Consider the following 115,343-nt stretch of genomic DNA (forward strand, 5'->3'; position numbering starts at 1 on the left):
CATCAAGAAGCACAATACCGATTAACAGCGATAAACGCTAGGCGCTATAAAAAAGCGGCAAAAGAACTCTTTAAATCCAGTCAAGCGCTCTATCAGCAATTAGCAGAGCACCACGAGTTTGAGCGCCGCTTACTTGCTATGCTCAATGAAAGAGAGCAACTTCGTCAAAGCGCAACGCCTGCCAAGGCAAAGAAAATATTGGATGAAGTCCTTGCCCTTCACCAAAGGTTAGGTCGATGTCGTCAAGCTATTTCAAAAATAGAGCGCGAAATAGAAGTTTCAGAAAAACCGCGATGATATCTGTTAAATAACTCGCTTTTTGCTTCATCTCGCATTAATCTTAAATAATAACAAACAATAAATTAATCTATTATTTAATCGTAAAAGAGGGCTGGAATGAGAATATCTGATGACATTCATAACTATTATGAAAAACTAGTCGTACAACATTTTGCCGCGCTAAAATTAGAAGAGAAATATGAAGCTGATTTTATTGCTGACCTAACCTGTGTAGTGCTAAATCAACTACCCACTCGTTATATTAGACATGAAGTTGATATGTCATTCTACTTGCCTGCTTCAGAACGTTTTGAAATGGAAAACAATGTAAAAGTTGCGATTAGTAAGGCAATAGAGTTTATGAAAACTCATAACACTTAACTACTGTTCTTTGATTTATTAAGAAGGCAAGTGGTCAAGTCAATGCTCACTTGCTTTTACCCTTAAGCATTCCCTTCAAATGATGACCTGCCCTTTTACTAAACCGTTAAAGTTTTAATACCGATTAATATTCCTTTTTTTAGCCATTAACTAGCTAAATACTTTTTACTTCATCAGAAACCAGCTAACCCACTTAAATGGCCTTAAAAGTATAAAGACATAAATACACCTGCATTATGACTTTACACTCATTTTTGAGCGTTTCAGTGCTTACAAGTAGGATTTATAAATGTGTGATGACATTAGCAAATAATTTATTAACGGCTGAAAAGTATCATACCCCCTTTAAATAACATTGCTGCCAGTAAAATCATCTGTTGGTAAGTTGATATTTTCTTGGCTTGTTTGTTACGGGATATTCTTGGGACTTTAGATGGAATTATTTCGCTAGCGATAAATACCGGCTCGAATGTATAAATGGGGAATTTTAGTCGTAAAGAGTTGGTACTGAAAGTTGCAAGGTAGCTAAAGATTGTAAGTGATTGATAAAAAGAGTGGTGGCAACCCTAGCAGCCACACCTCGGCACATGAGTCGTCTGCTGCGGTTGCTTCCTTCCGGATCTGGCCGAGTTCACAGGGTATCATTGCGAGGGGACCGAAAGGGTCACCATAGAAAGTTGTCGTTCTCACTTCAACGGCGCGAATTATGGCTAAAGATTTAGCTTGATGCAAGCGCTAGTTATATAAATAAAATCGTTCGCTGTTTTTTTAACCACACTAGCAGGTGTATAGCTAAAATCACCTTGAAATTAGCTTGGAATTACCTTTAAATTATGGACGCTCGCGTGCCAACCGTTCATTAATTTCTAATAAGACTGATTTAATCACCAATAGGTTTTCTTTACCTAAACGTAATAACAGTTTGTCGGCAGCATCAAGGGCTTCTATTTTTTCATCTTTAAAGCGAAACATCACACTGGGGCGAACTAAGTCTAATGATTCTTTTGGAATTTCCATATCCAAGACCTTGGTAATAGCATCATGTAAAACCTCAGTAAAGTTGTCGTCTGGATAGCCTAGCTCTGCATAAGCTTGATCAATCAAAGGCTTCATTTCAAAGTACGACTGCACCAGTGTTTCACTGTCAAATGAACGCAGTAAATCAACATAAAGTGTAAAACGTCGCGCTGCTGACTCATCCCACTTCCAATCACTACTTGCCCCGTTGCTAACCTCATTTGCTAAAAATTTAGTATTAGGTTTAATTAACGGACTATGAGCGTAAGCGATATTACCTTGTGCAAAATTATCAGTGAATACCACAAAACGGCGGATCATATCTTTATCAATGACCAACTTTAACAGTTCTTTACGCCAGGTAAAACTTGGTAGCTTTTCTTGTAACCAAACATCACTTTCATTTAAGGTTGGTAATATCGGTTCAGGCTCAATAGCAACGACGGGGTCTGTCACAACTAAAGGAAAAACTTCTTCTTCAGTTAATATCGGCTCTACTATAGGCTCGGGCGGAATTTCAGCTTTAACGATAGCCACTGGCGCCACTTCAACAACTTCTTGTTCGGTTGTCGATGACATATATAACCAAACTAAGGCGGCTATCACTATAGCAATAATAACGGCAATAATGCCCCAGGAGGTTTGTTTACCTTTTTGCGCTTGATCTTCCATAGGTACCTAATATTCAATTTATCTAAAGAATGCATGATGAATAACCATTGCAACTCGTTTTCATCTAAGTTGCAAGGGAATACGTGATCTAAAATAACTTTTATTTGAAATTGAGTTTTTATCTTTTTATATTATTACTTAACAATTATAAAATAGCATCGTCTTGATTTTCTGGTAGTGCTTTTATAAAAGCGGGTAACTGGTTGCAACGCTCAACAATGGCATTAATAAGCGGAAATGCTGACATATCTACTTTAAAACGATTTGCATTGTAAACTTGTGGAACAAGGCAAAGATCAGCAATAGTGACATCATCACCATAGCAATATTTTCCTGATACCTTTTGTAGTTTTTCTTCAAAGGCAGCAAAACCTATGCTCATCCAATGGTGACTCCAAGCTAATTTATCTCTATCTTCAGCACCTAGTGTATTAACAAGATATTGTTGTACACGTAAGTTTGTTACTGGGTGTACTTCACACGCGATATCTAAGGCAAGTGCTTGCACTTGTGCTTTAGCATAAAGACTTTCGGGATAGAGCTGTGGTTGAGGGTATTTATTATCAAGGTAATCAAGTATTGCCATACTTTGATTTAATACCAAGTCGCCATCAACTGTCTCATCAATTAACGTTGGAACTAAATGGGTCGGATTAAGTGCAATATAAGCTGCACTGTGCTGTTCACCGCCATTGTTAACTAAATGAACGGGTACAGATTCACAATCAATGTTTTTCAAGTGCAAAGCAATTCTTACTCGATATGCAGCGGACGAACGCCAATAACCAAAAAGTTTCATTTTATATCTCTATTTGTTATCTGTATGAATTATTTAAATTTTAACGGTTTTTTTATTGATGTCATATTCACGTAATTTATTTGCAATGGCGGTATGGCTTAATCCTAATTTTTTCGCTAATTGTCGAGTACTAGGATAAGCCGGGTATAGTTTTCTAAGTAAATCAGCTTCAAAACTTTTAACCGCAGCATCTAAAGTTCCTTCAAATTCCTTTTCTAGATAACCATGTTCACGTGTATATGCAGGTAATTGCAGATGAGAGGTCATCACAATACTGCCTTCCATTAATGATACCGCACGAATTAATACATTTTCGAGCTGACGAACATTACCTGGCCAAGGATAATGTTCGATAAAATCACGACAGTCATCTGACATAGTGACAATCGTTTTACCAATACGTTGACCAAATTTTACAATAAAAAACTCAGCCAGAGGGATAATATCCGAACGTCGGTCACGTAATGAAGGTATATTTAGTCCAAGTACATTTAAACGGTAGTAAAGGTCTTCTCTAAAATCGCCGGTAGAAACCATGCTAAGCAGGTCACAGTTGGTTGAGCTAATGATCCTGACATTGACCCTAATCTCTTCCTCGTCATTGACGCGACGAAAAGTACCATCTTGAATGACACGCAGTACTTTAGTTTGTAATTTAGGTGACATCTCCCCCACTTCATCTAGAAATATTGTGCCACCGTCTGCTGATTCAAATAAACCCCGCTTAGCTTTATTCTCGCCTTTTGAACCCGCACCAAAAAGTTCTGTTTCTGCATCGTCATCAGGTAATGCTGCACAGCTTAAAGTCATAAAAGGTTTGTTACTGCGATCACTCGCGGCGTGACAAGCATGAGCTAACAGCTCTTTGCCCGTGCCCGTTTCACCAACAATGAGCATTGAAGAGTCAAGGAGTGCCATGCGTTTTGCTTCACGAATAACTTTACGCATCGAGCCACTACTTGCTTGTATACCGGCAAAATTGTTTTCATTCGCTTGTTTAAAAGCACTTATTTGTTGGCCTAAACGTGCTTCTGATTTTAAAATTAATACCGCACCCGCTAAAACGGGGATACCGCTTTGATCGGTCACATGGATAGGCATGATATCAGCCACAAAGTCATCATCTTGAAACTTTAAGCGACGCGTTTGAGCAAGTACTTCATCGGCATCTAACCAGCGATTAAAGTTAAAGCCTTTTAACCAATTGCCAACATTATCGCCAATAATTTCATGATCTTTACAGCCCATAATACCGGCAGCTACGGTATTTACAATACGGATATCACCTTTTGCATCAATAGATATAAAGGGATCAGGAAAAGTTTTAATGAGCGTGGAGAGTTCATTACGCTCACGTTCAGAGGGCATAAAAGGTGTTGTTTTTACATCATTCACGCCTTCAATTAAACGTAAACGTGGCATAAAAGTTTGTAATTGGCTAAATTCTAAGTCAGGTATGTTGATAAAAATTTCGCCTGGCTGCTTTAGTTCGATGCCACGTAAATTAATTTCATGTTCAACAAATATTTCTAATACTTCTCGGGCAATGCCGACTCGATCGCAACAAACAATTTCTAAACGCATTTACCTTACCTTAATAGCCAAGTATTCCTGTTCGGTATTGTAAACTAATTTGTACAACAAAAAAAAGCCCCCTGAGGTAGGAGGCTGCTATTATCTAATGTAAGCAAATATTACAAAAGTTTGTCAGTTTTTGCTGCACAAATAAAATCATTACGGTGTAGCCCTTTAATAGCATGTGTCCACCAAGTAATTTTTACTTTGCCCCACTCTAATAAAATCGCTGGGTGATGGAATTCTTCTTCGGCTAATGCAGAGACTTTATTTGCAAATGCCCATGATAATTTATAGTTCTTAAATTTATACTCACGTTCAAGCATCATAACCCCGTCACGTACTTCAGGGATCCAGTCTGGTATTTGTGCTAATAGTACCGGTAACTCTTCATCACTCACTTGTGGCGCGCCAACTTGGCATGCTTCACATTTTTGTACAGATAATTGCTCAGTCATTATTTTTCCTTAACTCACATTATTAATTTCTTTTGCTGGAAACTTCGCTGGGTGTAAGCCTAAGGCTTGTGCTTGCTCAACCAACTCCATAATATCAGCCACTTCAAACTTTCTTAAATCATCTAAATCACTTACTTTATTCAGCATATAATAAATAGGCTGCATAACATCTATTCGATATGGCGTTCTTAATACGTCAAGTATGTTAAGTTTTTCACGTTCAACAATCTCGCTTTCAGTCGCGTGAATGGTTTCGCTCGGTGAAGACAAAATACCACCGCCATAAACTTTAATACCCTCAGGGGTATCTAATAAACCAAACTCGACCGTAAACCAATATAAACGAGCTAAAAATACTCTTTGCTCTTTAGTCGCATTAAGACCCATTTTTCCATAAGCCTCAGTGTAATCAGCAAACGACTTATTGGTTAATAAAGGACAATGGCCAAATATTTCATGAAAAATATCAGGTTCTTGCAGATAATCAAACTCTTCTCGGCTGCGAATAAAAGTAGCTACTGGGAATTTTTTTTCTGATAACAACTTAAAAAACGCACCAAAACCAATCAATGCCGGTACTGGCTCGCACTGCCAACCTGTTGTTTCTTTAAGTACTTTACTAACTTCTGCCAACTGTGGAATTCGGTCATGTGGTAAATTTAATAATTTTGAGCCTAATTTATATTCGTCACACGCTTTGTTTTCAACACATTTTAATTGACGAGTGATCAATTCCTGCCAAACGCTATTTTCTTCATCTGACCAATGAATGTGACCATTTTCATCAGCAACTCGCGAAATATACTTCGTCGCCATCCCCATGATATTACCTTATTTTAATTTTTATCATTATTCACTCACCAATGAGTGAGTCATGTTCTTCACTGATAATAAAACAAGCTTGACGGGAAAAATACCAAACGCTAACTGACTATTATTTAACCAGACAATAATAGCGTATAGAAAAAATTACAAAAATGTAAATACAAAAACAATAACAAATAAAATCAATAAGATAAAAACAACTTATTTATTCCTCACAAGGAATAAAACTACCTTATTAATAATTTTTTTACCTGACTGAGTATTTTTTTCCTCACTTGAGCTATTTTAGGGGTGTTTTCTTCAAAAGGAATGGGTCGACAAAGCTTAATAGTTTGAATACCCAAGCGTGACGTTAACATACCCGCGCCGAGTCCTTGTGCCATGCGCGCAGATAATTTACCTAATAGTTCAGCACCAACCAAGTCAGCTCCTAAATCAATGACTAACTCACTCGCGCCGGCATAAGCCATGTTAACGAAAACTTGTTTAATTAATTTTATTCGACTCCAGTAGCCAATTTTTAAACCATAAAGGCCGGCAATTTTGTCAATCATCCGTAAATTTCGCCAAAACATTAGCATCATATCAACAAGAGCAATCGGGCTTAAAGCAACTAATACTACGGCTTCTGTTGAAAATTTAGCGACTTCATCTAATGCTTTCTCGTCAACTTTTGAGAGTATTTCACGGGAGTATAATTGGAGTAACTCTTCATCACTGTATTCCTCTTTGACCAACGACTGCCAACTTTTTTCATGCTCAGACATCAAATCACAAGGTAAGTTTGCTGAAATGCTTTCACATAAAGCTTTTGCGTCAATATGTCGAGGGGAAGCTAAGTCAGTTGCTAATATATCTTTTGCTTTTGCTTGTGTACTTTGCTGGCGTTTAAATTGTCTTAATGCTGAATACTCACGTATCGCCGTTGAACCAACAATAACTGACAAACCAAAGAGCAGAACACCATACATACCAGCTAAAATAGGAGATTGAGCAAAGCCCTGTTGAAAAAATGTAAAGGTTTCTACCATAACAACGCCAGCAAAAACAGTGCCTACAACCCGCCATAACCAACGAGGCCTAGTTTTTTCCTGTGGGTTATCATCATTTAAATACCCTTGCTTAATTAATGATAAATCTTCTGATGCCTGCCAATCGTCATTACCGACAATAACTTGTTGGCCATTTGAAGGTAAATGACTTTTCTTTGTCGTTAACTCATCATTTTCAAAAAGAATTTGCTGTTGATATTTTTCATCGAGTTCATTCATCTATTTTATCTCCAAGCAAAATTGTATTACTTGCTTCATTCTTATATTTATCAAGGTCGATCATTTTATTTATCACCGGGTAAAAACTGCATTACTTGGTCCATACGTATCGATGGCTGGTAAGCACTATGCTTAGCGGCCAACACATCAACAATCATTTCATTTCATTTTATCACCAAGTAAAAACTGCATTACTTGGTCCATGCGTATCGATGGCTGGTAAGCACTTTGCTTGACGGCCAACACATCAATAATCATTTCATTTTATCACCAAGTAAAAACTGCATCACTTGATCCATGCGTATCGATGGCTGGTAAGCACTATGCTTAGCGGCCAACACATCAACAATCATTTCATTTCATTTCATTTTATCACCAAGTAAAAACTGCATTACTTGGTCCATACGCAGGTGAGGTAGACATTCATGTTGTCCAATCGGATCCATCGGAGCAAAGCTAATAAAATTAAAAGTCTCTTGCTGCCAATAATCTTGTTCGGGTAATTTACTCGGCACCGCCCCCGGAAAAACCGTAATTAGCTCTCCATTTTCAGAGCGTTTGCCGCGAAGCACAGGAATGTCTTGCCCTTGGTAACGACTCGTTCCTGCTTGTGTCGTTTTAACAGAAGCTAGCGCCAGTGTTTTCATTTCAATAACATCATAATTTAACTGATGTTTAGTTTGATAAACAAGCTGGTCGAGTAATTTTACTAAGTTATGGTGTTGCTCTGGCGTAACATGGTCAGCTTTGGTCGCAGCAAATAATAACTTATCAATTTTTGGCGCAAACAAACGAGAAAACAAACTACTTTGACCATAGCTAAAGCTTTCCATGATCATGGTCATCGCTGTTTTCAAATCAGCAAAACTCTCTGGACCATTATTTAACGGAGTTAAACAGTCTGCTAATACAATTTGTCTATCGAAATTAACAAAATGTTCTTTATAAAAAGCTTTAACAACACGTTCTTTATATTCAATAAACCTTGCTCTTAGCATACCGATTAAACAGTCATCACTGGCATTTTGATAAGCATTTTTATCCATTGTTTCAAAAGCAGTGAAAGGGAAAAATTGCAAAATAGGCGCATCTGCTAATTCTCCAGGTAAAATAAAGCGTCCGGGCTGAATAACCGATAAACCAAGTTCGTGACGAAAGTGTAATAAAAGCTCAGTATATTCTTTTGATAAGTCAGCCAACCTTTGCTCATCGACCTTGGCAAAGGGATCTATTTGATTCACTTTTTCTATAAAGCTTTCTGCTGATTTAAACCTAGGTTCGGTAAGCAATAATGCTGTTGTTTGTTGTGACCACTGTTCGAACGTTTGATTTAACATCGGTAAATCAAGTAACCACTCTCCTGGATAATCAGTAATATCTAGGTATAAAGTTGCTGTATCACTGGCATATTTCAACAATGACTCTTTGGGCTTATAACGAATAGCAAGTCGCATCTCACTAATACCATGGGTCGGCTCAGGCCATGTTGGTTCATTTTGCGAAAAAGCTGACATTGCTCGGTCATATTCAAAACGGCCAATGTGTAAATGCTTTTGAGGCACTCGTTTAGCGGCAATGAAGCGCCCTTGATGAACAACATTAAAAAAACCAAGCTGTGAATGATTGCTTTCATTAACGAGTTGGTTGACTAAAGAAGTAATAAAGGCTGTTTTGCCACTACGACTGAGACCTGTAACGGCCAAAGTAACGTGTTGGTCGAGCGTTCGATTTAATAAATCACTCGCTTTTTGCTTTAATTTATTCAGCTTTTTTTTATTTATAAATGCCATGAATTATCTTACTGAAAGTTATATTAATATTTAATGGATACACTTAATCACAAAGACAAGTCGTACGCTTAACTATTTGTTAAGCGAACAAGCTAAAAAAGCGGCAAAAGCCGCTTTTTAATTTTTTGTTGATCACAACTTATTGATTTCTCGAGAAACAGTAAACTCAGGTGAGGTAACATAATGCTCCATCGCTCGAACTTCCCTTTCTAGGGATTTAAATTTATGTCTAATATCGTGAAAAGCTTGTTTAGGCGGCTCTCCAGATTGCCAAATACGCGACTTCACCTTGATAGACTCAGAAGAAAGTTCTTCTTCTGTGTGCATGGTAGCTGATGCATATTGTGATTGTGCTGGTTGTTGTTTTTTAGCGGTAGCGCCTGGTTTTTTATCTAAAATAAACCAACCAGCAATATAAATAACCACAAACCAACCCATACCTAGTAAAACACCCGAAACCACTAGAATACGCACTAACCATGTTTCCCAGCCAAAGTAATCAGCTAGACCAGCACAGACGCCAGCAATTTTTCCTTGGCTCGAGTTTCTGTATAATTCACCACGGCGCTTGTCTGTCATACCTTGCTTCTCCAGTCAGGTGTTTCAGCATCTAAAATAGCTTCAAGCGTTTTAATTCTCTCGGTCATTTTATCGGCTAATTCAGAAAGTTCAGATAATTGCTTGTACTCTTCTTCACTAAAACCTTGGGTTATCTGGCGCTTACTTCGGTAATGTAAAATCAACCAAATAGGGGCAACTAACAACATAAAAATGATGACAGGAACCATTATAAGTTCTTCCACAGTACTTCTCCTTATAAGTTATTCAACACAAACTGAGTTATTTAGTTTTTCTTATCTGATTTCATTTTAGCTTTTAATTGCGCTAATTCATCATCAATATTTTCATCAGATTCTAAATCAGAGATTTCATCTGCTAATGATTTGCTCCCTAAATCAAGGGACTCAACTTGTGATTCGATATCATCAATTTTACGTTCATAACTATCAAAGCGACTCAGTGCGTCATTAACTCGACCACTATCGATATTCTTTTTCACTTTTAAACGAGACGTCGCTGTTTTTTCTCGCATGATAATTGCTTTTTGTCTTACTTTTGCATCCGCTAATTTTTCTTGTAACTGAGAAACTTCACTTTGTAATTTAGCAATATGATCATCAACGTGGTTCAACTCATCTAAAAGTGACAATGCATTCTCAGCACACTTTTTCTTTTCAACGAGCGCCGCTCTTGCTAAATCTTCACGGCCTTTGCTTAAGGCTAGTTCAGCCTTTTCTTGCCATTGTTGCTCATCTTTTTCAAAACGAGTCGCTTGACGAGATAAATCTTTCTTATCTGCTAAAATTTTAGCAGATGACGAACGTACTTCAACTAAAGTATCTTCCATTTCTTGAATGATCAATCGTACCATTTTTGCAGGATCTTCTGCTTTATCTAACAGGTTGTTAATATTCGAATTAATAATATCTGTAAACCTAGAAAAAATACCCATAACAACTTCCTCATTCAATAATTTAATTTAATGTTACTGATATCCTTTATTCATGTTTTGCGCCAAGTTTTACTATTAACTTAACTTCATGTTTTAAATAAAGTTATTATAATTAAAAAAAACACTTCAAACCTGATGATTAATAAAATACACTATTTGTTAGTGAAATAAACCAATTATTAGGTCAAGTAATGTCGCGTTTTAACCAAAAGGATAATCTTCTTGGACAAGCAAATAATTTTCTTGAAGTTTTAGAGCAAGTCTCACAAGTAGCGCCTTTGAGTAAACCTGTGCTTATTATTGGAGAAAGAGGGACAGGTAAAGAGCTTATTGCGGCTCGGCTTCATTACTTATCTAAACGTTGGGATCAAAATTATTTAAAGCTTAATTGTGCGGCATTAAATGAAAATTTATTAGAAACAGAATTATTTGGCTATGACAGTGGTGCATTCACCGGTGCGAGTAAACGCCATGAAGGTCGCTTTGAGCGTGCGGACAATGGCACCCTCTTTCTTGACGAAATAGCCAATACTTCGGGATTAATTCAAGAAAAGCTATTAAGAGTCGTTGAATACGGTGAGTTTGAGCGTGTGGGTGGCTCAAGAACTATTAATACCAATGTACGCTTAATTGCCGCAACCAATGAAGACTTACCCACCTTAGCCGATGCGGGTGAATTTAGAGCAGATTTACTTGACCGACTTGCTTTTGATGTTATCACCCTACCACCGCTTCGAGAACGTATTGAAGACATCATGATGTTAGCTGAAAGCTTTGCGATTAACATGGCGCGCGAATTAGAATTTGAGCTCTTTAGCGGTTTTACTGAAAAAGCGAAACGTGCCATGCTTGAATATCATTGGCCTGGAAACGTACGAGAATTAAAAAATGTTGTCGAGCGTAGTGTTTATCGTTGCAATAACCCACATTTACCCGTGCATGACTTAGTCATTGACCCGTTTGAGTCACCTTACCGACCTTCTCAGCGTATTAAAACCCAAGACAGGATATCGGTAGCAGCGCCGAGTGTTGATAAAGAGAACAAAGAGGAAAAACGCCAAGAGGTGATCCATCAACAGTTGCCTATTAGTCAATCATTGGTCTTCCCTTTATCATTAAAAGACCTTTCTCAAGACTATGAGATTGATTTGATTCAATCAGCTTTAGAAAATTGTCAGTATAACCAAAAGAAAACTGCCGACGCACTCAAATTAACCTATCATCAACTAAGAGGTTACTTGAAAAAGTATAACTTATTAGAAAGTGCAGTAGACGAAGGGTAGTTGAGTTATATGTCGATATTCGCTGTTAAAAAACATTTATTGAAGATAATGACCTTGCCATTTTTATGTTGGATAACGGCATGTGATATTGATAATGATCCCTCATTAACTGACCATAGTATTGTCTATTGCTCTGAAGGCTCTCCTGAAAGTTTTAATCCGCAAACGGTTACCTCTGGTACCACCATTGATGCTACGTCTAATCAACTCTATAACCGATTAATTTCATTTAGAGGCGAAGAAAACACTATTGCTCCGTCGTTAGCAAAGTCATGGCATGTGACGCGTGACGGTAAAATGGTTACTTTTTATTTACGCAAAAATGTTGCCTTTCATCAAACCGATTATTTTACCCCAACACGTTTTTTTAATGCCGATGATGTACTGTTCAGTTTTAACCGTATTTTATTACCTAAGCACCCTTTTCATCAAGTTTCGGGTGGAAAGTACCCTTTTTTTCAAAGTGTAAGTTTTTCAAATGTCGTTGAAAGTATTGAAAAAATCAATGAATATACTATACGTTTTAAGTTCAAATACGCAGACAGTTCAATTTTGGCTAACATTGCCAGTGACTTTGCCGTTATATTATCAAAGGAATATGCTGACACCTTAGTGTTAAAAAATATTAAGCGAGAAATAGACACGCTGCCCATTGGCACGGGTCCCTTTAAATTAAAAGATTATCGTCCCGGCGCCTATATTCGCTATGCTCCCCATAAAACGTACTGGGATCAACCAAGTACTTTAGAGCAACTTATTTTTGATATAACGCCCAGTAATACAGGGCGATTAACAAAATTATTAGCGGGTGAATGTGATGTAATTGCTTTCCCCATTGCTCATAACAAAATAAAAAGTAAACCTGAATTAGAGCTACAAGCGGTGACTTCTTTTAATGTCGGTTATCTTGGCTTTAATACCTTAAAGCCACCTTTTAATAATGTAAAAGTACGTCAAGCCGTTGCATTAGCCGTTAACAAGCAAGCCATTATTGATACTGTCTATCAATCTAGAGCCGATATAGCACATAGTTTATTACCAACAACCTCTTGGGCTTATGATAAGAATACTTTACCGCAAACATTTGACTTAGCTGAAGCTAAAAGATTACTAACTGAGGCTGGCTTTCCTAACGGTTTTACTATGAATCTCTGGGCGTTACCGGTACAACGGGCATATAATCCAGACGCGGTTACTATGGCAAAGTTAATTCAAGCCGATTTAAAGAAAATAGGTATTAATGTGTTAATTGAAAACTCTCTCGATATGGGCTCTTTTCTTGAACAACTGTCAAAAGGTGAGCATCAGAGTGTTTTATTAGGCTGGTCGGCGGATCACCCAGACCCAGACAACTTTTTTACACCACTGTTGAGCTGTTCATCAGCTAGAAGTGGTAACAACAGAACATTTTGGTGTCATAAAAAGTTTGATAACTTAATACAGCGAGCATTAGAAACAACAAATGTGGCCCAACGTAAAAAGTTTTATAGTCAAGCGTTAGCGATTATTTCAACTGAAGTGCCGTTAATTCCCATTGCTCACTCTAAACGATTTCAAGCAAGGAAAAACATTGTTAAGGGTGAACTATTATCTCCCTTTGGTGGCATCGACTTTAGCAGGGTGAGTAAAAACTAATATGCTGATATTTACCCTACGCCGTCTAAACTTATTCATTTTCACCATGTTTCTACTGACATTGCTGTCTTTTAGTTTGAGCTTTTTATTTCCTGGTGAACAGTTAATCAATATTTCTGGGCAAATCAATGCGACACCTAAGCAATTGATAGTTTTAGCTGAGCAGTATCAAACAAATAATAATATTGCTCAGCAATACTTTTCGTATATAAGTCATCTTTTCCAGGGAGACTTAGGTATTTCAATGGCCAGCCAATTGTCTATAAGTAACGAGATCATGCGCTTTTTACCCGCGACAATTGAACTGTCTTTAGTGGCACTTTTCATTGCTATGGTCTTTGGTATTCCTATTGGCTTTATTGCCGCCATTAAACACCGTAAAGCTACCGATAATATTATTTTAACTATTTCTATGCTGGGTTATTCAATTCCTGTTTTTTGGTTAGGCCTATTAGCCATTCTTATTTTTTCTATCCAATTAGGTTGGTTGCCATCAGCAGGACAGCTCAGCTTAGTGTTTGAAATAGAACATGTTACTGGCATACAGTTTATAGATATTTTATTAAGTGACAGTCCTTATAAGTGGCAAGCCTTTCAAGATGCCAGCGCACATATATTTCTACCTGCGTGTGTTATCGCCCTAGCTCCAGCGACCATCTTTGTACGCTTAGCTCGCACGGCAATGATGGATGTGCTCGACAGCCAATACATACGTGCGGCTAAAGCAAAAGGGCTAAGCTTTAAGCAAATTATTTATCATCACGCGATACGAAATGCTATGGTGCACGTTATTCGAGATGTTGGTTTACAGTTTGCTAACTTAGTAACTATTGCCATGGTGACTGAAGTTATCTTTAGCTGGCCAGGCATCGGCCGATGGTTAATAGAAAGTATATTTCAGCGTGACCATACTTCAATTCAAGGTGGGCTTTTAGCGCTTTCTAGTTTTATTTTTATTGTGCATATTGTCATCGATTTTATCTATGCAGCACTTAATCCTTTAGCAAGAGAGAGTCGAAATGGCGCGTGATAAAATATACTTAGAGGAAGAGTTTCCTTCACCATTACTGCAACTTTGGCATAATTTCAAAGTAAAACCCGTAGTGATGATAGGTTTTAGCTGTTTTATTTTCTTAACAATTCTCGCTTTATTTGCACCTTTTATTACACCTTATACTCCCGTTGAAAATCACTTAGATTTTTTATTACTGCCACCAGCATGGCACGAAGATGGTAATGTCAGTTTTTTATTAGGCACCGATAATTTGGGTCGTGACATGTTGTCTCGCTTAATGCACGGCACATCACTGACTTTTGGCTTAAGTTTTGTTGTGGTGCTTATTTCTTTAGGTATTGGTGGTGTTATTGGCTCGGTATCTGCTTTAACATCAGGAATAAAATCAAGTTTTCTTAACCATTTTCTTGATGTAATTTTATCTATTCCTTCTTTATTGCTGGCAATTGTTATTGTCGCTATCTTGGGGCCAGGGTTGAGCAATACCTTATGGGCGATTATTATCGTGCTTATCCCACAATTTGTTCATATAACCCGTAATGTCGTTACTCAAGAGTTCAGAAAAGACTATGTTCTGGCTTCACGATTAGACGGTGCAAGTTCATTTAGAATTTTATATCACTCTGTTTTTCCGAATGTTTTAGAGAAATTAATTAGCCAAGCAACGTTAGCCCAGTCTGCTGCGATACTCGATATTGCTGCATTAGGCTTTCTTGGATTAGGCGCACAAATTCCAATGGCAGAATGGGGGGCGATGCTAAAAAACGGTATCGATTTATTCTATATTGCCCCGTGGACGGTTTATCTACCTGGTTTGGCGATTCTTTTTGCCGTGGTGGCAACTAATTTAGTTGGTGAAGGCATGAGACACGCCCTTAAAATCAGTAAGGAAGCTTAATGAACCTTCTCGATATCAGAAATTTGTCTATTGTGCTGAAATCAGCGACCAACCCTATTTTAGCGGTTGATCGCGTCAGTTTAACCATGAAAGAGGGTGAAGTTCGTGGTTTAGTTGGAGAGTCTGGTTCAGGAAAATCTTTATTGGCTCAGGCTATTATCGGCGTACTTGATGAAAAGTGGCATGTTGACGCTGATAGGTTTCACTGGCGAGGAAAAGATTTAATGCGCTTATCTGTTGATGAACGCAAAGCCATTATTTCAAAAGATGTCGCGATGATATTTCAAGAGCCGATGGCGTGCTTAGACCCAACGATGACCATAGGGATGCAACTTACCGAGGCGGTTGATGGCGAACAATTAACCGGTTATTTTTGGCAAAAAAATCAACAACGTAAAGAAACCGCGATTAGTCTCTTACATAAAGTCGGTATTAAGCAGCATAAAATTTGTTTAAAAAAATATCCTCATCAGCTTAATGAAGCGTTATGTCAGCGAGTAATGATCGCCATGGCACTCGCTAAACGCCCTATTCTCCTCATTGCAGATGAACCCACCGCGGCAATGGAGAGTACCAATCAAGGGCAAATTTTTCGCCTATTGGCGAGTTTAAACCAATTAAAAAACATGTCGATATTATTGATAAGTCATGACCTTGAGAATGTCACACATTGGACAAATACCATTACGGTGATGTACAGCGGACAATTTGTTGAAGCGGGTACCACCAAGCACATATTTGAACAACCGTTTCATCCCTACACTCGAGCACTCGTTGATAGTAGCCCAAAGTCAAATAGTGGCTTGCCAGCAAAATCACGGTTAATGGCGCTACCTGGCAGTATTCCTATTTTACAACATTTACCTATAGGTTGCCGATTAGGCCCAAGATGCCCTAGAGCTCAACAGGCCTGTGTTGTAGCACCTAAGGTAACAAACTATCATGGTCATCAATTTAGTTGCCACTTCTCGCTAAAGGGAAGTTATTAATATGCCAATATTATTACAGGTTAATAACTTAAGTAAATCGTTTAGAATAGGCAGAAAATGGTTTAATCAAAAATATTTTACCGCACTCGAACCGATTTCATTTGAGGTACAAGCTCACCATACCTTGGCTATTGTTGGAGAAACCGGATCGGGTAAATCAACCTTAGCAAAATTATTGGTTGGTGCGGAACTGCCATCAACGGGCAGCATAAAACTTAATGGCCAAACATTACAACCTGGAGACTTTAAGCAAAGATGCCAGCATGTACGGATGATATTTCAAGACTCTGGGACAACATTGAACCCAAGCTTAACCATTGGGCAACTACTGAATGAACCTTTGTTGATCAATACCAAATTAAATGAAGAAGACCGCCATTGTCTAATACGAGAAACATTACAAAAAGTAGGTTTGCTCGCTGAACATATGAATTTTTATCCACATATGTTCTCTGGTGGTCAAAAACAGCGCATATCATTAGCTCGGGCGATAATATTACAACCACAGGTGATTATATTAGATGAGGCCTTAGCTTCTCTCGACCCTTCGTTACGCTCGCAAATGATTAACCTGTTGCTCGATTTACAAGAACAGATGGGACTCGCTTATATTTTAATTTCTCATAACTTAGGTATTGTTAGGCATTTTAGCGATAAGATAATGGTTTTAAGCAAAGGACAAGTCGTAGAGATGGGCGACACAGCAAAAATTCTCAGTCGACCAAAACATCAATATACCAAGAAACTTATTCTCAACCAAAGATTCCAACTGTTACACCGCTAACAACTAACCTAATGGTTAGATCAATAAAGCCAGCAAATGCTGGCTTTATAAAAGTAGAGATAAAGTAAACGAGACTTTATTTCTCAGCGCGTCCCATAAATTTACGTTCTTCAGTGTTCACTTTGATTTTATCACCGATTGAAATATGTTCAGGCACCTGTACGGTTAAGCCCGTAGATAAAATTGCCGGCTTAGTGCGAGCTGTTGCCGAACCACCTTTAATTGATGGGTCTGTTTCAGTAATAACCAGTTCAACACTCGGGGGTAAATCAATACCAACCGCAGCACCATCAACAATAATAATTGATAAACCTAAGGTATCTTCACAAATAAATAGAGCTTCGTCAGCAATACTTTCTTTGTTAAGGTTGTATGGCGTGTAATCTTCATTGTCCATAAAGACATATTCATCACCATCGATGTATGAAAACATCGCGGGACGTCGGCTTAGGTCAGCGAAGTTCAGCATATCTGAGTCTTTAAACGTCTCATCAATCTTACCGCCAGTGACAACATCGTACATACGCATACGGTATAAACTACCACCGGCACGACCTTGAGGAACTGAACGCTCTATATCTCTTACAATAAATACTTTTCCGTTATGCTCTACCGCAGCATTTTTCTTTATATCACTGGCCTTTGGCATGGATAATAATTCCTAAAATTAAATGTCAGAGAAAAATAGCACGAACTTAACATTATGAAAATGTTTTAGTGTGCAAATTTTTCGGTCTTATCAGGTTATTCACTTTTTAAAATATAATCTAAACCACCCGTTATAGCAGCCACTTGCGCTAGAATGCAGTTTTCATCATCAACTTTTGGGCTGTCGGGGTAAACTTCGGTGGTGGTCAAGAATTTAGCATTGGTTAAGCCCATACATAATCCTAACTCGCGCGCAGCATAATTAATAACGCCCTGCTGTTCAAGGGGTACACCGATCAATTTACCGCTTTCGTCAGCAGGCGCTATATGGGTAACTTCTTCAACGGCATCAATAATCGCTTTTTGAAAGTCAGCGACTGGCTTCACGCTATCGGCGACTAAATAAAAGCCATCAGGGATTTGCCATTCTTTTTCTTCTATCGCATCTCGAGCACAAAGTGCTGGTCGAAATGTTGAATTATCGGTGTCAGTCGTTTCGTGTAAATCTATATGCACAAAAATATCACTGTTGAGCTCGGCAACATACTGCATTATCGCTGCTGACTCTTGGGCTGGGCTGTTTTGATAGAAAGAACGATTGGGATCTATCGCTTTGCAATTCCAACGGTTAACTGTTTCATAACCCCAAGGGCTGATACAAGGCGCAACGACAATATTAAAGTGTTCCGCATATTTGCCGGCTTGTGTTTGGGCAAAGCGTAATGCCCCCTGCACTCCACTGGTTTCATAGCCGTGAACACCACCGGTCACTAAAACTGTTTTTTTATTGTCTTGCCAGTTTTTTGTTTTAATCACATACAAAGGATAACGACTTTCATCAAGCGATAATGCGCCATATTGAAGAACATCAAAATCTTCTTTTAACGCGTTTATCTTTTCAACGACTTCATCTTGATATGAACGGGTTACCGTTTGTGCTTTAAACCACTGAACATTTTCTTTTTCAGTCCATTTTTTGCCTGGCGTTCCAATCGGATAGTTTTCTTCTTGATTCATATGATTTTCTTTTGATATTGTAAATATTATCAGCAAGTTTACACGCACATAGCGACAACCGTAAGGTCATTATCAATAAATACGCTGATTCGACCAGAAAAAAGGATAAAGCTCAACAATCAGACTTATCCTTATCCTTATCCTTATCCTTATCCTTTAAGTTAAATAGACTACTGCGGGCAGTTCAATGGCGCGCTAGTCGCTTTATTTGGCACTAATCGAATATGGTTAACAGATAAATTAATCGCGCCCGAGGTACGCAATTCAAAAGGCACAGCAACTTTACTCAGCTGCAGACCTTTTTCAGCAAAGCAATGTAAGCTAATAGCAATATCTTGCCACTCACCCTGCTTAAATGCCGCTAATTGTGCTTGAATATTATAACTTGCCTGACAATTTGCGCTGTCGCCAAGCGTTTCACAATTCATGGTGATATAAACAGGCGCATTAATATCACTGTCTCTTTTAACTGAAAATGTTAAGTCAGCATTTTTTTCGAGTTCACTAGTAAGATCTTCTCTAAAACCGTTGCTGTTAATAAATTTAACTCCCGCACTCGCTGCGCCAGTGGTCTTAAGTCGAAATGAATCTTCTTGTATCTCTTTATCAACCGTTCGATAAGAAATTCCTTTAAGTGATTCACTACTCGACTCTATTTCAATGTTTTGTTGTTGAGAAAACAATAACATTTTCCAAGGCGCTATCGCCTTACCTAAGAAAATATCGGTAATTAAATGCGTATTAAGCGCCACATTAGATTGCTCAGACAAGTCAGCTAATAAAGTGTCGTCTTGGTAGGTTAAACCATAGCCATATGAAAATAATGGTTGGTAGTCTTCGTCAAAACGATTGACAATTTGTGTTGGTAATTTAGGCCAAGAGAAAGACAATTTACCGGTAAAGTCGTGTTGGATATTATCAGTTGGGCTTTTCAATAAAACATCTGCGATTGCCTTACCCTCAGAGCCCGGTAGCCACGCAGCGACAAATGCATCGCTAGCATTGAGTTCAGCATTGACCCACATAGGTCGACCACTAATAAAAACAGCAACAACAGGTACTCCTTTTGCTTTAAGTGATGTAAGTAACGCTAAATCTTTTTTATGACCACGCTGATATTCAAGGTTATCAATATCACCATGCCCTTCAGCATAAGGTTCTTCACCAAAAACGACAATCGCTACATCGGGTTTGTTTGTGTAACTGCCATCAACACTCAAGGTTACTTGACCACCTGCGGCACTGACTTGTTGTTCTATCCCAGAATAAATAGAAGAGCCACCGATAAAGTCTGAATTTTTATTACCAGTTCCTTGCCAAGTAATACTCCAGCCCCCTGACTGTTTGCCGATATTATCAGCGGCATCGCCAGCCACTAAGATATGTTGCTTAGGTGATAAAGGTAAGAGCTGTCCGTTGTTTTTTAACAACACTAAGGATTCGCGAACCGCCTGACGAGCAACTTCGCGGTGCGACTCCCCGCCAATTAAGGCGATGTTCCCTGATAAAACACGCTTGGCAGGACTGGGCTTTTCAAAAAGCCCGGCGCGGACCTTTACCCTTAAAATACGCGTTACGGCATCATCAATACGTGACTGCAGAATATCGCCTTGCTTTACTTGTGCAATTATATTGTCATAAAGTGGTCGCCACGCTTCTGTTGGCACCATAAAAATATCTAAGCCAGCATTAACCGCCTGAGCGCAATTTTCTTTAATACAGCCTTTAACTTGTCCATGACCATTCCAATCACCGACAACAAAGCCGTCAAAACCCATTCTATTTTTCAAGACATCGGTTAGCAGATATTTATGACCATGGACTTTATCTCCATGCCAACTATTAAATGAAGCCATTACCGACTGAGCACCCGCAGTTAAACCGCCAACATAGCCTTGTGCATGCACAGTAAAGAGCTCTTGCTCGCTCGCTATGTTTTCGCCTTGATCATCGCCACCTTGCGTACCGCCGTCACCGATAAAATGTTTAATGGTACTGATCACACGTTTATCACCTAAAAAATCTTTATTGGCATGACCTTGTAAACCTTTGACGACTGACGCTGCGTATAAGCGAACAATTTCAGGATCTTCTGAGTAGCCTTCATAGGTTCTTCCCCAACGATCATCTCTAACCACGGCAACAGTTGGAGCAAACACCCAATCAATTCCGGTAACCATGACTTCGGTCGCGGTTACTTCTGCTATTTTCTCAATAAGTGTCGGATTATTTGCTGCGCCCAAGCCAATGTTATGAGGGAAAAGTGTCGCCCCGATAACATTATTATGACCGTGCACCGCATCAGTGCCCCACATCGTTGGAATTGTTGAACCGTCGAGTGAATCATCAACAGATGCTTGATACATTTTCTCAGCCAATAAAACCCAATCTGCAGGGGTAGAATGCTTATTATTATTGGGGAACCCCCCACCACCATTTAAATAAGAGCCAAAACCATAGGTTCGCATATCCTCAATGGTAATATCCCGAATTTCAGGTTGGATCATTTGCGCCACTTTTTGTTGCAAGGTCATCTTAGCGAGTAAGTCCGCTACTCTTTGCTCGACTTGCGCATCTTTTTTAACGTCACTTTCAAGTTGAGGCCAAATCTTATCGGCTTTATTGCTATCAATAGCTTGTGTCTCTTGCCCCGGTAACGTCGAATTTTCAGCAGGGCTGCAACCAAAGATTAATAACGAAAGCGTGATAAGAAACCAATTTTTTTTGTTAAATTTTAAGTATTTCATTGCGTTCATATTCATTATTTTTCTGTGACTACCTTGCTACCCTTCAAACCGTAAAAGACGATATAGACGTAACAAAACAAAGGTAAGATAAAAGCAAACTGCACACTAACACTATCCGCTAACAGGCCCTGTAATACAGGGACGATGGCGCCACCAACGATCGCTAAACAAAGAATGCCCGCTCCCTGACTGGTGTGCTTTTTAAGGCCACTTAACGCCAAACTAAAAATAGTTGGAAACATAATAGAGTTAAATAACCCTACTAATAAAATTGCCCACATCGCTATGCTGCCAGAGCTTAAAATAGTGATGGCAATTAAAACCACTGAACAAAGCGCATTAAAGGCTAAGGTTTTACCCGCATCAATTTTTTGCATGACTGCAGCGCCAATAAAGCGCCCAACCATAGCTCCGCCCCAATAATAAGTAAGGTACTTTGCTGCTTGAGTTTCTTCTAAACCGGCGATATCAGTTTCACCTAAAAAGCTCACCAAAAAGCTGCCAATTGACACTTCTGCGCCAACATAAACAAAAATACCGATAGCACCTAAAACTAGATGGCGATACTGCCATGCCGACCCTTCAATTTTTTCGCCATCAACCACCTCAGCACTTTCAATATGTGGAAGTTTTAAGAAAGCAAAAATAGCAGCAAGCACTAACAAGGCCGCCATCAGTCCTAAATAAGGTAGTTGTACCGATTCAGCACTATTTGCTGACATTGAATCAGTGACTTCGTTTAAAATTAATAACGCGCCAAAATAAGGTGCGATAGTTGTGCCTAAAGAATTAAACGCTTGGGTCATGGTTAATCGTGACGAAGCGGTTTCTTTTTTACCCAGTAAGGTCACATAAGGATTTGCAGAAACTTGCAAAACGGTAATACCACTAGCTAAAACGAATAAAGCCGCCAAAAAAACGGGATAACTATGTAAAGAAGCGGCGGGATAAAACATTAAACAACCCAAAGCCGCAATCACTAAACCGACCACAATGCCTTTTTGATAGCCCATTTTTTCGACAAACCATCCTGCAGGCAGAGAAACCAAAAAGTAAGCACCAAAAAAGCAAAATTGCACTAGCATAGACTGTGCATAACTTAACGAAAAAATGGCCTTTAAATGGGGGATCAAAATGTCATTTAAGCAGGTAATAAATCCCCACATAAAAAACAATGATGTCAGTGAAATTAACGCAAAGCGAGTAGAGTTATCTCCACCAAATCCATTAGATGAATTCGCTTGTGAGGTTTTGCTTTGATCTAAAGTAAAAGATGTTCCAGCCATTGTGGTGAGGTCCTATTGCTTAAAAATAAACACAAAGAATTTAGCTACGTCAGGTAGCAAGTTTATTCTTTATATCGCTTAAAATTGGTGTTGTTAATAACAAACCTATATCAGGCTTTATTATTTATCTATTTTTATTATAATTTGGCAGTAAAACCGCGAGACCACGGCTTACTGTCATTAATTTATCTTGAGTGATACAACAAATAGTTGCAATTTAAATGAGGTGTAGTGGGTAATCAATGCGTTAAAAGCGAATTTAAATAACACCGTAAGTTGAATTAACACGATAGCAGACAAAATTAAATCGCTAAAGGGTTTAACTAATTACCTCTGAGCTAAGTTAACATGAAATCAGTACTCTTCTGGCTGAAAAGTGCCTTTATATTGTTATCAAAACAGTGTCTCGGCTTTTGTTAACTGACGATTCAAATAATCTCGTTGTTTTTTAATTTTCAAAGCTTTAGGTTTCACTTTTTGTACTTCTGTAACAATTTTATCGACTGGCCAACCTAGTGCTAATAGTAATAGAGCAATAACAGTTCCCGTTCGGCCTGTGCCGCCTTTACAATGAATAGCCACCGTACCTTTATTCTTCAATTCATCGACTATGGTCGTTTTATTTATTGCCCATTGCGCTTCAAAAGCAGTACTCGGCGCTTCATCATCAATAATTGGCAATTGTAGCCAACTAAGCTGATACTGGCGACAAAGTTCAGGTAAAGAAAGTACCTTGTTACTTGCCATTTCTTCATCAAACATTAATGTGATCAGCATTGAAACACCCTCTTGCTTCAACTGCTTAAGTGATTGTTCAAGGCTAACTAATTTAGTGCCAGGACAAGGGGTAAATATCAGCTTAGCACCGTTATCCAGCGCTATAACTTCAAAGGGATGTTTATTCACTTAATCTTTACTCTTATTAATTATATGGCTTGTTAAAACGATTAAAAACTAAAGCTTAACACGTACTGTTTGCACGGCATTAGCGGCAATAGTTACTTGCGCATATTGACTACCAATTTGTAATGAATAATTTATTGGTGCTTTAGTGGTATTAAGTAACTGTACACTGACCAAACCATTGTCATTAATTGCAGCGCTGGCGTGTAAAGCATCTTTGTCTAAACCTTCTAACTGCTGATTAACCTGTAATGCCGTATCACCTGGTCGAATGGTTTTACTAAATTGTGCTAATACATAATAAATCGGGGTGTAATAAACCTCACCTGTGTCAGTATCAATCATGATAGGTGCACCACAAAAGTTACCTACGTGATTAGGCCCACCATGCTTATCGAGTACGATATTCCAATCTATCCAGCCCTCTAACCAATGATCTAAACTAACAATAATATTACGTGCATAACGATGAACGGGGGTGTAAATCGGATGATCCTCAGGTTTAGGTGCCCAAGTTGCGGTGTACGCCCAGTCGGTCGCATTTTCGTTCCACCAAAAATCATCATTATTGAACCAGTTACTTTCTTTAAAGCGGACAGGATCTAAGATACCTGCTGGTGCATCTTTACCTAGATCATCAATCGTGCCTTCGGTATGTATAATTGAAAACTCTGGAAATTTTTCATGAACCCGGTCAAACACATCTTCATTAACTTGATTACTGCTTTCGTACCAATGAACGGCTGTACCATAAACATACTCAGACGTTTCTTTATCCCCGAGTATTTCATCAGTCCAATGCTCCATTTCATCACGATTTTGGTCATAAATAAGTAATTTAACCGCTTTGTGCGCACTCGCTTTTAATTTTGGTCCTAAATGGTCCTTAATAAAAGTATTTTGGCTTTTAGGCGTAAAATGCATACTTTCCCATTGACCACTGTTGCCATGAGGTTCATTTACTGGCGTTAGTGCCCAGAGTTCAATACCTTCTTGCTGATATGCATCGAGGTACTTAATAAGATAGTCTGCATAAGTAGCGACGTACTGTGGTTTTAATTCGCCGCCCGTGCCTTGGTGATTATTTTCAGGTGTTGGTTTAACATAATAGTCTTCAATTGTTTTCATCCAAGGTGGCGCAGTCCATGCGGAAGCGACAATTTTTAAATCTTTATCGACTTGCTGATTTTTTATCGCGTAAGCTTCTTTTATCATTGGCAACAAATCAAATTTCTCATCTTTAATACCAGGGTAATCTTGAGCGCTAAAACCATCGCTATCTACCGCGATACTGAATGATGTTAAGTTAGCGTCATCTTTACGTTCTGCATATGAATAGCGACCGTCCACGGCAAAGTCTGTTGCGCCAATATGCGTGCGTGCTATTGAAAAATTAGCGCCCTTTTCGCCATAAATATTTTCCATCACCTCTGCACGCTTATCTTTAGGTAAGTGTGCAAGCACAAAAGCGGAAGATTCAGTGAACGATGTACCAATACCAACAATCTTTTGTTTTTTAATATCTGGCCTTACCACAATAACCTTGCCCGTAGCTGTACCTTGTTGAAAGCTTAAATTCTGCTGTGGCGCTATTTTGTCACCGGCTTCGCTAGTCAGTAATATTTCTTGGGTCATTGAAAGCTGGTAATTAATATCGGTGGTGTCTTTATTCATTTGAGTTGCCTGATTTACCGGTGCACAACTCATTATGGTGAGAGAAGTGATTGTTATAATAAATAACTTATGGATGAATTTTTTTTCAATATTGTTCATTTTATAATGCTCATGTCTAGGAGAGGGAAAAGAAAAACTTAACGCTTATCTAAGCGATTATTTAGCCAAGATAAGCTTACCGAACATACCCGCATCTATCCAACCACGATCGGGCGCTCCACCCTCTGCAGACTCAGAGCCAATAAAATTTTCACGTAGTTCACTGCCGTCGTTATCACAATAAGCCACCATGAGTCCCATCACTTTGCCAGCAAACAAGGCGACTGGTTTGTTAATACTGCTTGAGTCTGTTGTGGTATCTTGATATTCATCGTTATAAATATCGATGCTTAGTTCCCAAATAACCGTATTGCCTTGTTGTTTCCAGTTGCTTTGAACATGATGTGAATAGTTCTGCGGCTTTTTGTTGGTGCCTATATCTATGGCTTGGTTATCAAGAGACATATGGTAGGCAAGTGCATTATGGTTATATTGGTGATCACCGCCAGAGAAATCTTCATCAATAAAAATCTCTAAGCAATCGTCATCCCAATATTGGCTCAAGGGGTCGCGATGGGTATCAATGAGAATGTCATCAATAATTTCAGCCATAATATATAATTTAGCTTGCGTCCAAACCACTTTGTATCGGCCTTGAAAGTCTTCTTTTGAAAATTCTGGACCTAACCATCGTTGATCTAAATTTTGCCACTGTGCTAATTGCCAAACACTTTCATTGGCAATACCATCAACACTTGGCGCTTTTTCAGCATGTGGTGCATAATAATTAAGTCGATTAGCCGCGTGACTATCGGCTGCATAGCAAGGCACTATTAATGCCATAGAAAAAATGGACGCAATAATTATCTGTTTAATACTTAACATTTAATATCCCTTAATTAACAATGACTGTTTACCCAAGTGAGTAACATCTACAGTTATATCAATCATCTAATGAGCGGCTTTTTTTAACAACCGTATTACGATAAAGGGGATTTTAGAAGCGGTAGGCTGGTCAATATAGGGCAATAACAAGATCACTTAAATAAAAAATGGCATATTGACCACGAGTCGTCGTCAATATACTACATGTCAGTTAAAAAACTCTTGATCACTTCTCGATAATTACGGCTCACTTTAACTTGGTCATATTCACCTAATTTAAGAAAAAACTCACCTTTAGTATGCGGGATCACTTTTTGAATATAATTAAGATTAACAATCGTTGAACGGTGCACACGTTTAAACATTTCAGAGTCTAAATCTTCTAGCAAATTTTTCAAGGTGCAGCGTTTAATATGAGTAACGCCTTGCGCATGAACACAAACATAATCTCCTGCTGCGTCAACCCATTCAATATCGGTTTGTTTTAACAAGGTTATATCGTCTCGGTCTTTAATGACGATTTTACGCTCAACTTTGTCGGTATTAAGCTTAGGAAGGCTGATACTCTGCGAAGAAGCATTATCAGGGTTTTCCATTTCATTGATTGAGTCTATCGCACTAATAATGCGAGATTTGTTTAAAGTGTCTTCATCACTTTCACAACGAACCAACGCACGCTGAATGGCGCGCTGAATTCGTTCGTCATCAATAGGTTTAAGAATATAGTCAACGGCATGCACATCAAACGCATCTAAAGCATATTGCTCAAATGCGGTCGTGAAAACCACCATAGGAACAATATCAGATTGTAATTTTTTAATAACGCCAAAACCATCAACACCTGGCATCTGTATATCTAAAAAGAGTAAATCAGGTGCTAAGGCCATCGTCGCTTCAATCGCTTCACGGCCATTTTTACATTCTGCAATAATTTCTATTTCAGGAATTTTATTTAACTTTGCACGCAAGAGATTAAGCGCTAAAGGCTCATCATCAACAATAATTGTTCTTAACTTATTCATAAATTTAACTCACCGTCATTGAGTTTGGTACTGGCTAGCAGGTGTTATTTCATCAAGCGTTTCAAAAGGCAGCTTAATGATAGTTTTTAAACCACCTGATGGGATAATATTAAGGTTAAATACGTAGTCATCTGTATATAACACTTTAAGTCTTTCATCGATATTACGCAAGCCGACACCTCGACTCCTTTTTCCTTTCATTTTACTACCGTCAACCGCGGTTCCAGAACCGGTATCACTTAACTCTAACACCAACATTTTATCAACAACGTCAGCCCATAGACTAATAGTGCCACCCTCTTCATTTTGAGCGATAACATGTTTCATTGAGTTTTCAATAATAGGTTGTATTAATAAACTCGGTATTAAAGCTAACTTTGCTTTATCAGAAATTTTAAAATCTAATTTAAGTCGCTCGCCAAAACGGGTTTTCTCTATTTCTAAATATAAGTTAAGTGCGATAATTTCAAATTCTAACGCAATTTTAGTATCAGGGTTATTGTCTAATGAATAACGTAAAAACTTACTTAATTGAACGGTCATCCGCTGAGCTTTCTCTGGAGCTTCGCATTCGATCAGAGAATTAATGGCATTGAGGGTGTTACAAAGAAAATGAGGGTTGAGTTGGTAACGTAACATTTTTATTTTTGCATCTCGGGCTACCGATTGCGCGTTCACTCTTTTTAATTGCTCTTCTTTAGCTTCCGCTGCCTTTGAAAGCAACATTTTATGCTCAAATTGCAACAATTGATAATAGCGAATACCATGAAAAAAACCGGTCCAACAAAAGAAAATAAAAATACTACTAAAATACCAGCCGCCAAACTCGTCCCAATTACCGGCAGAGCTGGTCAGTTCTATATAAAGTTTGACTCGGATAAGTGTCCAAATAAAGGAAATACAAATCACTGAAACGATGGTTATCAGTACGCGGGTAAAAATAGGTGAGTGCCAACACCTCATGAAAATCCAATACAGTGGCAATGAACAAAATATCCCCACAACAGACTGCCAAAAAGTGTGATTAAGGTGCTCGACATCGATTTGGACATACCAAAGTGTCAGTGATATCAGGCTAATTAATGAAACGAAAGACCAAAAGCAGATTTGTAAAACCCAAAATAGATACTCTGGCTTTTTTGAAATAAATTTATTGAAACGTAATAGTGGGTTGTCAGACATATTTGCTCCGAAATCATCTGATATTATACTACCCCTTCCACCACTGATGGTCGAATAAAAATTTCCTTACTATCGTTGCTAAAGACCGTTTCATCTCATTAAGGTAAAAATAGCTTAACTTAACTTAACTTACTGAGTCATTAAGTCAGTAAGTTAATCGATAGTTCATTGCCATCAAAAAATATTTTTGCTATTCAAATAAAGTGATTTTATATTTAATCAGCTGAAATAATTAGCTATCTTGAAAGAAAGTTAAATTGTTGTGGTTTTAAATGGTGCGACTACATGGATATGTTAAGCTCAAGCAAATTGAGAGCGAATCTATTTTAAAACCCTTATAAAAAGGATTTTATGGACAAATCGCCGTAACCGAAAAGTTTGTGGAAAACTTGCAAATAGGATCTATTTAATGAGATTTTTAACCACCCTTTCTATCCGATCTAAGTTAGTCATTGCTATGTTAATGGCCGTTATCATATCGACCAGTATTGTTGGCTTTGTTGGCCACTCAAAAGCCAAAGAACTGCTTATATCCAGACTACAACAATCAGATTTACCTAATCTCCTGCTGCGCGTTCGTAATGCAGTCGACGGTGAAATTTCTGAAATGAAAGTGTTAACAAAATCTATTGCCACTAACCCTTTTCTACTTGATTGGATAGAGTCTGGTGCCAGCAAAGACAATGAAGCTAACGTTATTAGCATGCTGAGTAACATCGCTAAAGATAACAATTTAAGTAATGCTTCCTTCGCCGATCGAAAAACAGCTAAATATTGGAACCAAGATGGCTTTCTTCGTGTTCTCAAAGATGACAGTCTTGATGGTTGGTTTTTTGCATTTACCAATAGTAATAAAGAAGAGTCGGCAAGTACCTACGCTTATCCGAATGGTAATGTAGATGTTTTTATCAACTATCAACAACTTAATGGACGAGGTGTTTCTGGATTATCTAAATCATTTAATGACATGGTTAGTTACCTAAACAGCTTTAAAATTGAAGAGTCAGGTTTAGTGTATCTTGTTGATCACTCGGGGTTGGTAAAAATTCATCAAGATAAAGCAAAAAGTGAAAAGGCGAACTTGACTGATATATATAAAGATATAAATTTTCAAACGCTGTTATCAAAAGAACAATTTTCTTTTCAAGAAACAGAAAGTTTAATCGTGGCGACAAGCTATATCTCAAGTTTGGGTTGGTATGTTGTTGCAGAAGTGCCAAAGGCTGAATTGTACTTAGCGTTGAACGAGTCACGAAATTATATGCTGATTTGGTTTGCCATTATTGTCGTAGTGTTTATTTTGATCAGTATCATTTTTGCAAAAAGTTTAACGCAACCTATCAATGACCTCGCTGGATTATTTAAAGCCTTGGGGGATGGTGAAGGCGACCTTAGTTACCGACTAAGTGAAAGCGGCAGCGAAGAAGTCTCACGTTTGGCCCATGGTTTTAATACTTTTATCAGTAAAATACACTCGGTAGTTAATGATGTCGCTAAAACATCAAAAGATGTCCGCCAAGCATCGTTAGATGTTTCCCAAGATGCAGAGCAGTCAAAACTCGATGCTGAAGGTCAGCGTGACATCGCCACACAAGTTGCAACGGCTATTAGTGAAATGGGTTCAACCATTACAGAAATTGCAGCAAACGCCGCACATGCGGCTGACTCGACCAGCGAAGCGATAACCCAAGCTAAAAATGCACAAGTTGTTGTTAAAGAATCAACTGAGAATATTTACCAGATGGCACAAAATATGGATTCTGTGTCTGTTACCATTGAATCTTTAGCGAATAAAAGCAACGCTATTAGCAGTGTGCTTGATGTTATACGAGGAATTTCAGAGCAAACAAATTTACTGGCATTAAATGCCGCGATTGAGGCTGCTCGTGCAGGCGAACAAGGTCGTGGTTTTGCGGTGGTCGCTGATGAAGTTCGTAACTTAGCGAAGCGCACCAGTGAGTCCACTGATGAAATTAATAAAATGATCAACCTTTTGCAATCAGAGTCTCAGCGAGCCGTTGATAGCGTGAGGGAAAGCAAAGTGACCGCCGAAGTTGGCGCAACGGATGCTCAACAGACAACAGAGGCACTTGAGGAAATTGTTGCTAATATTCAGCTCATTTCAGATCTAAATACTCAGGTGGCCACAGCAACAGAAGAGCAAGCAGCCGTTGTTGGTGAAATTAATATTCACGTTCATACGATAAGCGATAGCACAGAAAACAGTGCGCAAATATCAACCCGTATAGCCTCTTCAAGTGAATCACTTACTGCAATGGCAATGAATCTTGATAGCTTGGTCAAACGCTTTAAAATATAAGGGAAAGGTTAATGGCTTGGGTGAATAAGGGATTTTCAATCATTTAGTCTTTAATTTGACCAATAAAATAAAACCCAACGACTTTGACCGAGCAATATTTGCTGACAAAATCCTTGGGTTATTACTTTTATTGACAGTTAAACTTTAACGAAAACTAAGCAACAGCATTGTTTTTGTTAATGTTTATAACCTCGTTTGGATAAATATTTTTCATCACTAACTTAGGCGTACGGTCGACTTTAAAGAGTCCCCAATGTTTTTCAGGTTCTAATTTATCAGGAGATCCTTTCCATGGTTCATCAAAGGCTTCAAAGACAAAGGTCAGTATTTTTTCTTCTGTCGTCCAAGCAAGTAGTTGCTGATAATATTCTGCCTGTAGTACTTCGTTAGCATTCCAAGGCTCTATGCCCCGTCCATTTGATGCCGTTGTCCAACCCGCTTCGGTAATTATCACCGGTTTGTCAGGATAATGATGGGCAACACTGTAATAATTTTGTTTGGTATATTCGAGTGCATCTTCCATCGTTCTGTATTCCCAGGCAGGGTAAGTATGAATGGAAATAAAATCTAGTTCAGCAACCAAGGGCTCAAGTTTGTATGTCCAAGGGACATAGTTTTCACAAAAAGTTACCGGTTGATGAATTTCTTTTTTAATTTGTTTTACATAGTTTACTAAACTATCGACAGGTACCATATGGTCTGTCCATTCGACACTCGCTTCATTACCGACAGAAACTGAAAATACGATATCATCATACTTTTTGGTAAGTGCGATCATACTATGAATTTCATCACAATTTTTCTGACGATTAGCATTAATAACTTCTTGACTAAAATCAGCGCCCCAAGGACAGTTAGGGTTACTCATTTCTGCTGCCATATCGACGCCTAGCATTACTTTGAAATGCAGTTTTTCAGTTTTAATAACATCAAGAACAAGTTCGGCGTGTGGTCCACAATCGTAAAGTCGAAGGTAGCTCCAGTTTTTTTTCAAAATAAGTAAGTCTTCTTTAACTTCATTATAACTTGGGTAAAGACCTTCTCTTGGATTTTGCCCGTCACGATAGCCAGAATAACAAATAGCATTTTCATGAAGCAATTTCATCGAACTGATTGTTGCTATTTTATCACTGTGTTTTTTAAACATACTTTAATTTCCCGTTTTTATCCCAAAGACCCCAATGCGCGCCAACACCGCCTTCATCTTTAACTTTCCAAACCTCATCAAATGATGAAAAATAGAAGACCGCTATATTTTCTTCTTCTGCCCACTGATAAGTACCTAAAAAGTACTTAATGGCGTTTTCATAAGATGGCACAGCACCCCACTCTGCTGGACCTTCGTTCGGCCAGCCAGTTTCAGTGATAATAACTTTTTTACCCTTGCCAGCTTTAATTGCACGGCGATACATGTCTTTCATGTAAAGAATGGAGTACTCAAGGGCACAGCCTTCCCAAAAAGGATAACAATTCGCTAAGATCAAGTCGCAGGCGTCGGTAACCTTGGGATGTTCTTCAAATTCATAGTAAGCGTCAACATAGCCTACTTCGATACCCGGTAATGCTGCTTTTACACGATTAATGTAAGCGATTAATTGTCCTTCACTTAAGTCTTCACGCAGTAGGACTTCATTGCCAACGGCAACAATATCGGCATAACCTTGTTGTGCAACCGCTATCAGGTTGTTGATTTCTTTCTCATTATTTTCTAAATCATCATCTAGCCACGCACCGACTAAGGTTTTTAAACCTTGCTGCTTTGCTATCTTGGGGATATTTTCATTACCATCAGTACAAGAAAAAGAACGGATCCAGTTAATACTAGGAGAAATAATCGCCATACGTGCCGATATCTGTGCCTCGCTTATCTTAGTGCCAGGCCCTTGCCCTTCGGTATAAGGGCTAAAGGAAATACCATGAATTTTATTATCAAGTACCCCATTAACAGCACTTTGTAAGTCTTCTCTAGAAGAATGACCAAGATTCATTCCAGCCAATGACATATGCTTATTGTATTTACTCGACATGCTCGTCTCCGATAACCATCGTTATATATAATTGACGGGGTATTGATACCCCGCCTTTAATCAAACAACCAAAAAATTTATGCTAAATCATGATTAATAGAATAAATTATCAGTTGACATCGTTAAGGTTAATTGCTGTATTTGACCGCTTCTAAGAAACAGCTCAGTGCTCTCTTTAGCAGGTAAACTCAACGCTGAAAATGTGTGCTGTTTACCGTCTTTATAAGTCACCATTAACGAAGGTTCAACTTCATCGTTAAGCTGGTAAACAATTGGAACCTGACACCAAGTAAAGGCGAGTCCCATTGCTGGCACCGTTATTTCTTGCCAATTTTTGTTCACATCTAGGTAGCGAAATGGCTTGGCTTGTTGAATAAATTCACATGATTGCAATAAGCTTGGTTCAAACGAGACAACGCCTGCGTTAACGCGAAGACCTAACTCGCCAAAACGTGAAAGTATTTCTTCTTTCACTTGTCCGGTCATACCCGGTTGTTGCGCACCCGAATGTTTAGGGGTATGAGAGTATGGGTCCATTGGAAATGCCCCATATTCAAGTGGCGTTTTGTTAAAACCAATACCGTCACGAACTCGATAGTATAAACTGGCAATTTGTCGCCTTACCTCGTCACTTTCTCCTTGCTCAACACAGTTAAAAAAGTTTTCTTCTACCGCTAACATCAGCTTAGAAACCATGTGCCAATAGATACAGCCCAAACCTTCAAAACCAAACATACCACCAGAGCGGCCAGTAAAAGCTTGATGATTAAAGGTTTGCTCATAAAGATCAAAAATCGCTGTTTTATCAGTTGTCAGTGCTTGAGGATATTCTTGACTAAGCTCTGTTAATTTATCTTGTAGAACATTGCTATTAGTAATATCAGCATTGAAGCGATATTGACCATCAATATCTTGCAAGATGATACGTTCATCAGCCTGTTTAAGCATCTGTTGCAGCGAAGTGTTTTCTTGTACCTGCTGGGCATCAACACAATTTTTTTCTAAAAAGCTTGGTAGCTTTCTATCGGGGTAAAGCATAAAACTTTTTTGATCGGGGCGATAAACATCACTCGCAAAAAGCGCTTCGAGTACATCAACCACTTGTTTTGGTTTAAGTGCACCAGAACTTAAGGCAGCAACCTGTCCTTCGAGCATTGGGTACAGATTTTTAACCTTGGAGGTCTTATTTTCTAGGCTCAATAAATTATAAGCGTTATATAATCCGTCGGCGCGTTCATTGGTCTCAATCGTATGTTCAATCGCTTGTAGGGCATCACTTAACATCGCACTGATCTGACTAATCTGCTGATGCGTCTTACCACTAAAACCTTCTTGGCTATAAATAGCTTGACGGTAATGGCTTGCTGCCATGCCTAGTTCTGCAGTACTTTGATAGCGTACCTCAGCAGTTACTGGCTCAGGGGTTAACGTTGAAACTAAATGTGTTAATGCGTTTGCCGTATCAGTCAACCATAAGTTAACTTCAATAGACAACTCAACATCTTGTGTTTCATTAGCAATTAACTCTTGGAAAAAACAAACATAACGACGCAAGTAACATAAGGTCACCATAGATAAACCTTGCCCAACTAAAGCATTGTTTGCATCATTCCACTCGGGTCTTTGGGTATTTAACCAAATGCCGCCATCAACCACTAAATTACCCAATTTAGACAATAAGGGCACTAATAATTTTTCCAACAAGTTAACTTGATAAACATCACCCTTGGCGTCAAGGACCAGTTTGCCATCAGCCCCCATTGTTTTAACACGTTGCTCAATGTTAAGCGCGAGCGACTCATCATAGGTGACGGTGCTTTTAGCATCTTTAACCAAGTCATCAAATGACTTAATGCGATAAGGCACATTGGCATAACTGAAAAGTGTTTGGCGCAGCATCGCAGTCAATTTTTCTGGATGAAATTGCTTCGACAGCTCAAGCATCTTTTGTAAGTAAATTATTTGATGATCACCCCAATAGCCAATATAGCTCCACGGGTCATCAGGTTCTTCTACTTCCCAGTCGATGCCTTCTTTGGTAATTCTATAAGGATTATAACCATCCATCGTCGAAGCATTAACAAACTTGGCAACAACACTTTCAATAAATTGCGGGTAGCTATAGGTTAATGCCTCCCAGTTTTGAAAAATATCTCGCCAATTTCCTTGGTAAGTTAACAAACGCTTATTGTTTTCATCCACTAATTTAATAGCGAACTGGTTCCATGGACGACTCGGATCGCCATGACGACGACCAAATGATATAGGTAAATATTCAGAAGCTAAGCGCTCAAGTTGGCTATCGCCAGACGTTTTAATTTCTGTCAGTAATTCCACAAAATCTAACTTTTCCGGCAAGCTGTCTAACAGCGCTTGATTGCGTTGATAAACCTTATGGTTAAATAAATTAATCGTCTTGGTAAAATCATCTGCAGAGATCTGATACTGATCGTCGAAAATACCACCACGCAAGGCATTAAATAAAACATTAGCATAGTGATGCTCGGCAACACTCTCTTCACCCGTTAATTGAAAACCATCAACAGAAGCCATAATACGTGCTAATTCATCAGAGCCATTCGCTATAGAATCGTTGATATTATCGTCAAGTTTATTTCGTTCGCCTAGCTGACGACGCAAGACAACAGATTGACTTTGAGTCTGCTCAATATTAGCAATAAATTGCCATTTTTTATCACTGTGCGGCTTAAGTTCAAGGGTAGTATTCACTAAATATGCGCCACGAATACCTCGCTTTGTTGTTTCCTGTTCAACCTGTTCGCCACGTCGAAAAGCACTTAATTGCTCAGATGAGAGTAAAATATTAGTGTTATCTAAACCAAGGCAAAAAACCGTATTCGCTTTTAATGACTCACAAGGCTCTGCTCTATCGGTGATGCCCGAAAACAAAGTAAAAAAGGCAAGACCTGAACTTTCATCTAACTCGGTCCACTTATAGGCATCCACTAAATTACTTGAATTTGTTTGCGTAAAGCGCGGTGTACCTGCAGGTAATACATTCTGAAAACCATCAATAATTTCAACACTTAAAGGTTTATCTGATAAGTTCTCTAATTCACATTTTCTTACAAAACCATAGGTGTCGCTCGTTGCCCAGGTATAGCGAAAGGCTAACTGCAAATCATTATGAATTTCTTCAAAACACAGTTTATTGCCTAATACGTTCTTGTATAAGTTTCTGGTGATATTAAAACGAAGTTCATGCTCACGATTAAAGGGTTCCCAATCAACCTTTTCACTACCCGTATCAACACGTAATAGGGTTTTACACCCCGTATTTAACTCACTTTCATGAATTTTGTCTACGGTAATATAAGGAAATAAAGGCGTCTCTGGCGATACACGCCCTGCGGTTAATCCACCCGTTGATGAAACGAATAGCCAATGGTCACTATTAGAAATAACGCTAACAAAAAAAGGAGCCATCTTATTAACATTGTTAATGGCATAAAAACGTTCGTCAGCGATAGTGACAAATTCACCGGTCACTTGATTGTTGTGGGTATTACATATTTTCATTTTTAATTCCTACCTAAACTCAAGGTACTTTACTGTTCTAAATAATTGAATAAATTGATAGATGAATGTTTAAATTCATCTATTTCTAAAATTTACGGTTTACTGATTTAAAGGTTTAAATATTCTGACAAAGTCAACTTCCATTGATACCGGAAAAATACTGTCATCTATGGGTCCACCTGCTTTGCCCCACATACCGCCAATCGCAAGATTTAGAATAACGTGGTAAGGATGATCGTAAGGCCAAGCGCGCCAGCCGCTAGATTCATTGCTATAAAAGAAATAAGGCACATTATCAAACAATACGGTAATACTCTCTGGCGTCCACTCAACGGAGTAAAGATGAAAGGCTTTTTCAACATCTTGACCTTCGATACTGCCCTTTCGTTGTTCCCAATTCGCCCAATAATAAGCTTTATTATGTACGGTGCCATGAATGGTTTGCATGTCGTAACCAACGTGTTCCATGATGTCTATTTCACCCGAGTTAGGCCAAGCATCACAGGTTGCACTGCCTTGCCAATCGTCGTTTTCTTGACAGGTGCTTGAATATTTAAAAGGATCACTAGGTAACATCCAAATAGCTGACCAAGTGCCTTGCCCTGCCGGTAACTTAGCTCTAACGTCGACACGTCCGTAAAGAAAATCGCCTTTACCTTGTGAGTGAATACGGCCAGAGGTATATTTTGCATCATCTAAATTTTCTTTATAGGCGGTGATCACTAAATTACCGTCTTTTACATGGACATTTTTGAGGTTATCGGTATAAGTTTGATCTTCACTGTTCACCTTACGAGCAGGCCAAATATCATAACTCCATTTATTTGGATCTGGCTTACCTTGATAATTAAATTCATCACTCCAAACTAATTGCCATTGCTTTGACTCAATTTCTTTTTTACGGACAATTAGGGCACTAAGGATTGGCTGCCCATTGATCGCTTCAAAGTTTATATCTAGTTGTCCATCGGTTACTTCAACATTATAAACAGCTCGTGCTAAGGCCGATAAATGCTTACCATCTCGAGCAAGCCTGACATTTAAATCACTAATAACCAGCTTATTCTCAGCAAATACATTGAAGACACGAGCATCCATAGCGTTGTCTTCGGGTTCAGCAAATTTAAAAATGATATCGTACAGGCCATTTTCCATGGGTTGCTTAATGCCGATATTACCAAAGCGAAAAGATTGATAAATAAAACTATCTTGTGAGCCTTTGATATTTTCAATCGTACCTATATCACCGGTAGTTATCGATTGATCTGCTTGATAGCTTATACCGTCAACGCCAACATATTCACTACCACCAACATTAATTGCCCAGACTACCGTGTTATCTTTTTCACTATGATCACTTTGCTTGTCGCCCTGATGAACAGAAGATAAATGAGCTTCATCGAGCTGATAACGTTCATCGTCGCTTACCAGTTCTCGGCCAACGAGTAATACGGGGATCAAAATTAAGACCAAGACCAGTAGTGATTTTTTGTTACTTTGTTTATTCTTCATCTTATTGAAGCTCCAAATTCATAACGTTATCTCAGCTACGTAGCGTTATTTATTAGCAATATTAAGAGCAACAATAAGGGAACTAGAATGTATCGCAATCAAAACAAGGCAAGATGGACTAGCCTTGCGGTAAAAACGACACTTATCGCTTAACGACTAAGCCCCGTGAGTCTTTAAGGCTAAATGTATTTGTTCAACTTTTTCTTTGTTAAGCACGTACTTTCGCATGACCCAGGCAACAAGTATTGAACCTAATGCGGGGTAAACAGTGAATGATAGTAAAATCCCCTCTTTAGCCGTTTCTGTTTGTTCAACGTCTGCTTGGTAGCCATAATAAGCCAGTAACCAACCAGCGAAAGCGCCACCAAAAGCGACACCTAATTTGATAAAAAACACCACCGAAGAATAGACCATGCCGGTTATGCGAACACCCGTTTTCCAATGACCATAATCAATGGTGTCAGCCATCTTTGCCCACAACAAAGGGGTTGCCATTTGTAAAAAGAAGCTCCATAAAAAAAACAATGCAAAAGCGGTGTTCACTTGATCTTTGGGGACAAAATAACTGATCACACAGATAAAAGCGGCGATGAGCTGTAAACTAATATAAGCCTTAATCTTGCAGACTCTTTTTGCAAGAGCTTGAGCACAAGCGCAGCCTAAAATGCTACCAATCATGCCCAGCGACATAAATAAAGTAATTTGCGCTTCGAGACCGAGCACATATTTAACATAATATATCGCTAATGTGGCTCTTAATACTTGGCCTGTTAATAAAAATAAACCTGCCAGCGACAATATTCGCCATTGATCATTTTGCCACAGTGCTTTTAAATCGTCGAAAAAGGATGTTTGCTGATTTTCAGGTACGCAAACACGTTCTTTAGTACCACTAAAACATAATAGAAACATCGCCACGCCTAAAAGGCTCATCGCGACCATAGTTAGCTGATACCCTTTGGCTTTATCACCATCACCAAAATACTCAACTAAAGGCAAAGTGCCTGCGGCAACAATTAATCCACCGAGCATCCCTAAGACGAATCGATAAGTTTGCACTGATACGCGTTCAGCAGGCTGCGTTGTTAAAACACCACCTAACGCAGAATATGGGATATTAATTGCGGTATAGACCATCATTAACAAGGTATAAGTAACAAAGGCGTATATAACCTTAGCGTTACCCGTCAAGTCTGGCGTAGTAAATGCCATAATAGAAATAATGCCAAACGGCACAGCGAGCCAAAGTAGATAAGGTCGAAATTGTCCAAAACGTGTTTTAGTACGGTCAGCAAGTGCCCCCATCAGCGGATCAGTTATCGCGTCAAATAAACGCACCACTAAAAACATAGTGCCAACAACAGCTGGCGAAATACCCACCACATCAGTATAAAAAATCAACAGGAACATCATTACCGTTTGGAAAATAATATTACTGGCGGTATCACCTAAGCCATAAGCAATTTTTTCGCGAATTGTTAACATAAAACGTCTCTTTTGATTATTAACTCAAGTAACGAGCTTATACACATAAGGTTATAAAATAAAAAAACCTATAAACAAAAAAGGCCTATATCGCAAAACAATATAGGCCTATTAATTGAAACTCACTAGATTACAGGTTTACTTAAAGCTGTAACGAACACCTACAGTATATCTAGTACCGTATTGTCTAGCGGATAAAAACTGCTCTTCGTAACGACCAAAAGATTGCTCAGTTTCGTTATTAAGATTTAACCCTTCAACAAATATCGTAAAGTTTTCATCAATGTCGTAGTTAATACTCATATCGACTTGACCAAACTCTTTAGCAAATTGTGGTGGCGCATCAGAAGAACCTTGAGCTTGTCCTACACCAATAAGGTATTCGTCACGCCAAGCGTAAGTGACTTTTACTGACAAACCTTCTTTTTCATAGAACAATTGAAAGTTAGCCGAATCACTTAAACCGGTTAGTGGTGTTTGTGGTTCTAAATCAGCAACACTATCAACTTTAGTTATGTCCTCAACATCGAATTTAACATCACCATCAACAAAGGTCGCATTAGCACCGAAACCAAAACCACTCTCGCCAAAAAAATGTTGAACAGCGACTTCTATGCCGTCAACCATCTTGTCATCAGGGGCATTGAATGGACGGGTAATATCCCATTGCATTAAAGGATCATCACCTGCTGGTTCAATAAAGCCTTGAGCGTTTAACGTCGCTCCATTTGCTTGCATTTGTGCGAAAATTTCATCACTGGTTGGCGTGCCACCGAGGTCAGATACCGCTTGATTCCAACGTGGTCCCTGATAAATATCACGCATATCATCAACTGATGTCGTTATTGTTTGGCTACTAATAAAATTCTTTACATCTTTTCTAAAGTAACCAATAGCAGCATAACTGCCTTCTGCGTAATAATATTCTAAAGAAATATCAAGGTTAGTAGACTCATAAGGGTCAAGATTAGTGTTACCTTCACCACCTATACGAGAGTTAGGACGCGTACTTGCCCCTAATGAACGGCCACCAGCTAAGCTGCCTAAAGGAGCACGAGCTATCGTTTTCCCCCAAGATGCACGGGCAACAAGTTCCTCGCTAAGATCAATTTTGGCATCAATCATAGGTAAAAAGACGTCATGCTCACCTTCAAGCGATAAAATAGTATTTTCACCTGGTTGATATTGAGTAAGCCACTCACTGCCACCTTTCCACCAAACTTCGGTAGGTATAGGTTGCAAGACATTACTAGTTACATCGGTTTGCTCATATCTAAAACCAACATTCACCTGCACGGGTAATTCAGCAACTTCAAATTCAAATAAAGACGACGCATAAACACTCGTTGTATCTTCATCTACTGAAGATTGTGATTGAACACTACCAGGGCGGTAAGCGTCGGTACTAAAAAAGTCGTCGCCTAATACATCACTGTTTAAATAAGACGTTGAACGAGCAACCGCTTCATCAAAGTCAAAACTATAATAGTATCCAGCACCCATAGGGTTGTCGCCATTTGAAAATTCATCCAAAAAGCCATCGGTTGTATTGTACTCAAACATGCCATCAGGAAATGCCGCTGAATAATTGGGGTTAAACAAGAAACCACCAATCAAACCACTCCATGAACGTGAGCCACCCATGGTTTGCTCAGTACGAGCAACACCAAACTTAGCTGACTTTAATGGCGAGTCATCTGGATTTTCCCATGAACCATCGATTTGCAGTTGATCAATTTCAGACTTTCCAGGAGTATGCTCAAATTGGCTAAAATGTGAATCCATTTCACTAGGTGCAAGCGTTGTAGAGCCATTTTTCCAGAAGATTGTCCCTTGTGGAATATCACCTTGTCTGAAGTCATAATGTTTATTAACTAATTGATCTGAACCAAAAACTAATGATCCCGTGCCATTCATGCCTTTATCTTTGCCATTATCAGCTTTATTTTCTGAACTATGGTAATCGACTGAAAAAACAAAGTCATCTGACGGTCGCCATTCAACATTAAAACCTAATGAGCTTTCATTCGTTTCAGTTGTATTTCGATTGGCCGTATAAGAACCATCGTTACCAGACAAGTCGGCAAAAATAACTGTACCATTTTCATCTAATTCGTAAGCATCAATGTTGCCACCAAAATCGTGCCATTGACCCCAACCAATAGAATTAGTGCCCGTGGTTGACTCTCCCATCGTATAATCAAGTGTCATAATCACACTTTCAATAGGCGCATATTGAAAAGTAACATTGGCATTAGTTCTTTCACGCTCAACATTAGCAATACCATAGTTCATATCACGAGGGAAAAAAGCACCCGCTGCCGCATTTGCATCACGATTATCAATGACTTTGTCATCATCTAAAGTCGGAAGCTGTGCGTCTGGCTGAAACTGCCAACCTTGAATATTTGCCGATTGTTGTTGAAAGTCACGTTGTTGATGAGAGAACGACAAAGCAAAACCAAAGGTGTCATCAGCAAAAGTATTACTGTATAAGCCTGAAAATTCTGGTGTTACATCATCACCTTCAACATTAGACGAGTCATAAATGCCTTTTCCTGAAAGAACAAATTTCTCACCTGGGCTAGCAAAAGGCTTCATGGTAATAATATTAACTGTCGCGCCAAGACCACCACTTGGGTTTTCTGCACGCGCAGTTTTATGTACTTCGATAGCACTAACACCATCAGAAGATAAATTTTCTAAACTGTATGAACGTGAATTACCCGTACCCGGCATTTGACGACCGTTAAGTGTAATTAGGTTAAACTCTGGACCAAAACCACGCACGGTGATCTGGCTGCCTTCGCCATTAGAACGACTGACCGAAACACCGGTAATACGTTGTAATGACTCGGCTAAGTTAGTGTCTGGAAATTTACCCATATCTTCAGCAGATATGACGTCGACAACGCCAGAAGCGTTTCTTTTTACTGACATAGAGCGAGACAAACTGCTCATGATACCAGTTACTTGAATAACTTCTATCGCAGCGTCTTTTTCACTATTATTGACTTTATCTGTTACTGCTTCTTCGGCATAAAGCTGACTGCTCAAACCGGTTGCTAAAACCGCTGATATACAAACGGCTAGGCGCTTTTTATTAAAAATTGAATGTTTCATGGTTACCCTACTTTCTTAAAATTAGTTTTAATGACGGCGGCTGTTTAAAGCCGCTCAACCTTTGCTAATATCGTGGTTACAGTGCCGTTATCATCACATTGTCAAGACGAAAAACAGCCCCTTCTCCAGTTCCCCAAGCAGGGAAAATCATTAATACATCTATCTGACTAATATCCAAACCCGCATCAAATAATGTTTGTAGTGGGAATGTGTAGGTTTGCCATTCACCCGTAGTCGGTGCTTTTCCTTCTGTGCTGCCTGTTAAAGGAAGCTCTGCAAAAGTTTCGGCTTTATTTGACTCGATTTTAAACATCCAAACACTTGCCGCATCATTTGGTGGTGTAACAACTTTAACATCAAATTTCACCACACCGTTGGCTAAGATAGCTGATGCATCAACAAAAACGCCATCTTCAGCATCAAGCCCAACAACCGTTGGCTGTGAACCAATAACATATTCAGCCGTTACGCCATGCGCGGTATCATCGTTTTCAAGTGTTGGTGTTGTGCCACCACAACAATCCCACATTGACCAACCTGTAGCAGGTGCATCAGCAAATAAAACATCATTGTTGACAGTTGTTGCTGTTGGGTCATAAATTTTAACGTTATCTAAACGGTAAATAGCACCTTCGCCAGCACCCCATGCAGGGAAAACCATTAAGACATCAATCGCACTGACATCTAAACCAGCATTTGCTAAGTCAGATAAGTTAAAAGTATAGGTTTGCCATTGGTCTAGAGCAGGTGAAACACCTTCAACAGAGTCAGTTAACGGAAGTTCTGCGAAGGTCGCATTATTGTCTGCTTCAACTTTAAACATCCAAGCCGCATCACCAGGCATAGCCGTTACTTTCATTTCAAATTGAATTACACCGTTAGAAAGAATCGCAGAGGCATCAAATGGCGCAGGTGAATCTGTGTTATCAGCTCTTGAAATAAAGCCCATTACAGTTGGCTGACCACCGATAGAAAATTCAGCTACGTTACCGTGAGCATCATCGTCTAACTCAACAGTAGGCATAGAACCGCCACAACAATCCCACATTGGCCAGCTTGGATTTTCGTCATCGGTAAAGACCACTAATTCAGGCGCTCCACCAACGTCACCTTCAATCGCGATATTAGTAATTAAGTATTCAGCACCTTCGCCTGTTTGCCAAGCTGGGAATATCATCACAACATCAATTGCACTAAGATCTAGACCTGCGTCTTGTAAGACTGATAATGGGAATGTATAAGTTTGCCATTGACCAACAACAGGATCTGCACCTTCATTACTGGTGTTAAGCGCAACATCGCCAGTATTAGGTCCGCCGTCACCGGCTTCGACTTTTAATAACCAAGTAGTCGCAGAAGATGGCGGGGTAACCACTTTCATTTCAAATGACAAAGTACCATTTAAATCAACTAATGGTGATGCATCAAAAGGGCTAGACTCACCAGAAAAATCATCGCCAAAATGTCCGCCTCGCGTTGAAAAACCTAATACGGTGCCATTGTTATCATTAATATTAAATTGAACAGCATCGCCTTTATCGGCATCAGCGATAATTGCAGGAGAAGTACCACCACAGCAATCCCAAGCAATCCAGTTAGCATTTAAAGTACCGTTAAAAATATCTAGGTTTTTAGCAACACCATCACTTGGAGGCAATGGAACTGGCGCTTTACCTTCAATTAGACCATCTTCTAAACTATCGTAACCAGGTCTTACTGTTTCACAGCCTTTACCGGTATCAATATTTTGCTGACATTGGTAAACACGTACATAGTCAATTTCAAATTTGTTATCTGCACCAAAAGCTGTTGCATCAACACCTAAGTTATTAACATTTTCAGGCCAAGTGCCACCAACAGCAAAGTTAAGTACTAAATAAAATTCTTTGTCGTAAGGAGCCTTGCTCCAATAGGTTTTTAATTCACCCGATAATTGGTCGTAGTATTCAGTAAACCAACCTCGATGTGCTAAGCCTACTGCTTCATCTTTAGAGTTGTAGCGAATTTTGGATTGTCGCTGTGTTGCATATAAATGGTCATCCATGTACCAACGAATTTCACCTTCTTGCCACTCAATGGCGTAAGTGTGGAAATCATCAGCTGGGTTAGCGCCACTTGCTAGGCTATAAGCTTGTCCTGATTGAGAATTGTTAGGCCAGCTCTTACCATAATGAAGTGTTCCGTAAACATGGTTTTCTGCGGTACCGTCTTCTCTCGCGACACCTAAGTTAACTGATTCAAAGATATCAATTTCACCCGAACGTGGCCATTCGCCATATTCTTCATCGGTAGGCATCATCCAAAATGCGGGCCAGCTTCCTTGTCCTGAAGGCGCTTTAGCACGCATTTCCATACGTCCATATTTAAAATCGGCTTTGTAACGCGTCATCATGCGTGCCGATGTGTAAGGTAAAGCGGCGCCCTCGGCTGCGGGTAAGGCTACAATGTTTAATATACCATCTTGTATATATGAGTTTTCAGCGCTGTCGGTGTAACATTGTTTCTCTTGGTTACCACCACCGTCACAGTTAACTTCATGCGTCCAGTTTTGACTGTTTATTGTGCTTGCATCAAACTCATCATTCCACACCATTTTCCAATCAGAGACAGGTTGTTGTGGATCAATAATATCTGGTTTAGTTTCGGTGGCTGCACCACCACAGCCAGCAAGTCCTAACGTAACCGTTAGCCCTATTAACGCGGCCAAGCCTTGTGTTTTAAATTTAACACTGCTTTTAGTTTTCATGTCTTCTCCCCTAGAGATATCCAAATCAAATATTTATAATCATTTTTATAATGTCTATACGCTGCTTTTATCTACAAAGCTCACGTGAATACAAATACAATCGTAAACAAAATACTGTTATTAACTAAATATCTTTTAGCACAACGATTTACTAATTAGCATTTAAATACGGTCAGATGGGATAGTGCAAAGTTGAAATGGACAAAACAGGGTCAAACGACTTTTTTTGATGACCTTTTTGGCTTTTATAATTACCGCTTTACTTGGGTTTTGTATTAAGAGGCTAATACAACTTTAAAGCAAGGTGAGTCATCATCTATATAATATGATAAAGACTAAGCTCAGTGCTCTCTTTACCCATTAGCTTTTAAGAATGAACACCAAAAGACACCCAATTGATAAGTGTTAAACCTTAGCCTCTTGCCATCACACTAATAAATACTCCGCATTATTTCAAGGGTTGATTGCCCGATAAAATCGCCCGTCACGTGTAAAACACCGCTAACAATTAGCGGATAAAAGCTATTATTTATCTCCCTACCACTAACAATCTCGTACATTTTAAACTCAAAGCGTTCAACAAAAGTACGATTTCAGTACAAATTTAATAAAAACCCACTTGACCATGAAATTAGGGACGACTCACCGTTTCCTGATTGTTTGTATCACTTTTTACTGTAGTTTATTTTTGGCTTTTCTACGATTAATCTCAGTTAAATTTAACTAGAAATGCATCATAAAATAATAAAAGAAGAACAAGTTTGGCTATTTAATTAGCCAAGTGAGTACCTTCAACTAAGCAGCACGGCTGCTATATACAAACCTAAGTATAACGACACAAGCTTGGTTTTATATTGCCAATACTGCAAATAATCAAATGACAATTGAACAGTTTATAGGGGATCTAAATGACTAATATAAAAAATAAAAAAAGCTTCAACAAAAACATAATCGTCCTAAGCCTAGGTTTAGCTTTATCTGCATGTGGGGGAAGTTCAAGCGATGATAAAGTTGCTGACGTTATAGAAGTTAACTCCGCACCAACTATTAGCAGCACAGCGGTCACAACAATTGAATCAGGTTCCACTTATAGCTACTCACTAGTCGCTGCCGATGCCGATGGTGACACTTTAACAATGTCAGCCACAAATTTACCCGCTTGGTTAACGTTTGATAGTGCAACCGGAAGCTTAACGGGTACGCCAGCGGATAGTGATGCCGGAGATACGGCAATTACTTTAACCGTAAGTGATGGAACTGATGAAATCACTCAATCCTTTACTGTTTCAGTCACTGTTCAAGCACAAGCTAACAATGCTGCTGTTATTACAAGTACTGGCGTTACAAGTGCTACTGTTGGTGAGTCATACTCCTACACACTTATGGCAACCGATGCTGACAGCGATACATTGACAATGTCAACAACTGTCCCAGGCGCGCTTTCTTGGTTAACGTTTGATGACAGTACAGGCATATTGTCAGGCACACCGGCATCGGGTGATGTTGCTGCTACAGAAATCACCTTAACAGTGAATGATGGCACTGTAGATACAATGCAAACATTTACCATTACCGTTGCTGACGCTGCAGTTGAAAACACCCGTAATATGATTGCTTTTGAAGGTGCTGCAGAGACCTATGCTTTCAATAATTTTGATGGCGGCATGTCAACTGTGATGGCTAATCCACAAGCAATGGGCATAAATACCAGCAACCAAGTCGTAGAAATGCAAAAATTGGCTGGACAACCTTGGGGAGGCAGTACACTAACCTTGCCTACAGCATTAACCTTGGCTGCGGAAGATAACACCTTCACAATGAAAGTTTGGTCGGCGCGTGCAGTACCTGTGTTATTTAAACTTGAAGGCATTAATAAAGAAATATCAATGGATCATGCAGGCACTGGCTGGGAAAATCTTAGTTACGATTTTGCAGATGATGTAACCGGCGCCTTAGACAGCGTTACGGTAATATTTGATTTAGGCACTATGGGCGACGCAGAAGGAAACGCGGCAGATTGGACCTTTTATTATGACGAAATAACAACACCTGCAACCGCTGAAGAAGAAGTCGTAGTTGGTGGCTCTACAAGTACCACTGATTTTGAAGCTGATCCACAAAGCTACACCTTTAATGATTTTGATGGAGGTGCAGCCGTTGTGCTAGCCAACCCAGATGCAACGGGTATTAATACCAGCGCTCAAGTGGGTCAAATGACAAAATCTGCGGGCCAAACTTGGGGTGGTTCAACAATGACATTGGCTACACCAGCGGCAATTCCAGCTAATAGCATGATTACCATGAAAGTTTGGGCTTCGCGTGCTGTACCCGTTTTAGTTAAATTTGACGATATGGATGCAGAAAGAACAGCAAACCATACTGGTTCAGGATGGGAAGAGTTGAACTTTGATTTTACTGGCGCGACCAGTACAAGTGAAACCAGACTTACCCTAATTTTTGATAATGGCGTGATGGGCGATGCCGCGAGCGATGCCGCTAACTGGACTTTCTACTTTGATGATTTTACCACCCCTGCTGCTGAAGAAGTCTCTGCAGGTAACTTTGTTGCCGTTGGAACTCCATATGACTTTGAAGCCACAGGTTTAGGCAGTGATTTTGTTTGGGCGGTATTTGAAAATGATGATAACCCTGCACTCGAATTTGTTGCTAACCCGGCTTCATCAACAGTGAATGACTCAACAACAGTTGCTATGTTTACCGCTAGAATGGCAGGTCAGCCATGGGCTGGTACTGAAACAACGGCGGCCAATACCACACCATTTACGATGGACGCAACCAATAGCATTGTTAAAATAATGGTTTATAAGTCTGTTATCAGTGATGTGGCATTAAAGTTCTCTGTAGGCGCTGCGGCACAAGCAGAAATCAAGGTACCTAATACTAAAATCAATGAATGGGAAGAGCTTACTTTTGACTTTTCTAGCCGTATTGGTATGGCTGAAACCATTAATATTGACTCGGTAATAGTTTTCCCTGAATTTACTGACGGCAGAGCTGCCGATACCGTAAGCTATTTTGATAATATTACTTTCGGTCATAATGAATAGTGTTGATAAAAAAATAAAACTTAGCTTGTGTTTTAATTAGCTAAGTTTTACATTAATTGTTAGTAAAATAAAAAGGGTTCTGGTTTACATTGCTAAGCCCTTTTATCTCGTTTTAATAGACTTATTTGAATAAGCGGAGAGGTTTTATGAAAATATCAAAAATGTTACTCAAGAGTGAACTCGTGTTGAATATAGGATTTGGCTTAACCGTATTGTTAATTGGCAAAATAACCCTATATTTTATCGCCTAAGAAAAGCACTAAAGGTCGTACATAATGGACAAAGCCTTTAGTAACTTTTAAATAACTCCTTTTAATCTCCGCAAAAAAAATAGAATCTAGCGATGTAAAAATCTTTCAGCGATGATGACTCTTCCCAAAATAAACAGTAAACCCAATATTTTTACCGTCAGCTAAGATATAAAATTCATTACTTTATTAACAGATAACAGCTTAAATATTATTGACTCGTTTTTATCGCCCAATGAATATTAAGTGAAACTATAGCATTTATCAGCAAGTAGTCAGCGTTAGGCATTTAATGAAAGACTGACTTAATCAGTTCGCATTATCTCATCATTAATTTATTTAGTTTTAATTGAAAGTAAACCATCATCCAACACATCTCGTACTACTTAATAATAACTTCTCGACACTATCTATTAATAATAATTAATGTTGAGGAGAGAATAAAGTTATTCGAATAAGTGGAGAGATTTTATGAAAACACTAAAAATGTTACTCAAGAGTGAACTCGTGTTGAATATAGGATTTGGCTTAACCGTATTGTTAATTGGCAAAGTAACCCTATATTTTATCGCCTAAACAAAGCACTAAAGGTCGTACATAATGGACAAAACCTTTAGTAACTTTTAATTAAACAGTTTAAACAGCCTATCTCTATTATTGTTTTATCTGATAACCACTTTTAAATATCCAAGTAACCGCTAATAAGCAAAAAGCTAAAAAGCCACTCATCACAAAAAAGCTTGTTAGTAAACTTACGTCAGCCACTTCATAAAAACTCCATCGAAAGCCACTAATCAAATAAAAAACTGGGTTAAATTGCGTTACTGTTTGCCAAAACGGCGGCAGCATACTGACAGAATAAAAAGTGCCCCCTAAGAAAACCAAAGGCGTAATAACAATAAGTGGGATCACTTGTAGTTTCTCAAAATTATCTGCCCAGATGCCAATAATAAAACCAAACAAACTAAAGGTTATAGCGGTCATCACTAAAAAGAACAACATCCAAAATGGATGGGCTATTTCCAGAGGCACAAAGAAATGTGCTGTTGCGAGAATAATCAATGCTAGCAAAATAGATTTTGTCGCTGCCGCACCGACATAACCGAGCAGCACCTCAAAGGAAGATACCGGAGCAGAAAGTAGTTCATAAATAGTGCCGGTAAATTTAGGAAAATAAATACCAAATGAGGCGTTGGAAATACTTTGTGTTAATAACGAGAGCATAATTAACCCAGGAACAATAAAAGCACCGTAGCTCACGCCATCTATTTCAGTAATTCGAGAGCCAATGGCAGAACCAAAAACAACAAAATAAAGTGACGTCGAAATCACTGGAGAAATAATACTTTGAAAAATAGTACGTTTAGTCCTGGCCATTTCAAACTTGTAAATAGCCGCAACAGCATAACGATTCATGTTTTTTCCCTTACTAATGAAACAAATATATCTTCTAACGAACTTTGATCTGTTTTGATATCTTTAAAAGCAATACCCGCTAATGACAATTGCTGAAGTAAAGCAGATATTCCTGTGTGTTCATTGGTGGTGTCGTAACTATAAATTAATTGCATCCCTTCATTTTGTAGCTGTAAATTAAAATCAGTCAATTGCGCAGGCATTTCAATTAACGGTTCTTTTAAATCGAGGATCAATTGCTTTTTACCCAATTGATTCATTAACGCTATTTTATCTTCAACTAAAATGAGCTGGCCGTTTTTGATCACACCAATACGGTCTGCTATTTCCTCAGCCTCTTCAATATAGTGTGTCGTTAAAATAATGGTGACACCGTCGTTGCGTAATTCTCTAACCAGTTGCCACATATCTTTGCGCAGCTCTACATCGACACCTGCGGTTGGTTCATCTAAAAACAAAATAGCAGGTTCATGAGAGAGCGCTTTAGCTATCATCACTCGTCGTTTCATACCACCGGATAACTCAATCATCTTGTTATCTTTTTTATCCCAAAGTGATAATGATTTTAGCGTTTTTTCTATAAAAGCTGGATTCGGTTTTTTGCCGAATAAACCTCGACTAAATGAAACTGTTGTCCATACTGTTTCAAAGGCGTCAGTGGTTAACTCTTGTGGTACTAAGCCAATAAGACTTCGGGTATGTCGGTAACCGGTGACGATATCTTTGCCATCAACGGTGATTTGCCCAGACGTGGCATCAACTATGCCGCAAATAGCACTGATCAGTGTAGTTTTACCTGCGCCGTTTGGTCCTAGCAAGGCAAAGATTTCAGCAGGTTTTATTGATAAGTTAATATTATTAAGTGCTTGAAAACCACCCGCATATACTTTGTTAACATCTGTGATTTTAATAATGGGTTGCAAGGTTATTTCTCATCAGTATTTGAATACTACTAAGGTATACGACATACCCTATTGATGGCTAGGAAAATCAATAAATTAGTTGCCCCGTTTTTGTATTAGCTGTATTCAGGTCTTGTTTGGCATAGCTAATATCGAACGCTTGGTTAGGTGTTACGCTAAAACGGGTTAAATAAAGTGAAATTTATATGAATAAATGTCGCTTGTTAACGTTTATATTTTTACTACTTTGTCATCATTGATTAACGTATCTGTAATCTTTATTTTATGCACTATACTGGTATAGAACAAAAAACAAGCAACTGACTTAGTTTCTTGATCATCGCAACAAAAGGATTTCACCCATGATAAAGTTTCCGCTATTGATTACAATAATTTGCACAGGACTATTACTCTTTGCCTGTTCTAAACCCGTCGAAGAAGTAGCTAAACAAGCCGTTATCGAAGAAAAAAAACCTGTCTTTGAGACCTATAGCGCAGAAGAGTTCTTTAAAACAACCTCAGTCTCTGGCTCATCAATTAATGCTGATGCCAGTGCGGTTTTGATCAGTAATGATAAAACAGGTATTTTTAATGCCTACAAAATGCCACTTGATGGCTCAGCCCCAATACAGTTAACTCAGTCAACAGTTGACTCTGTTTTTGCAGTAAGTTGGTTCCCTAAAGACGACAGAATTCTTTATACCGCAGACAAGGGCGGTGACGAATTAGATCATTTATATGTAAGAGAATTATCAGGCAGCATAAAAGACCTTACCCCAGGTAAAGACTTAAAAGCTTATTTTGTTGGTTGGCATGAAGATAATAAACAGTTTTTTGTTGCCTCTAATGAAAGGGACCCTAAGTTTTTTGATGTATACCGTTATCAAAATGATGATTATTCAAGGGAGCTTATTTATCAAAATGCTGCCGGCTATTCAGTCGAAACTATCAGCCCAAATGGTCAGTATATTGCTTTGAGTAAAACGAATAGCAATGCAGACTCCAACTTATATTTAGCCGACTTAAATAAAGCAGACGAGTTAACTGCACTTATAACTGAGCATCAAGGTGATGTTGAACACAGTGCCTACACTTTTACTCGTGATAGTAAGCGGCTGATATATTCAACAGACGAATTTGGCGAATATAAACAGGCTTGGGCTTATGATATAAAAGCAAAAACACAAGCACTAAACTACGCTGCAGATTGGGACGTTAGTTTCACTTACTTCTCTAAAGATGGCCGTTATAAAGTCACTGGTGTTAATGCCGATGCGCAAACTAAAATAGAAATTATCGACCTGAAAATAAAACAACCGTTAACACTTCCTAAATTGCCCAGTGGCGATTTACGTGGCGTAAACTTTTCAGCTGATGCCAGTTTAGTTATTTTTTATATCAATTCAGATACGTCGCCTTCTAACCTCTATGTTCATCAATTAGGATCAAAGCGTATTAAGCGCTTAACTAACACAGGTAATCCTAATATTATTGAAGAGAACTTAGTTGTTGGCGAAATTGTCCGCTTTAAAAGTTTTGATGGTTTAGAAATTCCTGGGATTTTATATAAACCCAAACAAGCCGCTACACAAAAAGTCCCCGCTTTAGTATGGATACATGGAGGCCCAGGAGGTCAAAGTCGTAAGGGTTATTCCGCTACCATTCAGCATTTGGTCAATAACGGCTACGCTATTTTTAGAATAAATAACCGTGGTTCAAGTGGCTATGGTAAAACCTTCTTTCATTTAGATGATAAGAAGCACGGTGACCATGATTTAAAAGATGTTGTCTATAATAAATATTATTTACAGACTTTAGATTGGGTCGACAAAGATAGAATAGGGGTTATTGGCGGAAGTTACGGTGGCTATTTAACCATGGCCGCAATGGCATTTACCGATGAATTTACTGTCGGTGTCAATATCTTTGGTGTCACTAATTGGGTCAGAACGCTAGAAAGTATTCCACCCTACTGGGAGGCATTTAGACAGTCTCTTTATGATGAGTTAGGAGATCCCAGTACAGATAGAGAACGTTTACGCAGTATTTCTCCAGTATTCTTCGGTGATAAAGTCAAAAGTCCGGTACTTGTTGTACAAGGTAAAAATGACCCTAGAGTATTAAAAATTGAAAGTGATGAAATGGTTGAGTCTATTCGAAGCGGTGGGACTTTCGTTGACTATTTGGTCTTTGACGATGAAGGTCACGGCTTTAGTAAAAAAGCTAATCGCATTGAAGCATCTAATAAGTACTTAAGCTTTTTAAAAACCTACTTATAGTCTGTTAACCTAAAACTCGTATGTAAAGGTAAAGTCTGTTGTAGACTTTACCTTTTTTATAAGATGTTATTGCTAAAAAAAGCTAATACAGCCTTAGCCGTATTAGCGATATAGTTTAAAAATAAACAAGTTTACTTTAAATCAAACCGGCCTAGTTGCATCACTTTAATCCAGGTTTTGAATGAGATGTTATTGCTAAAAAAAGCTAATACAGCCTTAGCCGTATTAGCGATATAGTTTAAAAATAAACAAGCTTACTTTAAATCAAAGCGGTCTAATTGCATCACTTTAACCCAGGCTTTAATAAAGTCATTAATAAACTTTTTGTCAGCATCATCTGAGGCATACACTTCGGCAATGGCTCTTAATTCAGAGCTCGAGCCAAAGATAAGATCAACCGGTGTCGCTTGCCACTTTACCTTGCCTGAAGCGCGGTCAGCACCGATATAAATTCCAGCTGTAGATTCATCTTTAGTCCACACGGTAGACATATCTAATAAATTTACAAAGAAATCATTCGTTAAGACACCAGGAGTATTTGTGAACACCCCAAAAGATGAACCATCATAGTTTGCATCAAGTGCTCGCATACCGCCAACCAACACCGTCATTTCAGGGACATTTAAACCAAGAGAATTGGCTTTATCCACTAACATCTCTGTTGGCGATAGGTAACTTTCATCCGTATAAAAATTACGAAAGCCATCCGCTTTTGGTGCTAAATAATTAAATGATTTAACATCAGTTTGTGCTTGTGTTGCATCAGCACGGCCAGGCATAAAGGGGACAGCTACTGTTGTGTCTGCTTTTTTGGCTGCACTTTCAATAGCTGCTGCGCCACCTAATACGATTAAGTCTGCTAGTGATACTTGCCTTTTAGCTGATTGCTTATTGTATTTAGCTTGAATAACTTCAAGTGTTGTTAATACTTTATTAAGTTCGGCTGGATTATTAACCGTCCAACTATTTTGTGGCTCTAGTTTAATGCGAGCACCATTAGCACCGCCGCGCATATCGGTGACACGATGACTCGACGCTGAAGCCCAAGCCGTTCTCACTAACTCAGCAGTGGTTAAATCTGACTGTGTAATTTGCTTTTTCAGCTCAACAATATCTTGCTTGGTAATCAGTTGATAGTTGACCGCAGGAATAGGGTCTTGCCATGTTAGCACTTCACTCGGCACTTCACTGCCCACGTATCTTGCACGAGGTCCCATATCACGATGTGTTAATTTAAACCAAGCTCGAGCAAAAGCTTTTTCAAATGCTTCAGGCTCTGCTCTAAAACGTTCAACAATTTTACGAAACTCAGGGTCTTCTTTTAGAGCAAGATCTGTAGTAAACATAATGGGTGCATTACGTTTATTAGGGATATGGGCATCCGGTACTAAGTTAACCGCAGCTTTGTTTTCAGGTGTCCACTGTTTAGCTCCAGCAGGGCTTTTCGTTAGAACCCAATTGAAGTTCATTAGGTTGTCTAAGTAATTCGTTGACCATTGTGTTGGTGTCGTTGTCCAAGCACCTTCTAAGCCACTGGTTATCGTATCTGCGCCAACACCGCTGTCACATTTATTTTTCCAGCCTAAACCCTGTGCTTCAATATCAGCGGCTGCGGGCTCTGCACCAACACAATCACTGGGTTTTTTCGCTCCATGTGCCTTACCAAAAGTATGACCACCAGCGCTTAAAGCAACAATTTCTTCATCATTCATCGCCATACGACCAAATGACATTCTGATGTCTTGAGCAGCTAAGAGAGGATCAGGTTTACCATGGGGCCCTTCTGGATTAACATAAATCAAGCCCATTTCTACTGCAGCAAGAGGACCTTTCAATTTACCCTTTTTATCGCGACGTTTATCAGTAAGCATGGTCGTTTCAGATCCCCAATAAACTAAATCAGGTTCCCAATCATCCGTTCTGCCACCAGCAAAACCAAAGGTTTTAAAACCCATCGATTCTAGCGCTACATTGCCCGAAAGCACCATCAAATCAGCCCAAGAAATTTTACGACCATATTTTTGTTTAACCGGCCATAATAATCGACGCGCTTTATCTAAGTTAGCATTATCAGGCCAACTATTAAGGGGTTCAAAACGTTGTTGCCCACCCGACGAACCGCCGCGCCCGTCATGTACTCTATACACACCAGCACTGTGCCAAGCCATGCGGATCATTAATGGGCCGTAATGCCCCCAATCTGCAGGCCACCAAGATTTTGAGTCAGTCAGTGTGGTTTGAATATCTTTTTTAAGTTGGGTTAAATCAAGACTGGCAAATTCTTCAGCATAATTGAATTGTTCGCCGTATGGATTAGATTCAGCGCTATGCTGGCGTAAGGGGCTAAGATTTAACATATCTGGCCACCAAAACTGATTGGTTTTTGCTTCATTGGCCGCGAATGCAGTTGTAGGTATTACCATTGCAGATAACGCAACAGAGATTGCCGCAGCAATCGGAAGGGTTTTATTAAACATGTCCAGTCCTTTTTTATAATAATGGGTTTATAATAATGGGTTTATAAAATGTCATCCTTAGCATAAGAACAATAAGGAGAATTGAATAGTTGATTAAATTGAAGATAACGTTCTATTTTACATAATGACTGGTTTAATATTTTCAATTAAAAATTATTGAAGACCTATCACATAGACTTGTTGAAAAGGTACCTGCCAGTGAAATTGATGCCGATATTCTTGCATTACCCTACTCTATTGAGGGATTGATCAGTTTCAATTTTTGGCAAGAAGGCTTTTATTGGGTCTGTCATAAAGATGAGTGTCCAAAAAAAGTTCAGGGAATTATCAGTGAAGCGTTAGAAATTGATAAACTGATGTTGTTAAAAGAAGGTCATTACTTAAAAGATCATGCCATAGCAGCTTGCCGCTTGCAGCCTTCACACAAAAAGCAAGACACTGATGTTGACTCGGCGAGTCCTCATACTTTGATACAAATGGTGGCAGGAAAATTTGGTAAAACGCTTTTGCCACAGATAGCCTTAGAGCCATTGACCTAGAACGAGTCAGAGCTTCGGGCGGTTCATGTAAATGAACCCGGACCACACCATTGTCTTAATCATTAGACTAAACTATGTCCGAACTAATGAATTAACTCTACTTAAAGATATTTTCACCAAACAATTAACTAACAAGTATAGCTAAAGCGAAATGCTGTTTAGTTTCATTAAATTAACGATAATTCGCTTCTGCTAATAACGCCAATATCTTATACTAGGCAGTCATCATTATTGAGACTGAAATGACAAATAGACAACTTTTACCACTGCTGATTTTAATGGTTATTTTTAGCCCCTTAGCCATAGATATATTTTTACCCGCTTTACCCATTATGGCTGAAGAACTTCTTGTTCCCATGAAGGAAATTCAATGGAGCATAACGATATTCATTCTAAGTATGGGCTTTGGTCAACTGATAAGTGGCCCACTCGCTGATAGATATGGTCGTCGCCCCGTTGCGATAGCTGGTATAATTATTTATGGCTTGGCTTCTCTTCTTTGTGCTTATGCAGATAACTTAACGTTTTTTCTCCTTAGTCGTTTAGTACAAGGCTTTGGTGCTTGCGCCATTGTTGTAGCCGCCTTTGCCAGTGTCCGTGATAAATACAACGCAATAGAAAGTGGCGTGATGTACTCTTATTTAAACAGTGCTATATGCTGTATTCCTGCGCTTGCACCATTACTGGGTAATGTTTTAACCGAGTATTTTGGCTGGCGAAGTAACTTTCAATTTATGACAGGATATGCTGTTTTTGCCGGTTTGATTTTGTTTTTTACCCTCAAAGAAACCAGGCCCACATATACCATACCCTCTAAAAATCTTATCAGCTTGGGGCATTTTATTACGGTGGCGAAACACCCTGTCTTTCTTTTTAATGCTTTAGTAGTAATGTTATCAATGGCAATTATTATTGCCTATGTAACGAGTTCACCTGCTTGGTTAATGGTGAGATTGGGGTTAGATCAGCAAAGTTTTGTTTATTGGTTTAGTCTCAATGCTGTCATTAATATTGTCGCTTGTTTTTTGGCTCCTCAGGTTTTAGTTAAATTTGGTGCCCGGGTGACCATAGGTTTTGGTATGGTTTTACTGATTGTAGCCGGATTGTTAATGTTAGCTTTATTAACTTGGCAAACACCTGTCGCTTTTATGTTACCAATAATGATCAGTTCACTTGGTTTTTCATTACTGATGGGAGCTTGTGCAGGACAAGCTCTAGCACCTTTTGGTGAAAAGGCAGGTTCAGCTTCAGCGCTGTTAGGATTTGTACAAATGAGTGGTTCAGCAGTTATTGTATATTTATTACAACTATTGCCACTCAATGAAGCTGAGCAATTGGTGTTATTAATGTTGTCAATAATTCCAGTGTATTTCATCTGGAAGTTGCCTAAAGTAAAAGCCCGTATCATGTTAGATGGTTAGCAATTGGTGGTGATTTTTGATTTATTACCACGATTACCACTAAATTTAGATAATGAAGATATACCTGACTTGAGACTCTGGCACAAGAAAGTGTAATCGCTGACAAGTATTGTATTTTTGGTCAATATCAATATTTCACAGAGTAGATTAATTTTGACTTTGATAAATATAAACTAACCTTTCTTGTTATTTTTAACTACTTGCATAACGAACGCTTAATATTCGGGTAGCCAGCGTTTCAATGCCTCTTGTAGCTTGTTAGGGTTCACAGGTTTAGCAATAAAGTCGTCCATTCCTACGGCTAAGCATTTCTCTCGGTCACCTTGCATTGAATTGGCAGTCATGGCGATTATCGGAATATTGCTATTAAGTACCTTAGATTGAGGAAGACGAATTTTTTTAGTCGCTTCATAGCCATCCATTACCGGCATTTGACAATCCATAAAGACTAAATCAAAAGGTAAGTTTTGTAACGAATTTAGTGCTTCTTCACCGTTAGCCGCTATGTCGACTTGCACACCAAATTTTCTCAACAAACCTTGTGCAACTCTTTGATTGATAGCATTGTCTTCTACAACAAGAACCCTTGCTTTGAACTGCGGAAGTGCACGAGCGCTAAACGCCGTGATCAAAGGTTGCTGTTGGGAATTAACGCCAGCAATGGTCATTAAGGTATTGTAGAGAATCGACTGATCAACAGGTTTGTTTAGATATCCGTTAAAGCCAGCCGCTTTTAATCTTTCGACATCGCCACGTTGCCCTTGTGAGGTCAACATTAATAAACGAGTCGTTGAAAAAATATCGCTATCGGCTTTAATCTTAGTTGCTAGTTGAAGCCCATCCATTTCAGGCATTTGCATATCCAAAATAGCAATATGGTAAGGAGTTCCTTGTATTCTAGCTTGGGTCAGTTTTTCTAATGCCTTATCTCCACTATCTACTAGGGTATGCTCGACTTGCCACTTGGTCAGTAATAAACCTAACAAAGTCCGGTTAGTTAAATTATCATCAACCACCAGTATCTTTTGATTCTGTAAATTGTCATAAATTTTCTTGGGTCGCATGTTATCAGCATTAGCAATATTTATACTAAACCAAAATGTAGAGCCTTCTCCGTCAACACTTTTCAGTCCGATCTCGCCGCCCATCAATTCAACTAATTGTTTACTTATAGATAGCCCCAATCCGGTGCCACCATATTTACGGGTCGTTGAACCATCGGCCTGGCTAAAACGTTCAAATAGCTTGTTTTGATCCGCTAACGTTAGACCAATGCCAGTATCAGATATCTCAAAGAGTAATTTAGTGTGCTGATTAGTCTGCTCTTGTAATTTGCAATGTACTGAAACCTCGCCTTGCTCTGTAAACTTTATCGCATTACCGATAAGATTATTGAGTATTTGACGAATACGCCCAGAGTCTGCAATAAATGACTGAGCGGGTAAAATATTAGCCGGACAAATTAGCTCTAAACCCTTGTTATGCGCTTGAAAAGCGAGACTGGTAGCAAGGTCATGGAGCAATACTTCTAAATCAAATTCAAGTGGTTCAAGCGCTAACATTCCCGCTTCAACTTTTGAATAATCAAGAATATCGTTAATAATACACAGTAATGACTCGGCACTATTTTTTACTGTTTTCGCAAAGTTGTGTTGTTCTGGATTTAGAGCCGTATCAAGTAAGAGGTTAGTCATGCCGATGACGCCATTCATCGGTGTGCGGATTTCATGACTCATGTTAGCTAAAAAAGCGGTTTTTGATTCATTAGCAACATCAGCTTGTTTTTTGGCTTCAGCTAAGCGAATAATCGTCTCTTTTTGATGGCTAATATCAGTACTGATATAAGTATAACCACTGAGTAATTTATTTTTATCGTAAAGTGGTACAATCGTAGTGTCTACCCAATAGCATTGTCCCTCTTTAGCTTTAATACGCACCTCATCATGCCAATATTTCCCCTTAGAAATCGCCGCAAAAATCTTATGCCAATAATTTTTTGATTGGTTATTAGCATTGAGAATACTATGACTTTTACCGATGAGTTCATTACGATTGTAACCAGTAATGGCGCAAAACTTATCATTGGCGTAGCTAATAATACCGTTAATATCGATGACAAGGACCAACGAATGTTCGTCCATCGCTTTTTTTTGTGCAGCCAAATCTTGTTGGGCGGTAATGCGTTTTTCTTCATTGATCACTCGTGCATCAATTTCTATTTTTAGTTTTTTATTCATGCGAAAAAACACTAAAATAATCAAAATGAGCAATGAGGCTATCGGTAATGCCCAGACGAGAATGGTTGATAATTCAGTACCCGATTGAACGTGTACCGATAACCAATTATTTGCAATAGCAGAACGTTTTTTTTCATTCATCGCAGCAAAGGTTTTATTTAAAATAGGAATAAGAGGTTCAAGCCCTTTTCTTACCGCCATCGATATTTCAAGTGTATAAGGGGTAAAGGAGGTAATAATCAGATCATTAATTTTATTTTTGTTTATTTCATAATTAATCGCAGCAATAGAATCAACAAAGGCATCAATTTCACCCAACTGTAATTTTTTAAGTCCGTCTTCAACCGATAAAACATCTACAATTTTAATACTGGGGTGATCTCGACTAATCAATTCATTATAAACATAGCCTTTAATTAGACCTAACTTCCTGCCTTGTAATGACGATAAACTTTCAGCATAGAAAGCGTTTTTCTTGCTAACAATGACGAGAGAAATTTCAAAGTAGGGTTCAGTAAAATTAATATATTCAGCTCTTTCTTTTGTATAAAAAATTGAAGACATGACATCAATATTGCCAAGTTTAAATTCCTCTAGCGCTTCCCCCCAACTCTTACCTACTGTTGGTGTTAAATTTATTTGTAGTTGTTGTTTTGCATGCAACATGTAATCTGCTGATATTCCGCTATGTTCACCCAATTCATCATTAAATTCAAAAGGAGGAAATGCAGAGTCAGTCCCCAAACTAAAAGAATTATTTTCTGACAGCCATTTTTTTTCGTTATCCGTTAAACTAGCAACAGATGATGATTTTTGAAAAAATGGTTTTAAGGTGGGGAGCCACTGTTTTTCTAATTCAATAATGTTATTAACGGGCATGTTTTCAATACCAGCATTAATTTTAGCTAATAATTCAGGTTGACCTTTTGCTATCACCCCAAAGACATTATTAGAAACAATAATCTCTTCAGAAATAGTGAATACTCCACTTAAGCCTTTTTTCGCTATTTGTGCAAAGGCATTAGGTAACTCAGCAACAACAGCCTGAACCTCATTATCTAACAACTTCTCGAGAGCATCATCAAAGTTTTTATACGTTGATTGTTCAAAGCTAGCAAAATTTTCCTTAAGGTAGGACTCTTGAAAGCTAAAATATTGACTGGTTATTTTAATATCACTTAATTCTCTTAGCTTAGATTTTTTGTCAATTGAGCGATTATAAATGATACCGGTTTGTACATTATGGATAGGTAAGGAAAAATCAGCCCACTGTTGTCGTTGCTGATTCTTAAAGAGCCCAACATGTAAGGTATTCTTTTGTTTGAGCAACGCTATACTTTCTTCAAAGGGTAATAGAACAAAGCGAATAGGAATATTGTTAGTTTTAGACCAGAGCTGCCAAAACTCAACATAAAGCCCACTAGGATTACCATTGGGAAGCTTAAAACTAAAGGGCAAGTTATCTTCAGTGCCAACAACAGTAATAACACCTAACGGCTCATTACCCAGCTCTTGTGAAACTGATTGAAAACTATGAATAAATGCAAAAGTTAATAGCAGGTAAAAGGTAATTCTTAATTTCATATTATTAATTTTTATTCTTCATAGTCGTTAGTATAAGTTAAGTATTTTCTTGAATATCTTACCGGGAAATTAATAATTCTCAGTCAATAGCATTACCCGTAATATATCCATAATAGAGTCGTGTGTTGAGAACACATTTCATTAACTGATGATTAGAAAGCTTATCGTTATACAAGCGCATTCTATCAACAAAACTTAGCACTAAGTCGCTTTAAAATCAATCAGCACTAACATCCCTCTCCGTCTAAAATGTGCGCTTTGGCTATCCAACTACAGATATTAAAAACTATTTTTGCAATTCAACACATATCAGTTTATTCACGTCGTTTAATATCACCAACCGTAAAATTAGTCTTTGCGATGATAGCGCCAACTTAATACCTCATAAGCTTGACGAATTTCGATAAAATCCGCCGCGCAGCCACCTTTATCGGGATGGGTAATGGCAATTTTCTTCTGATAGGCCCGACGTATCCCAAACCAATCAATATTTTTATCTACCTCTAACGTCGTTAGAGCAGCAGCAACCTTATCTACTGCACGGTATCTTTGCCAAAAACGGGAAAAGAGTGACTCCACTTCTGCAAGGGTAATGTTATTCAAGTTAGACCAGCTTAAATAGTAATGGGCTAGATCAGTATCGCGCATAGCCAAGGTACCTTTTGCTGCAGCATGATTTGGTACTAAACAAATTTCTAATGGAAAAATAGTCAGTAAAAAACCCTCACTTTTAATATCTCGTTGAATTTGATAAAGCGCATTCATAACAAAAAAATTCTTTTGAAATATGGCAATTTGAGGGTCAACATCCTTTTTTATCAGTAGCAAAAAATCCTGTTGGCAAAGATTGACTAAATCAATTATGGAACAAGCACAGTTTTGTTTTTTTAAATATCCCAGTATGTTAATAATCAAAGGATTGGTCATGGGTTCATTCCTTGTTGATTTAATACTTTTAAGCCAGTAGATAAATTAAAAGCTAACGTTAAACGGTTGTCTTCTGATGACAAGTTACCTTAACGGCTACGCGATCACTCGCGGGTAAGTTTAGTAACACACCTGCAATTGAAGACATAAACTATTTTCATCTCTTTTCAAGAAAATAAGTAATAGCTCACATGTAATGTCAAAAAATAATAACTAAAATTAATGATAGGCGCGTTAGACTGATTTGTTGATATTATGGATACTATTTATCTACTAGACAGCAAGAATCCACAAAATTTTCTGTATACCTTGTTCACCAAAGGTCTGCAATTTATTATTGTGCAGCAGTAAAGTATTAAAAAAGTCATTGCCTCTCACATATCAGGAGTAATGACTTGTTAGTATTATCTATCTTAAATTTTTTCGAATACAGTCACTCTTAACTTGCGGTCAACATTATCATCGGGAAAATCACACTCACTGGTAAAGCGTTCTGACATTTTCAAACTATGGCCAGATGATTCAATAATCTCGGCATCTGACTCATCCCACGTTGCATCATAACGATGAAATAAACAAATCAACCAACCGCCCTGACTTAAAAGCTTTGAACACATACTCACCAATTTAGAAAAATCTTGTCCTTTAGGCTGATGCTCTGCATAAGGTGATTTATAAACGGTTGGCGGTGGATCTAAAATAATGCCTTCGAACTGCTGACCACTTTTTATTGCCTTAGGTAAATGCTTATAGATATCACCCTTTATAAAACTGCGAGTGCCAAAGTCCATAGCATTTTTTTCGTAGCTTTTTTCAATACGCGGTAATAACGCTTTCGATCTGTCCAGGTGAATTGCGGCCTTCGCGTTCCCTTTTAAAGCCGCTATACCCAAACTGCCCGTGAATGAAAATAAATTCAATACACGACGGCCTTCACTATTATTAGCTAACCACTTACGAACGGGACGTGCATCCAGATATAAACCACAATTATGCATCGTATCGGCAAGCAAACTATAATAGACCCCGTATTCTTTGGTAAATTCTGGCGCATCAGCAATATCGCCATGAAGCGAGAACATTCTATTCTTCAAGCGTAACCCGAGAGTTTGATCACCTTTTGCCATAATAAGCGTGAAGGGAAAACACTGTAATAGTGCATCTTTGATTACATCAAGGTCCTCACGAATATCGTCTTTAAATTCGACCAAGGCCATAGTGCCAAATTTTTCAATAACTACACCCGGCGCTCCTTCGGTGTAACCATGGAAAACACGCCAAGAATCAAATTCATCTGATTCATTTAAGACTTTTCTATCATTCCATGCTTTTTCGATGAGATCTTGCCACTTTATAGTCAAATCTATGTCCTGCCCTTAGGTATATTTCTAGTGTGGATTGTCTATATTCGTTAGATAATAAGTTAACAAAGAACACACTATCGCTTAAAACTTGTCAGCACGAGTTACTTTGAAAGCAGAACATCAAATAAATAAAATAATATAATGCTGCATCAGCAACTTATTCAATCAATATTATAACTAACCACTGCCGGTGTTAATACTGATATCCTAATAAATCAACCTTGTTATTAAAAGTTCTCCTAATTGAACATATTTTGTTTAAGATACTTCTGCCTAAATACTATCAACATCAGCAGTAGTAAATAACTGAATAAACCACCACTACTTTTTTCCCTCTTATCATCACCAGTGTCAAGCGGCATGTTGTTAACGCTAAATTTAATAGTGTTGCTTACTGAAAGTCTTGGGTTACCGTTGTCAGTTACGGTCAAGTCTACTTGATATGAATTCCCGCCGGCCATAGAAGAGGGATCAAAACTAACAAGACCACCGTCGATAATAGGTGATGGAATAGTACCGGATATAAGCCAAACATAAGAAAGGATATCGTCAGCATTTTCATCGGTGGCGTTAGCAGATATTGTGACTAAACCTACGCTAATATCAACTGATGACACAGCCACATTATTCTGTGTTATCGACAAAGAAACTTCAGGAGATATATTAACCATCTCTTCGAAACAGCCCTTTTCATCAACACTTTCTCCTGATGGAGTATTTGGACACTGATCAAGGTTGTTCTCTATGCCGTCATTATCATCATCAGCATAAACAGCGGGCGTATTTTCATTACAGCGCTGGGCATTATTTTGATTGGTAGCAGTACAATGCGCCAAATAATCCACTTCCATGGTTACTTTACGCAGACTTGGGTCTATCGCCCCACCTAGATTTCCCCCCATAGCAACATTGAGTAAAACAAACATCGGTTCTTTATATTGTGGACAATTCGATACATTATGCGAAGTAACTAAGGTATCATCCATATAAAATGATATGTTGTTTTCATCCCATTCAATGGCGTAATCATGCCAATCGAGTACATCATTAGCGCCATTTGGATAAGTGAATCTCACTTCACTACCACAAGATCCCCCTCCGGTATTAAAAAAGTTAGTTATATAAGTGCTAGGACTATTGGCAAACCATTCCCAGACATCAATCTCGCCAGCACCTGGGTTGGGCCAGTTAACAAAGTCATCATCATTTTTACGGGGGCTTTCAGCGATACGATTCTCTAACATCCAAAACGCCGGCCAAGACCCCCTTTCAAGGTTATGAAAACGAATTCTTGACTCTATTCTGCCATAGAGAAACTCACGTTTATCTTTACCGTTAATTCGACCGGAGGTCCAATCTCTAGATTGATTATTCAAGCCTGCACAATTAGTTTGCTGCTTTCTGGCGATTATTTTTAAGGTGCCATTAGAAACATCAAAGTTCTTATCAATGGAACTATCATCATCGGTATAACATTGAACTTCATTATTAAAGTTGGCATCGACTTGGGCCGTCCAATTTTGCCAATTAACACTGTCCCCTGAAAAAGTATCTATATAGTTAACTTCCCAACCTGCCATAGTAGGTGTCGTTATTAACAAACTCAGCAAACTCATTAAAAACAGTCGACTTTTAAAGCTGATATTCTTTAGCATTGAATTAACATTGCACTGATAAACTGAATATTGGTTCATTATTATTCTCTTTTTTCTTAAAAGAACTTATTAAATCAATCGATAATCAATTTAATAAGCTGCCGATTTTATAGTGATTTTAAAAAGGCTATTAATGAAGCTTCGTCAGCATCAGAAAGTGCTTCATACTTAACTTTAGAAGCTTCTGATTCCCCACCATGCCAGAGAATTGCTTCATCAATCGTTCTCGCACGTCCGTCATGCAAATAACTATGCTCGGGCGTACAAACTTCATTACCTTGGCCGCCAACTGGGTTTTCTACACCTCCAGTAACGCAAGCCGACAAACCTATGCCCCATAGCGGTGTTGTTCGCCATTCAGCCCCTGTAGCGTTGCCCTCTCCTAAGTTGTCAGCAAGACCTTCACCCATATCATGTAACAGTAAGTCGGTATAAGGATGAATAGTTTGATCTCTTAGTTCTGTAAACGGGTGATAGATACTGGTTTGTAATGTTTGCGTATGACAATCCACACAACCAATACTTGAGAATAACGCTTGTCCTTGTTGTACCTGAGGATCATCAAGGCCACGTTGCGCTCGTACACCCAACAATGCGATGTATTTCACTAAATTGTTCAAGTGCTGGTCGCTTATTTCAGATTGGTCATGACCACATTCATTTCTTTCTTGTTGAGCAGAACCACAATCTGGTGATGGTAGTACAGAGGTCATCACCCCCATATCAGTATTAAACGCTGCCGCAACTTGATGCTTTATGCTTGATGTAGCGGCTTTCCAACCAAAACGCCCAAGGCGAATATCTTGGGTTTCGGGATCGATAGCACTTTGCGCTTTACCTGAAATACCAAAGGGAGCAAATTCATCATTAACATCAGCCATCGCTAAAATAGTTTCTTCAGGAATTGCTTCTAATAATCCTAGGCCAACGAGTTGAGGTGCAATGCGTGCTGAGAATTTTTCTGGCGTACCCGTTGAAAACTTATAATTAGGTGAACGTAAACCATTCACCTCAGTCCATGATTCAATAGCTACCGTTCCTTCACTTTGTACGCTTCCCGTATTCGATGGCTGTAAAACATCGCCACGCTGGGCATCGGGTTCACCATCAGCATCAGCAATTTTAAAGACCCATTTGTCTAATGCCTCGCCAATTGGTGCTGGAGCTGCCCTACCATTACGTTCATGACAACTTGCGCAACTATGATTAACAAAATGCGTACCTGACTTACCTACCATTTCTGAAAAAACACCATTGGCTGGGTCTTCATCATGCTTACCATCAACAAAAGAGGTATGATGAATACGTCTTCCTAAAACGAACGCTTGCCCATTTAAACTTGATAAATTAGTCGCCATTTGCATGAAATGGTCATTAGGTTCATTAGTATATTGATAAGGTAATGTGGTATTACCGCCTAACCAACCTTGTTTAGCGATAGGATGTGAGTTTTCACGCTCTGATGATTTATCATCAAAATCTCCGACTGTTTTCCAAGGAGCCATGCCACCTTTACCGACTTGGTAAAGATAAGTTGTGCCGTAATAATTTGACCGCCCCTCTGGAACGCCTAATAAAAACTGACTGACTTCAATTTCCATGTGTTGGCCAATACTGAGGGTTTCTATGCTGCCATTAAGTCCGCGAAACTCATTAATGGTTACTGAATATTTATATTGATCGCCATTTGTACTTGTTTGCACAAGGTCGTCGTCGTAACTACCGTGACCGACCGTCACAACGTTAGGCTCATAATTACCATGGTATTCAGCAACAGTATTCATTCCTGAATACCATGCTCTAAATTCTAACGCCTCAAGCTGCCATTGTGTTACCCATTCAATTAAAATAGATGAGCCGCCTTTAGCCACATAATCGGTGAATTTATAACGTGCTGTTCTATGAGTCCAATAATGAGAAAGGTAATGGTCGTATTGCTGAAATTGATCTTCTTTAGCATGACGATCACGTCCTCTGTCAGCAAACTTGGTGACCACAGCATCATTAGTTTCATAAATTAAAGCATGTTCTTGTGCCGTGCTAGAGGTATAAAGTGGCACGATATCACCAAAAAGTCCGTATTCTTGAAGGTTCCAACCCGCTATAGCCGCACCTTCAATAGTTCCTTTTTCGGTGTCACCTTTATAAAAGTATAACGGTTTACCCTGATAGGCAGCTTGTGTTGTGCCATCATTTCGATTAATGATTGATAAATTTGGCACACCAGAAGCGACACCATCAGTCACTAGAAGCGGAGGCCAATTAACCGCACAACCATCGTTGCAATTACTGCCGTCAGATCCAATGTCATTATCAAAGGTATATAAGCTAAAACTTGGCTTTTGGCTGTCTTCACCACCAACAAGAATATCGTTGTTAAACGCCACTTCAATTAACTGTTCTACGGCTTCACAGCCGAGAAAATCCACAAAGGTCCCGATAGGTGTATCTGGACAATTATCCAGATTATTAAATACGCCATCACCATCTGAGTCAGCGCACCCGACCTCATTAATTTCTGCATTTTCAAGCGTATCAGGACACAAATCTAGGTCGTTACTAATACCATCTAAATCATCATCAATAACCGCTGTTATTTGCAGCCAATTAATATTGAATGAACCTGCGTTTATCGCTAATCGTAAGGTAAAAGTACCGCTCGTCGTTAAAAACGAATTAACCACCTGGGTTTCAAAGGTTTGCCATCCCCCCGTGCTAGCAACATTGTCACTACCAATTGTATTGCCATTTATCGACAGCGTATAATTACCACCGCCTGAATCTGAAGCCACACGGCTGCTAATGGTATAAGTCCCAGCACTTAAGGTTACCGGGTATTCTAGCCATTCTGTTGCTTGGGTATAACCAATATTGTAACCGCCGCCCACATCAGTGGTAACTTCGATATCTACAGCGTCATTACGGTAACTTGCTCCGCCTTCATTGCTCGCTGTGGTATCAAAATAGCTGATGTAATCTTCTGCTTGAACAAGCACATCAACAACCTCTTCAATGACCGCACAGCCAGAGCTGTCTACCCTTGTATTGTCTGGAGTTTCAGGACAAGTATCATCTGCATCTTTAACACCATCATTATCACTGTCCGTATCGACACTAACAATAATGATGTCGCAACCACTCGTATCTACAGTGGTATTGGCTAATGTATTAGGACACGAATCGACTTGGTCGAATACCCCATCATTATCAGTATCTACATTGATAGTCTCTTTTTCTGTTGGAGTTGACCCACCTCCACAACTTATTAGCGTACTGAGTAATAACAATGAAAGCATTTTTTTTGAAAAAACACTTAAAGCTCCTGTTAGTGCGCTAAGATTTAATGTTAATTTGCTCATTATTTTATTATTCTTCTCTTAAAATATTCAATTAAGTCAATGATTAACCAGCTTAATGAATAATTTGGTTTATAACGATCCCAAAAGATAAACAGTACTGCTGCACTTATATCAATAAGCGCTAACTCTGCATTTTTGAATTATCTTACTGTCTAGCATCCTATAAATAGTCATGTTCAGACTTGACTATTTTTAGCACAATTATTGGCCAAACAGCATCGAAATACGGTCAAAGGGGGGGTAGAAAAAGTTGAAGTGGATAAAGGAAATGAACGAGTATTAATGATAAACTTTTGTTATCACCCTCACAAAAGCTTGCTTTGTTTTCATTTAAAACAATAACTTAAAAACTTTTACATTTATTTTATTTCGTACTCATATTTAATAAAAGTATAAAGATCTCACGAAAATAAAGCTCATTGTATATCTACATAGTTAACTATGTAGATATACAATTTATAAGTGCCTTAGGCAGGCGTAACACCGTCAGTACTGTCATCTAAGTCATTCACTTCAGCCGCCATTTTTCCTCGACGTGCCTCAAGTTTACTGCGGGTATCATGAGCCATTTTCTCAGTAATCGGGTAAGTAGCGACCATCCAAATAGCAACCACCGAACAAAGTACAGGCACAAGTACATCAGCTAAGCGCATATAAAACAGTGTATCAGCAGATTGGGCTCCAGCTAACGCGACATCAAAACCTGTTGCATGAAGTAAAAATCCGCCAGCTGCCATCGCCGCTGCCAAGCCTAATTTAACAACCCACCAATAAATTGAGCCAAACATACCTTCACGTCGCTCACCGGTTTCCAATTCATCAAGATCACAGACATCCGCAACCATAGATCCCATTAAGGTGAACAAACCGCCTAAACCAAAAGAGAAAAATATTGGTGGAATAATCACTAGCATTGGATTATCCGGTGTAAAACAAATCCATTTAAGTGCATAACCAAAGATAGAAATGGCAATGGTTATGAAAAAAGCATTTCGCTTCCCTAACCAGCTTGATAATTTAGTAACAATAAAAATAGCACAAGACGTTGAAATAAATGACACCGTACCCGCCCAACCGACATATTCAGCACCTAATGCTTGATCGCCGCCAAAGACATAATAAATAATCACGTAACTTTGGAAAGCTGAAACCATCATAAAGCCGTTGAACACTAAAAAGGTTGCGCCACATAAACTAAGGAAAGGCTTAAATTTAAGTGTAATTAAAAAGCCCTTAAAGAAATCAGTAACGGCATAACTCAAGCTTCTTGGTTTTACTGGTGGTGCATTCGGGTCAATAATTGTTTTTGAAGTTGCTATGGGTGTAAAGCGTTCAGTAAGAAATATTGCCGGTAAAATACCAACAATAATAGTAAATAGCCCAATAATGACGGCCAACCAACTGGCGCCTTCAATCATATCGCTAAACAGCGATTCATTTTGCATAAACAGTAAGAACCAAGGTGCAAATAACCAAGCAAATTGGCCCATAAAATTCTGCACAGCCATGATGCTGGTACGTTCATGATAATCAGGCGTTAATTCATAGCCTAATGCGACCCAAGGTGTTGCAAAAATAGTATAGGCTAGATAAAAAATGATAGAACCAATTAAAAAGAACCAAAAGTAAAATTCTTCACTCTGGCCTCTCGGTAATTGCCATAACAAGGCAAAAGTAATACCTGCGACAATAGCGCCCCAAAATATATAAGGTCTGCGTCGACCCCACTTTGATCTTGTGTGATCGGAAATATACCCCATTAGCGGATCGGTAAAGGCATCGACCAAACGAGGTAATGCACCTAACAAACCCACTAAAGCTGGATTCATACCTAAACCCAAGTTAAGCACTATGGTCATAGTACCAATTGCCGCACCTAATAAGTTATTTACGAAAGCGCCGAAGCCATAGATAATTTTTCTTAGTGTGGAAATTTTATCTTCAGTCGCGGTTTGATAATGTTCTTGCGTACTCATAAAGCGCTATTCCGTTAAAATGATTATTGAATGAAACTTTAGCCTAATTAAAATTTAGTGAAAGGTTTCAATTATAAATGTCATTTGACACTATATAATTGTAAATCTTAAACAATATAAAAACGATGAGTCGGTCATTGTGGGGCGATGAAATGGTCACAATGAGCTTTTTAAATTGATATAATTTTTTCTACTAGCTCAATAGTCCAATAAAAGTATTTACTGAAAAATTGATAAAATCCCAATAACCTCGAAATAAGTCCACCCTACCGTATTTTAGTTGTATCAATTTACATTCGTAATAGTCTGTTAAAGTAAACTAATTTATAAATAATATGGCTAAGGTTAATTAACCGTTTAAATTTATATTTTTAATTTCATTTGAGAGATGTAATACCTGTAAATATTTGTCAGCAACTAAGCAACGCTAAGGATCTAGATATAGCGTTTTACGTGCCTGCTTAGCTCACTCAAATGACATTAAAATAAAATTGGCAAAATGAAGAAATTAAATAATGTCAGGATAACTCAATACTATGCAGCCACTACTTAGTCAGCCGTCAATAAAGGAACAAGTTGATGAGCTAATGTCAAAAATGACATTAGCACAAAAAATTGGACAAATGACCCAAGCTGAACGACTGAGCTGTACGCCCGATGATGTCAGAAAGTACCATTTAGGTTCGGTATTGAGTGGCGCAGGTTCATTACCCGAAAATAATGATCTTAACAGTTGGCTAAAAACAACCGATAGCTATTGGCAAGCATCAATGGTTAGTGACGAAAATCATTTAGCAATCCCCTTACTCTATGGTGTTGATGCCATACATGGTCACAATAATCTTAAGGGAGCAACAATTTTCCCACACAATATCGGTTTAGGTGCTGCCGCCGATGCTGATTTAATAGCACGTATTGCACAAGTAACACGAAAAGAGGTATTAGCGAGTGGCGTCGATTGGGTCTTTGCACCCAACCTAGCTGTTGCACAAAATATTCAATGGGGTCGCAGCTATGAAAGCTACGCTCAAACCCCAGAATTAATTAATCAATACGCAAGTGAAATTATCAACGGTCTTCATGGAAAGCTTGCTGGTGAAGGCGTTATCGCTTGTGTCAAACATTGGGTTGGCGATGGAGCTACAACGCATGGTATTGACCAAGGTGATGCTAATATTTCTTGGCAAGAACTCAACAATACCCATATTAGCCCCTACATAATCGCTTTAAAAGCGGGGGCAATGACAGTTATGGCGTCATTTAATAGTTGGAATGGCAACAAGTGCCATGGCCATAAGTATCTGCTCACGGATGTACTAAAACAACAATTGAATTTTTCTGGTTTCATTGTTTCTGACATGAATGGTATTGATTACCTCTGTGATGATTTTTATCTCGCGGTTGCTCAAGGCGTTAATGCTGGCATCGATATGTTTATGCTCCCCGAAAACTGGCAGCAATTTATTCACCATCTTCATAACCATGTTGAATTAGGAACTGTGCCTATATCAAGAATTAATGACGCCGTCCGCCGGATATTGTCAGTAAAGTTTGCCAGCGGATTATTTAATTCGCCTCGTCCCAGTGAAAGGATTTGGGCAAATAATGTTAGTTTTGGTGCTAGTGCGCATAGGAATATTGCACGAGAAGCGGTCAGAAAGTCACTTGTGCTGTTAAAAAACAAGAAAAACACACTGCCTTTAAAAAAGCAGGCTCGAATTTTAGTTACGGGTAAGAATGCTGATAATATCGGTCATCAGTGCGGAGGGTTTACCATTGATTGGCAAGGTGTATCAGGAAACGATCAATTTGAAGGAGCCACTTCTGTCTGGCAAGGTATTTCAGCGGTTGCGCCCAATGCGGTATTAAGGCGTGATAGTGATGTTTCAGCAATATCGGCAAAAGATCATGATATCGCTGTGGTGGTGATCGGTGAGTACCCTTATGCAGAAGGCCATGGTGATATCAGAGATTGTGAAAACCTTATAATAGAGGCAGGATCACAAATAAACGGTCAAGTAAATATTTCAGCGCCCTATGGCAACTCACTAGCATTAAAACAGTTACACCCAGAAGACTATCTATTGATAAAAGATATTAGTGATAAGGGCATACCCCTGGTTGTTATTTTGATCTCAGGGAGAACATTAATCATTAATGACGAATTAGATAAGTCAGCAGCATTCATTGCTGCTTGGCTTCCTGGCTCGGAAGGCCAAGGTGTTAGTGACATGCTCTTTGGCGAGTTTAACTTTCAGGGAAAGCTGTCTTTTTCTTGGCCCAAAAAAACCTCAGCAGAAAAGAAGAAAAATAACACCAAACCACTCTTCCCCATCGGTTATGGTTTACGTTACAAAAAATAAAATAATGATATTCACTGGCAATAAATCCTACGATGATAGTGCATTCACACTTAGTGAGCACCCACCATCACTTAGAGCAACTGGCAATAGGATGGACTAATGCTTTGGTAATTTTTCCCTGTTGGTGTTTAACCAATGGTTGATTAATATAGCCAGTAAATTTAGCTGACATGCGTTCAGATATTAAGGTAGCGCCTGAGCTTAAATTGGCAATAAACCCCGTGGACTTTTGTAGTTTTTGTTTCTTTTTATTGGCATTTTTATTGGCGTTATCACTATGTGAATCGACCGATAAGCAGCCCGCAGCGAAGCTCTGTTCACGACTCGCGGCAAGAATACAAATTCTATTTTCTGCGGCACGCGATAACAAGCAATATTCAACCTCACCTGGCTCTTGAATTTCAAAAGGCACCAGTAATAAGTGAACTTGATTCAACGCCGCTACGTTAACTATTTCAGGTATGGTTGCATCATCAGCTGTTAGCATAACAAGCTTGATATTACCTTGCTCTAACGGTAATTCTACAAGAGTTAACGCATCTCCAAGTGGTGTCCACTGGTATCGTTGGCAAAAGTGTAATTGCTGCTGTTTTGCCAATAAACCCTGTTCGCTTATTAACACCGCCTGATGTGCGCCATCAATCACTAAACTAGTACACACATATTGAAAAGGTCTCAGTACTGAGCTGATTTGTATAATGAGTTGTTTACTCAAAGAGGCTATATCGGCGAGTTGCTCAGCATTATTCGTTATGGTTTTATCTGCAATAAAAAATAACTCAGGCAATTGAATAATATCACTGAGGTTGTTTTCAATGTAAAAACAAACATCTTCAATGGCTTGTTCATTAGACTTATAGGTTGCAAATATTGCGACATTCGCCGTTTCGGGAACCTTGTCATTATTCATATGCTTAGCCACCTTTTTTATCGGTAATGTTAGCGCTTGATAAAGTTCAGGGCGTCGTTGCATAAAGACATCGCTGCCATCAGGTCGGCATTTGTTATTGGGTGCTATCGCAGAGTTTTCTAAATCAAGATCAGCAAACACAAAACCTGCTTCATTATGGTTCATTTTAGCGAGTACTTTACCCTCAGGAGAAACTATTTGGCTTTGGCCTGCGCCACTTAGAGATCCCGTTGCTGACAATCGACCAATTTTATTTGCTGTGGCCAAAAATACTTTATTTTCACACGCTCGAGCTGGGTCATGTAAGTGACTTTGATCGTAGGAAAATGTGCTTATTGAATTACAGAATAATTGCCCACCTTGCAAAGCTAATTCACGAGAGGTGTTAAAGGTCATCGTGTCATTACCCATTAACAGTCCAATTTTTGCTAGCGGCGTTAAAGTTAACGTAGACGCCTGACTTGCATTAATAAAAAAATCATTTTCATGACCTTCTAATTTTTGTTTATCGACTTGGTCAAGGCGTTGCCCAAACGGCGAAAATAAACAAGTGGTTATACTAACACCTGCTTTAATCGCATCCTTTTTTTGTTCAGGTGACCAGCTACTTGCAGCATATCGCCTTAAAGTAACGTTAATTACGATGTAGCAGTGATGCTTTTTGGCTTGTTCTGCAATAGCCAGTAAAAAAGGACCGTCAATGTCTAAAGCTTGATGCCAAGCCTGACTACGGTCCTTGTACCCTGGTTCGGTATGGCAAAAAAGTGTATTACAAAATTGAGGTAACACTATGAGTGCTGGCTGACAGACGGCCGCCTCATTTATCATACCCAGGCAGGTTACTTGATTTTCTTGAACATCCAAAGTGGTGGCAAATTGAGAAACGGCGACTCGCATGATATTTTTTCCGGATAATGGGCTGGTGCAGTGATGCAAGCTTAAAGTCATAACTTTAAGCGAGGGGATATTATACTATTAAACATTGCAGCCCAAACTTTCGACAAACTTAAGGGTGGGCTAACAATTAAGGGGTTAGCAATAGTAGGTGATTAAACCTTATAACGTTGCGTTACTTATAAAAATTTCATTTGCATACCCAAACTAATGCGTTGTTGATGACGGTCATAGTCGATAAGTGAATCCCCATAACCATTAAAGTACTGTATCAAGAAGTCATAACCTTCAGTCAATGAATAAGAAAGATTTAGTTCGACACTACCTTTATTATCACTCAATTTAAGATTATTTCGCACCGCAGTGAAAAGGTTGAATTTGCCTAGCTGAGTACCAACACCAAATTCCATATGCCCAAGATAGTCTGTAATATCTGGATTGTCATCACCAATCACAGAAAGTGGTGTTTCTTTTTCATCTTCAGCTAGTCGATGCCAAGCTTTTATATAATAAAAAGCACTTTCGTCACTAAACACTAACGAAGCAAAAACTCGGTTCCAACTGCGCGATGAAAGACCACTTTGACCATTGGATTGATGATTGATGCCAAACTGAACTTGATTAAACTCAAAGCCTAATATGCTGTGATTCTGTTGCCAACTGTAAAATAATTCAGGTTCGTAATTTGTTTCTCGAAAAGGTTTAGATGCCTCACTGTTGTACAATTGCCAATACGATACTGCGGTAAAACCAAAGTACAGACCTGAAGCATCAGTCGTTGGTAAATATATAGGAAACTTGATGCTAATTTGATATTTAGCCTCTACATTATCAACATTATCATTAGTTAACTCTTCAACCGTGCGGGTACCTGGTTTACTAATATAGGAGACTGGCAGTAGGTAATTTAATCTATGTTGCGAAATAGCAAAGGGGTTAGCGGTTGTTTTCAAAAGCGCTTGTTCTCTTTTCTCTAGAATAGATTTTTCTTTTTTTGTGGCGACACTTACTTCTTCAGCCATTAATAACTGAGGTAAAAAAAGCAGGATTAAGCATAAGGTTTTAGTTATAACTGTTGGTATATGGACGTTGTTCAAGTGTTATTTCTCATAAAAATTTAGTATAGGATCGACTTATCAATCAATGTTTAAAGGCATTGTGATAGTCGCTCAGTTTATTTTTCGTCATTCACTGTTTTGTTATTAAGTACTTAAACAGGGGTTGATTAAGTACATTGTTAACTAGAGTTAATAATAGCGATAATAACAGGTAAATCCAATTGGGTCAGTCAAACTTATTTGTAAAAGTAGTTTACATAAGCACCAGGGTGCGGCTTATTGGCCTTCTGCTGATGATTAAAACAAGGCTAATTAAATCAAAATATAAGTCGCAGTCCCTAAAAAGATTAAAAAACCAACCGCATCGGTTATGGTTGTTAAAATAACACCGCCCGCAATGGCTGGGTCTACACCCAGTTTTTTCAATATTATAGGAATAAGCGCACCTGAAAGCGTACCGGTAAGGCTCACAACAAAAAGAGCCAGCGCAAAAACGCCCCCTAACTGCCAATCGTCATACCATAAAATTGTAATTAAAAAGACCACTGCAGCCCATAATATGCCATTAATAAAAGAGACTTTTAATTCATGAATGGTCAGCGAAACAATATTGGCACTACTGACTAAATCGCGCGCAATACCACGAGTAACGACAGTTAACGTTTGGCTACCTGTAACGCCTCCCATGCTTGCCACTACGGGCATGAGTACCGCGAGCGCGACAAGTTGTTCTATTGATGCTTCAAAAAAGCCAATGACCCAAGCGGCCACAAAGGCGGTGATTAAATTGGTGCCTAGCCAAATAGCTCGATTAAAAGAAATATGAGAAACAGGGGCAAACATATCGAGCTCTTCATTAAGGCCGGCGGAGGCCAATAAACGCTGCTCTGAATTATGTTTTAGCACATCGATAACATCATCAACCGTTATTCGACCCAACAAAAAATTATTTTCATCTACAACTGGCGCAGAGATTAAATCATGGTCTTCGAAAATTTGTGCAACCTGAATGGCCGATTGTAACGAATCAATCAAGGGCACATCGTTTTTCATTACATCGCCAACCGACAAGCTATTATCCATTGAAACCAAGTCACTAAGATATAAGGTTCCTTGTACCTTGTTATTTCTGTCAACAACAACCAGTTGGTCAAGTTGTTCGGGCAACATACCTTCTTTTTTTCTTAACTTACACAAATACCGATAGACGGCTTTAAGACTAACATCCTTTCTGACCGCCGTAGCGTCAACATCCATCATACCGCCGGCTGTATTATCAGGAAAAGAGGCCACTGTTTGGTAACGCTCTTTTCGCTGACTATCCATGGCCTCAACCATAGCGCTTACTACTGGTAATGGTAAATCAGCATCAATGTCGGCTAACTCATCCATTTGAAGCGTCGATAAACATTTAAGTAAATCAGCTTCACTGGTTTTTTTAATCAAAAATTGGCGCAGTTCGCGGTGCACTGAGAGTAAGACTTCACCCTTGTAATTAACCGGGATCAAACTCCAAAAATCATCGCGATATTTATTGGGTAGTGATTCGAGTAATCGGCCCAATTTAGCCGGATGATATTTCTCTATTGAAATCAACAGCTCACGATCGTCTTCTTGCTCTAATGAATGCGTTAATTGGCTAACAAGTTTGGTAAAAGTATTGCTCATAGGATCCACTTATAGTGATTAATTCAATATTTACTGGAAAAGGCGTGCTTAGCAAGTTGCTTGAGCGTAATTTAGTCGCAATCACCACTGACATCAAGGCTTATTAATAGGTCAAGCTATTGCTTGAAAAGCCCGGCTAAATTTATGTAAATAAAACACTTACTTTAGGCGCTTAACAATAAGTCATCGCTAAAAGCGCTAGCCAGTCACTAGATATTAAAATAACGAGGACAAAAATAATTTTAACAATATGCATATAATAATGTAGACAAAGCAGTGCATTGGCCTTATAAAAACATTAAAATTGTACCATTTGCTAACTTTACTGGACCACCACTTTTTAGCCTTTAAATAATAGATAGAAGTAAGGCTTTCTCTATTTCTTGTTATAGAAAGCCTTAATGTAAACACTGAGTGCCAGTAATGCTAACCGGTAAGCTAACACCTACAAATCGTCAATAGGCCTAGTAATAATAACGTTTAAATATCGCCTGAGGTTTTTAATTACTTGGCTTACCAAATGATAATGACTGCAATAATTTTATTATTTTAAAATACCACACAACAAAACAATTAGAGTATACACTGAGCCAATTATTTGTATTAAACAAGGGTTACAATGAAGGAAAATATGCAGACATTCATCGCTTTATTGTCAGCAGATGACGATAATGATTTACGCCAACATTATTTAGCTTCAAGTGAGTCGGAAAATATCATTCAATTAGCTTATCTATTTCAACAAGGAATAGCGCAAGTCGCATCGTTTGATTTTTATCAACAATTAACCACGACATTAATAGCCAGTAAAATTTTACCTGTTGCGCTTATCGCACAAATTAAAACCAACGACACATTGAGTTTTTTTACCCCTGCCCTTCAGGTACAAGACAACTTTACAAAAACAGATCGCAGACAGCGCAATGCTTTACATTATTTATTCGCTGGCAATAAAGCAGTCGCCAGTACCCCACCCTTTATTTATTTACGTTCAATGATGTTATTTGGCAGCAATAATACCTTACGTGATGCACTCTGCCAGCGTGACCACGAAAACTTAACTCCCATTGAAGTTTATTTATCGACTAATCAAAATTTAATTTCGCTAGCGCCGCACGAACTTACCGCATTATTGGCCTTAATAGAGATCGAAAGTAAACAACAGCCCTTAGCCACAACCAACTACTCAAAGGTAATTAAAGTGCTTGCTGAATTATGTTCTCGTCAAGATAAGCACTTTGACAGTGAGCTACAACGTCTTATCTTGGTCGCCATCTACTACAAAAAAGCCATTAACGATATCGTTAATGGCTTACACTAAATTCCAGTTGGCGTTATCGCAATGATTATTGAGACTTGTTATCTTGTAAAAATTGTTTAACAACTAATACTGTTGCCTGAGGGTTTTCTTCGTGAGGTACATGCCCTAAATCATCAAAGACAACTAATTGACTGTTGATAATATCTTTCTTAAATTTCATCGCAAGCTTGATGGGGATGAGCTTATCTTTTCTTCCCCAAATGATAAGCGTTGGTACATTTATTGTTGAGATCTTTTTGGCTAAATCCCCGGGGACCGTCTGCTTAAAGCGTTCTTTTAGAGCGTTACGATTTCCTTCACGAAGCGTCAAATCATAGTATCTGTCAACTAATTCACTGGTGACTAAGTCAGGGTTTCCATAAACATTCTCAACACTTTTTTTCACCAAAGATTTAGGTAAAACGTTTTTTAATAACCGGCTCGTTATCGGATTTTTAGACAATTTAAAGGCTAAGGGTAAAGATTCAGACTTAAAAGGATAGCCACTCGCGTCGACTAAAATTATTTGAGAGACTCGCTCTGGATATAACACTGCGGTAGCCCAAGCAATATACCCGCCTAAAGAGTTACCTGCTAATACACTTTTTTTAACCTTTAACTTATCTAACACAGCAATAACAACTTCAGCATAATGTTCAATAGTATAATTATTTTTAGGATCGGGGCCGGTTAGACCAAAGGCAGGTAAATCAAAGCGAATAACTCTGCGTTGTGTTTTTAGTTGGTCAACCCAGCCATCCCATGTATGTAATGACGCGCTCGTACCATGAATTAAGACAATAGGATCTTCATCAGACTTTGGTCCTTCATCTCTAAAATGTATATTCATACCAGCAATCTGCATAAATTGTGATGGCTCAGCAGCCCAGCGCTTGCTGAGTTCAGCGACAGACTTATCAGGTGCTTGATTAACATAAAGATAACTGGCAAATAAAACGACTACGCTTAGTAGTATAAACAGACTGATTTTTAAAATTCTCAAGAGATTATTGGCCTTTTTCTCTATATATTGTTGATGAAGATTGATTGTAGCTGAATTTATTCTATCAGTATCAGCTACAATGAATAATCATCCCGGGTAAATATCCAAACGCTAACAACGCCATAATGATAAGTTGTTATTAAGCATAATCGTAATGACCTCCAGACTTAAGGGCTTTTTGATAGGCTGAACGGGCTTGAAAACGCTTAACGTAAGCGGTAATTTCTGGGTAGTTATTGTCATTTGAACTTTTGGCAACCCAAGCCTCTAGAGGAAAACTCATTTGAATATCAGCACCAGATAATTCTTCTCCAGCAAACCACTGATTATTTTTTAAATGGCTTTCGATAAAGTCTAAGTTCCCGGTAATATTTGGCCCAACATAGCCTTTCATTACTTTTTTCACAATCCCTCTAGCAATTGGCTTAACAAAAAAGGGCATCGTACTTTTCAATATTTTTTCAAAGATTATTTTTAGTAATAATTGTGGCATCAATGTTCCCTCAGCAAAATGTAACCAGTATATATACTGGCGATGTGCTTCTGTGCCAATATCGGGAGTAAAATCATCACCATAAGTTTGTGCAAGGTATTCAATAATGGCTCCAGACTCAGCAACAGTAATGCTACCATCAGTGATCACTGGAGATTTACCCAATGGATGTACTTTCTTTAAGGTGTTAGGCGCTAAATTTGTTTTTAGGTCTCGCTCATAACGCTTAACGTCATAAGGTACGCCAAGCTCTTCTAAAGCCCAAAGCACCCGCTGCGAACGTGAGTTATTAAGGTGGTGTACAACAATCATAGTTTTCCCCATTAAGATAAAAGCCTAAAGCCAACTATTGTACTATAAATCGCTATCATGATTTATTCGTGATGACCGCAACCAATAGTACAATAGTGCTAAGTATATATTATTTTAATAGCTTTATTTCCCGGCGTCGCATACGATTGAACCACATAATTATACTATCGGACTATTTTAATGCTTTGGACCTCCTGTGTTGTATTACGTCGAGATATCGAGCAACACCAGCATAACCTCCATGAGTTTGTCGTCTGTTTAAAAGGTGCTGTAAGCATAACGATTAATGACGAAAGCCATCAACTTTTAAGCGGACATTCCGTTTTTATCCCTGCTGAATATCAACATTCAATCACGACAGATAAAAACACCGAAACAAAATTACTGTTTGCATGTATTGCTCCCCCGTCCTTTGATAACTTGTCAACACCCGCCAACAGTTTGTATTTAAAAACGTTATCTAAAGGAGGATTTTTAACTAACAATCTCAATTTAAGCAGCCAGCACAGTACGCAAGGAATGCAAAAAATTGCCAATGAACTCGAAATACAACCCATTTCGAGCTCACCATTAAATGTTTGTTTAAAAGAGAACCTCTACTTACGACTATTACTGATCCATATCAGCAACGCCGGTTACGAGCAGCAAGCAAATGCACAATCATCTTTGCGAATGACCAATGCTCAAGATTGGATCAACAATAATTACACTATGGATATCACTCTAGATAAGGTGGCAAAGCAAGTTAATCTATCAAGAAGTCATTTTGCTCGCCAATTTCGCCAGCACACCGGTTTCAGCTTTATTGAATACCTTTTAAAACTGCGTTGTGATGCCGTTGCTAAAAACCTTGCTAGTTCCAACACCGATATAACCGAAATTGCTTTTGCTTCGGGCTTTAGTAATCTTAGTCATTTTTACCGGCACTTTAAACGCCGCTACGGGATAACTCCCGGTGCTTTTAGGTTAATGATTAAACATCAAGGGGTAACACTGAGACCTTAGGCCGCTGTAAAATTTTTCTAGCTAAGGAGTGTTTTACCTTAAGTGTTGTCATAGATGTATTAGCGCAAATATAGACTTCAAAACCCTATAAGCTCAAATATAATAAAGTTACCCTTGCAAGGGTTCGAGATAGAGTGACACAAGATTCATGCAATGTGTTGCCAGAATACTATTTTTCAAAGTAACCACAGCAGAAATTTGTCTACGTCAGATAAATTTATCATTTGAGAACCTGCTTAGATTCACGATTAAATACCTGTCGATTATCAGAATTATATAGGGGAGCTAAGATATAAACTTTGCTGAAGTCTTTACGGGTAATGGGGATAACGTTGAGCAGGTATTATGCAGGATAACAAAAAATAAAATCGAGCACGATGAAGATAACGAACACCTACTTCAGCATGCTTTAAATCAGCCTTACTTGATTGAACTACTCGGCACTTAAGTACCGAGTTTTCTCGACGACACTGATAAATTTAACCGAACTTTAGTCATAAGTATTAAATTTATTAAACTTTATAATAGAGGTTAATTCATCACCATATTCTGCACCCTTTTCAGAATAACGGTCTAACTTTTTAACTAAAGAGTAGGGGTCATCAGTTTTTAGTCGTAATTGCCTAAATTTCTGAAAGGCGGCGCTGCGTCCAAGGGTTCGATAGTAGCCCCTTACCGAGGCTTTAATAGAAGGGTATCTTTTTAGCCAAATGGTTTTATCACCCCTTTTTTTCAGTGCCGCGATTCTAGGTTCATCTTCATCGAATGACCAAACACCAAAAATATTATTAGCTTCATTAAAAAAACGAGAGGTTGCCCAAGAACTCTCCATTGCCGCTTGTGCAATAGCAATACTTTTAGGGTGAGGTTTAAGTGCCATTAACAGCTCATTATCAGTTTTGGCTTTATATTCTATTTTCAGTTTTTCTATCATATCGTTATCACTACCTAACTTAAGTGACTCTGAAACGTCAAGATATTGAACCATAAGTTCATCATAAACTTCGTCTATTGCAGGAATAATTAAATTTTTAAAGCGAGCCTTTTTCTCTTGTACTGTCATTTTTGGCAAAGTAGGTTCATTTGCGCCATAGAAATAAATCGCTGTCGATAATAATAATATTAAGGGGATAAGTATCAATAATGTTTTTGACTGAAAAGCAGTTAATTTCATGGCAAGCCTTGTAGTTAGAAATATATTGTTAAGTATAAAAAAGCGGTTAACTTTCAGGAAGTATAGCATAAAGTCCGCTAAAATTTTAAAAGTAAAGTTATCTAGTTCTGCAGTCTCGTGTCATAAAAAATTTACTTGTTTGATAAACAGCTGTGAAAAATTATTTTTCGTCTATTTTTCGTCTATACTCATTTTACTTATTTATTATCCTATTAACTAACATATGCAGCTAAAACTATTTTTATTAATCATCAGTTTGTTATTTACTCTGCCTTCCTTTGCTCAACAAAAAATCACCATTGCCTTTGGTGATGCTCTTGCACCTTGGGTAATGCCTGAAACTAACGACGGTATAATAATAACTTTAATAAGAGAGGCCTTAGAGCCAGCTGGCTATGAAATAGAAGCAATTTATTATCCATATGCTCGCCGAATAACATCATTCAGAGCTAAGGATGTTGATGCGGCCTGTGACATGAACTTAAAAACAATGACCAAAGAAAACCTTACCGGTTTCTTATCTGATGAAGCTTATGCTTACGAAAATTTTGCCTTCGCATTAAAAAAGCATAATTATAAATTTACTCACTTGAATGAGCTAGCTTCATACTCTTTATTGTCTTGGCAAGGCGCCAAAACACACTTGGGTGGAGAGTATGCCGTAATGGCCAACAAAAACCCGCTTTATCTAGAGAATCATGATCAAGAATTACAGGTTAAAATGTTATATCTAGAACGTTTCGATATCATTCAGTTAGACCTACAAATATTTAAACATTACCGAGCTAAAATTCAAAAAGAAGGACAAATCAATACCCATTTATTAGTGGATAAATTTCCACTTTTTGGAGCAAGCCCTAATAATATTCTTTTTCATGATAAAAAAGCCAGAAATGCCTTCAATAAAGGCCTTAAAGAATTAAAAGCGAATGGTCGTTATGAAAAAATATTCGCATCGTATACCTTAGGTAACTAGTGAGTTATTTACGGATTATAGTCTCGACTCTAAGGATGACGAACCATTAGCGAAAAGTGCTCAACGTTTAGTGGTTTATTCTTATCATCCTCGCCTCAATATTACTCATCAATTTTGCACGAAGATAAAATGCCTTCGCTATTTTATATCCGTTAGCTTAAACAAAAATATTACAAGGTTAGCTTCATAGCTACTTATGCTCTATATTTCACGTAAAAAATACCGTTAGTTTAATCTGATCTTGACCAGAATATTAAGCTTAATGTAAAGTTAGTTTAAATGAGCTCGTCGTTCATCTTAACCATTATTTCACTCAACTATTTTAAAGGGCAATGCTATAGCGAAAGCATTTTTTTTACGCTAATAGCCACTTAAGTCTGGACTAAATGACTAAAATTAAAAACATACAAGATGTCTCTTTTGGCACCCCTATCGGTATATCGATGGGCAATGTAACCGCTTATTCTAGCGATTATGATACCGTAGACCCATTAATCTATAAATCGCGTAGTCACTTTAGAAGCTATGTAGATGATATTTATATGGGACATAAATGGCAATGTGTTGAATTTGCTCGTCGATGGCTTTACACCAACAAAGGTTATATTTTTAACGATGTAGCTATGGCTTACGAAATATTTAATTTACGTTCCGTGAGAGATATTGTAAATAATAACGAACTCGCCTTAAATGCCTTTGAAAATGGCGCAAAGAGATTACCTGAAGTAGGAAGTTTACTAATTTGGGATGAAGGTGGAGAATTTGAAGAAACGGGTCACGTAGCTATAATCACTGCAGTTTTTAACGATAAAGTGTATATCGCCGAACAAAACATGGCCTTTGCACCTTGGCCAAATGGGCAAAACTATTCGCGTGAAATAAAAGCAAAATTAGGCAGTAACGGCGACTACTGGCTACACTGCCCCTCTGATGGGTCAACCATTTTGGGGTGGTTAATACAAACTGATGATGAAACAGATGCGCTGATTTCTTCTCTGCCAGAACCCGAAGTGTTTAATATTGAAGCTTGTACTGCGCCAGCACAAAATAAAGCCAATACCCCTTGGTTAAACCTCGCCAATGACGACGAATATGCATTTTTTCAAATGATGGCTGGCCATAGACTGTCATGTGATGATGCAAGCGCTTTACGCTATTACCGTATATCACCCCAAGCTCATTTAGCACTAGAAACGGCCACGGATGAACTGCATCAAATGTTTATGCATACTACCGATTACGTGCTGGAACATCCAGAGCTATTGGAAAAATTTGGCTTACCCAAAAACCTAAATGAAAAAATTAAGCGCTCATGGTCTAACCGCGCTAATCAATTAGTAACAAGTCGTTTTGATTTTTCAATGTCTGAACATGGCTTGAAGGTCTACGAATATAATTGTGATTCGGCATCATGCTATATGGAGGTTGGAAAAGTACAAGGTAAATGGCTAAAACACTTCCAAGTGAAAGGTGGAACTGATGCAGGCACAGCCTTATTTAGCCTTTTAGTTAAAGCTTGGCAAGCTCGTGCTATCGACTCCGTTATTCATATATTACAAGATGATGACCCCGAAGAAACCTATCATGCACTCTTTATGAAAAACGCCATAGAAGCGGCGGGTCATCAATGTAAAATATTGGTAGGGATTGATTCATTAACGTGCAATAAAAATAATGAAATTGAAGATTCAGCCGGCATAAAGCTTCAATGGATATGGAAAACATGGGCGTGGGAGACTGCACTTGACGAAATAAGAGCAAATCAAGATGATGTCATTAATAAAGCTCAGCATAAAAAACCGCATAAACCTAGCTTATCTGACGTACTACTAAACGATAATATTATGGTTTTTGAGCCACTTTGGACACTTATTCCTAGCAACAAAGCGATTTTACCTGTGCTATGTATGCTATTTCCAAATCATCCCTACTTGTTAAATACCAGCTTTGAATTAACGGATGAACTTGAGCAAACTGGCTACGTAAGCAAGCCAATCGTTGGCCGCTGTGGTGCAAATATAAAGATAATAGATGAAAACAAGCAAGTGATTGCCGAAAAGTCAGGTAATTTTGAAACAAGAGAGCAAATCTACCAAACATTGTTCCCCTTGCCCTATGTCGAGGATAAATATGTGCAAGTTTGTACTTTTACCGCAAATGGCCATTATGCCGGTAGTGGTGTAAGAGTGGACTCGTCAATGATTATTGATAAAGATAGTGATTGTTTAGCATTACAATGTAAACATGACGTATAAAAATGTTTCTTGCGCTAACATTCAGCATATCTGCGCTTATTTCAACCGTATCTAGGATATTAACTTGCAATTATTAAGTATATTAAAAAATATTAAAAACTTTTTATTAACGGCATTTATTGGTGGAATGGTTATATTATTGCCCGTTGTTATTGTTTTTAAAGTCGCTTTTTGGCTATTAAATTCACTTTCAATGGCCTTTGAACCGATATCTACTTTTTTCTCAACACAATTTGTCTCTCACATCCCTTTAGCTGAAATCCTTGCGTTTACTGCAGTGTTTTTATTGTGTTTTATCATAGGACTACTCGTACAAACAGTATGGGGACGCTATGTTCATGGCCAATTAGAACAACGCTTACTTGTTCCAATTCCTGGTTATACGCTGATAAGAGATATACTGAGCCAGTTTAAAAATAAAGATGGTGGTTCTTTTACGCGCCCAGTAATGCTTAAAGCATTTCAATCTGAACAATTAGTTTTGGGTTATATTACTGACGAATTAGAGGATCATTTTGCGGTATTTGTGCCTACTAGCCCTAGCCCATTTAATGGTTTTGTTATTTTTGCTCCTAAAGCAGATGTTAAACACATTGAAGGCAGTGCTAAAAGCGTGATGAACTTAATCGTCGGCTGTGGTGTTGGCTCAGCCAAAACATTAACAAAAGATCATTTTAAAACCCCTTAACTTTACCATGTGTTAATGCGCCAATTTACAGAGTAAAACCAATAAGATAACAATTTATTTTTGGTGCTAACGCAATTTTTGTGAGTTAACTCAGTAAGTAACTCGTAATGACTATGGAATTTAAAGACCCATGAATACATTAGAAGTGGAAAAAGAACGGATATGCCAGATAAGTTCTATTCTATATAGCGCGAGCCAACCGATTAGAATACTCACTCATTTAGAATGGAACAGAGATATTAAACAGCAATTCTTTGCGGATAAGTGCAAAGAGCTACCTAAGGTTAGCTACCCTACTTTTGATCCCAGTAAAACCTTAAGTTTAGTGAGTGAAGCTAGAAGCTTGATGGGGAATTCAGACATAGATGAATGGCTAAAGCGCATTTCAACTAAGCTTGAACATGGTGCTTTGATGATGGGATCGGTAGGCACTAAAAAGTTTTATGAATTTTCTGAGGCGCTTTACGGTAAACCTACCAACCCATTTACTGACGGTAAATCAACACCGCTTGAATTGGCAAATATTTTTGACAAACAAATTAGTAGTTATGCTAGTTACAACTTTGGTAGTCCACCACCTATGTGTTATCTAGCTTCAGATATCGCTGAGCAAATGCAAGCAGCCGTGACTAAAATGTTTGGTACAGATGCGCCAAAAGTTGAAGTGGTTGACGAGCTATCTGCCAACGCGCTAGCAAACCCAAAGTTAATACGGATTAGGAAGACAGCCTGTTTTACTGATCTTGACGCGCAACAACTCATTAATCATGAAGCCCATATTCATGTTGCCACCTCAATTAATGGACTTAATCAGCCGCACCTTAAAATATTAGCCGCTGGTCATCCTGGGACCACTAAAACACAAGAAGGCTTAGCGGTATTTTCTGAATATATCACTAATTCTATCGATTTGGATAGACTGCGTAGACTAGCTGACCGTATTATCGCGATACAAATGTCGATTGAAGGCGCAGACTTTTTAGAAGTGTATAACTACTTTTTAGGTCGTATTGGCAATGAATCACAAGCTTATGAAAATACTCGAAGAGTTTTCAGGGGAGGTGTTTTAACTGGCGGCGCTCCCTTTACTAAAGATGGTGTTTACTTAGAAGGACTTATCCGCGTGCATAATTTCTTAAAAGCTATCGCCGCTAATGGTCGAGCAGATTGTCTTAAGTTATTATTTTGTGGAAAATTAGATATTGAAGACATTCCTGTACTATACAAATTAGAGGAAATGGGGCTATGTCAGCCCGGTAAATACTTACCACCATGGGTTGAAGACGCACGCTATTTATTGGCTTACTTAACCTGCTCTGAGTTTCTCAATAAAATGGATATGCCTAAAATTTATAGCCATTATGATGAGTTGCTGCACAGCATTCCAAAAACGTTCAATTAACGTTGCGAAATACATTAGCTACTAGCTGCCATCAGGCTTATATATGATAGCGGCTAATGCTGTTGTTAAAACAGCGTTACTTATGCAAAAGTTAGTGGTCGTCCTTATATTTTTCATAGACCTTTTCAAAATTCCCTGGATGTGCGGCAAAAGCAGCAAGCACCTTAGGGTCGAAATGCTCAGGCATGGTTCTACCATCACCTTCAATAATTATTTTTACTGCCTTTTCATGACTAAAAGCATGCTTGTAAGGACGTTTTGAACGCAGCGCATCATAAACGTCACACAGCGCCATAATACGAGCAGATAATGGAATATCTTCACCAGAAAGACCATTAGGATAGCCAGTGCCATCCCATCTTTCGTGGTGATTTAATGCGATTTCAGCGCCCATTTTTATAAAAGGAGAATCCCCCTTTTGCAGGATTTTTGCGCCAATAGCACTATGCGTGTTCATGGTCTCACGCTCTTGAGGTGTAAAAGGCGTTGTTTTGAAAAGAATAGCATCTGATATACCAATCTTACCAATGTCGTGCATTGGGCTCGCATAAAACAATGCTTTATTCATTTTTTTACTCAGACCAAGCAATCGTCCTAACAGATATGAATAGTGTGCAATACGGCGTACGTGTGCCCCGGTCTCCTCATCCTTAAATTCAGCAGCGCTGACCATAGTGATGATAGTTTCCTTATAAGCATTTTCAAGCTTAACCGTACGTTCTTTAACCTTGTCTTCAAGTTTATTGTTGTATTCTGTAAGGAGATCACTGTAATCCTTTAAGCGCAACATATTCCTAACCCGTAATATAAGTTCAGCTCGGTCGATTGGCTTAGTAAGAAAATCATCAGCGCCTACTTTAAGTGCCGTCAATTTAGCCGCATGCTCGTCCTATCGAAGTCACCATAATAATTGGAATATACATGGTCTCAGGATTAAGTTTTAACCTTTCAGCAACTATATTGCCATTTAGCCCAGGCATCATGATGTCAAGTTAAGGTTTGATAGCGTGCTCAATAAACAAAACACTTAATATAGCTAATTCATTAATACTCAGCTTGGGGTAAAGCATAAGTAGCTTTAATCGCTAACCGTTGCGGTGCAATATCATCGAAGGCCTTTTGATATAGTGCTATCACGTCATTGGCTGTGTTTATATTGAAAGCAAAGTAGTTACCTACCTTATTGACCTGCCAGACCTGTTCATAGTCAGTTTCATCAAAGCCAAGTTGTTCTGCTAAATGAGCGAAACCATGTATAGAGATAACAATCATGTCGACACGATCTGATTGCATCATTAAAAAAGCTTGTTTTAAGGAGGATACTTTTGCCAAGTTAGAGGAAGGGAAACCCACTTGATTAAGCGAAATTTCTGAAATATCGCCTGCTACGGTGGCAACTTTACGGTAAAAAATTTGCCCTAAATTAGCGAACTCAAAGTTTTTTGATTTTTTGGCTACTAGCACATGAGTAGAGTAAAAAATAGGCCCGACCCATTTAAATAAACCTTCGCGAGCTTGAGTTCTAGAAACGGTAAACAAAGCGCTGTTGGCTTTATCTAAGGTAAATCTATAGCCACGCGCCCAGGGAACAACCAGAATTTCTTGTTCTGCAATGTCTAAATGTTTCCATAACGCTTTTAAGGTCTCTACTGAAATTCCCTTAAGCTTATCATTAACTAAATAATTAGCCGGTGGATAGTTTTCAGTATAAAAAGTAATATTTTTTGTTGGCGATAATTGTTGAAGTGCTTGTAGCGGAGCAATCACAATAAAAAATAGTAAAATAGACTTAATAATAAATTTATTCATTAAAACTGAATCCTCCACCACGATAAAATAAAATTAACAGACTTTATTATCAATTAACGTAAACCTTATTTATAGTCAATATATCTGCCCATATCAACGTTATTGATGGTGGACTGAGCTATGTGCTGTAAATAAAGTACGGACTACATTTATCAGCTGACTATAAAACTATAACTAACTTAACATATTGTTTGAGTTTATTATTTTAATTAGTAACTTTTTTAGTGTCCGGGTATTACTGGCTATAATCCTCGTTGCCATTCTTGACGAAGCGGAATTTCTGTAGAATGCGCTAATGCCATTTGCACCGTATTAACTAGTTTCTCTTTATCTTTGCCTAAAATGCCCTTTAAGACTAAGTAATTTGAAGCATGATCAGACCTAAAAATAGTTTTTTCTAATTCCAGAGCGGATAACAATGTTGCCATTTCAATAAATAACTCTTGCTGACTTAGCAGTCGATAGGGTTGATATTGTCGGTCAGTAAAGTTTTTAGCAAAACGTTCTTGCCCTAAAGGAAAGCTAACCACGAGTGTCGATAAGTAGTCGGGTTGTGCTTCATTCATTAATTTAGCTGAGTTAATGGCATGCTGTTTGGATAGCTCAGGTCCGCCAAGTCCATTTAAGATCATCACTGAACTTTTAATACCTGCTTGCTTAATTTTGTTGAGCGCAATTAAAGAGCTTTGATAGGTTTCGCCCTTGTCAATTAATTGTAAGACCTCATCGTCACCGCTTTCACAACCAACATACAAGAGAGACAAGCCTAACGCCTTTAACTCTGCTAGCTGTTCAACCGTTTTATTACTGACGTTTCTTGGTAGACAATAACTTGTAACACGAGTGACTTGCGGAAAATATTGCTTTATTAGCTCAAGTATTTCTTTTAAGCGTTTAAACGGTAACATCATTGCGTCACCGTCGGCTAAAAACACCCGACCAACCGGTAAACCTGAGTCGACAACTTTAATCATCTCTTCTTCAATTAATGCGACTTTTTTCGGTTTAAATTTTTTATTTTCGGCCGTATACATTTCACAAAAAGAACAATTATTCCAAGAGCAGCCATTGGTAACTTGCAAAATAAGGCTCTTCCACTCACTGGGCGGACGAAAAACTGGCTCTATATATTTAAGGGGATACATTGGTCACTCACTTTTTAGATCACTTTAGATAGCTACACATCATCGAAAAAAAGTAGCAAATTCAACCTGAAAATATTCAGTTAAATCTTACGACCAATCGCCTCTATCTTTAAAGACTTTCGCTTCACTGGTGCTATGGGTTTGGTTGTAAGTTTTTATCTTTTGATTTTTACCTAGCATAACTTTTAATTGATAATAAGTTTCACGGGCTAAGGTAAAACGGTCACTACGCCACCAAACATGATTATAAAGTTTTTTAACACCTGCAACCGCATCCGGTGATTGCTGGCAAAGTTTATCTGCTAAGCTTTTTGCTGACACTAAGGGATCAGCACAAATATTGGTAATTAACTTGAATTCAAGTGCTTGCTGCGCAGAAATTTCTTGACCAGTCATCGCCAACAACTTCGCTTGATCTGCTGGCAAGTGTTCTTTAAGTGCCAAAGTGCCGCCCATATCCGGAATGAGTCCCCACCTTGCCTCTAAAATAGATAAAGTAGCACTGGGCTCAACAAAGCGAAAATCGCCACCGAGTGCTATTTGTAAACCGCCCCCCCAAACTCTGCCATGTAATGCCATGATCACCGGAGCAGGAATTTTACGCCAGCCCGTTGATACACGTTGTGCTAAATTTGATTGACCGGGTAACCATTTAAACAGGAGTTTAAAGATATTAACCGGTGCTTTCATCACAGACTTAACATCTAAACCACTACAAAAATCGACACCCTTACCATGAACAATTACTGCTCGCAGTGATTTATCTTTTTGTAATTGTTTAATAATTTTATCAAGTTGATAAAACATCATCATATTAATAGCGTTATGTTTATCTGCACGATTAAGGGCAACATAAGCAATGTTGTTTTCGATAGTTAACAATACGGTTTTTTCTGGCATACTGACCTCTGGTTAGACCAGAATAAAATAACCTTGTCGACATGAGATGTAAATAAATAAAACAAATAAAAACAAATGAAACTGGAAGCATAAAGATGGAACATTATTTTCAAGGTAAAACAGTCGTTATTACCGGTGCATCTGCAGGTGTTGGTGCAGAAACTGCCCGAGCCTTTGCCAAATTGAAAGCTAATTTGGTTTTGTTAGCCAGAGGACAACAAGCACTCGACGAGATTGAAAAAGAACTTAGTGTTGAAACTTCGGTGTTAACCATCAAGATGGATGTCGCTAATTCAGCTGATTGCCAAAAAATGCTAGAGAGTGCTCAAGAGAAATTTGGCAGTATTCATTATCTTATTAATAATGCTGGCTATCATCAACGCGGTAATGTTGAAGATAATACCGCTGAACAATTAGCAAAAATGGTCGATGTAAATTTACGTGCGCCAATAGCACTGTCGGCATTAATTTTACCTTATATACGCAGCAGTATAACTAATGGTGGCTTTGGCGGCATCGTTAATGTTGGCTCTTTAGCTGGTCGAACACCATTACAGGGCGCTGCAACCTATTGCGCAACTAAGTCTGGGCTGCGTGCATTTACCTATGCCCTTGCTGATGAATTAAGCGGTTCGGGGATTAGTATTGGTTTGGTTTCTCCGGGGCCAATCAATACTGGCTTTATTATGTCTGAAATAGATGAAGTAGAAGATATTGTATTTTCGCAACCCATGAGCAGTCCACAGCAAGTCACTGAGGCAATAATCCGCGTAGCTAAAGGTGAGCAAATCGAGATTACATTACCTCGTTCGAGCGGTTGGTTAACTACTGTTTCTTATCTATTTCCTTCACTAAGACGCTTTCTAAGACCGGCACTTTATAAAAAAGGTCGAAAAGCAAAAGAGCGTTATCGAAACAAAAAATAATAAAGGCAAGTACATTGTCCGCATATCCGTATATAATATGGCTATAACTGTTTAGTAAAAAAGAATCTCATGACGCTAGAAGACGAACAACTCAATAATCCCTTGCACGGGCTTAAATTAGATACACTTTTAAATGAAGTGTATGATCATTATGGTTGGGAAATTCTAGCGGAATATACCAATATTAATTGTTTTAAAAACAAGCCTAGTATTGAATCTAGCTTAAAGTTTTTGCGTAAGACCGAGTGGGCACGTGAAAAAATGGAACGTTTTTATTTATATCAATTTAAGAACTTGCCTAAAGCTGATGATGAACAATATGAAATTCCACCGCGTCTGCGAGTGATACCCGCACGCCAGAAACCTAAAGACCCTGCCGTACTAATTTTAGGACAAGCCCCTATCCCTACAATCAGATCATCCAATTTTTCTGATAACAAACCTTCATCACAAGGTCGAGATAGCAGAAGTAATAGCAGTAAGGGTAGCTATAAAGATAAAAGTGAACAGGGCTTTGCTCGTCGTACAGAAAAACCTGAACGCTCAAAGCCAGCTAGTGCATCTTCAAATCCTTACTCTGATTCTCCTAAGTAACATCAATATAAGCATTCAAGTGACAGATTTACTACAGGGTTAATCTGTCAACATATCAATAAATCTCAAACTAAAATTATAAATATCTCCAGGCCATCGCGCCGATAAGTAGTTTCTATCTTTAACGATAAAGCCACGTGACAAGTGCTGTAAATCATCACGAGCTAATGGCAAACTGCCGTTAACAAACTGAGTTTTACTGGCAAGTGCTGCCACTAATTCATCTTCTGTGGTTGTTTCTGGATACGTTAAATAATAATCATCTAACCAAAGTCGAGTTAATTGGAAAGCCATAAGCTCTTGACGCTTTAATAGCCCGGTACATTGATAATTATAGATGACCGATTTTTGACTTTTGGGATCAATACTTCTCGCTGGAATTAATACGCCATGACAAACAGCCGCGACGGGTTTATTTTCATTAAAAAAATCAACCACCAATCTTTGTAATACCTCTGACTCTAAATATTCTTTTACCCCTTTGTCATGCCCACCCGGTAATAATAATCCATCGAAGTCACTGGCTTTCACATCGGTGTAAAATAAAGGCTTATTAAATTCAGCTGATTGTTCCAGTTGACGATAGGCATTTATGGCATCTTGTCTAGCCTGTAATAAGGGTTTGAGCAAGCCCAAACCTTTTCCAGTCAGCATAATATCGTCAGCCGTCGCGACCTTGCCATCAGGTGTTATAAAGGTCATTTCAACCTGCTGTTCTTTTAGCAATAACCAAGGAATAGCGACTTCTGAAGGATCGCAACCATAGCGCGGTAGCGGGATCAGTACTTTTTTGTTATGCATCTTTATTGACCCTATTTAAGATTTATTTGTTAGCCTGTTCTTGTTGCAGGAAATAAGTCCATTGCTGCTCGTAGGCAGACATTTGCTGATGTTTCTTAGTGGCTAAATGCATTTGCTTGTCGTGCTCTGTGGCGAAAGCGCCTGTATGACAAGCTAAGCATTTTTTATCTTCAGGCACCCTACTTTTACGGTTATAGGTAATATAGTCGTCGCTGTTAGCATCAAACATCGCCTTACAGTTTTCTAGAGGCGCTTGGCTGTATATATAAGTTGTACCTTGAGTTGATTTAACATGTTTATCTCTGTTTACATTCCTGACTTTATAATCTGGAAATTTAGTAATATCAAAGAAAAAACGACCAATATAGTTGATATCGGTATCAGTGATTAATGCTTTTTCAATATTCCATTGCAGATAAGGTTTAACATTCTTTGAAGTGATCAACGCAAGTTTTGCACCGTTTTCATCAAGAAAGTATTGAAAGCAGTTCAACAGATATTTTCTCAGTAAAGCTCTGTTTAAGGTATTAACACTTAATTGCTGGCACTGAGCTTGAAAAGCTTGTTCAGAAGGAAAAGCGGGTAATAATGGAAATTGAAAGATCACCAAATCAAATGATTTTTCAGCTAACGTCCCCCAAGTATTTTCATCAGTGACGTCAAAATCAGTGATGACTTGGCAATTGTCCTGCTGTAACTGCTGATAATAAACATCACCGTACTTTTCCTGTAAACAAGCCATGCTGTCAAAGATGGTTGCTGTCAGCTGCTGGGGTTGATGATGTTTAAGTAAAGATGCAGAAAAAGATAAGTCGCCATCGCCAACCGTTAAAACACGCCATTTAGGATCAATATGCATAATGAGATTTATAGAATAATAAAATTAGCATTGTATACCCGTTAACGCGTAAAGTGCAGAATTTCAGTGCTAATTAAAGTGACAATAACAATCGCCAGCTTTTGTCTAAATTGATAACTACTCGCAATTAAGGTACTAGCTTTGTACTTTACTTACGGCATCTTGCCACTGTGCATAAAGACGATTTTTTTTCTGCTCGCTGATTTGTGGCGTAAAACTTTTTTCACAGCGCCACAAGGTTGATAATTGATCAACAGAAGAAAAAACGCCTGCTTGTAAGCCGGTTAAATAAGCAACGCCTAACGCTGTGGTTTCAACGATATCAGGGCGTTCAACCGTTATCGATAACATATCGCTGATAAAATTAAGCAGCCAGTTATTTTCCGCCATACCGCCGTCTACTTTTAAAAATGAGAGCGCTAAGCCATCTTTTGCCATAGCATTTTGTAAATCTTTGCTTTGAAAAGCAACCGACTGCAAAGCAGCAGAAATTATTTCATTTCGACCTGAGTCACGACTAAGGCCTGAAATGACAGCGCGAGCATTAGGATCCCAATACGGGGCACCCAAGCCTGTAAATGCTGGGACTAAAAAAACACCATGCTCAACAACCGTATTTTCAGCAATTTTTTCACTGTCACTTGCTTTATCAATGATCTTTAATTGATCTCTTAGCCATTGAATAGTTGCCCCTGCCATAAAAATACTGCCTTCAATAGCATAAGTAACGTCACCGTTTAAACGATAGGCAATAGTTGTCAGTAGGCGATTAGTTGACTTTAAAGCTTTATTGCCGGTATTTAGCATTAAAAATGCGCCTGTACCATAAGTACATTTCGCCATGCCCTCAGTAAAACAAGCTTGACCAAATAAAGCCGCCTGTTGATCGCCAGCCATCGCTAAAATGGGGATTTCACCATTAAATAAAGATGATTGCGTGACACCAAATTCAGCGGCGCAGTCCATCACGTCAGGCAACATACTTTTGGGTATTGAAAATAAAGCCAGTAATTCATCATCCCAACATTGTTGGTGAATATTAAATAACATAGTGCGAGAAGCATTAGTTGCATCGGTTTTATGAGATTTCCCCGCCGTTAATTGCCACAATAAAAAAGTATCAACAGTGCCAAAAAGTAACTGACCTGCGTCTGCTTTTTCTCTTGCACCGGGTACATTATCCAATAACCAATTAATTTTGGTCGCAGAGAAGTACGCATCTAAAATTAACCCCGTTTTATCCATAATGCTATTTTTGATGTCTTGACAATCAATTGAATCACAAAAAAAAGCAGTACGTCTATCTTGCCAAACAATCGCATTGTAAATAACATCGCCAGTATTTTTATCCCATACGAGGGTCGTTTCTCGCTGGTTTGTTATGCCAATACCTAAGATATCGCTAGCACTCAACTGATTTTCATCTAGCACTTTTTGACAGGTACTTAAGACACTCTGCCATAGTTCGTTGGGGTTGTGTTCGACCCAACCATCTTGAGGAAAATATTGCGGAAACTCTTCTTGGGCACTCGCGTAACGTTCACCTTGGGTGGTGAACAATATCGCTCGTGAACTTGTCGTGCCCTGGTCTATCGATAAAAGATACTTTGCCATAAAAAGAAAAGTCTCCGCTGAATGAATAAAGTTAAACAGATTATGCCACGACTTGCGCTATGGCTTGGCTATTATTACCCGCGTCTGAAATTGTTATCGCTTAAACATATCGATAAAAGATACTTTGCGATAAAACAAAACAGTCTCCGCTGAATGAATAAAGTTAAGCAGGTTAAACAGATCATGCCACAACTTGCTTGTTGAGCAATTATAAAGGTTTTATCGCCACAACTTGCGTTATTGCTTGGCTATTATTACCCGCGTCTGAAATTGTTATCCCTTAAACATATCGATAAAAGATACTTTGCGGTAAAACAAAACAGTCTCCGCTGAATGAATAAAGTTAAGCAGGTTAAACAGATCATGCCACAACTTGCTTGTTGAGCAATTATAAAGGTTTTCTCGCCACGACTTGCGCTATGGCTTGGCTATTATTACCCACGTCTGAAATTGTTATCGCTTAAACATATCGATAAAAGATACTTTGCGGTAAAACAAAACAGTCTCCGCTGAATGAATAAAGTTAAGCAGGTTAAACAGATCATGCCACAACTTATTTGTTAAGTAATTATAAAGGTTTTCTCGCCACGACTTGCGCTATGGCTTGGCTATGACTTCCCGTATCTGAAATTATTGTCCCTTCAAAAGAATGAATAATTTGCCAACCAGCAAAATGCTCAAGTAATTCTCCTTTTTTTAATAAAAAATCAGGATTTTTGGGGCGACCAAGAACCGCTTGTCCTAAGGTGAACGTTTCATAAATAACGAGACCATTAGGAACTACTGCCGCTTTAATCTGCTCGATAAGTGGTCGATGTAAGTAGCGAAAAACCATTACGGCACTATAACTATTTTCAACTAATGGCTGAGAAAACCTTTGTTCAAAGTCAATAAGCCAAAAGGTGGCTAATGTTGATTGATATTTATCTGCATCATGACTTATTGCTTGCTGAACATTCGCTAATGACTGCGTGTTAATATCAGCAAAAGTCACCGCTAAATTTTTCTCTAGGCAAAACAAACCATTCCTGCCATTGCCACAAGCCAGATCTAAGATGGGTAATGAATTTTCATGAGGGTTAAGTTCAGGTAAATACTTTTCTAGCAAGGAGGAATGCATAATTTTAGCTTTTTGACTTTTTTCTATAAGTAATAAAAAAGGCTGCAATCAATTTGCAGCCTTCATTTAATTCAATACTCATCATTAATAAGTATCGTTATTTAATCGCTTGATGACTGAATCACTTAGCTACTTAAAACTGAGATACTGGCGCCGCTATTGCTTTACGTGTGATCTCTGCATTAACTTTTAATGCTTCAACAAAGCTTTGGTAAGCAGATTGTGCAAGTTGTTGCGTTTGTTGTTGTGCCATTCTTGGGTCAAGTGCTTTTTCAACATTACTCGCTATAACAGCTTGAACTTCTAATAAGGCTAAATCACCGTTATTTAATGTTACCGTCGTTGCTGAAATCTGACCTTCACTTGGATGAGGTAATTTAAAAGCCTCACGACTTAAGCTAGGCGCAATATCACTACCTGAGCGTGTAACATCAGCTTTTTCAATAAACACGGCGTTAATCGCTGTTAACTGCTCGCTAATATCATTACCTGCTTTAAATGAAACAAGTAAAGAGTCAGCTGTTGTTTGTGCTAGCTCTGTTGCTTTCTCGCTAATCAAAGTATCACGAATTTGTACAGTAACTTCAGTAAGTGGCTTAACTTCTGCTGGTTGGTACTCTTCTAAACGAATAACAATCGCTAAAGTATCGCTAACTTCAATAATGTCTGAGTTTAAGTTCTCTTGAAGGACTAAATCAGAGAAAGCAGCTTCGATTGCTTTAGGGCTATCAAATGGCGCTACGTTGCCAAATTTACTTAACCAATCTGTCGTCATTATTTTTGAGTTAACGGCTTCAGCAGCTTCGTCTAAACTATCAGGGGCTTCAAAACTTAATCGTGCCATTTCCTGTTGTAAATCAAAAAACTTATCTTGTGCTTTTGATTGACTCACTTTTGCTTGCAGTTCTACTTCTACATCAGCAAAAGCCTGAACTTGTTCAGCTTTTAGGTCGGTTAATTTAATGATATGAAAACCAAAGTCACTTTCGACAACATCACTTACGCTATTAATCTCGGTTAACGCGAAGGCGCCTTCGTCAAACGCATCGCCCATGGCACCACGTTCAATCCATTCTAAATCACCACCATTTTCACCGCTAAAAGTATCGTCTGAACTTTCTTTGGCTAAAGTAGCAAAATCTTCACCGGCATTAACACGGGCTAATAAAGCTTCTGCCGTTACTTTTGCCACAACTTCATCATCACCAAACTCAATTAAAATATGAGCAACACGACGCTGTTCGTCTTGACGATAGCTGGCAATATTCTCTTGGTAGTAAGCTTTAACATCAGCGTCACTAACTTCAATTGTTTTTGCAATGTCGTTAACATCAAGTGCGATGTAGTTAAGTTTTACTTTTTCTTCGTTTTCAAAACGGCCTTGATTAGCTAAGTAGTACTGATTGATTTCATCGTCAGTTAACTCAATACCGGCTTTAAACTGTTCAGCATTAATGGTCGCATAGCGGACGTTACGCTTTTGGTTTTGTAAAGCGCTTACCCGTTTTTCTTGGTATGGCAAGTTGAACTCGCTGGCAACAAGTGCTTGTGTTAATTGACGACGAGTCATTTGAACACGTAAGTAATCACGAAAATCTGAAGATTGATAAAAACCGGCTTGGTTAATCATCGCTAAATAACGATTATTATCAAAAACACCATCGACCTGAAATTCAGTCATCGTGCGAATAGTTTGCTTAATACGTTCATCAGAAGCGCGAATAGACATATCAACTGTACTTTGATCAATCAGCTTTTCATTGATTAGGTTATCTAAAATACCGTTACGAAAGTTAGCCATATAATTTTCATCTGCTGATAATGTTTCGAACATATCACCAAATTGTTGTGCCATACGATTACGTTGCGCTTGATAAGCTTTATTAAAAGCATCTTGTGATATTTTTTCACCGTTAACGTCAGCGACAGATGTGTCTACTGAGTTGGTATAAGTACCAATTCCCGCTAAAGCAAAAGTTAAAATAACTAAACCTAGGATTGATTTTGCAATCCAGCCCTGTGAACCTTCTCGAATATTTTCTAACATCTTTTTCTCTATTTATTACGACAGATATATCTTTGTTCAGGATTCTATCAGAAGCATCACTGACCTTGAAGTAGCAGACGAAGATTTAATTATTTTATAGTGATATAAATGAAGCTATTTATGGGATATGTAAAATAAAAAAAGCCTTCGTTTAAAAAGGCTTTTCTGATTTATCTACAAAAATTGAAGCAGATAATTATGGATTAACTGAATCTTTTAATGCTTTACCAGCTTTAAATGCTGGGATTTTAGCTGCAGCGATTTGAATAGTTGCACCCGTCTGTGGGTTGCGGCCAGTGCGCGCAGCACGGTCACGTACTGAGAAAGTACCAAAACCAACTAGAGCAACTTGCTCACCATTTTTCAATTCGTCTGTAACAGCTTCAATAAATGAATCTAACGCACGACCAGCAGCAGCTTTAGAGATGTCTGCACCAGCAGCGATTTTTTCGATTAGTTGAGATTTGTTCACAAGTATTCCCCTTCAATTGTTATTATTCAGTGCCATCATTTGTTTTAGCGTCCTGCGGAAACTTTTATATTGAGCTTCTTTTGAACATCAAGCACTGTGTTTAAGAAAATAAAATTTATTATTTATTTTTATCTTAACCAAACCCTAATCCTATGTATGGATAGGGGTCTAGCGTTATCAGCGACATTAACTTAACACAGTTTCAGTGTTTGAAAAGCAAAAATCACTGTTTTTTGTTAATTTTTTGCAATTTTTTCTTTTATTTACTAAAAAAACAGCAATTTTTATAAATTAGTTGCCTAATTTGAATTTTTCTACTGGATGCTCTAAGGCAATATCTAATACCTCTTCTATCCATTTTACCGGATGAATAACCAAATCACCTTTAACATTGTCAGGAATTTCTTCCAAATCACGCTCATTATCTTTTGGAATAATGACTGTTTTAATACCACCACGATGCGCAGCCAAGAGTTTTTCTTTTAAGCCGCCAATAGGAAGTACTTCACCTCGTAAAGTAATTTCACCTGTCATAGCAACATCTGCTCTGACCGGATTACCGGTTAGGCTAGAAACTAATGCCGTACACATACCAACACCTGCGCTTGGCCCATCTTTTGGTGTAGCACCTTCTGGGACATGAACATGGATATCACGTTTTTCATGAAAATCAGCATTAATACGAAATTTATCGGCTCGACTTCGTACAACGGTCATCGCTGCTTGTATCGATTCCTGCATCACGTCACCTAATGAACCGGTGTAAGTCAGTTTACCTTTACCTGGAACCGAAGCTGTTTCTATAGTTAATAACTCACCACCTACAGATGTCCATGCTAAACCAGTCACTTGACCTATTCTATTTTCACTATCCGCTTTACCATAATCAAAACGTTGTACACCCAAAAATTCAGATAAGTTATCTTGATTAATAGTGACTTTTTTAATGGTTTTATCTAATAAAATCGCTTTTACCGCTTTACGACAAAGTTTTGATATCTCTCGCTCTAAGCCACGTACCCCAGCTTCTCTTGTGTAGTAGCGAATGATGCCCATAATAGCGCTGTCTTCAATTGAAATTTCTTTCTCTTTTAGACCATTACGACCAACTTGCTTATCGAGTAAGTGATTCTTGGCAATATTAAGCTTCTCATCTTCGGTATAACCCGACAAACGAATAACTTCCATGCGATCCAATAAAGGTCCGGGGATATCCATACTATTAGAAGTAGCAACAAACATCACATCGGATAAATCGTAATCAACTTCCAAGTAATGGTCGTTAAACGTCGTGTTTTGCTCAGGATCAAGCACTTCCAGTAAAGCAGATGCAGGATCGCCACGCATATCAGACGCCATTTTATCTATTTCATCTAATAAAAATAGTGGATTCTTAACCCCAACTTTAGCAATTTTTTGAATCAACTTACCTGGCAAAGAACCAATATATGTGCGGCGATGGCCTCGAATTTCAGCTTCATCACGCACACCACCTAGTGCCATACGCACGTATTTACGTCCGGTTGACTTAGCAATAGATTGTCCTAAAGACGTTTTACCAACCCCTGGAGGGCCAACTAAACAAAGAATAGGTCCTTTTAGCTGGCTAACACGTTGCTGCACCGCTAAATACTCTAAAATACGTTCTTTAACTTTATCTAAACCGTAATGATCTTTATCTAAAATATCTTGAGCAAGTTTTAAGTTACGCTTTAACTTACTACGCTTCTTCCAAGGTACACTGATCATCCAGTCGATGTATGAGCGAACCACGGTTGCTTCTGCCGACATCGGTGACATCATTTTTAATTTACGTACTTCGGCTAAAGTCTTTTCTTTAGCTTCTTCGGGCATTTGCGCATCTTCAATTTGCTTTTCAAGCTGCTCAACTTCGTTTGAACCTTCTTCGTCATCGCCTAATTCTTTTTGAATGGCTTTCATTTGTTCATTCAAATAATATTCGCGCTGACTTTTTTCCATTTGTTTTTTAACACGGGTACGAATTTTCTTTTCAACTTGCAATAAGTCAATTTCGCCTTCCATCAGTGCCATTAAATATTCTAGACGTTGAGCAACATTCTCTATTTCTAGTACTTTTTGTTTTTCAGCTAACTTTAATGGCATATGTGCAGCCATCGTATCCGCTAATTGTTCTGCATCATCAATACCTGAAACTGAAGTTAACACTTCAGGTGGTATTTTTTTATTGAGTTTGACATAACCTTCAAACTGAGAAATAGCCGAACGAACCAAGACTTCACAATCGTCTTCGTTAACGGTTTCTACGTCAAGAAACTCAATATCGGCAGTGAAGTATTCTTGTGTTTCAACAAATTGAGTTATACGCGCTCTACGCGCTCCTTCAACTAACACTTTCACCGTGCCGTCAGGTAATTTCAACATTTGTAAAATAGTGGCAATCGTACCCGCACGATAAACATCATCGGCTGTAGGGTCGTCAACTGCGGCATCTTTTTGTGCAACAAGAAAAACCTGCTTGTCGTTTTCCATCGCGATATCTAAACAGCGAATAGATTTTTCGCGACCTACAAATAATGGGATCACCATTTGGGGATAAACAACAACGTCGCGCAAGGCTAGAACAGGAATTTCATTGATACCAGATAACTCTTCGGTCATAGGTTACTCTCTCGAAAATCAGTAGGGAAAAAATTGTAGTTAAAAAGTATATGGGGATTTTAGTAAAGCTTTCAACGGATAGACAAAAAAAAAGAGCTAAATGATCAATGTCATCTAACTCTTTTTATCGAAACACCTAAAATTTTAGCAATGAACGGCTATTCGCTCGCTACTTTTTCCTGTGGTGTATCATAAATAATAATCGGTTTTGACTCACCTTTTATTACTGTTTCATCGACCACAACTTTTATCGCATCATTCATTGATGGCAATTCATACATGGTATCAAGTAAGACGCTTTCAACGATTGAGCGTAAACCACGCGCGCCCGTTTTACGCACCATTGCTTTGTGTGCAATAGCAATTAATGCATCTTCTCTGAACTCTAATTCAACGTTTTCCATGTCGAACAATGCACCAAACTGCTTAGTTAGCGCATTTTTAGGCTCTTGCAATATTTGGATTAATGCGTCTTCATCAAGTTCTGTCAATGTTGCTACAACAGGCAAGCGACCAATAAACTCAGGAATTAAACCATACTTAATCAGATCTTCTGGCTCAACATCTTGTAAGTGTTGAGTTAGCGTTTTCTTGCTATCTTTGCCACGAACTTCTGCGCCAAAACCTATACCTGCACCAGTATGTGAACGTTGCTCAACAACTTTATCTAAACCGGCAAATGCACCACCACAGATAAATAAGATTTTCGAGGTATCAACCTGCAAAAACTCTTGTTGAGGATGTTTACGCCCACCTTGTGGTGGAACTGAAGCGATAGTGCCTTCAATAAGCTTTAACAATGCTTGCTGAACACCTTCACCTGATACATCACGCGTGATTGATGGATTATCTGATTTACGTGAAATCTTATCAATTTCATCGATGTAAACAATACCACGCTGGGCTTTTTCAACATCGTAATCACATTTTTGTAAAAGCTTTTGAATGATGTTTTCAACATCTTCACCAACATAACCTGCTTCAGTTAATGTCGTTGCGTCGGCCATAGTAAACGGCACATCAAGTAAACGCGCTAAGGTTTCAGCCAGTAATGTTTTACCACTACCCGTTGGGCCAATAAGTAAAATATTACTTTTACTTAACTCTATACCATTGTGAGAGTCACCATTGCGTAAACGTTTGTAGTGATTATAAACCGCTACGGCTAATACTTTTTTCGCGTGATCTTGACCAATAACGTAGTCGTCTAAACTTTCACGGATCTCTATCGGTGTAGGTAAGCTTTCTTTTTCTTCTTTCGGGGAAATTTCTTTTATTTCTTCACGAATAATATCGTTGCACAGTTCAACACACTCATCACAAACAAATACTGACGGACCAGCAATAAGTTTACGAACTTCATGTTGGCTCTTGCCACAAAACGAACAATACAAAAGCTTGCCGTTATCACCGTCACCATTTTTAATATCGGTCATACGGAACCTCAATTTGTTTAATTTCTAATACAGATACTGTTAAGTATTTCATAAATTATCTAGATCACAAAGTTGTGAAATTATTTATCTAATCGTTCTGTTAATATGGAGTCAACTAATCCATATTCAACCGCACTTTCTGCACTTAGGAAGTTGTCACGGTCGGTGTCATGAGAAACTTTCTCTAATGACTGACCTGTATGCTCGGCCATTAAACTGTTCAATTTAGTTTTAATATAAAGAATTTCTTTCGCATGAATTTCAAAGTCAGATGCTTGACCTTGGAAACCACCAAGTGGCTGATGAATCATCACACGGGCATTGGGTAGACAGTAACGTTTACCTTTTTCACCGCCTGACAATAAGAATGCGCCCATGCTAGCCGCCTGACCGATACATACTGTACTAATGTTTGGCTTAATAAACTTCATCGTATCGTAAATAGCCATACCTGCAGTTACCGAACCGCCAGGTGAATTAATATATAAGTATATATCTTTATCAGGACTTTCAGACTCAAGGAATAATAACTGAGCAACAATCAAATTAGCCATGTGATCTTCAACTTGACCACACAAGAAAATAACACGCTCTTTTAAAAGTCTTGAATAAATATCGAACGAGCGCTCACCCTTAGGTGTTTGCTCAATAACCATTGGCACTAAAGCACTATCGATAGTGCTGGTGATTTTCTGAGAATTATTTTGAGAAGTAAACAACTAAAATTTCCTTTCTATATAAAAAATGGCTCGTATGTCCCCATACCAGCCATTTAAGCGATTGCTTGACATAATGTCAATCTAAAAGGTCTACCAATTCACATTTGTTTCACTAAAGTGCTACAAATTTAAGCAAATGGCAGCAACTTAGCCGATTAAGTTTCTTTGCTCAGTGGCAAGAATCCTAAGAGACTCAGTCTTATTTACCTTCTGGATTCATTATATCTTTAAAGCTTGCTTTCTTTTTATTAACTTTTGCGCTTTCAAGTAACAATTCAACAGCTTGCTCTTCTAATGCAACATTCTGCATTTGTTGATTAAGCTCTTTGTTTGTTGCGTAGTACTCGATAACTTCTTTTGGATCTTCGTAAGCTGATGCGGCTGATGCAATTAATTCGTTAACTTTGTTTTCGTCAACTTTTAATTCATTAACTTTGATCACTTCACCTAGTAACAAACCAACTTTAACACGGCGCTTAGCTTGCTCTTCAAACATATCAGCTGGAAGCTCTGGCATGTTATTAGGATCCATTTGACCCGCAAAACGTTGCATTGCTTGCTTACGTAAAACGTCAATTTCTTGAGCGATTAACGCTTTAGGAATTTCAACATCGTTAGCAGCTAATAAGCCTTCGATTACTTGCTCTTTAACTTTAGCTTTAACCGCTTGGGTTAACTCACGAGTCATGTTAGTGCTTACTTCAGTGCGTAATGCTTCTACGCCACCTTCTTGAACACCAAACAATTTAGCAAAATCTTCATCGATTGTTGGTAATACTGGACCTTCAGTTTTATGAAGAACGATATCAAACTCTGCTTCTTTGCCTTTTAGGTTTTCAGCATGGTAATCATCAGGGAAAGTCACTTTAATTGTTTTTTCATCGCCAGCTTTCATGCCAGTAATTTCTTTTTCAAAACCTGGGATCATGCGACCAGCGCCTAATTCAAGTTCGAAATCTTTAGCTTCGCCGCCTTCAAAAACTTCACCGTCAACACGGCCAGTAAAATCTAAAACAAGTTTGTCACCAGCTTTAGTTTTACGCTTGTTTTCTTTCCACGTTTTATGTTGATTCTGTAATGTAATAAACATTTCATCTAAATCAGCATCTGTAACTTCAACGTCAGGACGTTCAACGTTAATTGAATCTAAGCCCGTTAAAGCAACATCAGGATAAACTTCAAAAGTAGCTTCGAATTCTAGCGCTTTGCCGTCTTCATTGCTTTTAGCAATAAAACTTGGACGACCAGCTGGATTCATTTTTTCTGCAACAATTGCATCAACAAAGTTACGTTGCATTAATTCGCCAGCAACTTCTTGACGAACTGATTGACCGTAACGCTTTTGGATAACAGTCGCAGGAACTTTACCTGGACGGAAACCATTAATTCGCTGGGTTTTTGATATGTGACGAAGACGGTTTTTAACTTCTACATCTACTGATTCTGCAGGAACAGAAATAGTTAACTTACGTTCCAAACCTTGTGTAGTCTCTACTGAAACTTGCATTTTAATACCTCAAAACTTAGCGTTTTAGTAACGCTTTCAATAACACAACTACTTCACAGCTTAATTAGCCAAAGAGTGTGACGTTTGTAGCCCTATAACCAACGCTACAGAAGCCCGAAAAATCAGAGTAAATACCAACACTAATAAATAGTTCCTCGCTCAGCGAGGTTTAAAAGGCATGATATAGACCTAGATTTTAAAATAATGACGCGAAATTATAGCGATGCTTGATATAAGAGTCGACCCTTTAATGACGTTATTTTTGACTTATTTTTTAAATGGGTGATAAAACGAGTAAAAACAGTGTGTGCTGACTTCATTTAAATGTAATAAATTAAATTTAAAGTGCATTAAAATTGGTGTAACTGGTAGTTAAAGAGTTGTTCTAGATTAAATTTATGATTTGTAAATAGAAGTGTATACGGAGAGTTGACAAAGATAAAAGGCATATAAAATAAGAAGTGGTCGGTGATGCAAGATTCGAACTTGCGACCCCTTGGACCCAAACCAAGTGCGCTACCAAGCTGCGCTAATCACCGACATTTTCTACTTAACCTACTTACTACAATATTTCATCACCATTTCTTGAGAAAAAATGGGGTGGCTAAAGGGACTTGAACCCTCGACAACCGGAATCACAATCCGGGGCTCTACCAACTGAGCTATAGCCACCATTGTAAAATACTGTTTGGTACGCCCTGCAGGATTCGAACCTGCGACCCACGCCTTAGAAGGGCGTTGCTCTATCCAGCTGAGCTAAGGGCGCACATTACCTACAGGCCAAATTTTTAGTTATTAAAAATAATTAAAAAAGTGGTCGGTGATGCAAGATTCGAACTTGCGACCCCTTGGACCCAAACCAAGTGCGCTACCAAGCTGCGCTAATCACCGATATGTACTGCGTTTAAAAGAACTAAAAATATGCCCCTTTCAACGGATGCGGATATTACCTAGTTGCCTGAGTCCCGTCAAACCTTTTTTATAAAAAAATAACCGTTTGCTCACTTTTAAAACAAGCCGCTTGATAATCAGCACTTATTGCCTATAAATATAGCAACTCTTCAATTATCAATAAATTCAGTTTTTGGCATACTTGATAAGCGTATATTTTATTTTTAAATCTTCATTTGACGATATATTACCGAATAAAAGACCATTTATAAGAACAGTAGCTATAACAGTCCAGGTTTTTATGCGAAAATAGTGTCGTTTTTCATCATTTAACTAAGTTAATAGAAACTATCATGACAGCAACTCTTATAGACGGTAAATATATTGCTCAGCAGCTTAGGCTCTCAGTAAAAGAAAAAGTAGCAGTACGCGTTAAAAATGGCTTACGACCTCCTGGGCTAGCCGTGATATTAGTCGGCTCAGATCCTGCTTCACAAGTTTATGTTGGTAGTAAGCGTAAAGCATGTGAAGAAGTTGGTTTTCTTTCTCGCTCATATGATCTGCCCCCGACAACCACTCAAGCTGAATTATTTACTTTAATTGATGAATTAAATAATGACGAAAATATTGATGGTATTCTTGTTCAGCTCCCTTTACCAAAAGGTTTAGATGCTAATTTAATTATCGAGCATATTAACCCTTTAAAAGATGTTGATGGCTTCCACCCATTCAACGTCGGCAAACTAGCACTTCGTCAACCAGGATTGCGCCCCTGTACACCTAAGGGCATTATCAAGCTGATAGAGACTACCGGTATAGACCCACATGGTTTAGAGGCGGTTATAGTCGGTGCTTCAAATATTGTTGGTCGTCCTATGACATTAGAACTATTACTGGCCGGTTGCACAGTAACCACCACGCATAGATTCACTAAAAATCTTGAAGATAAAATACGTAACGCTGATTTACTTGTTGTGGCCGTAGGAAAACCTGAGTTCATTCCTGGAGAATGGATTAAGGCTGGCGCTATTGTTATTGATGTGGGGATTAACCGTTTGGCCAATGGCAAACTTGTTGGTGATGTAGGTTTTGATATAGCTCAAACGAAAGCCGCTTATATTACGCCCGTACCTGGCGGCGTAGGCCCAATGACAGTAGCAAGTTTAATCGAGAACACTTTGATAGCTTGTGAAGAATTTCACTAAATTTTAAGCCGCTTAATATAAAGGAATAATCAATGTCTGACGCTATTTATCAGTTTAATGCGCTGAACAATAAAAAAGAAACCGTTGAGTTGAAAGACTACCAAGGTAAGGTAATGCTTATTGTAAATACGGCAAGTGCCTGCGGATTTACGCCTCAATATGAAGGCTTACAATCACTTTACAGTCAGTATCAAACACAAGGTTTAGCGGTTTTAGCTTTTCCTTGTAATCAGTTTAAGCAACAAGAAAAAGGCAGTAATGAGGAAATACAGCAGTTTTGTGATCTAACGTTTAATATCAAATTCCCATTATTTGATAAAATTGACGTCAATGGCGACAACACTCACCCTCTTTTTACCTTTTTAAAGGCACAAGCACCTGGAATACTAGGTTCTAAGAGCATCAAGTGGAATTTCACTAAGTTTTTAGTGAACAAGAAAGGCCAAGTAGTTAAACGCTATGCGCCAACCACTAAACCGACTAGCATTAAAGCGGATATAGAAAAGTTACTCGCTGAGTAACTTATAATGAGCAGCCAAAAGTGTTGGCTGCTCTTACTATCTTATTGAGCTTTTGCTACTTTTAACATTTCAAGGTTACTGGCAATATCTTCTGCCGCTGTTCTTGGCGAAATATCATCATCTATTTTCAAGATTTTACCTTCTTTAGAAATATAAAATGTCACACGACTAGCAACCTGCATCATATTCAACACATCGTAGGCTTTTGCAGTCGCTTTTGTCGGATCGCTTAACATCGGAAAGTCTGCGCCGGTTTTCTTAGCAAAATCTCTGTTGTCATCTAATGGGTCAACACTGGCCATAACGTAACTTGCATTATACGCTCTGATCAAATGCCCTTTCTCAACCAATGACTTACATTCAATGGTACAACCACGCGTGTTAGCCATTGGATACCAAGCTAAAACAACCGCTTGCTTACCTTGGTAGTCACTAAGTTGGTAATAATCACCATTGGTGGCTTGCAATTTAAAATCTGGTGCTTGCTCTCCCACTTTTAAATCAGAGGCTAACAAGCTAAAGCTCGTTAATAATGCTAAAAATGTACAAACTACTTTTGATGTTCTTTTCATCAGAGTTACCTTTTAAAAATGAATAATATTTTTTGTTAGTTTACCTTATTTTAGCTCATTAACCTTTAGCTAAAAGGTTATCGAGCCAACTTGTCGGTAGTATACGTTTGAATACGGCAAATAGTTTAGTAGGCACGGTAATTCTGTATCTTATTTTCGGGCGTTTACTCTCTAAGGCATGGATCAACGCTTTGGTGACATCTGCCGCTTCTAAGGTAAATTTTGCATTCGAGGTTTTACTGGCCAGCCTTGCTATTTGTTGTTGATACTCAAGATGATGGGCACTGTCTTTAGCGTCAATGTTGGCTGTAAAAGCACTTAAGGCATTGGCGCGAAATTGAGTATTAATGGGACCCGGCTGTAAAAGTATCACTGCGATATTCGCTGATCTCAATTCTAACCTTAAGGTGTCAGATAAACCTTCAACAGCATATTTTGAGGCATTATAAGCGCCACGAAAAGCCATAGAAATAAAGCCTAACACTGAGCTACATTGAATAATTCGGCCATGACCTTGCTTGCGCATAACCGGAATAACTTGTTTAGTCAGCTCGTGCCAGCCAAAAACATTGCTTTCAAATTGGCTTATAAGCGCTTGAGTTGGTAAGTCTTCTAATGCGCCCGGTTGACCATAGGCACCATTATTAAAAAGAAAATCTAATGTCCCCCCAGTTTCATTGAGCACAAAAGCAAGTGCCGCATGGATACTGTCAACTTGGGTTAAATCAAGCTGGCAAGCGGTTAAACCTTTTTCTTGTAGCATAACAACATCGGCTTGTTTTCTTGCGGTAGCAAAAACTTGATAGCCTCTTGTTGATAACGTCAGAGCCGCATCTAAACCAATACCGCTTGAACAACCTGTTATTAAAATAGATTTTTTCACGCTGTTATTATTACCTGTAATTCGAAAATTTGCTTTATTGTCGGTGAGCATACTGGGGATATCAAATCAGTACAAGGCGAGATAATTAATTGTATAGATAAACACGAATGCCCAGCGCAATAATTGTTAGGCTAACATGATACACTTTTGTTTAAACACTAAAACGAGTTAAGCAACCATTGAAAGATTGTAATCAATGTGGAAAATGCTGTATAAAATATGGCGACGGAGGCATAGCAGCTTCGATTGAAGATATTGAGATGTGGGAAATTTTTCGCCCTCATATTCATCAATATGTAATAAAAGATAAGATTTGGTTTAATCCTCAAACCGGTAAACAACTGACACAGTGCCCTTTCCTAGAAAAAATGCCTAACCAAGATGCTAGCGAGCAAGTTAAATATACTTGTGCAATTTATCAAGACCGCCCTGAAGACTGCCGGGATTATCCGAGTAATGTCAGTGAGATGATCAGGGATGAGTGTGAAATGATAGAAATCATCGATTTAACCCATCCCCAACAAGCGCAATACAAACTTAATAAATTAATGAGCCGTAGTTAACGTTTATTTTTTGGTACATAATTTAGAATAGAAAGTGGCACCACTTTTTTGACTGGAAATCCTTCAAATTCTTTGCGTTTAATAACATGCCCTAAACGGCTTTCTATCGCACACAAGTTTCTAAAATTGTCCTTGGCTACAAATGATACCGCTTCTCCAGAGGCTCCCGCTCGACCTGTTCGGCCAATACGGTGAATATAGTCATCGACTTGATCAGGTAAGTCGTAATTAACCACTCGAGTGAGCTCGCCGATATCAAGACCGCGTGAAGCAATACCTGTAGCGACAAGAAACTTAATTTTACCGGTTTTAAAGTCATTAAGAACTTGTTCTCGCATCGCTTGTGTTCTGCCACCATGAATAGACTCGGCACTAATGCCACGTTTTTCTAGCTGGCTAACAAGTTTAGCTGCACCGTGTTTTGTTTCGATAAAGATCAGCGCTTGCTGCCATTGATGTTCAATAATTAAATGGCTCAGTAATGCCGACTTATTACCTTTATCAACCGTTATTAACCATTGATCAATTTTAGGTTTAGAGGCGCTATTATTGCCGATAGAGATTTCTGTCGCATTACTAAAGGTACGCTTTGATAACGTTCGAACATCATCAGAAATAGTGGCTGAAAATAATAAGTTTTGACGTTCGAGTGGCAAACGTTCAATGATTTTATTAATATCTTCAATAAAACCCATATCAAGCATTCTGTCAGCTTCATCTAAAACAAGGACTTCAAGTTCATCAAAATGCAGAGCACGTTGATGAGCCATATCAAGTAATCGCCCGGGAGTCGCAACAACAATATCAACCCCCCAAATAAGCTTCTGCCTTTGCGGTTCAATGTCAGTACCACCGTACATTGCCATCGAGCTTAGGTCTAAATACTTACCATAATCACGGATACTTTGTTCTACTTGAACGGCAAGTTCACGTGTTGGGGTAAGAATAAGCGCTCGAATACGTTTGCCACGTAATTTTCGTTCGGTATTAAGTTTTTCAAGTATTGGTAAAACAAAACTGGCCGTTTTACCGGTACCTGTTTGCGCTGCAGCAACAAGGTTTTTTCCCGATAAAATAACCGGAATGGCTTTTTTCTGAATAGCCGTTGGCTCGCCATATTTTAAGTCAGCAAGTGCTTTTAAAAGCGGTTCACTTAATCCCAGTGTCGAAAATGGCATAATACTATCCTTGAAGTTTAATTTTTAAACCTTTAATAAAGGTCGATAAAACTTCATCACTACAATCTCTATAATGTTTATTATTGATGCTTCGAAAGAATGCACTTAATTCATATTTGGTTAAGCTCAACTCGGCTAATTCAAGCGTATCAATCACTTCATCAGCTTGTAGAGAAAAAGCAATTTTCAACTTATTAAAAATAGCGTTATTAGTTAAGACAGCTTCAGGAACCGCTTGTGGTCCTTCTTTTGCGCCTCTTCTTTCAACAATCAAGCCATTGAGGAAACTAGCAAATTCTACATCAAGTAGTTCAACATAAGTCTCATCGTCTTTTTCTTTATAAAAACAAACCAATTGCTCTGCTGATATTTCACAAGCATTTAATTTAAAGACGGCACGGGTTTTTTCGTCATCAAAATCAAGTAAAGTACTTAAGCGACGAAGAATATCATTGTTTATCATGTTTAGGCCTAGAGAACGTTGTTAAGGTGAAGGCAGCAGTAGAGTTGTCTTCAGAGTGGTAGAGAGTATAGCGCACTCGTTTTAAATGTTTGCTAACTCATTTTTTTGTCTATTAAATAGTGCTTAGTTAAAGCGTTAAAAACGCCATTAAAGGCGTTTTCAACAATCAAATAACTAAGCTAAAAGAGAACTAAGCTCTTTTTTGAGCCTGTATTTGGCTATCAAGATATTCATCTAACGAACCTTGAAAATCAACAAGCTTTTTATCTTTAATGTCGATAATACGGGTTGCTAAGCTAGAAACAAACTCACGGTCATGGCTAACAAAAATTAACGTACCTTCAAAGTCTTTTAGCGCATTGTTCAATGCATCTATCGCTTCGATGTCCATGTGGTTAGTCGGCTCATCCATAATTAATACGTTGATATCAGCCATCATTAAACGACCGAATAACAAGCGATTTTTCTCACCACCTGAACAGTTACGTGCTTTCTTGTTAGCATCATCATCAGTGAATAACATACGTCCTAGCATGCCACGAACACTTAAATCATTGTGACAAGGTCTACGCCATTGCGACATCCATTCCATCAATGTTAAGTCATTGTCAAAGAATGAACCACTATCTTGTGGACAATAACCCACAGAGGCATTTTCAGACCATTTAACAACGCCTTCAGTTTGCTCTAACTCGCTCATTAAACAGCGAAGTAACGTTGTTTTACCAACACCGTTTTCTCCGATGATAGCTAATTTAGCACCCGCTTCTAACAATAAATCACCTTTAGAAAACAAAGTAACGCCGTCAAAACCATGCGCTAAACCTTCAAGCTCTAGTGCTTGTCTGTGCATTTTCTTGCCAGGGGCAAAAGCTATTTTTGGGGTGATACGACTTGAAGACTTTACATCATCAAGTTTAATTTTATCCATTTTCTTAGCACGAGAACTTGCTTGTTTCGCTTTAGAAGCGTTAGCGCCAAAACGGTTAACAAAGTCTTGCAGCTCAGCAATCTCAGCAACTTTTTTATCATTACCGGCTAATAACTGCTCGCGTAACAAACCAGACTGCGCTAAGAAGAACTCGTAATTACCCGGGTAAACGCGTAATTCACCGTAATCAATATCAGCCATATGTGTACATACTGAATTAAGAAAATGTCTATCATGAGAAATAATGATCATGGTACATTTACGTTTGTTTAACTCAGCTTCTAACCAACTGATGGTATGGATATCCAAGTTGTTGGTTGGCTCATCGAGTAACAAAATATCAGGGTTAGCAAATAAGGCTTGTGCAAGTAAAACACGAAGTTTCCAACCTGGAGCAACTTGTTGCATTGAACCATAATGAAAAGATTCTTCGATACCTGCTTCTAGTAGTATTTCACCTGCGCGACTTTCTGCGGTGTAACCGTCCATTTCAGCAAATTCACTTTCTAAGTCACCAACACGCATACCATCGGCTTCGCTCATTTCAGCTTGTGCGTATATAGCATCTCTTTCTTGCTTTACTTTCCATAATGGCATATCACCCATAATAACAGTGTCAATAACATTGTGTTGTTCAAAAGCGAACTGGTCTTGACCCAACGTACTTACTTTGTTGCCAGTACTAACCGAGACATTGCCCGAACTTGGTACTAAGTCACCACTGAGTATCTTCATGAATGTAGACTTGCCACAACCATTTGCGCCGATCAAACCGTAGCGGTGACCATTGCCAAATTTAGCCGAAATGTTTTCAAACAAAGGCTCTGCGCCAAATTGCATTGTAATGTTAGATGTAGTGATCAAAGATAAATTCCTAAATAGTGCTAACTAAAATTGTTAACCAGCAACGGTGAAGATAGCAAAAATAGAAACATATTTAAGACCATCAAAATAAAGTGGCGCATTATACAGTAAAAACTCTATTTTCTCTACTTAATCCTTAAAGTTTTTGGTTGTTTTTTCACCAGTATCAACACAGAAGTGATTAGTGCTTGATATATTATTAAAAAAAATAATCAAAGCTCGTTAATCGCCTAGGGTATTTGCTTGCAAAACCTTATTTGCTCTAGTATTTTATTCGCACAATAAAAATAATATATGCGGATATTTCATGTCTATTGATACAATTTATAAGGTCACTTTACATCCTTTCATTAATGAATCTATTGCTAGCTTAAAATCGATGACCAGTTT

The 115,343-nt window shown here is 38.5% G+C and carries 86 protein-coding genes, 4 tRNA genes and 1 other RNA gene (2 of these 91 only partly in view); 26 read left to right on the forward strand and 65 right to left on the reverse strand.

Features of this window, described 5'->3' with window-relative positions; genetic code table 11:
• Both priC and H4J76_RS03370 read left to right on the forward strand, forming a co-directional pair.
• Window positions 1-297, forward strand: partial view of a primosomal replication protein PriC gene (gene priC / locus H4J76_RS03365; RefSeq protein ID WP_182217995.1) — the final stretch only. Its footprint begins 309 nt before the window's first position; 297 of the gene's 606 nt are visible here — the last part of the coding sequence; the start codon falls outside the window, past its left edge; it ends in the stop codon at window positions 295-297.
• 99 nt (window positions 298-396) lie between these two features.
• Entirely contained in the window at window positions 397-660 is a 264-nt protein-coding gene (locus H4J76_RS03370; protein ID WP_070374088.1) for a late competence development ComFB family protein, read from the forward strand.
• A gap of 564 nt (window positions 661-1,224) precedes the next feature.
• Here H4J76_RS03370 and ffs read toward each other — a convergent pair.
• The 11 genes from ffs to pspA form a co-directional block, all read right to left on the reverse strand.
• Window positions 1,225-1,321: signal recognition particle sRNA small type (gene ffs, locus H4J76_RS03375), an RNA gene on the reverse strand.
• 170 nt (window positions 1,322-1,491) lie between these two features.
• Window positions 1,492-2,349 carry a DUF3014 domain-containing protein gene (locus tag H4J76_RS03380; RefSeq protein ID WP_182230113.1) on the reverse strand — a complete coding sequence of 286 codons (858 nt, stop codon included), beginning with the start codon at window positions 2,347-2,349 and terminating at the stop codon, window positions 1,492-1,494.
• A gap of 145 nt (window positions 2,350-2,494) precedes the next feature.
• Window positions 2,495-3,148 (reverse strand): maleylacetoacetate isomerase, encoded by a 654-nt coding sequence (gene maiA, locus H4J76_RS03385; RefSeq protein WP_182230114.1) that lies wholly within the window; start codon window positions 3,146-3,148, stop codon window positions 2,495-2,497.
• A 33-nt stretch (window positions 3,149-3,181) separates the two neighbouring features.
• On the reverse strand, window positions 3,182-4,732 hold the full coding sequence (gene tyrR / locus H4J76_RS03390; RefSeq protein WP_182218000.1) for a transcriptional regulator TyrR: 1,551 nt from the start codon (window positions 4,730-4,732) through the stop codon (window positions 3,182-3,184).
• Between the two features lie 110 nt (window positions 4,733-4,842).
• A complete protein-coding gene (locus tag H4J76_RS03395; protein ID WP_146799733.1) occupies window positions 4,843-5,181 on the reverse strand; it encodes a 4a-hydroxytetrahydrobiopterin dehydratase in 339 nt (112 codons plus the stop codon).
• 9 nt (window positions 5,182-5,190) lie between these two features.
• A complete protein-coding gene (gene phhA / locus H4J76_RS03400; protein WP_182214954.1) occupies window positions 5,191-6,003 on the reverse strand; it encodes a phenylalanine 4-monooxygenase in 813 nt (270 codons plus the stop codon).
• A gap of 230 nt (window positions 6,004-6,233) precedes the next feature.
• Window positions 6,234-7,277 carry a YcjF family protein gene (locus H4J76_RS03405; protein WP_182230115.1) on the reverse strand — a complete coding sequence of 348 codons (1,044 nt, stop codon included), beginning with the start codon at window positions 7,275-7,277 and terminating at the stop codon, window positions 6,234-6,236.
• A gap of 359 nt (window positions 7,278-7,636) precedes the next feature.
• The gene (locus H4J76_RS03410) at window positions 7,637-9,067 is read right to left on the reverse strand and encodes a YcjX family protein (RefSeq protein ID WP_182214950.1); all 1,431 of its coding nucleotides are present in this window, start codon (window positions 9,065-9,067) and stop codon (window positions 7,637-7,639) included.
• A 132-nt stretch (window positions 9,068-9,199) separates the two neighbouring features.
• On the reverse strand, window positions 9,200-9,646 hold the full coding sequence (pspC, locus tag H4J76_RS03415; protein WP_182221592.1) for an envelope stress response membrane protein PspC: 447 nt from the start codon (window positions 9,644-9,646) through the stop codon (window positions 9,200-9,202).
• A complete protein-coding gene (gene pspB, locus H4J76_RS03420) occupies window positions 9,643-9,855 on the reverse strand; it encodes an envelope stress response membrane protein PspB (protein WP_182214984.1) in 213 nt (70 codons plus the stop codon). The genes pspC and pspB overlap by 4 nt, the downstream gene beginning before the upstream one ends.
• 56 nt (window positions 9,856-9,911) lie before the next feature.
• Window positions 9,912-10,580, reverse strand: coding sequence for a phage shock protein PspA (pspA, locus tag H4J76_RS03425; RefSeq protein WP_182214946.1), 669 nt, complete (start codon window positions 10,578-10,580; stop codon window positions 9,912-9,914).
• Between the two features lie 191 nt (window positions 10,581-10,771).
• Between pspA and pspF the strand changes: the two genes are divergently transcribed.
• Genes pspF through H4J76_RS03455 form a run of 6 tightly spaced genes read left to right on the forward strand, consistent with a single transcriptional unit; the run spans window position 10,772 to window position 17,184 of the window.
• Entirely contained in the window at window positions 10,772-11,863 is a 1,092-nt protein-coding gene (gene pspF, locus H4J76_RS03430; RefSeq protein WP_182230116.1) for a phage shock protein operon transcriptional activator, read from the forward strand.
• Between the two features lie 9 nt (window positions 11,864-11,872).
• On the forward strand, window positions 11,873-13,498 hold the full coding sequence (locus H4J76_RS03435) for an ABC transporter substrate-binding protein (RefSeq protein WP_259364600.1): 1,626 nt from the start codon (window positions 11,873-11,875) through the stop codon (window positions 13,496-13,498).
• Between the two features lies 1 nt (window position 13,499).
• Window positions 13,500-14,528, forward strand: coding sequence for an ABC transporter permease (locus H4J76_RS03440; RefSeq protein ID WP_182214943.1), 1,029 nt, complete (start codon window positions 13,500-13,502; stop codon window positions 14,526-14,528).
• Window positions 14,518-15,411, forward strand: coding sequence for an ABC transporter permease subunit (locus H4J76_RS03445; protein WP_182214941.1), 894 nt, complete (start codon window positions 14,518-14,520; stop codon window positions 15,409-15,411). The genes H4J76_RS03440 and H4J76_RS03445 overlap by 11 nt, the downstream gene beginning before the upstream one ends.
• The gene (locus H4J76_RS03450) at window positions 15,411-16,400 is read left to right on the forward strand and encodes an oligopeptide/dipeptide ABC transporter ATP-binding protein (RefSeq protein ID WP_182214940.1); all 990 of its coding nucleotides are present in this window, start codon (window positions 15,411-15,413) and stop codon (window positions 16,398-16,400) included. Before H4J76_RS03445 ends, H4J76_RS03450 begins: the two co-directional genes overlap by 1 nt.
• A gap of 1 nt (window position 16,401) precedes the next feature.
• Window positions 16,402-17,184, forward strand: a complete 783-nt coding sequence (locus H4J76_RS03455; RefSeq protein ID WP_182214938.1) for an ATP-binding cassette domain-containing protein — start codon at window positions 16,402-16,404, stop codon at window positions 17,182-17,184.
• Between the two features lie 76 nt (window positions 17,185-17,260).
• On the opposite strand, the gene yeiP is transcribed toward H4J76_RS03455, so the two are convergent.
• The 9 genes from yeiP to H4J76_RS03500 all read right to left on the reverse strand — a co-directional run bounded on the left by yeiP (window position 17,261) and on the right by H4J76_RS03500 (window position 28,587).
• Window positions 17,261-17,833, reverse strand: a complete 573-nt coding sequence (gene yeiP, locus H4J76_RS03460) for an elongation factor P-like protein YeiP (RefSeq protein ID WP_182174511.1) — start codon at window positions 17,831-17,833, stop codon at window positions 17,261-17,263.
• Between the two features lie 95 nt (window positions 17,834-17,928).
• Window positions 17,929-18,849: a M14 family metallocarboxypeptidase gene (locus tag H4J76_RS03465; protein WP_182230117.1), complete on the reverse strand. Its 921-nt coding sequence runs from the start codon at window positions 18,847-18,849 to the stop codon at window positions 17,929-17,931.
• Window positions 18,850-19,019: 170 nt separating this feature from the next.
• Window positions 19,020-21,596 carry an exo 1,3/1,4-beta-D-glucan glucohydrolase gene (locus tag H4J76_RS03470; RefSeq protein WP_182230118.1) on the reverse strand — a complete coding sequence of 859 codons (2,577 nt, stop codon included), beginning with the start codon at window positions 21,594-21,596 and terminating at the stop codon, window positions 19,020-19,022.
• Window positions 21,597-21,610: 14 nt separating this feature from the next.
• Entirely contained in the window at window positions 21,611-22,882 is a 1,272-nt protein-coding gene (locus H4J76_RS03475) for a sugar MFS transporter (protein WP_182221596.1), read from the reverse strand.
• A 393-nt stretch (window positions 22,883-23,275) separates the two neighbouring features.
• Window positions 23,276-23,788, reverse strand: a complete 513-nt coding sequence (locus tag H4J76_RS03480; RefSeq protein ID WP_182214931.1) for a tyrosine-protein phosphatase — start codon at window positions 23,786-23,788, stop codon at window positions 23,276-23,278.
• Between the two features lie 48 nt (window positions 23,789-23,836).
• Window positions 23,837-25,459: a glycoside hydrolase family 30 beta sandwich domain-containing protein gene (locus tag H4J76_RS03485; protein ID WP_259377113.1), complete on the reverse strand. Its 1,623-nt coding sequence runs from the start codon at window positions 25,457-25,459 to the stop codon at window positions 23,837-23,839.
• 156 nt (window positions 25,460-25,615) lie between these two features.
• Window positions 25,616-26,383: a sugar-binding protein gene (locus H4J76_RS03490; protein WP_182214928.1), complete on the reverse strand. Its 768-nt coding sequence runs from the start codon at window positions 26,381-26,383 to the stop codon at window positions 25,616-25,618.
• 200 nt (window positions 26,384-26,583) lie between these two features.
• A complete protein-coding gene (locus tag H4J76_RS03495; RefSeq protein ID WP_182214926.1) occupies window positions 26,584-27,405 on the reverse strand; it encodes a LytTR family DNA-binding domain-containing protein in 822 nt (273 codons plus the stop codon).
• A gap of 15 nt (window positions 27,406-27,420) precedes the next feature.
• Window positions 27,421-28,587, reverse strand: coding sequence for a sensor histidine kinase (locus H4J76_RS03500; RefSeq protein ID WP_182214924.1), 1,167 nt, complete (start codon window positions 28,585-28,587; stop codon window positions 27,421-27,423).
• A 409-nt stretch (window positions 28,588-28,996) separates the two neighbouring features.
• On the opposite strand from H4J76_RS03500, the gene H4J76_RS03505 reads away from it, so the two are divergent.
• Window positions 28,997-30,907, forward strand: a complete 1,911-nt coding sequence (locus tag H4J76_RS03505) for a methyl-accepting chemotaxis protein (protein ID WP_182214922.1) — start codon at window positions 28,997-28,999, stop codon at window positions 30,905-30,907.
• Window positions 30,908-31,061: 154 nt separating this feature from the next.
• On the opposite strand, the gene H4J76_RS03510 is transcribed toward H4J76_RS03505, so the two are convergent.
• From H4J76_RS03510 to H4J76_RS03540, 7 genes are all read right to left on the reverse strand, one after another.
• Window positions 31,062-32,054 carry a glycosyl hydrolase family 17 protein gene (locus H4J76_RS03510; protein WP_220465903.1) on the reverse strand — a complete coding sequence of 331 codons (993 nt, stop codon included), beginning with the start codon at window positions 32,052-32,054 and terminating at the stop codon, window positions 31,062-31,064.
• Entirely contained in the window at window positions 32,047-32,934 is an 888-nt protein-coding gene (locus tag H4J76_RS03515) for a glycosyl hydrolase family 17 protein (protein ID WP_182214921.1), read from the reverse strand. Before H4J76_RS03515 ends, H4J76_RS03510 begins: the two co-directional genes overlap by 8 nt.
• A gap of 93 nt (window positions 32,935-33,027) precedes the next feature.
• Window positions 33,028-36,474: a hypothetical protein gene (locus tag H4J76_RS03520; protein ID WP_182214919.1), complete on the reverse strand. Its 3,447-nt coding sequence runs from the start codon at window positions 36,472-36,474 to the stop codon at window positions 33,028-33,030.
• Between the two features lie 99 nt (window positions 36,475-36,573).
• Window positions 36,574-37,986: a family 16 glycosylhydrolase gene (locus tag H4J76_RS03525; RefSeq protein ID WP_182214917.1), complete on the reverse strand. Its 1,413-nt coding sequence runs from the start codon at window positions 37,984-37,986 to the stop codon at window positions 36,574-36,576.
• Between the two features lie 156 nt (window positions 37,987-38,142).
• Window positions 38,143-39,471 (reverse strand): glycoside-pentoside-hexuronide (GPH):cation symporter, encoded by a 1,329-nt coding sequence (locus tag H4J76_RS03530; RefSeq protein WP_182214915.1) that lies wholly within the window; start codon window positions 39,469-39,471, stop codon window positions 38,143-38,145.
• Window positions 39,472-39,609: 138 nt separating this feature from the next.
• Window positions 39,610-42,594: a TonB-dependent receptor gene (locus tag H4J76_RS03535; RefSeq protein WP_182214914.1), complete on the reverse strand. Its 2,985-nt coding sequence runs from the start codon at window positions 42,592-42,594 to the stop codon at window positions 39,610-39,612.
• Between the two features lie 76 nt (window positions 42,595-42,670).
• The gene (locus H4J76_RS03540; RefSeq protein WP_182214912.1) at window positions 42,671-45,340 is read right to left on the reverse strand and encodes a glycoside hydrolase family 16 protein; all 2,670 of its coding nucleotides are present in this window, start codon (window positions 45,338-45,340) and stop codon (window positions 42,671-42,673) included.
• A gap of 908 nt (window positions 45,341-46,248) precedes the next feature.
• Between H4J76_RS03540 and H4J76_RS03545 the strand changes: the two genes are divergently transcribed.
• Entirely contained in the window at window positions 46,249-48,408 is a 2,160-nt protein-coding gene (locus tag H4J76_RS03545; RefSeq protein WP_182214910.1) for a putative Ig domain-containing protein, read from the forward strand.
• A 902-nt stretch (window positions 48,409-49,310) separates the two neighbouring features.
• On the opposite strand, the gene H4J76_RS03550 is transcribed toward H4J76_RS03545, so the two are convergent.
• Both H4J76_RS03550 and H4J76_RS03555 read right to left on the reverse strand, forming a co-directional pair.
• Window positions 49,311-50,072, reverse strand: a complete 762-nt coding sequence (locus H4J76_RS03550) for an ABC transporter permease (RefSeq protein WP_070374125.1) — start codon at window positions 50,070-50,072, stop codon at window positions 49,311-49,313.
• Window positions 50,069-50,995, reverse strand: coding sequence for an ABC transporter ATP-binding protein (locus H4J76_RS03555; protein WP_182214908.1), 927 nt, complete (start codon window positions 50,993-50,995; stop codon window positions 50,069-50,071). Before H4J76_RS03555 ends, H4J76_RS03550 begins: the two co-directional genes overlap by 4 nt.
• Window positions 50,996-51,336: 341 nt before the next feature.
• Here H4J76_RS03555 and H4J76_RS03560 point away from each other — a divergent pair, with 341 nt between their 5' ends.
• Window positions 51,337-53,253, forward strand: a complete 1,917-nt coding sequence (locus H4J76_RS03560; protein ID WP_182214907.1) for a S9 family peptidase — start codon at window positions 51,337-51,339, stop codon at window positions 53,251-53,253.
• A gap of 254 nt (window positions 53,254-53,507) precedes the next feature.
• Here H4J76_RS03560 and katG read toward each other — a convergent pair whose 3' ends face one another.
• Complete coding sequence (gene katG / locus H4J76_RS03565) at window positions 53,508-55,730, reverse strand: catalase/peroxidase HPI (RefSeq protein WP_182214905.1); 2,223 nt, start codon at window positions 55,728-55,730, stop codon at window positions 53,508-53,510.
• A gap of 203 nt (window positions 55,731-55,933) precedes the next feature.
• On the opposite strand from katG, the gene H4J76_RS19815 reads away from it, so the two are divergent.
• Both H4J76_RS19815 and H4J76_RS03575 read left to right on the forward strand, forming a co-directional pair.
• Window positions 55,934-56,269, forward strand: coding sequence for a LysR substrate-binding domain-containing protein (locus tag H4J76_RS19815; protein WP_310733978.1), 336 nt, complete (start codon window positions 55,934-55,936; stop codon window positions 56,267-56,269).
• A 242-nt stretch (window positions 56,270-56,511) separates the two neighbouring features.
• On the forward strand, window positions 56,512-57,690 hold the full coding sequence (locus tag H4J76_RS03575; RefSeq protein ID WP_182214903.1) for a multidrug effflux MFS transporter: 1,179 nt from the start codon (window positions 56,512-56,514) through the stop codon (window positions 57,688-57,690).
• Window positions 57,691-57,905: 215 nt separating this feature from the next.
• Here H4J76_RS03575 and H4J76_RS03580 read toward each other — a convergent pair whose 3' ends face one another.
• The 6 genes from H4J76_RS03580 to H4J76_RS03605 all read right to left on the reverse strand — a co-directional run bounded on the left by H4J76_RS03580 (window position 57,906) and on the right by H4J76_RS03605 (window position 70,792).
• Window positions 57,906-61,511, reverse strand: coding sequence for a response regulator (locus tag H4J76_RS03580; protein WP_182214901.1), 3,606 nt, complete (start codon window positions 61,509-61,511; stop codon window positions 57,906-57,908).
• Window positions 61,512-61,859: 348 nt separating this feature from the next.
• Entirely contained in the window at window positions 61,860-62,438 is a 579-nt protein-coding gene (locus H4J76_RS03585; protein ID WP_182214899.1) for a DNA-J related domain-containing protein, read from the reverse strand.
• A gap of 413 nt (window positions 62,439-62,851) precedes the next feature.
• Window positions 62,852-63,799, reverse strand: a complete 948-nt coding sequence (locus tag H4J76_RS03590) for a class I SAM-dependent methyltransferase (protein WP_182214897.1) — start codon at window positions 63,797-63,799, stop codon at window positions 62,852-62,854.
• Between the two features lie 242 nt (window positions 63,800-64,041).
• Window positions 64,042-65,496 carry a glycoside hydrolase family 16 protein gene (locus tag H4J76_RS03595; protein ID WP_259364598.1) on the reverse strand — a complete coding sequence of 485 codons (1,455 nt, stop codon included), beginning with the start codon at window positions 65,494-65,496 and terminating at the stop codon, window positions 64,042-64,044.
• 68 nt (window positions 65,497-65,564) lie between these two features.
• Window positions 65,565-68,816 (reverse strand): di-heme oxidoredictase family protein, encoded by a 3,252-nt coding sequence (locus H4J76_RS20135; protein ID WP_182214895.1) that lies wholly within the window; start codon window positions 68,814-68,816, stop codon window positions 65,565-65,567.
• A 467-nt stretch (window positions 68,817-69,283) separates the two neighbouring features.
• Window positions 69,284-70,792 carry an MFS transporter gene (locus H4J76_RS03605; RefSeq protein ID WP_182214893.1) on the reverse strand — a complete coding sequence of 503 codons (1,509 nt, stop codon included), beginning with the start codon at window positions 70,790-70,792 and terminating at the stop codon, window positions 69,284-69,286.
• A 536-nt stretch (window positions 70,793-71,328) separates the two neighbouring features.
• On the opposite strand from H4J76_RS03605, the gene H4J76_RS03610 reads away from it, so the two are divergent.
• A complete protein-coding gene (locus tag H4J76_RS03610; protein ID WP_182214891.1) occupies window positions 71,329-73,155 on the forward strand; it encodes a glycoside hydrolase family 3 protein in 1,827 nt (608 codons plus the stop codon).
• Between the two features lie 67 nt (window positions 73,156-73,222).
• Here H4J76_RS03610 and H4J76_RS03615 read toward each other — a convergent pair whose 3' ends face one another.
• The 3 genes from H4J76_RS03615 to mgtE all read right to left on the reverse strand — a co-directional run bounded on the left by H4J76_RS03615 (window position 73,223) and on the right by mgtE (window position 77,685).
• A complete protein-coding gene (locus H4J76_RS03615) occupies window positions 73,223-74,962 on the reverse strand; it encodes a nitrilase-related carbon-nitrogen hydrolase (RefSeq protein WP_182214890.1) in 1,740 nt (579 codons plus the stop codon).
• A gap of 176 nt (window positions 74,963-75,138) precedes the next feature.
• Window positions 75,139-75,981: a phospholipase A gene (locus H4J76_RS03620; RefSeq protein ID WP_157470793.1), complete on the reverse strand. Its 843-nt coding sequence runs from the start codon at window positions 75,979-75,981 to the stop codon at window positions 75,139-75,141.
• Window positions 75,982-76,329: 348 nt separating this feature from the next.
• Window positions 76,330-77,685, reverse strand: a complete 1,356-nt coding sequence (gene mgtE / locus H4J76_RS03625) for a magnesium transporter (RefSeq protein ID WP_182214888.1) — start codon at window positions 77,683-77,685, stop codon at window positions 76,330-76,332.
• Between the two features lie 631 nt (window positions 77,686-78,316).
• On the opposite strand from mgtE, the gene H4J76_RS03630 reads away from it, so the two are divergent.
• Entirely contained in the window at window positions 78,317-79,006 is a 690-nt protein-coding gene (locus tag H4J76_RS03630) for a hypothetical protein (RefSeq protein WP_182214887.1), read from the forward strand.
• 25 nt (window positions 79,007-79,031) lie between these two features.
• Here the strand turns inward: H4J76_RS03630 and H4J76_RS03635 are convergent, their stop codons facing one another.
• Window positions 79,032-79,988 carry an alpha/beta fold hydrolase gene (locus H4J76_RS03635; protein WP_220465247.1) on the reverse strand — a complete coding sequence of 319 codons (957 nt, stop codon included), beginning with the start codon at window positions 79,986-79,988 and terminating at the stop codon, window positions 79,032-79,034.
• Between the two features lie 139 nt (window positions 79,989-80,127).
• Window positions 80,128-80,793 carry a glutathione S-transferase gene (locus H4J76_RS03640; protein ID WP_182221615.1) on the reverse strand — a complete coding sequence of 222 codons (666 nt, stop codon included), beginning with the start codon at window positions 80,791-80,793 and terminating at the stop codon, window positions 80,128-80,130.
• A 180-nt stretch (window positions 80,794-80,973) separates the two neighbouring features.
• Here H4J76_RS03640 and H4J76_RS03645 point away from each other — a divergent pair, with 180 nt between their 5' ends.
• Window positions 80,974-81,798: an AraC family transcriptional regulator gene (locus tag H4J76_RS03645; RefSeq protein WP_182221616.1), complete on the forward strand. Its 825-nt coding sequence runs from the start codon at window positions 80,974-80,976 to the stop codon at window positions 81,796-81,798.
• Between the two features lie 490 nt (window positions 81,799-82,288).
• Here the strand turns inward: H4J76_RS03645 and H4J76_RS03650 are convergent, their stop codons facing one another.
• Window positions 82,289-82,972 (reverse strand): glucosaminidase domain-containing protein, encoded by a 684-nt coding sequence (locus H4J76_RS03650; RefSeq protein WP_182214882.1) that lies wholly within the window; start codon window positions 82,970-82,972, stop codon window positions 82,289-82,291.
• A gap of 223 nt (window positions 82,973-83,195) precedes the next feature.
• Between H4J76_RS03650 and H4J76_RS03655 the strand changes: the two genes are divergently transcribed.
• From H4J76_RS03655 to H4J76_RS03670, 4 genes are all read left to right on the forward strand, one after another.
• Window positions 83,196-83,948 (forward strand): ABC transporter substrate-binding protein, encoded by a 753-nt coding sequence (locus H4J76_RS03655; protein ID WP_182214880.1) that lies wholly within the window; start codon window positions 83,196-83,198, stop codon window positions 83,946-83,948.
• 386 nt (window positions 83,949-84,334) lie between these two features.
• A complete protein-coding gene (locus H4J76_RS03660) occupies window positions 84,335-86,203 on the forward strand; it encodes a glutathionylspermidine synthase family protein (protein WP_182230120.1) in 1,869 nt (622 codons plus the stop codon).
• A 64-nt stretch (window positions 86,204-86,267) separates the two neighbouring features.
• A complete protein-coding gene (locus tag H4J76_RS03665) occupies window positions 86,268-86,891 on the forward strand; it encodes a DUF502 domain-containing protein (RefSeq protein ID WP_182214877.1) in 624 nt (207 codons plus the stop codon).
• Between the two features lie 130 nt (window positions 86,892-87,021).
• A complete protein-coding gene (locus H4J76_RS03670) occupies window positions 87,022-88,293 on the forward strand; it encodes a flavohemoglobin expression-modulating QEGLA motif protein (RefSeq protein WP_182230121.1) in 1,272 nt (423 codons plus the stop codon).
• 91 nt (window positions 88,294-88,384) lie between these two features.
• On the opposite strand, the gene H4J76_RS03675 is transcribed toward H4J76_RS03670, so the two are convergent.
• From H4J76_RS03675 to H4J76_RS03690, 4 genes are all read right to left on the reverse strand, one after another.
• Window positions 88,385-89,164, reverse strand: coding sequence for an HD-GYP domain-containing protein (locus H4J76_RS03675; RefSeq protein ID WP_182230122.1), 780 nt, complete (start codon window positions 89,162-89,164; stop codon window positions 88,385-88,387).
• A 173-nt stretch (window positions 89,165-89,337) separates the two neighbouring features.
• Window positions 89,338-90,102, reverse strand: coding sequence for an ABC transporter substrate-binding protein (locus H4J76_RS03680; protein WP_182230123.1), 765 nt, complete (start codon window positions 90,100-90,102; stop codon window positions 89,338-89,340).
• Between the two features lie 242 nt (window positions 90,103-90,344).
• Entirely contained in the window at window positions 90,345-91,247 is a 903-nt protein-coding gene (locus H4J76_RS03685; protein ID WP_182230124.1) for a radical SAM protein, read from the reverse strand.
• An 87-nt stretch (window positions 91,248-91,334) separates the two neighbouring features.
• Entirely contained in the window at window positions 91,335-92,147 is an 813-nt protein-coding gene (locus H4J76_RS03690; protein WP_182230125.1) for a crotonase/enoyl-CoA hydratase family protein, read from the reverse strand.
• A 95-nt stretch (window positions 92,148-92,242) separates the two neighbouring features.
• On the opposite strand from H4J76_RS03690, the gene H4J76_RS03695 reads away from it, so the two are divergent.
• Window positions 92,243-93,073 carry an SDR family oxidoreductase gene (locus H4J76_RS03695; protein WP_182214865.1) on the forward strand — a complete coding sequence of 277 codons (831 nt, stop codon included), beginning with the start codon at window positions 92,243-92,245 and terminating at the stop codon, window positions 93,071-93,073.
• 69 nt (window positions 93,074-93,142) lie between these two features.
• On the forward strand, window positions 93,143-93,667 hold the full coding sequence (locus H4J76_RS03700) for a VF530 family DNA-binding protein (protein ID WP_182230126.1): 525 nt from the start codon (window positions 93,143-93,145) through the stop codon (window positions 93,665-93,667).
• A gap of 39 nt (window positions 93,668-93,706) precedes the next feature.
• On the opposite strand, the gene H4J76_RS03705 is transcribed toward H4J76_RS03700, so the two are convergent.
• From H4J76_RS03705 to H4J76_RS03770, 14 genes are all read right to left on the reverse strand, one after another.
• A complete protein-coding gene (locus H4J76_RS03705) occupies window positions 93,707-94,468 on the reverse strand; it encodes a type 1 glutamine amidotransferase domain-containing protein (RefSeq protein WP_182230127.1) in 762 nt (253 codons plus the stop codon).
• A gap of 22 nt (window positions 94,469-94,490) precedes the next feature.
• Window positions 94,491-95,327, reverse strand: a complete 837-nt coding sequence (locus H4J76_RS03710; protein WP_182221626.1) for a class I SAM-dependent methyltransferase — start codon at window positions 95,325-95,327, stop codon at window positions 94,491-94,493.
• Window positions 95,328-95,462: 135 nt separating this feature from the next.
• Window positions 95,463-96,941, reverse strand: coding sequence for a glycerol kinase GlpK (glpK, locus tag H4J76_RS03715; protein ID WP_182230128.1), 1,479 nt, complete (start codon window positions 96,939-96,941; stop codon window positions 95,463-95,465).
• A 568-nt stretch (window positions 96,942-97,509) separates the two neighbouring features.
• Window positions 97,510-98,109 (reverse strand): methyltransferase domain-containing protein, encoded by a 600-nt coding sequence (locus H4J76_RS03720; protein WP_259377114.1) that lies wholly within the window; start codon window positions 98,107-98,109, stop codon window positions 97,510-97,512.
• A gap of 85 nt (window positions 98,110-98,194) precedes the next feature.
• The gene (locus tag H4J76_RS03725) at window positions 98,195-100,108 is read right to left on the reverse strand and encodes a SurA N-terminal domain-containing protein (RefSeq protein ID WP_182221628.1); all 1,914 of its coding nucleotides are present in this window, start codon (window positions 100,106-100,108) and stop codon (window positions 98,195-98,197) included.
• Window positions 100,109-100,304: 196 nt separating this feature from the next.
• Window positions 100,305-100,580 (reverse strand): nucleoid-associated protein HU-beta, encoded by a 276-nt coding sequence (gene hupB, locus H4J76_RS03730; protein ID WP_070374161.1) that lies wholly within the window; start codon window positions 100,578-100,580, stop codon window positions 100,305-100,307.
• A 291-nt stretch (window positions 100,581-100,871) separates the two neighbouring features.
• Window positions 100,872-103,220: an endopeptidase La gene (gene lon, locus H4J76_RS03735; protein WP_070374162.1), complete on the reverse strand. Its 2,349-nt coding sequence runs from the start codon at window positions 103,218-103,220 to the stop codon at window positions 100,872-100,874.
• Window positions 103,221-103,378: 158 nt separating this feature from the next.
• Window positions 103,379-104,656 (reverse strand): ATP-dependent protease ATP-binding subunit ClpX, encoded by a 1,278-nt coding sequence (gene clpX, locus H4J76_RS03740; RefSeq protein WP_070374163.1) that lies wholly within the window; start codon window positions 104,654-104,656, stop codon window positions 103,379-103,381.
• A gap of 80 nt (window positions 104,657-104,736) precedes the next feature.
• Window positions 104,737-105,345, reverse strand: coding sequence for an ATP-dependent Clp endopeptidase proteolytic subunit ClpP (gene clpP, locus H4J76_RS03745; protein WP_182214969.1), 609 nt, complete (start codon window positions 105,343-105,345; stop codon window positions 104,737-104,739).
• 229 nt (window positions 105,346-105,574) lie between these two features.
• A complete protein-coding gene (gene tig, locus H4J76_RS03750) occupies window positions 105,575-106,882 on the reverse strand; it encodes a trigger factor (RefSeq protein ID WP_070374164.1) in 1,308 nt (435 codons plus the stop codon).
• 462 nt (window positions 106,883-107,344) lie between these two features.
• Window positions 107,345-107,421, reverse strand: a tRNA-Pro gene (locus H4J76_RS03755).
• A gap of 57 nt (window positions 107,422-107,478) precedes the next feature.
• Window positions 107,479-107,554 (reverse strand) — tRNA-His (locus tag H4J76_RS03760).
• A 17-nt stretch (window positions 107,555-107,571) separates the two neighbouring features.
• Window positions 107,572-107,648: transfer RNA gene (locus H4J76_RS03765), tRNA-Arg, on the reverse strand.
• A gap of 48 nt (window positions 107,649-107,696) precedes the next feature.
• A tRNA-Pro gene (locus H4J76_RS03770) sits at window positions 107,697-107,773 on the reverse strand.
• Window positions 107,774-108,126: 353 nt separating this feature from the next.
• Here H4J76_RS03770 and folD point away from each other — a divergent pair.
• Both folD and H4J76_RS03780 read left to right on the forward strand, forming a co-directional pair.
• Complete coding sequence (gene folD, locus H4J76_RS03775) at window positions 108,127-108,978, forward strand: bifunctional methylenetetrahydrofolate dehydrogenase/methenyltetrahydrofolate cyclohydrolase FolD (RefSeq protein WP_182214853.1); 852 nt, start codon at window positions 108,127-108,129, stop codon at window positions 108,976-108,978.
• 32 nt (window positions 108,979-109,010) lie between these two features.
• On the forward strand, window positions 109,011-109,499 hold the full coding sequence (locus H4J76_RS03780; RefSeq protein WP_070374166.1) for a glutathione peroxidase: 489 nt from the start codon (window positions 109,011-109,013) through the stop codon (window positions 109,497-109,499).
• Window positions 109,500-109,540: 41 nt separating this feature from the next.
• Here H4J76_RS03780 and H4J76_RS03785 read toward each other — a convergent pair whose 3' ends face one another.
• A complete protein-coding gene (locus H4J76_RS03785) occupies window positions 109,541-110,071 on the reverse strand; it encodes a redoxin domain-containing protein (RefSeq protein ID WP_070374167.1) in 531 nt (176 codons plus the stop codon).
• A 58-nt stretch (window positions 110,072-110,129) separates the two neighbouring features.
• Window positions 110,130-110,954 (reverse strand): SDR family oxidoreductase, encoded by an 825-nt coding sequence (locus tag H4J76_RS03790; RefSeq protein ID WP_182230129.1) that lies wholly within the window; start codon window positions 110,952-110,954, stop codon window positions 110,130-110,132.
• Between the two features lie 179 nt (window positions 110,955-111,133).
• Between H4J76_RS03790 and H4J76_RS03795 the strand changes: the two genes are divergently transcribed.
• Window positions 111,134-111,517 (forward strand): YkgJ family cysteine cluster protein, encoded by a 384-nt coding sequence (locus tag H4J76_RS03795; RefSeq protein ID WP_182230130.1) that lies wholly within the window; start codon window positions 111,134-111,136, stop codon window positions 111,515-111,517.
• Here the strand turns inward: H4J76_RS03795 and H4J76_RS03800 are convergent.
• From H4J76_RS03800 to H4J76_RS03810, 3 genes are all read right to left on the reverse strand, one after another.
• Window positions 111,514-112,695: a DEAD/DEAH box helicase gene (locus tag H4J76_RS03800; RefSeq protein WP_182230131.1), complete on the reverse strand. Its 1,182-nt coding sequence runs from the start codon at window positions 112,693-112,695 to the stop codon at window positions 111,514-111,516. The two genes, H4J76_RS03795 and H4J76_RS03800, sit on opposite strands and share 4 nt — an antisense overlap.
• A gap of 4 nt (window positions 112,696-112,699) precedes the next feature.
• Complete coding sequence (locus H4J76_RS03805; RefSeq protein WP_070374170.1) at window positions 112,700-113,158, reverse strand: DUF1456 family protein; 459 nt, start codon at window positions 113,156-113,158, stop codon at window positions 112,700-112,702.
• 190 nt (window positions 113,159-113,348) lie between these two features.
• On the reverse strand, window positions 113,349-114,953 hold the full coding sequence (locus tag H4J76_RS03810) for an ABC-F family ATPase (RefSeq protein ID WP_070374171.1): 1,605 nt from the start codon (window positions 114,951-114,953) through the stop codon (window positions 113,349-113,351).
• 307 nt (window positions 114,954-115,260) lie between these two features.
• Here H4J76_RS03810 and H4J76_RS03815 point away from each other — a divergent pair, with 307 nt between their 5' ends.
• Window positions 115,261-115,343, forward strand: the 5' end (the start) of a protein-coding gene (locus tag H4J76_RS03815) for a response regulator (protein ID WP_182214848.1). The gene runs 862 nt beyond the window's last position; only the first 83 of its 945 coding nucleotides appear in the window; its start codon is at window positions 115,261-115,263; its stop codon lies beyond the right edge, outside the window.

This window comes from Colwellia sp. BRX9-1 (genome assembly GCF_014077195.1).
Lineage (GTDB): Bacteria > Pseudomonadota > Gammaproteobacteria > Enterobacterales > Alteromonadaceae > Colwellia_A.

Bases quoted from the DNA above. Each gene is read 5' to 3' on its own strand.
- H4J76_RS03370 (WP_070374088.1), top strand. From the start codon at position 397: ATGAGAATATCTGATGACATTCATAACTATTATGAAAAACTAGTCGTA.
- H4J76_RS03380 (WP_182230113.1), bottom strand. From the start codon at position 2,349: ATGGAAGATCAAGCGCAAAAAGGTAAACAAACCTCCTGGGGCATTATT.
- maiA (WP_182230114.1), bottom strand. From the start codon at position 3,148: ATGAAACTTTTTGGTTATTGGCGTTCGTCCGCTGCATATCGAGTAAGA.
- tyrR (WP_182218000.1), bottom strand. From the start codon at position 4,732: ATGCGTTTAGAAATTGTTTGTTGCGATCGAGTCGGCATTGCCCGAGAA.
- H4J76_RS03395 (WP_146799733.1), bottom strand. From the start codon at position 5,181: ATGACTGAGCAATTATCTGTACAAAAATGTGAAGCATGCCAAGTTGGC.
- phhA (WP_182214954.1), bottom strand. From the start codon at position 6,003: ATGGGGATGGCGACGAAGTATATTTCGCGAGTTGCTGATGAAAATGGT.
- H4J76_RS03405 (WP_182230115.1), bottom strand. From the start codon at position 7,277: ATGAATGAACTCGATGAAAAATATCAACAGCAAATTCTTTTTGAAAAT.
- H4J76_RS03410 (WP_182214950.1), bottom strand. From the start codon at position 9,067: ATGGCATTTATAAATAAAAAAAAGCTGAATAAATTAAAGCAAAAAGCG.
- pspC (WP_182221592.1), bottom strand. From the start codon at position 9,646: ATGACAGACAAGCGCCGTGGTGAATTATACAGAAACTCGAGCCAAGGA.
- pspB (WP_182214984.1), bottom strand. From the start codon at position 9,855: ATGGTTCCTGTCATCATTTTTATGTTGTTAGTTGCCCCTATTTGGTTG.
- pspA (WP_182214946.1), bottom strand. From the start codon at position 10,580: ATGGGTATTTTTTCTAGGTTTACAGATATTATTAATTCGAATATTAAC.
- pspF (WP_182230116.1), top strand. From the start codon at position 10,772: ATGTCGCGTTTTAACCAAAAGGATAATCTTCTTGGACAAGCAAATAAT.
- H4J76_RS03435 (WP_259364600.1), top strand. From the start codon at position 11,873: ATGTCGATATTCGCTGTTAAAAAACATTTATTGAAGATAATGACCTTG.
- H4J76_RS03440 (WP_182214943.1), top strand. From the start codon at position 13,500: ATGCTGATATTTACCCTACGCCGTCTAAACTTATTCATTTTCACCATG.
- H4J76_RS03445 (WP_182214941.1), top strand. From the start codon at position 14,518: ATGGCGCGTGATAAAATATACTTAGAGGAAGAGTTTCCTTCACCATTA.
- H4J76_RS03450 (WP_182214940.1), top strand. From the start codon at position 15,411: ATGAACCTTCTCGATATCAGAAATTTGTCTATTGTGCTGAAATCAGCG.
- H4J76_RS03455 (WP_182214938.1), top strand. From the start codon at position 16,402: ATGCCAATATTATTACAGGTTAATAACTTAAGTAAATCGTTTAGAATA.
- yeiP (WP_182174511.1), bottom strand. From the start codon at position 17,833: ATGCCAAAGGCCAGTGATATAAAGAAAAATGCTGCGGTAGAGCATAAC.
- H4J76_RS03465 (WP_182230117.1), bottom strand. From the start codon at position 18,849: ATGAATCAAGAAGAAAACTATCCGATTGGAACGCCAGGCAAAAAATGG.
- H4J76_RS03470 (WP_182230118.1), bottom strand. From the start codon at position 21,596: ATGAAATACTTAAAATTTAACAAAAAAAATTGGTTTCTTATCACGCTT.
- H4J76_RS03475 (WP_182221596.1), bottom strand. From the start codon at position 22,882: ATGGCTGGAACATCTTTTACTTTAGATCAAAGCAAAACCTCACAAGCG.
- H4J76_RS03485 (WP_259377113.1), bottom strand. From the start codon at position 25,459: ATGAATAAAGACACCACCGATATTAATTACCAGCTTTCAATGACCCAA.
- H4J76_RS03490 (WP_182214928.1), bottom strand. From the start codon at position 26,383: ATGTTAAGTATTAAACAGATAATTATTGCGTCCATTTTTTCTATGGCA.
- H4J76_RS03495 (WP_182214926.1), bottom strand. From the start codon at position 27,405: ATGAATAAGTTAAGAACAATTATTGTTGATGATGAGCCTTTAGCGCTT.
- H4J76_RS03500 (WP_182214924.1), bottom strand. From the start codon at position 28,587: ATGTCTGACAACCCACTATTACGTTTCAATAAATTTATTTCAAAAAAG.
- H4J76_RS03505 (WP_182214922.1), top strand. From the start codon at position 28,997: ATGAGATTTTTAACCACCCTTTCTATCCGATCTAAGTTAGTCATTGCT.
- H4J76_RS03510 (WP_220465903.1), bottom strand. From the start codon at position 32,054: ATGTTTAAAAAACACAGTGATAAAATAGCAACAATCAGTTCGATGAAA.
- H4J76_RS03515 (WP_182214921.1), bottom strand. From the start codon at position 32,934: ATGTCGAGTAAATACAATAAGCATATGTCATTGGCTGGAATGAATCTT.
- H4J76_RS03520 (WP_182214919.1), bottom strand. From the start codon at position 36,474: ATGAAAATATGTAATACCCACAACAATCAAGTGACCGGTGAATTTGTC.
- H4J76_RS03525 (WP_182214917.1), bottom strand. From the start codon at position 37,986: ATGAAGAATAAACAAAGTAACAAAAAATCACTACTGGTCTTGGTCTTA.
- H4J76_RS03530 (WP_182214915.1), bottom strand. From the start codon at position 39,471: ATGTTAACAATTCGCGAAAAAATTGCTTATGGCTTAGGTGATACCGCC.
- H4J76_RS03535 (WP_182214914.1), bottom strand. From the start codon at position 42,594: ATGAAACATTCAATTTTTAATAAAAAGCGCCTAGCCGTTTGTATATCA.
- H4J76_RS03540 (WP_182214912.1), bottom strand. From the start codon at position 45,340: ATGAAAACTAAAAGCAGTGTTAAATTTAAAACACAAGGCTTGGCCGCG.
- H4J76_RS03545 (WP_182214910.1), top strand. From the start codon at position 46,249: ATGACTAATATAAAAAATAAAAAAAGCTTCAACAAAAACATAATCGTC.
- H4J76_RS03550 (WP_070374125.1), bottom strand. From the start codon at position 50,072: ATGAATCGTTATGCTGTTGCGGCTATTTACAAGTTTGAAATGGCCAGG.
- H4J76_RS03560 (WP_182214907.1), top strand. From the start codon at position 51,337: ATGATAAAGTTTCCGCTATTGATTACAATAATTTGCACAGGACTATTA.
- katG (WP_182214905.1), bottom strand. From the start codon at position 55,730: ATGTTTAATAAAACCCTTCCGATTGCTGCGGCAATCTCTGTTGCGTTA.
- H4J76_RS03575 (WP_182214903.1), top strand. From the start codon at position 56,512: ATGACAAATAGACAACTTTTACCACTGCTGATTTTAATGGTTATTTTT.
- H4J76_RS03580 (WP_182214901.1), bottom strand. From the start codon at position 61,511: ATGAAATTAAGAATTACCTTTTACCTGCTATTAACTTTTGCATTTATT.
- H4J76_RS03585 (WP_182214899.1), bottom strand. From the start codon at position 62,438: ATGACCAATCCTTTGATTATTAACATACTGGGATATTTAAAAAAACAA.
- H4J76_RS03595 (WP_259364598.1), bottom strand. From the start codon at position 65,496: ATGAACCAATATTCAGTTTATCAGTGCAATGTTAATTCAATGCTAAAG.
- H4J76_RS20135 (WP_182214895.1), bottom strand. From the start codon at position 68,816: ATGAGCAAATTAACATTAAATCTTAGCGCACTAACAGGAGCTTTAAGT.
- H4J76_RS03605 (WP_182214893.1), bottom strand. From the start codon at position 70,792: ATGAGTACGCAAGAACATTATCAAACCGCGACTGAAGATAAAATTTCC.
- H4J76_RS03610 (WP_182214891.1), top strand. From the start codon at position 71,329: ATGCAGCCACTACTTAGTCAGCCGTCAATAAAGGAACAAGTTGATGAG.
- H4J76_RS03615 (WP_182214890.1), bottom strand. From the start codon at position 74,962: ATGCGAGTCGCCGTTTCTCAATTTGCCACCACTTTGGATGTTCAAGAA.
- H4J76_RS03620 (WP_157470793.1), bottom strand. From the start codon at position 75,981: ATGGCTGAAGAAGTAAGTGTCGCCACAAAAAAAGAAAAATCTATTCTA.
- mgtE (WP_182214888.1), bottom strand. From the start codon at position 77,685: ATGAGCAATACTTTTACCAAACTTGTTAGCCAATTAACGCATTCATTA.
- H4J76_RS03630 (WP_182214887.1), top strand. From the start codon at position 78,317: ATGCAGACATTCATCGCTTTATTGTCAGCAGATGACGATAATGATTTA.
- H4J76_RS03640 (WP_182221615.1), bottom strand. From the start codon at position 80,793: ATGATTGTTGTACACCACCTTAATAACTCACGTTCGCAGCGGGTGCTT.
- H4J76_RS03645 (WP_182221616.1), top strand. From the start codon at position 80,974: ATGCTTTGGACCTCCTGTGTTGTATTACGTCGAGATATCGAGCAACAC.
- H4J76_RS03650 (WP_182214882.1), bottom strand. From the start codon at position 82,972: ATGAAATTAACTGCTTTTCAGTCAAAAACATTATTGATACTTATCCCC.
- H4J76_RS03655 (WP_182214880.1), top strand. From the start codon at position 83,196: ATGCAGCTAAAACTATTTTTATTAATCATCAGTTTGTTATTTACTCTG.
- H4J76_RS03660 (WP_182230120.1), top strand. From the start codon at position 84,335: ATGACTAAAATTAAAAACATACAAGATGTCTCTTTTGGCACCCCTATC.
- H4J76_RS03670 (WP_182230121.1), top strand. From the start codon at position 87,022: ATGAATACATTAGAAGTGGAAAAAGAACGGATATGCCAGATAAGTTCT.
- H4J76_RS03680 (WP_182230123.1), bottom strand. From the start codon at position 90,102: ATGAATAAATTTATTATTAAGTCTATTTTACTATTTTTTATTGTGATT.
- H4J76_RS03685 (WP_182230124.1), bottom strand. From the start codon at position 91,247: ATGTATCCCCTTAAATATATAGAGCCAGTTTTTCGTCCGCCCAGTGAG.
- H4J76_RS03690 (WP_182230125.1), bottom strand. From the start codon at position 92,147: ATGCCAGAAAAAACCGTATTGTTAACTATCGAAAACAACATTGCTTAT.
- H4J76_RS03695 (WP_182214865.1), top strand. From the start codon at position 92,243: ATGGAACATTATTTTCAAGGTAAAACAGTCGTTATTACCGGTGCATCT.
- H4J76_RS03700 (WP_182230126.1), top strand. From the start codon at position 93,143: ATGACGCTAGAAGACGAACAACTCAATAATCCCTTGCACGGGCTTAAA.
- H4J76_RS03705 (WP_182230127.1), bottom strand. From the start codon at position 94,468: ATGCATAACAAAAAAGTACTGATCCCGCTACCGCGCTATGGTTGCGAT.
- H4J76_RS03710 (WP_182221626.1), bottom strand. From the start codon at position 95,327: ATGCATATTGATCCTAAATGGCGTGTTTTAACGGTTGGCGATGGCGAC.
- glpK (WP_182230128.1), bottom strand. From the start codon at position 96,941: ATGGCAAAGTATCTTTTATCGATAGACCAGGGCACGACAAGTTCACGA.
- H4J76_RS03725 (WP_182221628.1), bottom strand. From the start codon at position 100,108: ATGTTAGAAAATATTCGAGAAGGTTCACAGGGCTGGATTGCAAAATCA.
- lon (WP_070374162.1), bottom strand. From the start codon at position 103,220: ATGACCGAAGAGTTATCTGGTATCAATGAAATTCCTGTTCTAGCCTTG.
- clpX (WP_070374163.1), bottom strand. From the start codon at position 104,656: ATGACCGATATTAAAAATGGTGACGGTGATAACGGCAAGCTTTTGTAT.
- tig (WP_070374164.1), bottom strand. From the start codon at position 106,882: ATGCAAGTTTCAGTAGAGACTACACAAGGTTTGGAACGTAAGTTAACT.
- folD (WP_182214853.1), top strand. From the start codon at position 108,127: ATGACAGCAACTCTTATAGACGGTAAATATATTGCTCAGCAGCTTAGG.
- H4J76_RS03780 (WP_070374166.1), top strand. From the start codon at position 109,011: ATGTCTGACGCTATTTATCAGTTTAATGCGCTGAACAATAAAAAAGAA.
- H4J76_RS03785 (WP_070374167.1), bottom strand. From the start codon at position 110,071: ATGAAAAGAACATCAAAAGTAGTTTGTACATTTTTAGCATTATTAACG.
- H4J76_RS03800 (WP_182230131.1), bottom strand. From the start codon at position 112,695: ATGCCATTTTCGACACTGGGATTAAGTGAACCGCTTTTAAAAGCACTT.
- H4J76_RS03805 (WP_070374170.1), bottom strand. From the start codon at position 113,158: ATGATAAACAATGATATTCTTCGTCGCTTAAGTACTTTACTTGATTTT.